We start from the raw sequence: 115343 nt of genomic DNA, 5'->3' as shown, positions 1-115343 counted from the left end.
CAATGCAGCAAGGTGTTGAGCTTAACGAAAACGTAACCATTATCGAACCCCAAGATGTGATCAACGATTATGTTGCTCCTATGGTTGAAATTCGTAAAAGCAAAGGGTTAACCGAAGTTGTAGCGCTTGAGCAATTACAAGATAACGTGGTGCTGGGCACTATGATGTTAGAGCGTGGCAAAGTGGATGGTTTAGTTTCTGGTGCGGTTAACACCACAGCGAATACCATTCGCCCACCGCTGCAACTAATAAAAACAGCCCCGGGTTCATCATTGGTTTCATCGGTGTTTTTTATGCTCTTACCCGATCAAGTACTGGTATACGGCGATTGCGCGATTAATCCAGATCCAACGGCCGAGCAATTAGCTGATATTGCCATTCAGTCAGCCGATTCTGCTGCTGCATTTGGTATTGAGCCACGCGTTGCAATGATAAGCTACAGTACCGGCACGTCTGGCACTGGCGCGGATGTAGAAAAAGTCCGCCTAGCAACGCAATTAGCACAGCAAAAGCGCCCTGATCTGATCATCGATGGGCCGCTGCAATATGACGCGGCAATTATGGAAAACGTCGCCCTTAAAAAAGCGCCAAATAGCCCTGTGGCGGGTAAAGCGACGGTATTTATTTTCCCAGATTTAAACACCGGAAACACCACTTACAAAGCGGTGCAACGTAGTGCTGATTTGATCAGCATTGGGCCTATGCTGCAAGGTATGCGTAAACCCGTTAATGATCTAAGCCGCGGCGCTTTAGTCGACGATATTGTTTATACAATCGCACTTACCGCTATTCAAGCAGCACAAGTACAGGGTAACTAACGCTTAAAGTAAAGTGATCAAACACTGATCACTTTGCCCTTGCTGTTAATCTAACCCTATTTTAAATAGTCAATAAAATAAGTAAGTTATTAACTTTATACCTCACTACTCCCAATGTTATCCACAGAAATTGTGGACAACATTGGCCTTTTATTTCACCCTGATAATCTATACTATTGATCAGTATATGCTGATGGAAAGCTTTACAATTAAAAAGGGTCCGCAATGTCTAAGCAAACTTTAAAGCTACATAGTACAACCTTTACCATTCATACCCTTGAAGTGACTGCTGTGATCCCACCTGAGTTATTTAACCAGTCTATGTTTGTGGTAGCCAAAACTAAAGATGAATTATCGATTGTGTGCCCTAGTGAGTTTGCCATTGACAGCCTTGATGCTGAACATGATTGGCGCGCGTTAGAAGTTATTGGCCCACTTGGTTTTTCGCTCACTGGGATCATGGCGAATATTTCTGGGGTTTTAGCCAAGGCTAATATCTCTATCTTTGCGATTTCAACTTACGACACTGACTATGTGCTAGTAAAACAACAACGCATTAATGATGCCATGAAAGCATTAAAAAAAGATGGCTATCAGCTACTTAATGACACTAAGTTGGCATAATGAAAAACCTTGAGATTAGCTATTTACCACAGCGACAATTAACGCCAAACAGCATTGCAATTTGCAGTCCGTTTAGCGGTAAAGTCATGCCATTAAATGAGCACCCTGAACCATTTTTTAGCTATGGCACACTGGGTCCTGGCATTATGGTTGCCCTGAGCAATCATAAAATATTAGCGCCTTTTGATGGCACATTAGTGCAAGTAAAAAATGCCGGCACTGAATTTATTTTACAGGCTAATAATGGCTTAAAAGTGCTGCTAAATTTGCATTTAGACCCACAGCAACACATTAAGCAAACACACATTGCTCAGCTAAATGGCAGTAAAGTGACAAAAGGTCAGCGACTCGCCTATTTTGATCTCAGAGATCTCAGTAGCCCATTACTCGCCTGCCTGATTTTGCTCAATGGCCATCAGCTTATACCCATGCATTATTCGTTATCCCACGTAAGCGCAGGGATAGACACCCTTTTAACTATCACTAAGAAGTAATTAATATGACCACTCTTTACGGCATCAGTAACTGTGACACTATAAAAAAAACCAAAAAATATTTAACCGATAACGCCATTGACTATACGTTTCATGACTATCGTAAAGACGGCATAAACCTAGCGATGATCAGCGAGTTTGCCAATCACATCGATTGGCAAGAGTTAGTTAATAAACGCGGCACAACCTATCGCCAATTAACGGATGAACAAAAACAAAATCTTGATAAAGACAGCGCACTGGCCATTTTGGTAGAGCAACCAGCGATGATCAAACGCCCAGTATTAATTCACAATGACACTTACCACTTAGGTTTTAAAGTGGCGCAATACGATGAGATTTTCGCATCATGATCCATCCAGTAATTGAACTTGCTCAAGCCTTGATCCAACGTCGTTCTGTCACGCCTGAAGATGCTGATTGCCAAACGATGATGAATGAGCGTTTACAAGCAACAGGCTTTAATATTGAGTCAATGTTTTTCACTGATACCTTGAATACGTGGGCACGAAAAGGCCAACAGTCACCTCATTTTTGCTTTGCAGGCCATACCGATGTTGTACCGACTGGGCCTGAAAAAAACTGGCAACACCCGCCATTTTCAGGTTTGCTTGCCGATGGCATGCTACATGGTCGCGGCGCTGCTGATATGAAAGGCTCACTCGCTGCGATGATTGTTGCAACGGAGCGCTTTGTTGCAAAACACCCCGATCACAAAGGCTCTATCTCGTTTTTAATCACCTCCGATGAAGAAGGCCCTTTTATCAACGGTACAACCCGCGTGATTGATACACTCGAAGCGCGCGGTGAAAAAATTGACATGTGCTTAGTCGGTGAGCCATCCTCTCGTAATGTGCTTGGTGATGTGGTTAAAAATGGTCGCCGTGGTTCTTTAACAGGCTTTTTAACCGTTAAAGGTATTCAAGGACATGTGGCCTATCCGCAACTTGCCTTAAATCCAGTGCACTTGGCCGCCCCGCTACTTACGCAGCTCAGCCAAACAGTGTGGGATAACGGTAATGAGTTTTTCCCTGCAACCAGCTTTCAAATATCGAACATTAATGGTGGCACTGGTGCGGGTAATGTGATCCCGGGTGAACTTGAAGTGCAGTTTAATTTTCGTTTTAGTACTGAAGTAACCCATCAGCAATTACAGCAACGCGTAGTTGATATGTTAGCTGACTATGATTTTGAATATGAGCTGAATTGGATTGTTAATGGTCAGCCATTTATCACCGAAGGCGGACCATTAATTGATGCAACGGTTACAGCAATAAAAGCAGTGACCGGGTTAGACACCGTACTTGAAACCACTGGCGGCACGTCTGATGGACGCTTTATTGCCCAAACGGGCGCAAAGGTGATTGAGCTTGGGCCACGTAATGACACCATTCATAAGGTCAATGAGTGTGTAAGCAGTGACGATCTCATTGCCCTTGCCGATATTTACGAACATATTTTAGAGCAGCTGTTAACATGAGCCAAAGTACACTCACTGCACAACAATTAGCTGAGTGTGCGTGCGGTAAAAATGAGCTGCAGCTTGTTGAGTATCAAGGTTATAAACTGCATAAAGAGATTGTTGACGACTTTATACGCTTACAAAATGCGGCGCGTGATGCGGGCTTTGAACTAGCCATCGCATCTAGCTTTCGGGATTTTGAACGCCAAGCGTTGATCTGGAATGCTAAATTTACTGGACAACGTCCGGTGCTTAATAAAAAACAGCAGCACGTTGATTTAGCGAGTATGCCGGATATTGAAAAATGCCATGCGATAATGCTTTATTCTGCACTGCCAGGCACCAGCCGACATCACTTTGGCACTGATCTGGATATTTTTGACCAAGCAGCCGTGACAAAAAACTATAAATTGCAATTAGAGCCGAGTGAATACACTGGAAATGGTCCGTTTGCTGCGATGACTCAGTGGCTGGATAGTCACTTAGAAGACTATGGCTTTTACCGTCCTTATCAGCAAGACTTAGGCGGCGTTGCGCCCGAGCCTTGGCACATTAGTCATATTCAACAAGCGCAACAGTTAATGCAACACCAGAGTATTGCCGCCTTAACGGATATTATCGAAAACAGTGAAGTTGCTGGCAAAGCCGCTATTTTGGCGCATTTGCCGCAGCTTTATCAGCGCTATGTGTTGAATGTGAGTGCCCCGGCTGTTTAGCCAACATAAACACCAATACAGCGCCGAGAATAACGGCGCTGGCAATCACAAACTGTATACTGAGTTCTTCTTTTAAAAATAACATGCCTGCTAATGCCGCTATGACCGGCACACACAGTTGCACCACCGCAGCCTGACTACTTTTTAACAAAGGCATAGCAACATACCAAATACTGTAACCAATACCCGAAGCCAGTACACCAGAGGCACAAGCAAGCGCAACCCCCTGCCAGCTAAGCCCCGATAAATGACTAAAACCAATCATAAATAACACAGGTAACGCAAATAAACTACGGGCAAAATTAAAGGTGGTGGTTTTAAGCGGTGAAATACATACCTTACCGCGAATACTGTATATACCCCAGGCTACGCCACTTAGCATCATCAATAGTGCTGGTATCACTGATGGAATAGTTGCCGAGGGCAACATCAGATATACAAAACCAATCACAGCGATAATAAATGCACACCACTGCACAGTGCTGAGCCGCTCTTTATTGTAAATACCCCAACCAATCATGGTTAGCTGCACCGCTGAAAATAAAATAAGCGCACCAGTGCCAGTATCAAGTTCCACATACGCAATTGAAAAGCAAAGTGCATACACCAATAAGCTGATACTGCTGCGCCAGCTGCCACGGTCATCTATATCGAGTTCAATATCGTCGTTATTATTAACGACATTAACGTTCGGTTTTGCTTGTATCAGTACGATAAAGCCTAAGCATAGTGCACCACTAAGTAACCGCAACGCAGTAAAGTTCCAAGCATCTATGTAGTTTTGAACTAATGCCATACGGCATAAAAGAGAGTTTGCAGCAAATGCCAGCAAGGCAAGTACCGTATACAATGTTGCTTTCAAAGTGTTCCTTAGTTATTTTGTCGCTGACACCAGCCAACCCCGTTCGAGCCATTGATTTATCAAACTGATAAGAAAACCAGTAATTTCCTCACTGGGTATATCAGTTATACAGGATTGACATAATTGCACAAAATTTACCTGTTGTCTGAGTAATGTCAGTAATCGATATTCGAGTAAATCAACATTAATAAACTGGGTCCGGCGTTCACAATCTCGTGCCACCACCCAGTAGCGCGTATTGTCGCAATAAGGTTGTGGTGGCAATTGCTTATCTTTGAGTGCTTGCCACGATTCTACCGCACGACTGTTAAATTGCACCAGTTGCACACTTGGATGTAAAGGCAATTGCAGCACTGACCATTGCTCAACCGTTAGGCTTTCGAGTTCATCAACAGTGAGTAACGGATGCTCTTGCGCATCAAATGCGGTGAGTAACAGCCTTTCAAATTGGGCTATATCGGCTAAAATAGGATGCTCGCTAAACGGTGCGTTATTGCGTAAGTAATGCGGTAAATCATCAGCAAAAAAGCGTAATGACGTATAATTTGATGGATATTGTACGAGATACTCTGCGACCATTTTATCAAACAATTCATCACCTAAATAAATACCTAATTGAGCATGATCTTGTTCAATTGCAGCACGTAATCGCAGCTTATAAGCATTTTGATAAATAGCTAAACGTTGGCTTGTTGCTAATTGCCCATGAGAGGCAATATGGTTCGCCAAATCATTATTTTGCCCTTGCAGTAAAGCCATAAATTGCTGTTGTAATGATGCGAGATCACTCATTATTTTCCTCAAGCTGCCATATAGGCGCAACTAACTGGCGGGCACGTTCAAGCTCAGTCATTAAATCTTGCAATGAACCAATATTATCATCGCGTTCAATCATCGTACTAACTGGGCCAAGCTGTTTGGCATAATTTGCGTACAATTCCCACACTGCCGGTGGCACATCTTCATCATGAGTATCAATAATATGACTACCGAAGTCTTGATGCCCTGCAAGGTGTATTTGTGCAATTGCTTTTGTAGGTATTGCATTTAAATAGGTCATCGCATCAAACTGATGGTTGCGGGCACTCACATAAACATTATTTATGTCCATCAGAAATCGACAACCGGTTTTATTGTGCAGTGCCGCTAAAAAATCCCATTCACTCATTTGTGAATCTTTATAGGTTAGGTAACTTGAGACGTTTTCAAAAATCATCTCACGACCAAGAAATTCTTGCACTTGGTGAATACGCGATGCTAAATGTTCAAGCGCTTCATCGGTGTATGGCATCGGCAGTAAGTCATGGCTATTAATATTACCTACTTGACTAAAGCATAAGTGATCAGATACCCATTGCGGCTCAACCCGCGCAATAGTGTTTTTAAGTGCTTGTAAGTAATCTAAATTAAGTGGCCCAGTACTGCCGATTGACATAGATACACCATGCATAACAACGGGGTAATCAGCGCGTATTTTATTTAAGTAATGCCATGGTTTGCCACCGGCAACAAAGTAGTTTTCTGAGATGATCTCAAACCAATCAACTGCTGGTTTATCCGCGATAATTTGTTCAAAATGCGGGGCTCTAAGCCCTAAACCAAATCCTAAGAATTGCGTTTGCATAACCATCCTCTTTAAACCTAGGTGGCAAAGCCACCTAGGTTACGTCGTTAAGAATCTACAGAGCCACCAACATCAGCACATGATTTTGCTGGCATAGATACAAAGCCAGTGCCTTTGCAAGATGCATGACCTGCACAGGCATTTTCCGCGGTTTTACAATCGTTATGGCCACCACAAATATTTACATCATTACAATGTACTAAGTCAGCCTTAGCAATAGAGCCAACCCACTTGTCTTTAACTGCCCCACCAATATCTGCACATGCTTTAGCAGGCATAGCAACAAAACCCGTGCCTTTACATGAGGCATGACCTGCGCAGGCATTTTCAGCCGTTTTACAGTCATTATGACCACCACATACATTTACATCATAACAATGCACTAAATCCGTTGTTGCAGCCCCGGTATTGGCTGTGGTAACTGTGCGTGTTTCAGCTTCAGTGCTGTTGCAACCAACTAATCCTGCAACCATAACCGCCATTGCTGCGCCAGTAAATTTTTTCATAATTGTATTCCTCTGATTATGTAATTATAGATATTACAAATAGCAAGACCGTATCCAGCACTGATCTATTTCAACTTGGGTACGTAAATATAAAATGAGTGCTTACGATTTTTTACATTGTTTATCATCGCTCTCAGATTAGATTATGCTAATCTGTATTAACGGTGATAAAAGGAGTGCCATGTGCAACGTAGTGTTATTTTTGGCTTTTGTGCTATTTTAGGTGGCTGCAGTACCATTGGATTTGGTGATCTTTTTACAGATTATGCCACTCAAATGACGCCTGTACGCCAAGCAATTAATAGCAATAATTTGGCTCAAGCCCAGCAACTATTACCAACTAATGGGCAATCGCACAGTAACTACTTACTTAATCAATTAGAACACGCCCGATTAAATAACCTAAGTAATCAAAATGATACTGCGCAACCACAATACGAAGCGGTCTATCAGCAAATGGAAATAAAGCGCCAAGCTGCCAAAGTACAACTCAGTGCTGGCCTTGAACAAAGTAACGCTCTGCTAACCAATGATTCGGTAATAGCGTATACGCCAGCGGCTTACGAAATGAGCATGCTGCATAGTTACAAAGCACTTGGTTATGTTTTTAACAACGACATAGAAGGTGCCCTGGTTGAAGTTCGCCGCGCGAATAAAGTACAAACCGATGCGCTAACGGCTAACCAAGATGACATTGATGCCAGCGTAAAAGAAGCGCAAAAGCATTATCCCAGCATGGATGATGTGATTAAAAATGTAAAAAATGGCTACCAAAATGCCTTTACCTTTTATTTGTCAGGCTTACTTTACCAAAGTAATAAGCAATACGATGATGCTTACATTGATTTTAAAAAAGCGTTGGAGATCAATCCAGAAAACACCTATTTGCAGCAAGATGTACTGCAGCTGGCAAAGCGACAAGGCTTTGATCAAGACTTTGTAGAATTTAAAAAACGCTTTGGAGAACCATCTAAACGTGCTGCTAACAGCGGTGAGGTAGTGGTGTTAATTGAACAAGGTTTAGTGCCAGAAAAAGATGAGTTTGTATTGCGTTTACCGATTTATACGTCTGGCGGTGATGCCCGCTTTTACAGCTTAGCAATGCCCGTATACAAAGATAACGCATTTATACCTGCCATTAACGAAATTAATATTGCAGCACAGGTTTTACCATTGAGCCCTTTAGTACGCCTAGAAGCATTAGCGGCAAAAACTCTCGAGGAGCAAACACCCGCTAGAGTTTCTCGACAAATATTACGTTTAGTTGCAAAAGAGAAAGTACGAGCAGAATTAGCACGCAGTGGCGGCGATGTCGGTAATATTCTGGCAAATATTTACAACCTAGCCTCGGAGCAAGCTGACACTCGCAGCTGGTTAACACTGCCGAATCAAATAAGTGTCGCGCGGACCCAGCTCAGCTCTGGGGAGCATGTGTTAAAACTAGGTAAGCATAGCGACATAAACTTTACTGTTAGTAAGCAAGGGTTAACCTTGATTTATCTAACCTCTATTAACAACTATTTTAATTCCCATGTAGTGCAACTTTAGGAGCTACCATGAAATATTTAGTGCCATTATTAGCGGTATGTCTACTGGCAGCCTGTACAAGTAGACCAACCACATCAGGTATAGGTGTTGAACAAGCTTCAGCACAATACCAACAGCAACTCAAAGTAGATAACCCAGAGCTGGGTAAAAAATTAGCAATTACCGACGTGAAAACTCGCCAAACGAATCAGTTAACAGATGTGGTTGTGACGCTTTCGAGTAAATATAAAAAATCACAATATTTACAATATCAATTCACTTGGTATGACGGTGATGGTTTTGTGATCAAAGGCAATCATTCACCATGGCAAGCACTGACTTTATTTGGTTTTGCCAATATGCAGCTACCTGGCCTTGCACCAACATCTGATGCAGTGACATTTTCATTAGCCGTTCGTGAAGTATCAACTGAAGCGCAAGAATTTAAAAAGTAAAGGATACCACTATGAATACTGAAAACACATCGAACAAACCAACACTTAAAGCACTTTCTGGTTTTGCTTTACTTGGCTTAAGCGCATTAGCGCTCAGTGGCTGTGCGAATAAAGCGGTCGTTAGCTATGGTGACGCACAAGCTGTTGAAACAACAGATATTAACTTTGGTTCAACCGACTTACAAAAAGTTGCAACCCAAATGACGGATTCGCTACTGGCTTCGCCAGTCGTGGGTACTATGACCGCGAATACACGCCCAGTGGTATTTGTCGAGCGTATTAAAAACAAAACCAGTGAGCACATTGATACTGAATCAATCACTGATTCAATTTCAACCCAATTACTACGCAGCGGTAAATTTCGCTTTGTTGATATGGGCCGTGTAGAAGCTGTGAGAGAGCAACTTAACTTTCAAAATGTGGATGCATTAGTTGACCCTTCAACGGCGGTAGCCTTTGGTCAGCAAGTGGGCGCGCAATATATGCTGTATGGCAACTTATCAAGTATCGTGAAGTCAAACGAAGATAAAGCCGACGTGTATTATAAATTTACAATGCGCTTAATGGATTTAAAAAGTGGCTTAGTCGAATGGGCTGACGAAACAGAAATTCGAAAAACCCGAGAAAAATCAACCTTTGGCTGGTAAAACAGCTTAGGAGGTAAATGATGAATAAACTCATAATTGGGTTATCTACTGCCCTGCTCTTCAGTGATCCAAGCTTTGCAGCCTATGAGCGAAATAAAGCTGTGCCTGTACAACAAGTATTGTTTGGCAATGTGCAATCTGTGCGTAACATTACTGAGCAAGAGCTGGTGCAAGATAAAAATAGTGGTTGGAAAACCTTTGGCGGCGCTTTATTAGGTGGTGTTATTGGTAATCAATTTGGTGGTGGCAGTGGTCGCACCGCCGCAACTATTTTAGGCTCGGTAATTGGTGGCAGCGTTGCACATAACCGCCAACAAGGCAGTCATTATAACCAATACCATTTGGTTGAATTAATGATCAAAGTTGAAAACGGCGAGCAATTTATGGTGGTTCAAGACAAAGACAGTCAAATGACCTTTAATACCGGTGACAGCGTGCGTTTAGTGTATTTATCAGATAATACCGTCCGCGTTGATAAAGCCTACTGATTTAAACTCAGATCAAAAAAGCGAGCCTTCATTTAACTATGAGCTCGCTTTTTATTTTTTACAGGTCCAGTATAACTGGCTTAGCTTTGTCGATAATTATTAAAGAAGCGCTGCATCTTGCCCATCGCGGTCGATAAATCATCTTTATTTGGTAAAAATACCAACCTAAAGTGATCAGGGCTAGGCCAATTAAATGCCCTACCATGCACAAGTAGTATTTTTTCTGCTTTGAGTAAATCTAGGATCATTTTCTCATCATTTTTGATGTTAAAACGTTCGGTATCCACTTTAGCAAAAGCATATAAAGCCCCTTTTGGTTTGATACATGAGATCCCATCAATGGCATTCAAACCACGCCAAGCAATATCACGTTGTTCATACAAACGACCACCAGGGTTAATCAGATCATCAATTGACTGTACCCCACCCAATGCTTGCTGAATCGCGTATTGCGCTGGCACATTAGCGCATAGCCGCATTGAGGCTAAAATATCTAAGCCTTTGCGCAAATCGTCCATCAACGACGTACGGCCACTGAGCACCATCCAACCCATGCGTAAACCTGCTGCACGATAAGTTTTTGCTAAACCGTTAAAGGTAATTATTGGCACGTCATCACACAGCGCGCCAATGGAGCTATGCGTAATACCATCATATAAAATCTTTTCGTAGATCTCATCGCTTAATAACAATAACTTATGCTCACGCGCTACGTCTATTAACTGTTGTAATAACGCATCATCATAAACCGCACCCGTCGGGTTATTTGGGTTGATCAACACCAACGCTTTAGTTTTTGTGGTGATTTTGCTGCGAATATCAGCAATATCAGGAAACCAATCTTGTTCTTCATCACATAAATAATGAACTGGGTTACCGCCTGCTAATTTCACTGACGCAGTCCATAATGGGTAGTCAGGTGCTGGTATCAACACTTCGTCATCATTATTAAGTAACGCCTGAGTCGTCATTTGAATTAATTCACTGACGCCATTGCCAATATAAATATTGTCGACGTCTAGATTGTATAAACCGCGTTGTTGGTAATGCTGATAAATAGCCACACGGGCTGAGTAGAGGCCTTTCGAGTCACAGTAGCCTTGGGCTGAATAAAGGTTACGAATAATATCGCGGTGCATATCTTCTGGCATATCAAAGCCAAACGCTGCCGGATTACCAATGTTCAATTTTAAAACTTTTTGGCCTTCATCTTCCATTTTGCGAGCCTGCACTAACACCGGCCCACGAATGTCATAACAAACGCCTTGTAATTTATGACTCTTTTTAATTTCTGACATTTTTACCTCTACTAGTGGAACCACTAGATTACCCTAGTAAAGGGACCAAATACTAGTGTATTTAAGGCCTTAAAACTGAAATAAATTCACGTCTAAGTAATATACCCAAACACCTCAAGAAGTGAGCTTCAGTTTGATAGCTAACGGCTTTGCAACCAATCAGTTAACTTTGCTTTTGAGCCCGCAACTTGGCCATCTAACTGCGCTGAGGCCGCAATAGCCTGTGCGGTATTGTCATTATTTAAACTTTGTTCGATTTCTCTTGCTACTTCCGACAAGCTAGTTGCACCAAATTGCGCAGCGTTTGACTTTAAACTGTGAGCATGTCGGCTGGCAACTTGAATATCATTATGAATAGTAGCTAATACTTCCGCGCCTAAGCGTTCAAATTCAGCGCAGCAAAACACCAACGTATCACTAAATTGCTCTCCTAATAATGATTCCATACTTTCCAATGCGCTTTCATCAATGATAATTGAGTTCATTTTTTATCCTTATTTTACTCATGCCACACTAAATTAGTAACTTATGTTAATTGTGTACTTTATCCTTGTCTCGAAAAAAAAACCAACTAATCGTCTCATTCAGCGTATAATTAATAGGTTTTTCAACTAATCACTAATAAATAGATTATTTTATGTCTCGTTCGCTATGTGCTCATTGTAAATTTAGCTTATCAACTTGCCTTTGTGAAGATTTATCAGTGCTTGATAATAAACTTAAAATTATTATTTTACAGGATCCTAACGAAATCAAAGTAAGTAAAAATACAGCGCGCTTATTAACGCTTTGCCTTACCCAGTGTGAACTCATTATTGGCCAGACGCAGGCTGATTTTAGCATTTTGGAAAACTTACCTATTGCATCAACAGCCCTGCTCTACCCTGATGAAGATGCTATGTTATTAGATGATAAGCGTGCTTCAACAAAAACATTTACCAAGCAGTTAAGCCATTTAATTGTGCTTGATGGCACCTGGAAAAAAGCATTTAAACTAATGCAATTAACGCCTGCACTAAACAACTTTAAAAAAGTCAGTTTTGCATCAATTCCACACAATCGCTACCGCATTCGTAAAGCCCCGCGCGCAGATAGCTTGTCGACCTTAGAAGCGGTAGCACATAGTTTAGCGTTAATTGAAAATGCCGATCCAAGCGGTTTATATCAAGTGCTAGAAGCGCTTAACAATAAGCAGACTCAGTTTATGCCTGAGCATGTTAAAGCTCGTTACCAAGCAAAATGACCGCTAATAACCGTTTAAAACGTGGATTTTACCGCCAAGGTCCTGACTACCGCTTTGACGACCAAGTTGATTTTAACGATATTCGTGACACCTTTGGCTTTCGTACTATGGTGGTTGGTAAATGGGTTACTAAAGAAGAGCGCTTTATTAGTGCTAATTTGATCTATGATGCCCTAGCCGATTTAGCGCAAATTCTGCAAGTGCCGCCAAAGGCAATTGGTCTTCGAGGAAAGCTCAATTTTGCCTTTGGTCATGGCGGCCAGCAAAACGTACAAGCCCATTATAATAGCCGAACTCGGACGCTGGCATTGGCAAAAAATGCCGGCGGTGGCGCACTGGCCCATGAATGGTTTCATGCCTTTGATCATCATATTACCGGGCATGTTTTTCCCGCACACTCAAAAAACCATTTTGCATCGAAACTGTGGCTTGAACATCCTATAGAGCCATCCCATTCGCTCAACTTAGCGCTAAATAAGTTTTACCAGAGTGTATTTTTAGGGCCAACAGGTGAAAACGCCAATCACTATGTACAGCAATGTATCGCATTTGATAAACACCATCAGCAATATTATATGAGCATACCTGAAGAGTTAGCCGCACGTAGCTTTGAAGCCTGTATTGCCCAAAATGAGCAAATCATTAATCATTTTTTAGTATCGGGTATCACGAGTTCTGGCCTTATTTACCCTGACAATAACACCTTGACCACCTGCAATCTGGCGCTTAATAATTATTTTTCTCGATTAGGCCAATTGCTCTTTCATCATCGCGTGTGACTAACGAAGTGTTTTCAAGGTTTTTCTCAAGCCACAGCATATAATCAGCAAACGTTAAAGGCCTTGAGAAATAATAGCCTTGGCCAATTTCACAACCGTAGCTTTGTAGTTTATCCATACTTTGGCTGTCTTCAATCCCTTCAGCAACAACATAAGAGCCCAACGATTTTGCTATATCACAGGTGGCGCGACAAATAGTTTGATCATTTTTTGAATACTCGATGTTCATCACAAATTGCTTATCGATTTTTATTTCATCAAAGCCCATTTTGCTCAAATACGCCAGAGATGAATAGCCAGTGCCAAAATCATCTATGGCTATTTTTACACCAATTAAACGGTAATCATTAAGTGCATTCTTTATATCTACACCTTCAAAAAGCGTCGCCGACTCGGTCAGCTCTAGCATTATGTTGCTGGCATTGAGCTTAAATTCATCTAGCAATGTTATAAATAACACAGGCAAGTCTTTACGGAGTAAGTCTTTCGCAGAAATGTTTATAGATACAATATGCTCAGGTAATATTGCGGTGATCTGTTTTTGATAGATCAATGCCTGAGTAATGACCCATTCGGTGAGATCAGAAATGATCCCCGATGATTCAGCAATCGGAATAAATAAATCCGGCGGCACATGCCCCAATTGTGGATGTTCCCAACGTAGTAGTGCTTCACCACCATGTATTTTACCTGTATTTAAGTCAATTTGCGGTTGAAAAAACAAACTCAGCTGGTCAAATTCGATCGCTTCTTTTAAGGCTGATGCAATGGCGATACGGCGCTGTGAAAGAGTCACATTTTCAATATTAAACATATGCCAACGTTCGCCATGCAATGGTTTTACACCTAATGCTTGTAAGCCACGCTGGATCAACTGAGAAGACGTACTTGCATGTAACGGGTAATTCGCCACACCAATATCAACTTTATCAATTAAATGAAGCCGTTCGTGAGTGATACCATCAGCAAACACACTATTGATCACACACACCACCTGCTCTACTTGGCTTAACTCTAGCTTGCCAAGGATCACCACTGCATAAGTACTATCATCAAGTCTGACAATAGAGCGGAATCCTTGTATGTTCGTTTCAACACACAATACATTCATCGATGCTAATTGCTGCGCCAATTTGTTCATGGTCACTTTTATATGCTCATTGACGTGTTCATAACCAAAATTTGCCCGTGCATTCGACAATACTGCGGGTCTAAATAGCAATATAGAATGCGCAGCTGCTAGGTTAACCTGACTATCCAGACATTCTATCAGTAACATTTTATTCGGCAGCTGTGTTTCATCGTCATGGGTGAGGCTATAAGTGAATTGCTTAACTCGTTTACGTTCAAACATAAGCAGCGCCAGCACAAACGCCAACGCATTTAGCACAATTAATAGGTCATTAACTAGGTATAGAGAAGAGCCTGTCACCAAGGTTGCTTGCCAAAAAATTGTTTGTAAAACAACTGCACACCACACAAATAAAAACTCATACGGGATTGCTTGTTTAGTATGACTACGCCAATAAAAAAATAAATAGTTAAGCAGCACAAGCATAAAGCCCAAGCTCAAAGTAATCACAATAAAATGGGCTGATTGCTTCATAAAGCAACTTAATATAGCTATAACACTAAATAAGCTTACATAGCCTACTAACTTATATTGACGTGCTTTTAAAATATTCTGTGATTGTAAGTAATGGATAAAACAAAAACTTATTACCGCCAGCGCTAATACTTGAAATGAAAACTGCAACTTTGCAAACCAAAGGGGTAACTGCTCATAACTAAAGTAATTCAACATCCCTTTCGCTATTAAAAACTCGCCTAAAATACACCCAAAATACGCAAGCAAATAAAGTGAGGTAGTTTGATGAGACAAAATATAAACAGTGGCAGCAATTGAAATACACAGCAGCAACAGGCCGATAATCAATGTAAAGTTTCGCAGTTTAGTATTAATCAACTCAGTAAACTGTTGCTGTGTAGTCAAGCCAATATTGATCCACTCAATATCATTATGGCGAGCAGAAACTACAGCCCAGTGCGCCCTGTCATTGTTATATATTTGATGAGGCAACACTTTATTAATTACAGGATTAATATCATTCTGCTCTGTGCTTAACAGGCTAAAATCATCGTCTAAAGCGTAAAAGTTAATATGTGATAGGTAAGCATTATCAGTATAAATAACGCTTAATGATGACTTTCGGTACTGAGATAAATCAATAATAAACCAATAGTCTTGCTCTGCTTCTATGCGAACATGTGATAAATCAGATTTAATCTTGGTAGTGATTGCATTTTGTAATAACGGTTTTGCCGTTGTAAAGGAGGAATTTGCAGGTACGATCCAGCCTGTCACAGCGGTATCATTTGCAGCTATCGCACACGATGATGCCGCAACACTAAAAAGTACTAGTAAAATATTTATAAAAACTGTTCGCGCGAATGCACTTACCTGAACCACTATCACTCCATGTGCTTTAAACATATATAGCTAATGCGCTTCAAATCCGAATATCTTAGATATTAAAAGCAAATAGGTAACGCTTAATATTAAGTCACTGTTAAGCGCTGAATTCTTTACCTTAATTTAATTTAGCTATAGTACATTGCAAAAAGATACTTAAAGTATGGAAGTATTAAGTGAAATTGCCAGTAATTAACCCAAAGGATATTTTTACCCAATAAAAAGGCCTACCCTAAGGTAAGCCTTTATTTAAAACTGCATTTTAATTAATTGCTGTCGTCGCTGATACGGCTTGCAACGGCACTGGTTTGATCTTTATATTTGGCATCTTTGCGCGTGTTATAGGGGTTTTCAGCAGGTCCTGACATAGTTTCAAAACTCATTGCACCAATTTTCATCATTGGTCTGAGCGCCAACGGCAATTTACCCGAGTTATAGAACTCTAATACGATATTACCAGACCAGCCAGGATCAATTCTATGCGCAGTTACATGCACCATTAAACCTAAACGTGCTAATGACGAACGCCCGTCAAGCCAACCCACAATATCAGCCGGTAGTGTTACTTTTTCATAAGTCATTGCAAGGGCTAGTTCACCTGGGTGTAAAAAGAATGCATCGCCCTCTTTTAGTACGATTTCATCGCTCATTATCGATTCCATCGCTTTATTAAGCTGATCTTTAGGCCCGCTTAAATCAACATACGCTGCGGTATGATCTTGAAATACACGAAACTTATTTCCCAAGCGTAAATCCACAGTTACCCCAGAAATCATTTCATCCGTTGGGCTTGGCTCAATAATAATACGTTGTTGGGCAATATATTCTTTAATATGGGTATCTGATAATCTCATTAGTTAATCATCCGTAATCACGATCTCAACTGAGTCATGATGGGGTTGTTGATAGTAAAGCGTACTGGCAATTAAGCGAGCAGCATCAGCATAAGTTTTACTCACAGTAGCTTGGTTATCCATTGCTATTAATTTGCCTTGCTCTGAGTATTCGCGAATATCAATCGCCAGTGGAATTTTTGACAACACAGGCACACCATGACGCTGAGCTAATTTTATTGCGCCGTCTTTACCAAATACATGATTAGGCTCACCACAGTGTGAGCATAAAAAATGGCTCATGTTTTCAATCAAGCCTAACACCGGCACATTAACTTTATTAAACATGGCAATGCCTTTTTGCGCATCAGCCAATGCTAAATCTTGTGGGGTGGTAACAATCACTGTGCCACTGGCAGGCACTTTTTGGCTCATTGTTAATTGAATATCGCCTGTGCCTGGCGGCATATCTACAATCAGGTAATCAAGCTCGCCCCATGCTGTTTCGTTCAGTAATTGATTAACCGCACCCGAGGCCATTGGCCCGCGCCATACAGTGGCATCATCACTGGGCACTAAAAAACCGATTGATTGTGCTTTAATGCCATTGGCATCAAAAGGCAGTAATTGTTTATCATCGTGTGCCGTAGGCGCCGCGCCGGTTAAGCCCAGTAACATTGGAATAGAGGGACCATAAATATCCGCATCTAAAATCCCAACTTTGCCGCCTTCTGCGCTCAGTGCCCCAGCCAAATTCACAGCTGTGGTTGATTTACCAACCCCGCCCTTGCCAGAGGCGATCAATATGATATGTTTTATAGATTTGAATTTGCATGCATCAGGCAGCTCAACCTTGGCGTTGATCAGCACGGTTTGTTTAAGCTTGTGACTGACAAACTCAGCCACTTGTGGCATTTCAGATAACGCAGCAAATGGCAGCGTTAAATTAAGCAATAGTGAGTTATCATTTTGTGGTTCAATACCATTGATAAATTTTTCATCAATGCCAACTGCAAAAGCGGCACTGCGATACCCTGCTAAAGCATTAAGAATCGGTTGTTTTTGCACCGATTTAGAAGAGAATAGTTTCGACAGTCCAAACATAGCAATAAAATAGTGTTTCTTTGATGAAAATTGCCTCGGAATTATGTAACATTCAGGGCATTAACACCAGTCAATTAATGAAAATCGGCTAACCACTAAGGTGTTTCCTTTAGGTTTGCTGATAATATTATGATTTTCATCCGTTCCCTAACCGGAACCGTCAATTCGGAATGATTATGGCACAGCGAAAGATCCTCATTACCAGCGCATTACCTTATGCCAATGGCCCAACACATTTAGGCCATTTATTGGAATATATTCAAACTGATATTTGGTCACGTTTTCAAAAACTCCAAGGCCACGAAGCATATTATGTTTGCGCCGACGATGCCCACGGCACACCAATAATGTTAAATGCGCAGAAGCAAGGGATCACGCCAGAAGAAATGGTAAAAAATGTCAGTATTGAACGTCAACGCGACTTTGCTGATTTTAATATCAAATTTGATAATTACCACAGCACCCACAGCCAAGAAAATAAAGAACTAAGCGAGCTTATTTATAATCGCCTAAACGATGCCGGTCATATTAAAAAACACACTATTTCACAGTTATTTGACCCTGAAAAAGGCATTTTCTTACCTGATCGTTTTGTAACGGGTACATGCCCTACGTGTAAGTCTGAAGACCAAAATGGCGACAGCTGCGACGCATGTGGTGCAACATACAGCCCAACAGAGCTTATCAACCCTCGCTCTGTAATGTCGGGTGCTGAGCCAATTCTTAAAGATTCTGAGCATTACTTTTTCGATTTACCAGCGTTTGAAGGCATGCTTAAAGAATGGCTGCACTCCGGTACTATTCAACAAGAAATGGCCAACAAGCTAGATGAATGGTTTGCCGATGGCCTACAGCAGTGGGATATCAGCCGTGATGCACCCTACTTTGGTTTTGAAATCCCAGGCGCACCAGGTAAATACTTTTATGTATGGTTAGATGCGCCAATTGGTTACATGGCCAGCTTTAAAAATCTATGCGACAAACAAGACATCGACTTTGATGCATTTTGGCAAGAAGGTTCGGACGCTGAGCTTTACCACTTCATAGGTAAAGACATCATCTATTTCCACAGCTTATTTTGGCCTGCTATGCTTGAAGGCGCAAAATTCAGAAAACCAACCAATGTATTCGCCCACGGTTTTGTCACCGTCAATGGCGCGAAAATGTCTAAATCAAAAGGCACGTTTATTAAAGCGCGTACTTATTTAGACAATCTGGATCCTGAGTTTTTACGTTATTACTACGCAGCAAAACTTAACAGTGGTATTACCGATCTTGATTTAAACCTTGAAGACTTTGCACTGCGCGTAAATTCAGACTTAGTTGGTAAAGTGGTTAATATCGCCAGCCGTTGTGCCGGTTTTATTACTAAAAAGTTTGACGGTAAATTAAGTGACACCATCATGGAGCCACAATTATTAGCTGAATTCCAAGCAGCTACCGACACTGTTGCTCAACACTATGAAAACCGTGACTACAGCCGTGCAATTCGCGAGATCATGGCGCTTGCTGATAAAGCCAACCAATTTATTGATACCGCCGCACCTTGGGTATTGATTAAAGACGAAGCAAAACAAGAAGAAGCGCATCAAGTGTGTTCACTTGGACTTAACTTATTCCGCGTACTAATGACTTATTTAAAGCCAGTATTACCGGGTATGGCGGCCAATGTAGAAGCGTTTTTAAATGATGAGCTATCTTGGCAAGGCGCGCAAACTGCACTTGTTAGCCACCCTATCAATAAATTTCAGCCGTTAATGCAACGTGTAGAAATGGATAAAGTGAACAAAATGGTTGAAGAATCAAAAGAAAGTTTATTAGCAGCAAAAGACAAAATCGACCCAAACAGCCCACTGGCAAAAGAGCCAATTGCCGCTGAAATCGAATTTGATGATTTTGCCAAAGTAGATTTACGGGTAGCTAAAATAGCCAAAGCAGAGCACGTTGAAGGCGCTGACAAACTACTAAAACTTACTCTTGATTTAGGCGGCGAAACACGCCAAGTGTTTGCTGGTATAAAATCAGCTTACGCGCCAGAAGACATCGAAGGCAAATTAACGGTGATGGTCGCCAACTTAAAGCCACGTAAAATGCGCTTTGGCATGTCAGAAGGCATGGTGTTAGCAGCAGGCCCTGGCGGTAAAGAAATCTACATACTCAACCCAGATGATGGTTCAGAGCCAGGCATGCGAGTAATGTAACTTAACGTTTAAACGTTAATCACTAAAAAGCCGTTGTGTTAAACAACGGCTTTTTTGATTGCCCTATAAATCATAACCAATTAAAACGCAAAAACCCATACTGACTAATCAATATGGGTTCTTTGTAATGCTGTTTATAGCTATACAGGAATAACTTATAGAGAAAGGTATTCTTTAGCGCGAGTCAGGTTATGAGAAACCATTGTGCTGTCAGCCATTTTTGACGCTTCGTATAAATCAGACAAGCCAGCAGCATCGTTTTTAGCCATCATGCGTGACACACCACGGTTGCTTAATGCGTAAGATGTAAGCTCACGTACTTTAAGTTTAGACTCACGGCTTTCTTTTAACAGTGCAATTGCTTTAGTACAAATTGCTTCAGCTTGCTCGTAGTTTTTTGATTTAACATTCAACGCACAACTGTTAAACGACTGCTCAACTGGCTGCGGTGCAGTAGCCGTTTCAATAACCATTAATTTATAATCACTGCCACCAGCCATAGCAGCTGCTGAGCAAGTTAGTAATGAGCCAAGTGCGATGGTTTTAATTAGTGTAAGTTTCATGATTATATTCCTATTTACCTATTTGATTATTTGCCTAAGTCGTGTCGTGTTTGTTGGCGACAACTGAACTTTAGAGTGTTAGCTCAATTTCGACAAACGATAAAAATAAACCCGATAGGTGAAGAAAATTAACCTATAGACTTTAGTCTAATGCAAACAAGAAAAGCACTAATAAAAACAAACAATAAAAAATAAGTGATATAACTTAAGCAAAATGAAATTGCGCAATTTTGTTCAAGTTTTTAAATTTTAACCTGCATATACTAAGCGCTATAGATTACTCACTAAAGCAAGGCAGTCATGAATCAATTTCAGTACAGCAACGATAAAACATTAAACCAGTTTACCCTGCTTGATGCGAAGATGACTGACTTTAGCTATTCAAAACACGCCCATGAAGAATATTCTCTAGGTGTAACTTTGCAAGGTCGACAAGACTTTTTCTGTCAGCGGGCGTTTCACAAAAGCCCTACTGGTGGAGTGATAGTATTTAACCCAGAAGACGTTCACGATGGTCACTCAGGTTTAACAGAACATCTTGAATACGTGATGCTCTATGTACACCCAAGTGAATTTGAACCAATGTTTAACGCATTGGGCTACACTAAAAACGCAGCGCCTAGAGTGGCATGCCCTTTATTAAACAACCCTGTATTAGCACAGCAAATTCTAGCCCTTAAACAACTGACACATAGTGGCAATTACACGCGTATTGATGGTGAAGCTGCGCTATTTAATATTGCTCATTCGCTCATAAAGCACACCGGTTGCGCGATTGATCCGCTCAGTATCAGCTCAAAAAAAGACACCCTATTACTTAAGGCCAAAGATTACATCATGGCAAACTTAGCTAATGACATCTCGATTGATGACATTGCAGCTGCCGCGACTATCTCGAAGTATCATTTCATTCGTCTATTTAACCAACAATTTGGCACCACACCACACCAATATGTGTTGAACTGTCGGATCAACCAAGCTCGAAAATACATAGAATCTGGTTTGAGTTCCTCGCGAGTCGCATTAGATGCAGGCTTCGCCGATAACAGTCATTTAAACCGCCACTTCAAACGTATTTTTGGTTTGACGCCCAAGCAATACCAACGACAAATCTCGCGCTAAATTACAAAGGCTCACTATGTTAGAAATATTCGCTTACGCCATTGGTATAATGTATACCCCTGGGCCAATAAATTTGCTCGGCCTGCAAAGTGGTATCAATAATAAAACCACTGCACACTTAGGTTTTTTTGCCGGAGTAGCAAGTGCGATGCTTTTACTATTTTTACTTTTAGGTTATGTAGGAATTGCACTGATCCCAGCAAAAATATTGCCGGTTATAAGTTTTGCGGGATGTTTATATATTCTCTATATCGCGGTGAGGGTAGCTAAAACACCAGTCAACTTTGACAACCAAACCACCAGCACAAAGCCGCTCACCTTTAGTAACGGCCTATTTATGCAACTGCTAAACCCCAAAGCACTAGCGGCAACCTTGCCAATCACCACCATTCAATTCCCAGCAGCGGGCATTGCTGGCAGCAGTATTGTGTTGTGGTCATGTATTCTCGCACTATTAGCATTCGGCGCACCAGCGAGCTACTCACTTGCAGGCAGAGCCATAGGTAAACACATGACAAACGCATACTACTTTAAAATAATAAATTTATTGATGGCCGCATTACTTGTGGTAGTTGCAGCAGATATAGCCATCACGCAAATTTTTATACAGTAATAGCGGCAAAGGAGTTACAGCAGGTTTTACAGCATACTCGCCCTTCCCTGCGCTATAAACGCAAAAAGCCCATATTGAATTAATCAATATGGGCTTTTCTATAAACTGTAAGCCTATAGAGAAAAGTAGTGTTCAGCGCAGATCAGATTATGAAAAACCACCACGCTGCTGGCAACTCGCGTCGCGTCTAATAAACTGAGCGACCGCAATCATGCGTGATACGAACGGTTAATCACTTTTTATGCTGTAAACTCATATACTCTAAATTGTGACTCACTGCTTTTTTGTAAAAGTGCAATTGTTTTAGTGCAAATCGTTTAAACTTATTCATGATCATATTCCTATTAAATTAGTCGCGTTTGTTGCCGACAACTGAACTTTAGAGTATTGGCTCAACGCCTACAAACGATATAAATAAACTCAATAGGTGAATAAAACTAACTCATAGACTTTAGTCTAATGAATAGGTGGTATTAAAAGACCGTAATAAAACCATTTGGGATTGTTTATCTTCATTTTATGCCCGCGATACAACCGCACATGCTCTAAAGCTGGCAGGCAATGGGGCTACAACAGTGCTTCCAGGTATTTTGCATTTGTGATGGTGGGTTTAACGTTTCAACGCTTGGGTTAATGCGGTTGTTTAGGGTGTTGTGGGGGATTAAAAGTAGAGGTGAGATAAGTACTAGCTAGCGCTTATCTCAAAGTTCCTTGCAAAGAAAGCTTCGCTTGTAATACTTTTAAGATTTAATGTTGCGAATTGCCAATTTTAGAAACTAATGCGCCAAGCACCATTAAGTCATTAGCTTTTTCCATGTATTCATCGCTATCTTCATCGAGCTGCTTAAGCTCTGTTGTTTCTTTTTCAATTCTACTTTTAAGGGTACTTTTTATTAGCCTAAGTTCTAATCGTGAAAACATAATTATCCTACATTTTGATTTGGCACACCGATAAAACAAGAAACAGCCATCGAATCTAATTGATTTAACTTATCTAAATACTGGGTTACGGGCATGTCGTATAGGGGTCGAATTGTAAAATGATTTTTACCTAATGAACCTCCATCATCTAACGACACATGCAGTCCTTGCGGCATTTTAGACTTTGCAGGTAATTTCCACCACAACGTACCAAATTTAGGGTTTCTATAATTAAATAGTGATAAGCCCCCCGATTTACTGTCAACAAAGTCAATATCATTCTTTCTTTTGCAGCTCTATTTTGATTGCATCTTCTAAGTTACGAACGGTGCAGCACCATTACCAGTGAATAATGTTGATATTGCCCGACGAGCACCATGTGGTAGGAACTTGGCCGTTTTGTATTTTTCAAATATTAAGACCAGCAATACTTACTTAGCTTAAACTATAAGACTAATATCGTACCACCTCAGTTAAGCTCACTGAGAATATTATGATTAACATCATTTCATCATCGAAACCTATAAACTCCCTCGCCCATATGCCATAATCTAAATAATTCATGAATTTAGTAACTTGGCGGTTTTTCAACCATGCCAAGCTAACTTAAAGGGTTTTTAAATGGCTTATCAAAAGCAAAATCAAGCAACTATTTATTGGCACGATTATGAAACGTGGGGGGCGAGCCCACAAAAGGATAAGCCAAGCCAGTTTGCGGGTATTCGTACCGACCTTGATTTAAACATTATTGGTGAGCCACTGATTGAATATTGTAAACCTGTGGCTGATTACTTGCCTCACCCTGAAGCGTGTTTGATCACAGGTATTACTCCGCAAGTGGCGATGCAAAAAGGCTTAGTTGAAGCTGAGTTTATTGCCAAAATTCATGCAGAATTTAGTGTACCAAATACCTGTGTGGCCGGTTATAACAGTATTCGCTTTGATGATGAAGTAAGCCGTTATAGCTTTTATCGTAACTTTTACGACCCTTACGAGCGCGAATACAAAAATAATAACAGCCGTTGGGATATTATCGATTTAGTGCGTGCTTGTTACGCACTGCGCCCTGAAGGCATTGAATGGCCGTTAAAAGAAGATGGTAGCCCAAGCTTTAAATTGGAGCATTTAACGGTTGCTAACGGCATTGAACACGCTGCGGCACATGATGCGCTAAGCGATGTAACTGCAACCATTGCCCTCGCTAAACTAATCAAAGAAAAACAACCTAAACTGTATAACTTCTTTTTTGGTTTGCGCGGTAAAAAAGCACTCGCGGAATTGGTCGATGTATTTAACATGACGCCGTTGGTGCATACTTCATCACGTATTCCTGCAACCCAAGGCTGCACCAGTTGGATTGCGCCAATGAGCTTTCATCCGACTAATAAAAATGCCGTGGTGTGTTTTAACTTAACCGAAGATCCACAGGTATTACTAGATTTATCAATTGAAGACTTGCGCACTCGCCTTTATACCAAACGCAGTGAGCTAGCTGATGATGAACTGCCGGTAGGTTTAAAGCTGGTACATTTAAACAAGTGCCCTATTTTAGCACCTGCAAAAACCTTATTGCCTGAGAACGCGGCCCGTTTAGGGATTGATCGTGAGCAATGCTTAAAGAACTTGGCAATATTAAAAGCCAATCCGAGTCTTCGCGATAAAGTCACTGAAGTATTTAACGACAGCCCTGATTACGGCAAAACCACTAATACTGATTACATGCTGTATGACGGTTTTACTAGCCATGCAGATAAAGCTAAGTTTGCTATTATCCGTGATGCCAGTCCTGAGCAATTGGCGGGTATGAAGCTTGATTTTGAAGATAAAAAGTTTGATAACTTATTATTTAAGTATCGCGCCCGTAACTGGCCACAATCGCTTAATCAAGATGAGCTCGATCAATGGCGTCAATACTGCCAAAACAAGTTAATGCATGGCGAAGATCAACCGTCGATCAGCGCACAAGATTTTATGATCACTCTTGAGAACCTCGCCCATGAACATGACGATAATGAAAAGAATCTAACGATTCTAAAAGCGCTGTATAACTACGCGCAGAGTATGTAAGCGGTAAGCGGTAAGCGGCTTATTTTAATGAGTGAAGCGCCTTAGTCACTATACATTAAGGCGCTTAATAACAATTTATTTTTTATGTAGTGCTTCAATGCGTGCCAATAAGCTTGAAGTATCATAGCGACCACCACCGAGGGCTTGTACGTCAGCGTAGTACTGGTCAACCGTTGCGGTCATTGGTAAAGTAGCCCCATTGTTTTTTGCTTCATCAAGGGCAATACCTAAATCTTTACGCATCCAATCAACGGCAAAACCAAACTCGTATTCACCTGCCCACATGGTTTTGTAGCGGTTTTCCATTTGCCATGAGCCGGCGGCCCCTTTAGAGATGGTCTCAATTACTTTTTCGCCATCAAGGCCTGCTTGCTTAGCAAAATGTAAACCTTCTGCTAAACCTTGTACTACACCCGCAATACAAATTTGATTAACCATTTTACATAATTGGCCTGAGCCCACTTCACCTAATAATTGGCTAAAACGACTAAATGCAGCCATCACAGGTTGTACTTTAGCAAATACTGCTTCATCACCACCTGCCATTACAGTGAGTACACCATTTTCAGCACCAGCTTGACCACCAGATACAGGTGCATCAATAAAAGCGATATTTTGAAGCGCAGCTTTTGCAGATACTTCTCGAGCAACTTCGGCTGAGGTGGTAGTGTGATCAACTAACACTGTGCCATCAGCCATACCAGCAAGTACGCCGTCTTCGCCATAAACCACTGAACGTAAGTCGTTATCGTTACCTACACACATAAATACGATATCAGCCCCTTTTGCAGCAAGCGCAGGAGTAAGTGCCACTTTGCCCGAGTATTGCTGTGCCCATTGCTCTGCTTTAGCTGTAGTACGGTTATAAACGGTAACTGTATGGCCTGCATTAGCTAAGTGACCCGCCATTGGATAACCCATAACACCTAAACCGATAAACGAAACATTCATTGACATAAAATTGACCTATTTCAGTGGTAACTTAAAAAGATACTTTGATTATCTCAACCGAACAGTAAAAAAGCGAATGAAAAAGTCTTCATTAAATTTCTTCATGGACGGTTCACAGCAGGTACATTATGGATAGCATCTATCAATTTAGCGCCCCACTTTATAACGGCGAGGATTTTTCTCTTAGTCAGTTAAAAGGTAAAACGATTTTAATCGTCAACACCGCCAGTAAATGTAATTTTTCGGTGCAATTAAGTGCACTTGAAAAGCTCTATCAGCAATATAAAGCCCAAGGTTTTATTGTATTGGCCTTTCCGTGTAATCAGTTTGACTATAATGAACCAATAGACAATGCTGATATTAAAGACTTTTACCAGCAACAGTTTAATGTTAGCTTTCCAGTGTTTAGTAAAGTAATGGTGAATGGGCCGGATGCCCACCCATTGTTTAATTACTTAAAAACCCACACCCGAGGAATTGCACAAAACCGTGCTATAAAATGGAATTTTACAAAGTTTCTAATAAACTCTGAGGGACAGTTATCAGTGCGCTATGCACCGCGCACTAAACCCGAAACCTTAAAAATGGTGATAGAGAGTACCCTTAATGACGCAAATAACAATAGCGCTTTTCAGTTCGCAAAAGTATGATCAGGCGTCTTTTGATGCCTGTTTAACTAATCACACAGGCATTACCCTCACCCATTTTGAACAAGCACTCAATGAACAAAGCGCACTATTGTGCCAAGATTTTGATGCTGTATGCGTATTTGTAAATGATGTAGTCAATGAGGCAGTCATAAAACAAATTGCCGCACTTGGCGTAAAATCTATTTTGCTTCGCTGCGCCGGATTTAATAACGTTGATTTAACAGCCGCAGCAGCGCATGGTATTAAAGTATGCCGCGTCCCAGCTTACAGCCCTGAAGCGGTAGCCGAGCACTGTGTGGCATTAATGCTTACTTTAAACCGCAAGACCCATAAAGCGTATAACCGTATTCGTGAAGATAACTTTGATTTAAATGGCTTGCTAGGCTTTAACTTATTCAAAAAAACCATAGGTATTATCGGCTGCGGCAAAATTGGCTTAGCATTAGTAAATATTCTCAATGGCTTTGGTGCTAAGGTATTAGTGTGTGACCCTTATGCAGAGCAAGGTAATTACACAATTTGCGATCTTGATACTTTATTAGCGCAAAGTGATGTGATCTCATTGCACTGCCCGCTTAACGAGCAAACTCATCATTTAATTGATCAGCAAGCCTTTAGTAAAATGAAAAAAGGCGCAATGCTTATTAATACCTCCCGCGGCGCACTTGTTGATAGTAAGGCATGTATTGTTGCATTAAAAAATAAGCAACTCGGTTATTTAGGGCTAGACGTTTACGAGCAAGAATCAGAGTTATTTTTTAAAAACCGCAGCGATGAAATTATGCAAGATGATGTATTTTCACGTTTAGTGAGCTTTCCTAATGTGTTAGTCACCGGGCACCAAGGTTTTTTTACCAAAGAAGCATTAAGCGAAATTGCCCAAACCACATTACAAAACGCCCATGAAATCGCGCATCAACTCCCTTTGAGTAATGAAGTTAAATAAAGAGGGATTAGGTGCTAGATGCTAGAAAAAGTTTAAAACCAAGAGACAAAAAATCAACCTAGTTAGTTTGGCTTAAGCCTGTTAAGTTGCATAAGCTGAAGTAACTTATATCAGCTTTAACACTTTTAACCAATAATTAGAGTTGGCTGGCTGCTATGAGCGATAACCATTCGCTGGCGACAACTAGCGTAGACAGCCACTCTTATTGAACACGACAACTAGCGCAGACAGCCACTCTTATTGAACAAGCAAAACTGTGTCACTAAATTTACTCTTTTAGGCTAAAATATATCTTTTGCTACTTGGTTACTTTCACCTCATCCATTAAATGGGTCATTGTCACTATTAAACCTAAATTACATCCATGACAATAACTGCATGATGCAGTTTTAAATTTTTACTGAGTAGTTTGATTCTCATGCAAGTAACTTTTCACAGTTACTCATATTCGCTCTTCGTTTCCTTCCTAAATTATCACAATAGCTTTCATGTGACGAAGGTCTTCCAACAGCGCCATGGAACACGCGGGTAAATTGCGTTGTGAGTTTTAACCAGTTCTCTGGGCTAATATTGACTCGCTCTAATAAAGGAAGGGATGTGTTTTCAATGTATCCTCGCTTATCTTCTCGCATTACACGGCCCGTTAATTCAACAAGTTCAAGATACGATTTAAGCTCAAACGGGAGTCCTTTTGGCATTCTTTGGCGTGGCATCCCTGCAAAACGTAATAGCTTTTTAGGTTGCTTACCTGTGGTTGCACTTTCAATTCGTTTTTGCACACTGGTATGGATTGATTCTTCTGGCGTGTTGGCTATTTTTGCTCTTATTGGGTTTAAATCAACATAGGCCATACAGGCTGCAAGTGCGGCTTCATCTAATAGAGCTTGTGATTTAAAGCGACCTTCCCAGAATCGGCCTGTGCAGTTATCTTCTTTATTGGCTCTGCGGGCAATATCTTCATTTAACAACCGCATAAACCAGCTAATACTGGATAACCGCTCTCGATATTGCTCAACCGTTTGATTAAAAAAGATGAGCTCTGATTTACTTAATTTTTCACCTTGCAAATACTTTTTCGTCAATAACGTGCCTTTACACAGCTTATGCCAGCGTAGAATAATGGCTTTGTCGTTAAGCCTATTTGCTTTTTATCATCAACATACAACACTAAATGTGTATGATTGCTCATCACTGCATACGCACACACATCAATGCAAAATACCTTAGCCAATGCGAGTAGTTTATCTTCTACCCAGCCTCTGCGGTGCTCATAGGACTGACCTGTAAAACGGTCTTCACCGCATAAAAAAGCACGGCGTACACAGCGTGAAATACAATGATAGTACTTTGTATCAATCAAACTTACTTGACGCTTTCTTGCAATTGCCATGGAACACCCTGTTTGTTTTTCATACTAATTTAAAGTTAGTAAAAAATAGGGGAAATACAAACTTTAGGATGGGTGTCATCTTTGTTTTAATCTTTGTTTTTATCTTTGTTTTTTTTATCTTTGTTTCTCATGAAATCGCCAATCAACTCCCTTTGAGTAATAAAGTTAAATAAGGCCAGGTAAAACTATAAACGAAGGAGCAAAGTCAACTAAGTTGGCTTTGCTTCAATCTTTTAAGTTGCATAAGTCCTAAAATCGAGCCAATCGGAATAAATAACAGCCAAAGATAGGCAAAATATCTACAGAAATGATGAAAAGACTTTGAACTGTTATTTTTTTTAATAAGCCACATACTAAGAAAAAGACCAAATAAAGCAGGAACTATTTGAATTACTGAAATAACCGCACCAGCAGAGAGCTGCGCTGAAATTAATTTAGGATCATTTGTGGGTAACTCTAAAAAAGCACGGCATAAACCCGAACAAAAACTAATCAGTGATAATAGTAAAAAGCTCTGTAATACAAGACTGATTAATTTTAATAATTTATACAAATTAGCTCCCCCGATAAAAAAACCCCGCTTACATTTTACGAATAGCGTTTAGTTTATTTATCTTGTTGATCACACCTAAATCAAACAGTTGCTCCGCTGTAGACTTGAGCAGTTGCGTTTCCTCAAACGTTCTGTGTTCTTTAATGATTAAGTTTGCATAGCTAATTTGCAGCCGGTTTATTGCACGGCTTTTCTTTCTGCATTCAAAGCACTTGATCGCATGTGCATCAATCCAAAACTTTAATTCTTCAAACCAGTATTGCTGCTCCTTAGCAAAAAATATAAATGCTCTATGGCAATCGACACATTGCTCTGCTATATCAACATAGAGTTGCCTTGGATATACACAGTAACTTTGTTTTTCAATTGCTGCGGGGGTCGCCGTCTCAGGAAAGTAACGCAAACTTGCATATCGCCAATGGGCATTATCGATTTCTTGCTTTGTATAACTATTACCAGAGACGATTGGCTCGCTGCCATATTTTGGGTGGTTTACATAATTGGCCATATTAGCTATTTACCCAGCACAAAAAGGATGGCTAAAGCGCCGACTGCTAGCGCAATAATTAAACTTTTATTTAGTTTACTCAACCAAGGAGAAACAATAACGTCATTTTCTGAGTCGTTTACTCGCGGTTGAGGCTGTTGAGCTGTCGGACGTGCTGGCATTTCGCTATCGGCAAGCTGCTTTACAGTCATTACAACTTGCTCAGAGTTAACAGGATCGCCATTTGCAATCGTTATATTCTCAACAATGCCACTGCAGTCGGCCATGACTTCTAAAACGACTTTTTCAGTTTCAACATCAAATAACACATCACCAGCATAAACTAGCTGACCTTCGCTAACATAAAGCTTAGCGATGTCTGCTGTGCGTATTGAGTCTGGAAAGGCCGGTACTTTCACATCTATGTTCATAATTCCTCCTTGGATATAACACTATGTATTAACACTTAAAACTGACGGCTGACGGCTGACGGCTGACGGCTGACGGCTAAACTATCAACCAAAAGCTACATTAGCAAATACAGCGGTCATCAGTACCGGGCATACAAACCGTATGTACTGTGCAAACCAAAAACGCACGCCAGATGATGCTTCATGAAGTTGATTACCTCGGCGCCATAACCAGCCTACTGTAATAAAGTAAAATAAGCCCATTAAAGGTAATTGATACTGAGTAAGTACCATGATCACTAAACCAAATAGCCAATCAAAGTTAACAATTATCAATGATGAGGCAGCAAGTACTGTTAAACTGACCAATAAGGTGGCCTTTTTACGCTCTACTTGATGGTTTTCAACTAAAAAAGCCACCGGTATTTCGGTAGACGATATTGTTGACGTTAAAGAGGCTATCGACATTAATACAAAAAACAATAAACCAACCACTAAGCCAATTTCACCCATGGTATTAAATAACTGCGGTAAAATAGCAAATATCAGTTGCCCTTCCCCAATCAACTTACCGTCGCTAAACACTTGCACACCATTATGTTGTGCTACATAAATAGCTGGAATAATTAATAAGCCCGCTAAAAATGCCACCCCAGTATCAAGTAAAGCAACCGAGGCCGTTAAGCGTGGTAAATTAGCATCAGGCTGCAAATACGAGCCATAAATCATCATGCAGCCCACACCCAGTGACAAAGAAAAGAATGCTTGCCCCATTGCCGCAATAATTAAACCAGGGTCGAGTATTTGGCTAAAGTCTGGCACTAAGTAGGCAGCAAAGCCTTCGTTGGCACCATCAAGCGTTGCTATGTAGGCAATTAAACCGACCAGCAGTACCAGTAACATCGGCATTAAGCGGCGTGACCAGGTTTCAATACCTGATTTCACCCCTTTGAGAATAATGCTGGCAGTCAGTATTAGCATCAATGGCGTAAATATAAAATTACGCGCCACAGAATCCGTTTGTAAAAATTGGCTTAGCTCAGTGAAGCCGAAAAAAGTGCTTATTGGTTCAAGCGCATAAGCCAACATCCAGCCTGCGACGATTGAATAAAAGCTCAACATCACGATAGCGCCCACTAAACCTAAGTAGCCAGCGGCAGCTCCAACATTAGGTGCTTGCTGTTGCCATGCATTTTTAAGGGCTTTAACTGGGTTCGCTTGTGCTTGGTGACCTAAATATAATTCAGTATATAACGCGGGTAAGGCCAGTAAAAAGATAACAATAAAGTAAACCAGTAAAAACGCACCACCGCCATGATTGGCCGCTTGCGTAGGAAACCCCCAAATATTACCTAATCCAACCGCAGCGCCAGAAGCTGCTAAAACAAAGCCAAGGCGGCTTTGAAAACCATCACGCAATTGTGCCATACATCTACAATCTGTTATTATTTTTCATTATTGTGAATTAAACCATATTTCACAGTCACTGAGTAATAAATTTGCCTTGGCTTAATTAACCAGAGCGCAACCGCACAAAATATAAACATATTTGTTCTTTTATCACCTTAATTGTGGATTTTATGCCAGGCTTATTTTTTCAACAGCGATTAGTTATCAACCAGTACCGCGAACACTTACTCAATACAAATACTGTATTGTTATTTGATGCCCAGCAGTTAAATGTTGATGAATTTGATTTACACGCACTTTTAAGCCCTTTTGAGCTGGCGGTAATTACACGGCGCAAAAGTATCAAAGCCAAGCAAGAATATTTAGCTACTCGGCTATTACTTAAGTATTTGGTAAAGCAAAGTTCAGCGCAGTTTAGCCATTTAACCGCAAATCAGATCAGTTCTGAATTTGACGAGCAAAGCAGCAAGTTACTCATTCACATAACCGGCAGCGAAACGGTGTTTAGCAGTTGTTTGTCACACTCGAATGGCTTTGTCGGTGCGGCGCTGAACATAGAGCAGGCTGAGTTTGGTTTTGATATTGAAAAAATAAGTGTACAACGCCCGTTTGTAAAACTCGCTAAGCATTTTTATCATCAAGATGAAGTAAATTTAATTACGCAAAGCCAACAGCAAAGCGCTGAGCGTTTTTTTAGAATTTGGACTTTAAAAGAAGCGCTGGCGAAAGCCACTTCTCGACCCATTGCAAAACTATTAAGCCCCAATGTATTTACTGAGCTGACGCAAGCAAATTTAGCGGCGCTGAGCTGCCAATATAATGAATTTGATATTAGTGTAGTAAGTGACAAGAGCACTGACTGGCAGTGCTCTGTGGTGAATTCTATTTCGCAGTTACGCGGCGTGTTGGGCTTCTAACAAACGGCTGTGAATAGCTTGTACTACTAAGTCCGATTCACTTTGTTCTACCAAAAAGCACAAGTTGTGCTTGCTTGCGCCGTGGCAAATTAGACGGATATTAAAATCACTTAATACCTGCATTAAATTAACTTGCTGCTGACGCAACTGAATTTCAGAACCAATCAGCGCCACTAAGGTTAAATTGTTTTCAACCGATACATGGCAAAACTCTGCAAGTTTGTCTAAACACTCTTGATCAAGCTCAGGACGCGACGCATTAGGTGCATTATCTAACGTAATTGCCACACTGATCTCAGAGGTCGTCACTAAATCAACGGAGATATTAAACTCACTTAAAATTGCAAACACGCGGGCTAAAAAGCCACTCGCCAATAGCATTTCTGGGCTTTTAAGCGTTAATAAAATTTGGTTTTTACGTTGCGTTACCGCACGAATACCTGGTACTTGTGATTTTTCACGTTCGATCCAAGTGCCACCACGCTCTGGTTCACGGCTTGAGCCAACAAAAACACTGATGTGGCTGCGGCTGGCCGGTAAAATAGTCGCCGGGTGTAAAACTTTAGCGCCAAAGGTCGCCATTTCTGCCGCTTCATCAAAACTTAAACGAGCAATCGGCGTGGCTTTTACACATAAACGCGGATCAGTACTAAATATTCCAACTACATCCGTCCAAATATGTACACTCTTAGCGTTTACTGCTTCTGCAAGTAATGCCGCACTGTAATCTGAGCCACCTCGCCCTAAGGTGGTGGTTTGTCCATGCGCGTCACTGCCAATAAAGCCTTGCGTTACTACTACATGTTCTTTTAAAAGTGGCATCAAGTGCTCTTTTGCCGCTGCTGCTGTGGCTGCCACATCTGGTGTTGCTTTAGAAAACTGGCTATCCGTTTTAAGCACTTGGCGTACATCAAAACGTACCGCATCTAAACCATTTAAACGCAGTACTTGGGTAAATAAATACGACGATAAGCGCTCACCAAAGCTTAGTAGCTCATCATGTTGCTGCTTTGTTTTTAATGGCTCGCTCGCCAAGGCTTTAAATGCTTTAATTGTTTCTTCAAAGCCATGGGCTAAATCAGCATCAAGTGAAAGCTCATTTAAAATGGCGTCTTGAATAGCTATTACGCCGGCAATATTTTCAACGCGCTCATCACTTGAAATCTCTTTTTTACACAAGGTAACTAGGTGGTTGGTAACACCTGCACTGGCACTAACCGCCACTACCCGTACATTGTTATCGGCTACAATAATTTCACTGCAACGGCTCATAGCTTCAAAATTAGCGACGCTGGTGCCACCAAATTTTGCTACAACTATCTCTGATTTTTGATTTTTCGCTGACTGTTGCACGTTATTAGCAGCTAATTGGGTATTCATGTCGTCTCCTTTTGTGGCGTTCATACCACGATAAAACAAGAAGAACTTGGCAAGGGGGTGCTCGATAAGAAAAGTCCACTGCCAGAAGCTCTCCACCTAATTGGTGACAGTTTTGAGGATTCAGCCCCATAAACCGAAAAACCACTGTGACGCGCAGTTGTTTTTCTCGGCGAATATTTCCCTCCTTAATGGTCGTTGGCAGTCGTCGCCTCACATTAAGTACCTAAATACCGCACCTCTTCTGAATGTTAGATTAATTGCATTCTATAATTACCAATTAAAATAACAAAGCCCACATAAAGTGGGCTTTGAAAGTTATCGTTTAGACGTCTAGCTGTCAAGTTGTTTTAAATAATAAAGACTATTAAATAAAACTACCTGCTAAATATGAGCCAATATAACCGATTGTATACGCTATTAATAAATACACCGACATACGTAAATAGCTCATAAAGGTAAGCGCTTTAACTTTACTCATGGCAATAATGCCTGCCGCCGAGCCGATGATTAGCATTGAACCACCTACCCCAGTTGCATAAGTAAAAGATAGCCATTGCTGAGGGCTCATCACGATTTCAGCTTTAAGCAGAGCGGCCGTCAGTGGTACGTTATCAACCGCGGCTGACAAAATACCCATTAAGTAGTTAGCATATTGCGCTGGCATTAGCTCATAAAGATGCGTGAACTTACTTAGCATGCCTACTTCTTTTAAAGCCCCTACAAGTAATAATACGCCAACGAAGAACAATAAAGTGTCGTATTCGATTTCACGAATATAATCGATAATTTTTTTATTCACGTCTTTTTTGCGCATTAAAAATTGCGCCACTAAAAACATTAATGACAACCCAAATAAGAAAGTTAACAACGGCGGCACATGATAAAGCACACTGAGTGTTAGCGTAGCGAAAATAGTTGATAAGAAAATAACTGCAATTGTAATATCGGTTTTTTCAATGCGGCGCTCTTCTTGTTTAGTAAACTCAACAGCACCATTTAAGCCAAACGACAACATGATCGCCAGCAGTGCTACACTTGCCAGTGCAGGCACAACTAACAATAACAAGTTAGCAATACTTACTTTTCCATCAAGGAAAATCATTAATGTCGTCACATCACCGGTGATCAAAGACACACCACCGGAGTTAACGCTAAAAATAATTAATGTGGCGTATTTAATTAGCTTTTTCGGATCGAGTTTTAACGACATCACCACCGCAAGCGAAATCAATGTGGCTGTGATATTGTCTGAAATCGACGAAAATAAGAAGGAGAATCCACCAATCAAAAACATCAGTTTGCGTTCGCTTATTGCACTTGGCATGACTCTGTGCACAATATTTTGGATAAAACCTTTGGAGTTTAAATAGGCAACAAAGGTCATTGCAGCCATTAAAAACAACCAGAGTGTGGCAATCTCTAAAATATTGTGATCAAGTTGATGTTGTATGTTTTCGGGGCTTTGCCCGTTGAGCGGCGAGATAAATAAGATAATCCAGCATAAAGTACCAAAGAAAAGCGTGGTTTTGGCCTTGTTTACATGGATAATATCCTCTATAACGATGAGCACAAATGCAAGCGTTATCAGGGTTAGGATAATTGCAGATACCATGGTGTTTGAACAACCTTTATAAAAATGTAAAAATTGTATGCTATATGCCGCAGGACGACACGGCGCGCAGTCTAGCACCAAAGACTGTGTAAAACTATTGCAAATTCACTTTTATAAGACAAATCGCTGATAGTCTGTACCTAGGCTATACAGTATTAATTAGAGTTACTGGAGCTTTATGATCCCAGCTAAAAAGTTACTAAATACCCTCACAGAGCATTGGGGAATGTTAGAACTGCTATTTAAACGTTTTAAGATGGCTGATTTCAGCTTAAAAGACGTACAAAATGCGATCAAACAAAAACAGCCAACGTGGTCAAATGAACGTATCTACAAAGAGACCAACCGCCTTTTAAACCAAGATATTATTATTCCTTTGGCTAAGTCGTCGCAGCTTGAAATTAATCGCGCGATTGCTGATTTTGCCACTTTTTTATTACAAGAAGAACATCTCGGTTTAGCCCAAGAAATTAGTGTATTGGTAGACGATTTAGCTCGCTTGGGCAATCGTTTAGATAACGCAGGCAGTATTGAAGACTACGACGAAATGCGCCGTTTTAGTCGTATTATGGATGATCGGGTGCGCAAAATAATGAAGCTCTTTGCCCACAACGAAAATGCTATTTTAAATATCGTTGAACAAGCAAAAGCTAACAATGCAGTACAATCGCTGCAAAAACGCTACAAAGCCGTTATTGAAGCCTTTGATGAATACATAGAGCCGATGCTGGAAATGGTGGATATTCGTGGCGATTTTCATGCTTGTTTTAATATCATCGAGGCGCAAATAAGTACGCAAATTGAGTATATCGAGCGCAGCGGTAAAGCGTATCAAGATAAACGTATGCTGGAACGATTACGTACCCGTATTTTAGAAATGCACTTAGTTGGCCGTGAAAGCTTACGTAAAAGTGCTGATATGCTGATGCCACTGCGTGAAGAGCTACGTCGTAATAATATGATCACTCGTCAAGCAGCTAAAGTGCTTGGTTTAGTCCGTAAAAATGGTGTTGATAATATGCTCAGCAGTGTACAACCACATTTTGTCTCTGACACACAGCGGTTCTCATTGGGGCAACAACGTCACATGGTGGCTTATATGGCTGCACTGGTTGAGTTTGAACACAGTGAATACGAACTTCCCGACCAACAAGACGTGCCTGCTTTTGTTACCCCCAATATTCCAGATTACAACAATGTGAAAGCGAACTTTAAAAAGCGCTTCAATGCGAAGCGTAAAAAACCACAACCCTTGTTGACCTTTTTAGGAGAGAGTTATCCCGACCTTGAAGCCGACGAAATGCTGTTTTTATATCAAAAGCTGGTCAGCGACACTGAGCTTGAAATCAACCAAAGCGATGAAAAAATGCGGGTAAAAATCGCAGGGCAACATTTCTCACTTTTCCCTTTTAATACAAAACCATTTGATTCTAAACCTGTTGCCTCAGCGCAATCTTCAACAGGGAATGAGTAACCGTTATGACACAGATAAACTTAGACGAATTGAGCCATCTACAAGCGATTAATAAAAAATTAGTGACGGGCTATCATATTAGCGAGCAAGATACTGTAATGTGGCAAGAGCTTGATCAACAAATTGATGCCTACCGTGCCTTGTTTAATGCGCTGGGCCACGATTTACAACACGACAGCCGTGGTTTTTATTACTTTGCCAGTGATGAAAGTACACCCAATATGGGCAAAATCTCCCGTGCGATTGCCTTAACGGTTTATATTCTTATTGAGCATTACGCCAACTCAGGTAAAGATCCAATGCGCGCCTTATTTGACGAAGTAAACGATTTAGAACTGATGCAAACGCTAGTGCAAATGAACAAACACTTGTTTGATCAGCTCGAAATTTTCTCTGGCTCTGATTTACGCAAAGACGTGTACTTACGCATGGTACGTTTAGGCCTCTGCCGAGAAGTAGAAAATGGCTTTATGCTGCAAGCGCCTATTTACCGTTATATTGATGCGCTAATGGAAGTAAACGAAGAAACCTATATTGGAGAGGACGAATAATGAAAAACCTATACGGCCTCAGTAAGCTGGCATTATTAAATACCGCAGGCTATGCCAAATGCGTGATCCCGCTGGATAAAAGCAGCTCAATTTGTGCGCCTAACAACACAGGTAAAAGCTCGGTAATAAACGCCCTGCAGTTTCCACTTATTAACGATTTGCGCCTTACCGAATGGGACGGCCATGATTTAGACGAAACTCGTAAGTTTTATTTTGCCTCCGATCAATCCTATATTTTACTTGAAGCAGACCTTCCCAATGGCCCTGTTGTAATTGGTGTGGCAGGTCTTGGCAAGATTGCCGGTTATGCACATCAGTTTTTTTGTTACCAAGGTAAACTCGACCTTGAGCAGTATACGCTAGGCAAAACCATCATTAAGTTCACTAAGCTATTTAATCATTTAAAAGAGCAAGGTTTTAATCCAATTGAACTTAAAGCCCAAGAGTTAAATGCCCTGCTTACAGGTGGCGCGACCCCGTTTGATGGCGATATCAATCTAAAAATGATCCCGCTCAATAACGTACAAGATTCGGCGATTTATAAAGAGATTTTTCGCCGTATTTTGAACTTGCATAAACTCGGTGCCGCTGATGTAAAACGCTTTATGCTACGCGTGTTTGAACGTCATATGTCAAATTCTAAGGTCGACTTTTATGAAGTATGGCGACGCTCTTTTGATAAAGTAAATCGTGCAAAGCGTGAATTAAAAGCCCTTGAATCTATGCAAGGGCCAATTAGTGCGCTTGAATCAATGCTTGACAATCAAACAGTACTCAAAGGAAAACTTGCCGCCTACGCGCCTAAAATTGACCAAGCCTTAATTGACTTTGATACTTATCAAGAAGCGCAATTGAGCGAGCTTAATATTGCCCTTGAAGATATTGAGCACGAAAAACACGAGTTTGAGCAAAAACAACAACTCTATGTCCAGCAATCACGTGATATTGAACGCAGACAAACGCAAATTGAGCAATGGTTTTTAGACTTCGGCGCGCTTAAATCTGAATTTGAACTGGTTAACTTAGCGACTTTAAAAGTCAGCCTTGGGCAATTAAAGCAAGATTACGAGTCACTATCGCATTCTATCAACAGTGCCCAAGGGCAAAGTTTACATACCCTTGATTACCGTATTAGTGAAACGCAAAAACAAATTAAGAGCTTAAAGCTGCAACTTAAAAACCTTGAGTTTAATTTGTTTACTCGCATGCGCGAGGATTTATCGCTCAAAGAAGTGGAAGAAATTTCACGTATTCTAAACCCTGATATTCTGTCATTCGCCACCACCAGCAATGGTGATATAGATATTACTGATGAAGCGGCATTTGGCGAATTTTTAGAACAATTATCAGATAACGTGAAAGGCGGCGTACTCACCCTACCCGGCGCAACTATTAAGCTGAAAAAGCTCTCGCCGGTGCAAATGCAAACGGGTGAAAATAAAGAGCAACTCAGCGCCCAACTCAGCGCTCTTGAGCATTCTCTTTCTGAGTTCAAGCAACAGCGCGACGTTGCCGCGAACGTGGCCGAAAAGCAAAAAGAAAAAGATGCGTTATATGATGAACTAATGGCAGCAGAAAGCGCATTAAAGCGCTTTGAACAATACCAAACTATGTTGCAATCAAATGATGCGCAGGCGCTGTTAAAAGAGCAGTTATTAGCTGAGCGCGAGCAAGTTGATAGCTACCTGCAAGATATTCAAAATAACAGCGGCTCAATTAGTGATAGACGCTCGATCATTAAATCGAAAAAAGATCTGATTTCACGCCAAGCCGATCGCCTACGCCAAGTTAAATCGGAGCGCATTGACCATACCCTCGATTTATACAGCGGTAAAGTCACCCCGTATATGATTGATATCCAAATCGACTTTGATAATCTCAGCGATTTAGTACACCACTTTAATAAAGACTGCCAAGAGCTGCGTAATTTTGATATCAACGTGCGTAATACCTATTTGCATATCTATAATGCCGGTATTACTAAATTTGATAACGAAAACGACGAGTTTAGTAAATATCAAAAACTTATTAGCGCGTTTCACAATATTGATAACGAACGCGACGCCGTTGAGCGCCAAGCGCGTGTCGCATTGACTGAAGTAGCCGCCACGATCAAAGGCCTGCGGGAAGATTTAGACCGCCTGCGCCGTGAGATGAACAGCTTTAACAAAGGTATTAGTCAGCACCGTATATCTAACCTGCAAGCGTTTAAAATTAACGTGATCCCACGCAAGATGTTAGTGGATAGTATTGATACCATCATCAGCACGTCAAATCAGTTTGAGCAAGGCGACACGCTTGATTTACTCAGCCAAGAACCGTATAGCGAAAGTGCCGTCAACGAAGCCAAAGATCACTTAATTAAACTCGCCTCTGATAAAGCGGGTTTAACCTTAACTGATTTATTTGATATTCGTTTTGAAGTGGTAAATCGCGCTGGCGAAACTGAGCACTTTGAAAAAATTGATTCAGCTGGTTCAAATGGTACGCGGATCACCATTAAATTATTATGCGGTATGCTATTTATCCGCTATTTATTAAGTGACCAAGAACAAAACTTATACCGTATTCCAATTTATATTGATGAAGCGGCCGATATCGACCCGCAAAATCAAAAAGCGATTATTGAAACGGCATTGAGCTTTGGTTTTGTACCAATATTCGCCTCTGTTAAGCCACAAATTAGTTGTGACTACATCGTGCCGATCCGCTCGGTGAAAGACGGTGCGCAAAACTGGGTTGATGAAAAAGATTGGATAGAAGTAGAGCATGAACAAGCTTAGCTATATATTAATAAATTAATTTATCATTCAGCCATGAGCGACTAAACTGAGTAATAAACCAGCAAATTGCAGATAATAGGTAAAAAATGTCATTCCGTTGAATTATTTTTATGTTATGTTATCAAATGAATAGAGCTTAAATTTGCCAAGGAGCAAACACCATGAAGAACTTACTAATTGCTGCAGCTGTGCTTATGCTGGCAGCATGTGCAAAAACACCTGATGTTGATTACGATAAATCGGTTGATTTTAGTAACTACAAAACATTTGCTTGGTTACCACAAGCAACGCTTGCAAATGCAGGTAACTACCAAATTAGTCCGTTAATGGAACAACGTGTTCGCGAAGCGGTTAACACCCAGTTACAAGCACAAGGCATGTCACTTGTTGATTTATCTGCCGCTGACGTATTACTTAACTACCATGCGTCTGTAGATACTAAAATTGACGTTGATACATTTAACGTAGGTTACGGTGCGAGCTGGAACTATTGGGGTATGGGTTACAACACACAAACAACGACTCGCGAATACGATGTAGGCACGTTAGTCCTTGATGTTGTTGATCGTGCTTCTAACAAGCTAGTATGGCGTGGTGCCCGTGAAGGCCGTTTACAGAAAAAGCAATCTCCTGCAGAGCGTAACGAAGCAGTAAAAGATGCTGTTGCGACTATTCTTTCTGGCTTCCCGCCGGAAAAACTAGCAAAATAATCTGCTATAAATAGTTTTAAAAGCTCACTTTTTAGTGAGCTTTTTTGTTAGTAAATCAGTCTAATATTGTTTTTAAATAACATTTAATAATTCCAGAATCTCAATTCAAAACAAAAGAAATTTAAATAACAAATAAAATATGTTAGATTATCGGAAATATTTAAAGGAATAAATAATATGTCATTAGACCCTACTTTCGTACTTAAAATTCAAAAGCTATTCCCAAAAGATGTACTCCGAGAAATGTACGCTTCCCTTGACTCAGATCCAGAATTTAGACACGCAGGTGTAATTTTTGAAGCTGAGAAAGATAGTATTGCTAAACTTTCAGTAAACCCAGGTAGTTTACTTGTAAATCCAAGTAGCCACTACAACCGCAAAGTGCTAAGAGTAAGCTGTAGAGCAGACAGAAAAAATATTTATATCCGCGAATTTGTATTCCCTAAACAAATGAAGGTCGAACAAAGAATAGATAAGATTAATTCTTCGTTATACGGTGAATCTTTCAATGCTTTTGTTTCATGCGCTGGCGCTGCTTCAGGTTGGGTATTAGTGTTCGCCGAGATGGGGGGAGGAGCTGCAAGCCTTGGCGCTACATGGGCTGCAATTCCATTAACATTGACATCAACTACCGCTGCAACTTTTCAATGTGGAGTTGGTACTGGGCGTGTATTTAACCATTTAAGTGGTAATGCAGAATACAACCAATGGCTTGATGCATCTCCTACTTTTTCAACTTTGATGGTTACTTTAGATGTCATTCAAGTTGCCGATTTAACTAAAGCAGGATTAGAGGCTGGTTCATTGTTAGTTAAGTTTAGTCAAAATAAAGCGCTAGGACAGAATAAGTTATTAAAAATGTATAAAGGGATGACTCGTGAAAACCGTAAAAAGCTTGCTGTCGAAATTTTAAAGCTTAACAACAAAAAGTTAATTAATAATCAAAAACTCTTAAAACAAGTTCTGAGAGGTCAAACTCTTTTAGATGACGGTACTAAAGCAACCAAAGTTTACACCCAAGCACAAGTCCAGCGATTAATAAGAAGTTCTTTTTATAAAGCTTTTTTAACTCGATCATCAATGGCAACTGGCGTTGGAACTGCAGCTACAATATATGGAAGTGCTCGCACCTTGCCTGAGAATACTAAAAAATCAGCAAGTTTTGTTATTGGTATTACCACTTCTTAAATTTTATTTATGAGTAAAACATGTTATCTAAATTGAAAATTAAATATTTTTTTGTATCTATAATTTTGATGGGAATATTCGTTGGTTTTTTTAATCTTAGTTGGTCTAGTTTAAAACTCACTAACCATAAGGTTGTTTATATTCAAGACAAACTAACCAATGGTGAAAAATCTCCAAAAATGGTAATAATTCCGGCTGGAGTTGGCACTATAGGCGGAGAAAATTTTCGTTCATTTCAAAATGAAGCCCCTATATTTAAAGCAAAAATAGAGTCTCCTTATTCATTAAGTGAAACTGAAGTAACGTTTGAGCAATATGATAAATTTTGTAAAACCGGAATACGTTCGTGCCCTAACGATGAAGGCTGGGGACGTGGTAAACAACCTGTGGTAAATATTTCTTGGTTCGATGCAGTCGCGTACACAAAGTGGCTAAGCAAAGAGACTGGCAATATTTATCGCTTACCTAGCGAAGTTGAATGGGAATACGCTGCTCGAGCTGGAACAGATAGTAAATTTTGGTGGGGTAATGAGTACAAGCAAGGCATAGACCACTGCGATAGAGATCTAGGAGGCTGCCCAAAAGGTACTGATAAAGGACATCCTTGGCAAGTAGGCATATTAAAAGCAAATCCTTTTGGTTTATATGATGTAACTTCAAATGTATCAGAATGGGTTGATGAATGTTATTTAAACAGTCACGATAATACATTAGGTACTGCGGCTACAAATAATATAGGTGCTTGTACTCAAATAATCGCAAAAGGAGCTAACTGGATGATGCCACAGCCTCATGTTCATCACTCGCAAAGAATGAGTATTCCAAAAAATGTTCGAGGATACGAAATCGGCTTTAGAGTATTAAGAGAAATAAATAAAGGCGAATTAAAGGAATAAAATGAAAGTAACGTGCCCTCATTGTAAAAGTAAGATTACAGCTAAAGATATAAAAGACATTAACAAGAATAGTATTTTTATTGAAAAACAATGTCCCTCTTGTCAAGAATGGTTTTGTTTGAATAAAACACTAACGATTATAAAAATTATTGGTGTTTTTCTATTGTTAATAACTAGCTTATTAAATATTTTCAATATTAAAAGTGAATTCAGTCTGTTTTTTTCAAGCATTGGTTTTGTAGGAATATTGGTATCAGTAATTATTACTTTTTTTGGTAAAAATGAAGCAATCAAAAAATAAAAAAAAGAAACCAAAAGTAAAACTTGTAAATATCAGTGATACGAGAATGCTATTGAATAAAATCGCATTCTCTTTAGTATTTTTGGCTATAGGCCTCTTATCTATTATATTTTCGATAAAATTTATATTTGACGGATATATTCTGACTCCAACAGATTACAGGGTCGAACCTGACGTTTATTTTTTTTCAACGTCGCCATTTACTTATCTTTTTTATCTTTTTATTTATTTAGGAACTGGGATCTACTTTTTAGCTGTGCCCTATCTTTTTAGGGATATGTTTCCTCGAAAGAAAAAAAACGCTAGAAAATCTAAAAAGGGGAATAAATACGACAAAGTTTGACTCTCACCTTATAAGCCATTAGCACTTTTTTATTTAAATACACTATTATTTATTTTGCTGTTTCTTATACTTATGTAATAACTCCAGTGGTATATGACAGTAATCATCTGGATGATTAGTTAGTCGGTCTTGGTGCTCTGGATCGCTTGCTACGTAATTTGTCAACGGCAGTACTTCAACCACTATTTTGTCTGCATCATCACGAGTGCTAATAAAGTCTTTCGCTATGTTTAGATGCGCTGGCTGCTTACTGTAAATGGCCGTGCGGTACTTAGGCCCAACATCATCGCCTTGCTTGTTAATACTGTATGGGTCAATAATTTCAAAGAAATAACTGATCAAGGTGTTCAACTCAACTTTATCGGTATCAAAAACCACCTGAACACATTCTGCATAACCATCGTATTCGCCCGCGGTCGTATTGCTGGTGCCATTGGCTCGCCCCGCTTCAGTGCTTACTACTCCAGGTAAATGCTTGATAAACTCTTGTACTCCCCACAAGCAACCACCAGCAAAATAAACACGGTCTAAATTGGTGTTATGTAATGTGTTCATATATTAAACCTATGTAAATAGACATGAATGATTATCAAATGCAATTTTCTCTCATTAAGATACAATAGCGCCCTATTTAAAACGCGTACTAACAACGTGTTTGCTCATGCAGCAATATATAAAAGCGTAAAGAGATTTTAAAGTGATAAAAACAGTACAACTAGTCCTACCTGCTATTTTTTGCAGTTTATCAACCACTGCACTTGCGACTAATGAGAAAAATAACACTGATAACATTGAACAAATAACAGTAAAAGTGTCAGCAACCGCAAATAACGAACCTGTGGGCACCTTTGCCGCGCCGATCTCAAATTTAGAATACGATCCGCGTGTTGATCTGCAATCGCGTAATATGGCCGAAGCGCAAGCGGATGTCACTATTCGCGGCGGCATTTTTGAAAACACCGGTTTTCGGGTTGGCAGTGCTACCTTATTCGATCCTCAATCAGGCCATTACTTTGCTGAAATTCCGATTGCACCACAGATGCTCGATACCGCTGATATTTTTACTGGCGTTGATAATGCACTCTATGGTGTGAATAGCTCAGTTGGTACAGTATCGTTTGCTTGGACGCCGATAAATACTGGCGGCAGTGCGTCATTAGGCACGGGTAATAACGATTTTAATTTACAAAGCATCAATGCAGGGCTCAATGTGCCACTTGCAGGCAAGCCTGATTGGCAGTTAGGTTTTCAAGGTGACTATGCGCACTCACAAAGTGACGGCACCATAGACAACGGCGATCATGACTTTACCCGTGCCTCTGGCCGCGTGCAATTAACTGGTCCGCAATCGCAAACAGATTTATTTTACGGCTCACAGCAAAAGTTTTTTGGTTGGCCAAACTTGTACACGCCATTTGGGGTAAACGAAACCGAAGATCTTGATACACAATTACTGATGCTTAATCATAAACAAGGTTATGCAAACCAGAGCTCTTTTGAAGTATCCGCTTATTATCGTAAAAATAACGACCATTATATTTACTCTCGTGAAAACCCCAGTGCATTTGAAGCGTTTCATGAAACAGAAGTTAAAGCTCTCGCCCTATCTGGTCGCCATAGTAATAATGCATCGTTTGCAATCAATTACTCAGCGCAATACATGGAAGATGCAATTGAATCGACCACCCTTGAGAATAACTTTACCTCGCGTAATTATTATAAACTCAGCGTGTTACCAGAATACAAAACTGCGATTGATACTAACCAATTACTGACTATTCGTTTAGGCGCCGCTTTTGACGATACCAACAGAGACGACTCGCAATTCTCGCTGCTTGGCGACCTTGCTTGGAATACCCTCAATAATGATGGCACAGAGCGTACAGTGTACTTATCGTTTGCACAGGCAAGTCAAGTAGCCGGATACACAGCTATTGGTGGCAGTGAATCCGGTGGGTTATTTAGAAGTAACTATAATCTTGAACGTGAAACCACCCAGAACTTAGAGCTTGGTTTATTACTTGAACAGCAAACATGGCGCTTAGATTCAGCCATTTTTTATCGCCAAGATGACAACCTGACTGATTGGACTTACAGCTTCGACTCTACCTCTGCCCGAGCAGCTAACGCTGTTGATATCGACACCGCAGGCATTGAGTTTTTAGCAACTAAGCATTTTGATACTGTTGAACTTATTAGCAGTTACACTTATCTGCATAAATCAGAAAACTATGGCGCAGCAGATATCGATGCCAGTTTTTATGCGTTAAACTTTCCTGATCACCGCGTCACGCTCGGTGCTATTTGGCAACCCATGGATTTACTGGAGTTTAGAATTGATAATGAATGGCGTAAGCAACATGAAAATAAATTAAGAAATGGCGATGACGAAGCGCTATTTACCCACTTAACATTAAAAATAACCCCATCAGCACTTGATAACTTATTTATCACCCTAGCCGCTGATAACTTATGGGGCGAATCATTTGAAGAGATCCCCGGCACACCTGGACGTGGCGAGCAATACACTCTGAGCGCAACTTATAGCTGGTAAATAAACAATATGTATAAAAACCGCATTTTTTAGGATGCGGTTTTTTATGTCATCTGTTCAAGTTCTGTGATCAACTGCAAAGCTTGTGCGTTGCTGGTGCCACATACATCAATTGTTGCACTAAAGTCACTGCATACTTTTGGCCGCCGTTCATCACCAAATAGTTTACATAAGTTATTGTTATCTAATTGAATACACCGCTCTCCTGCTTTCTTGCCATTTGGCATACCTGGGATCGGAGAGCTAATGCTTGGTGCAATACAACATGCACCACAGCCAAGCCGACATGCCATTGTTGATGTGTTCATACTCTGCCCTTTTTGTGCTCTATTTCATCAATATGTTAATCGTGTAATGACTTGTTACATCTTCATACGCCTTGTAAACACTTTCTTCATTATAATGACAGCGTCACCTAATTATGAGGAAAGCCCTGTGGCTACTAAAAAACAAATCATTCTACCTATTGCCGTGCTAGTCGCGGGTGTAGGTCTAGCGGTTGCGTTTTCAGCAATGAAACAACCGCCGGAAGAAAAGCCAGCACAAGATACACGCCCATTGGTCTCTGTTAACCCAGTTCACCTTGATGCAATTACCTTAGACGTTAAATCGTATGGTGTTGTTAAAGCAAAAGATCACACCCCACTGGTTGCGCAAGTAAGCGGTCAAGTGGTGTTTGTATCTGAGCAATTTGTGCAAGGTGGTTTTGTTAAACAAGGCGATATTCTAGCACGAATAGATCCAAATGATTATGAAGCGGCGTTAATTGAAGCGCAAGCTGGGTTGGCACAAGCAAGCTCGGACTTAGAGATTGAACGCGCACAAGCACATGTAGCACAGGCTGAATGGGACCGAATAAAAGACGATTCAAACCAAATGATCCCATCACAACTCTATTTACGCAAACCACAGTTAGCAGAGAAACTCGCGCGCTACCGTGCAGCGCAAGCAGCTGAAAAACGTGCAAACCGTAATTTAGAGCGTACGTATATCAAAGCGCCATATGATGCGATTATTTCTGAACGCGCAATTAGTTTAGGCAGTGTTGTTAACCCAGGTAGTCAGTTTGGTGCACTCAGTTCAACTTTGGTCGCTGAAATTCGCCTACCCGTGGCTGATAAAGAATTACAATACCTAACTAACCGTGGTATCGGCGCGAATGTAACAATCAGTGCAGACTATGCCGGTAAGCCAACCACATGGCAGGCTAAAGTTGTTCGCAGTGAAGGCGTTATTGATCAAAAAAGCCGTATGAGTTATTTAGTGGCACAAGTGAATACCCCTTATGCCAGTGAGCAACCACTGCGCTTTGGTTCTTATATCAATGCCACCATTGCTGGTCGTGAACTAGATAATGCGATTATCGTTCCTCATCACTTAGTTAAAAACGGCAAAATAGCGGTAATGAATGACGATTTAACGCTGTCGTTTAAGCCCCTTAATATTATTAGAGAACAAAATGGCATGGTCATCGCGTCACAAGGTTTACATGATGGTGAGCAATTGATCACATCTGCTTTAGATTTCCCAACCGAAGGCATGCAAGTCAAACTAAATAACGCTGATAAGCCTGCTGGTGCAACGCAACTTGCGCTGAAAGAGGAATAAGCCATGAGCATTCATAGCGAAAAAGGCTTAATTGCTTGGTTTGCCCGTAACCCTGTTGCAGCAAATCTATTGATGATTTTTATTTTAGTAGGCGGTATTTTAACGGCGTTTTCTATTCGCAAACAGATGTTCCCGCAGTTTGAAAATAATTGGATCAGCGTACAAGCGGTCTACCCAGGCGCTGCCCCGCAAGAAGTTGAAGAAGGTATCACCATTAAGGTCGAAGAAGCCCTCGAAGGCTTAGAAGGCATCAAGCGGAAAATTACTTATTCAAATCGTGGTTATTCGCAAGCTTGGATCGAAATCGAAGAAAAATACGATCCTAAAGAAGTACTCGATGAAATAAAAATGCAAGTTGATGCAATCAATACCTTCCCTGCTGACATGGAGCGCCCAATTGTACGCCATGATAAGTTTGAGCAAGAAGTGATGATCCTCGCCCTTTATGGCGACATGAGCAATTATCAACTCAAAGAGCTGGGCAACAATATTAAAGACGAGCTGCAAGCCTTACCGCAAATCAACCTCGTTGAATTTAATGGTGGCCTTGATTACGAAATTAGCATTGAAGTCAGCCCAGATAAACTTCGCGAATACGGTTTAACTTTTAGAGATATTGCCAGCACCGTACGTGCTTTTTCAGCCAACATGTCAGCAGGACAAATTCGCTCTGAAAACGGCTATATTTCGATGCGGGTTGAAAAACAAGCCTATCGCGGTAATGAGTTTGAAAAACTCCCCCTGATTTTATTGCCTGATGGCGCGCAAGTGTATCTAGGTGATGTAGCAACCATTAACGATGGCTTCGCAGAAGGCCTGCAATACTCAAAATATAATGGCAAAAACTCCCTATCATTTGAAGTAAATGCCTCAAAAGATCAAGATATTACCAAAGTGGCCAAAGTGCTAAAGCAATACTTAGCTGATAAAGCAGACCAGCTGCCAGCAGGTGTTAAGCTCACCCCAATTGTTGACTTAACTTATTACCTTGAAGGTCGTTTAGACATGATGATCGACAACATGGTATGGGGCGGTTTGCTAGTGATGGTGGTGCTTGCGCTGTTTTTACCGCTGCGCTTAGCGTTTTGGGTGATGATGGGTTTACCAGTGTCATTCCTAGGCGCCTTTTTAATGATGCCAATGGGTTTTTTAGATGTCACCATCAACTTAGCGTCACTGTTTGCCTTTATCCTCGTACTCGGTATTGTGGTGGACGATGCCATCGTGGTGGGTGAATCAGCCAGTGCCGAAATTGAAAAGCACGGCCATTCACTGGATAACGTTGTACGCGGTGTGAAACGTGTTGCTATGCCTGCCACATTTGGCGTATTAACCACCATCGCCGCATTTTTGCCGCAAACTTTAGCCAGTGGCCCAGGCGCTGCGTTTTCCAAAGCGATTGGCGGGGTTATTATTCTGTGTTTGATTTTCTCACTGATTGAATCAAAACTTATTTTACCGGCTCACTTAGCGGCGATGAAACATCGTGAACCGAACCCTAAAAATCCGTTGCACCGCCTTCGTAAAGTTATGGATAGTGGTTTAAAACGCTTTGTAGATAACTATTACACACCATTTATTGGTCATTGTATTCATTACCGATATACCGTCATCATTGGCTTCATTTGTGTACTGATTGTCAGCGGCGGTATGTTTGCGGGTGGTTTAGTTAAATTTGTCGCGAACCCTAAAATTCCTCACGACTTTCCGCGTATCTCAGTTGAAATGAACTTAGCCTCATCAGAGCAAGCCACCTTAGAAACCGCGCAAAAAATAGAGCAAGTCATTATCAATGTTGATCAACAACTAAAAGAGCAATATGGCACAGCCATGGTTCGCGATCTGTCAGTCAGTTTACGTGGTCGTACTGAGGCCAGCATTATGGCGATATTAATTGATCCTGAGCTGCGCCCTATTGATACCTTTGCTTTGAGCGCCCTGTGGCGCGAACAAATGCCAGCGTTGCCGGGCGTTAAAACCTTAACGATTCAAGACAGTATCATGAATGGTGGTCGAGACGACGGTGATATTAGCTTTCGCCTTGAAGGAAAAGATGCCAAACAGCTAAAAGAAGTAGCGGCAAAGTTAAAAGAAAAACTCAACACAATGGAAGGTGTGGGTGATGTAAATGACTCAATGCAAAGCGCCACCGATGAAGTACAGCTTGATTTAAAACCATTGGCGTACAGCATGGGCCTTACCCTTGCTGATGTGGCTTCACAAGTCAGTTTTAGTTACTACGGTATTGAAGCACAACGTATTTTACGTGACGGTGAGGAAGTGAAAGTCATGATCCGCTACCCGGAAGAAGCGCGTAATTCAATCAGCGATATCGCCAGTGCCCGGATCATTACTCCAACGGGTGCAGAAGTACCGCTGGCTGAAGTGGCAGATGTAAAACTGGTTGATGGTGTTAACCGTATTCGCCGTGAAAACTCAAAACGTACCGTTAACGTATGGGCAGCCGTTGATACCGACCAAGTAGAGCCGTTTGCAATTGCCAAAGAAATTCGTGATGAATACTTACCAGCTCTATTGAAAAGCTACCCTGGTGTACAAAGTAGTGTTGCTGGACGTATTCAAGAAGAAATGGATAGCGTTGCTGAGCAAGTGCGTGATTTTGCACTATCAATGATGATTATCTTCGCGTTATTAGCAATACCGCTGCGCTCATATTCACAGCCGTTAATCATTATGTCGGTGATCCCATTTGGGGTAATTGGCGCCATGTTTGGGCACATGATTTTAGGCATGACCATGAGCGGTTTATCTATCTTCGGGATCATTGCTGTAGCCGGTGTTGTTGTGAACGATTCATTAGTAATGGTGGACTTTGTTAATAAAGCCCGCGCTGAAGGTGTAGCAATAAAAGATGCAGTAATGCAAGCTGGTGCACGGCGCTTCAGAGCGATAATGCTTACTTCAATCACCACCTTTATTGGCGTGTTACCAATCATCATGGAAACCAGCTTACAAGCTAAAATCGTGATCCCAATGGCGGTATCGCTGGCCTTTGGTGTGTTATTTGCCACCGTAATTACGCTGGTCCTGATCCCATGTCAATATGTCGCACTAGAAGATGCTAAACGATTAATTCGTAAATGGCGTGGAAAAGAAGCGCTGGTAGATGGAACTCCGGCTAGCGGCAAGGTGGACAGCAAAGTAAGCCACTCACCTTTATAAAATTTGATATCCCAACCAACTAGCCCGAGCTGTATACAGTTCGGGCTTTTTATTTGAAGCAAAAACTTTAAAGGCGTTATTTTTAAACGAAATCATGAAGCAAATAAAAGTGATCCTACAGAGTAATAGTAAACTCCCCTTAATGCTCAATTGCCACGTTGTAGCACAGAATATGTTTAATAATTAGTCATCAAGTACACTGTGTTCAAGTACGCCTTTATCAATTAGTTGGCTGATTATCGTGCGTGCTTTTTCACGACACGTATCACGTAATAGTCTAACTGCAGGAGTAATTGATTGACGACTTGGGCAAATGAGCCAGAGTTCGCCACAGGTATGTTTATAGCCCGGCATCAGGGTAACGACTCGATCATTTAGTAGGTCATCGGCTATATCTAATGCTGATTTTACGGCAAGCCCTTTGCCAGCAACACACCAGCGCCGTACTAAATCACCATCATTAGAGGCGCGCTTGCCCTGCATTTTTACTTTGTATTTGTTTTGCCCGTCGGTGAATTCCCACACATTATTGATAATATCTTGCAGTTGATAAAATAACCCTTGATGCTGGGCTAAATCATCTGGGTGCTGAGGATCACCATATTGCTGCACGTATGCTTTGGTGGCGCACAATAAGCGGGGCACGTTACAAATTTTAAATCCATAAACATTGGCATCATTTGGCGAGCCATAACGCAGTGCTATATCCACCGAATCGCGGTAAAAATCAATGTTACTATCACTAATATGCGTGCGTAGACTCACCTTAGGGTAACTATCCATAATTTCATCAATCCAAGGGATCACTAAATTACGGCCAAGATCAGATGATAATGCAACCCTTAGTTCCCCTTCAATCTCATCATGTTCACCTTTAAGGTTTTGCCGAGCTTGTTCAAGTATGGTTATTGCTTGCTCGCACTGTGGAATGTAGCGTTCACCTGCTGCTGATAGCCTTAAATGCCGCGTAGTGCGCACAAAGAGGTCAACACCTAATGTCGCTTCTACCCTTTTAATAGCGGCGCTTGCGGTTGCTGTTCGCATATCCAATTTTGCTGCTGCAAGGGTGATACTTTTAAATTCCGCAACTTTTAAAATAAGTTTTAAATCGTCAATCTGCATATTATCTAAATATATTTGATAATGATTCAATAATTATGCTGTTTATCAAAAGTAATGCAAGCGCTATCATCAGCTCCATTCAACAGCTTTGATTATTCGCTACAGGAACCAATTATGACACACCCGATTATTACTGACTTAGAAGCTCGTTACACAGCAAAAAAATATGATGCAACTAAACGTGTATCGGCAGAAGATTTAGCTGTTATCTATCAAGCTATGCGTTTATCCCCGTCATCAATTAATTCGCAACCATGGAAATTCATTGTTATTGAGTCTGAGCAAGCAAAGCAACGTATGCATGATACTTTTGCTAACAAGTTTCAATTTAATCAACCTCATATTAAAGCTGCCTCACACATTATTTTGTTTGCATACAACCCAAAATATAGCCGAGCAGATTATGCAAAAGTGATTGACACTGATATCAAAAATGGCCGCACGCCTGCAGAAAACCGCGAGCAAGCCTTTGGCGCATATGCATTCGTTGATTTAAATACCGATGAATCTGGTAACAATGGCACCTGGAGCAAAGCACAAACCTACCTTGCACTTGGTAATACTATGCACGCCGTTGCACGTTTAGGTATTGATTCAACCCCAATGGAAGGCGTAGATAGCGAGCTAATTAGTGAACTTTTTGCGGATGAGTTAGATGGTTATATTTGCGAAGTTGCACTTGTTATCGGTTATCACGAAACGCAAACTGACTATAATGCCAAACTGCCAAAATCACGCTTAAACCAAGAGCAAATTATTCAGGTGATTTAAATAATATTGTTGGCTTAAATTGACTCACAAAATTTAACGATCCACATAAAGAAAAAGCGAACAGGTATCAACGTGTTCGCTTTTAATTTTGCTATTCAGTATTTTCTCGTTATTAGAAAAGATCAACGTTTAGCCATAAATGAACCATGATACTTGCGCCATAGCCAAGCGCAATAACTGGCGTCCACTTTAAATGGCCAAAGAAAGTATAATAACCGCGGGCTTGCCCCATTAATGCCACGCCGGCAGCAGAGCCAATTGACAATAAACTACCGCCGACCCCCGCTGTTAAGGTGATTAATAACCATTGCCCGTGTGACATATCCGGTTGCATAGACAGCACTGCAAACATCACGGGGATGTTATCGATAACCGCCGAAATAACCCCTAGGAATATATTGGCCGTTGTCGCCGACCAACTGCCGTAAAGCATCTCAGACATTAAATTTAAATAACCTAAAAAGCCAAGGCCGCCTACACACATTACAATGCCGTAGAAGAATAATAAGGTATCCCACTCGGCACGCGACACTTTACTAAACACATCAAAAGGTACAACACTGCCAAGCTTAGCTAAACGGTCATTATCACCTAGTTGCTCCGCGTGCGCTCTTTTTCGAGCGAGTGATCCTGGTAAAGTCATTCTTAAAAAATAACCAAAAAACTGTAAATACCCCAACCCCATCATCATGCCAAGCACAGGCGGTAAATGTAAAAAACTATGACTCGCTACTGCCGTGCCTATAGTCAGTAAAAACAACACTAAAATTCTGATTGCACCGCGTTTAAGCTCTACATCTTCGTATTGGGCCGTGGGTTGCTTATCAGCTACGTAAAAACTCATGATGGTCGCAGGGACGAGATAATTAACTAGCGAGGGTAAAAATAAAACTAAAAACTCATTAAAGTGGACTAAACCAGCCTGCCAAACCATTAAGGTGGTAATATCGCCAAATGGGCTAAATGCTCCACCGGCATTGGCAGCAATAACAATATTTATACAACTAAGATTAATAAACGGTTCATCACCTTCTGCTACCTTCATTACTACAGCACACATTAAAAGTGCGGTGGTTAAGTTATCTGCAATCGGGGATATAAAGAACGCTAAGAAGCCTGTGATCCAAAATAAATTTTTATAATTAAAGCCTTTACGGATCATCCAAGCACGCAGCGCATCAAATACCCTACGCTCTTCTAATGCATTGATATAGGTCATCGCCACCAGTAAAAACAGCATTAGCTCGGCAAATTCGAGTAAGTTATGCCTAAATGCAGTTTCGGTAATGTCTGGCATATCATTGTTTACATAATATGCACCAATTAAAATCCAAATAAGTCCAGCCGCAACCAACACCGGTTTTGATTTTCGTAAATGCAGCTTCTCTTCGAGCATTACCACTGCATAAGCGAGACAAAAAATCGCTATACAGATCAAACCCACTGTTGAGGTCGTTAAATTTAACTGCCCATCAGCTGCCCACGTTGGGGAGCAAAATAGTAAAAGTACTAGACTAAATAGGTTAAAGCCTGATAGTAAGTTTTTCACACGATACGTCCTGTTTTAATTTTAAATTTTGTGTTCTTTGATGGCTTGTATTCCAGTAGTCAGCTTTAGTTTTTATTTTTAGTTTACTGTTAACAAAGTGATATCAAAAAGTTGACGTAAAGTACCATAATTAATGCCATACACCATTATACAGAAGTCTTAACTTTCATTACTTTTCGTTATATCAATGATAAAAACAGTAAATATTGGCGACTCATTTCGCTAAAAAATAGACCAGTGAGCTTTATCTATTGGGTGAATTGCATGGCTTAACTTTAGTTCTTTTAACAATATAATTTAACTTGTATGCTGTAACTTATTGATAAAAAATATCAAGCCAAGTAGCTGAACACAGTTACCAACGTTAAACAAACTCTAAGGTTACTCATGCGACTAGGACCAGGCCTACTTGTTACTGCTGCCTTTATTGGCCCAGGGACTATTACCACCGCCAGTATTGCAGGTGCCAATTTTGGTTTTACACTGATCTGGACATTACTGTTTTCAGTAATAGCGACTATATTATTGCAATCAATGGCTGCCCGCCTTGGTGTAGTTACGGGTCAAGATCTTGCCCAAGCACTTCGCACCCATATACAACACCCATTATTTAAACCTCTCGCCGCCTTCTTAGTGATCAGTGCTATTGGCGTTGGCAGTGCCGCTTATGAAGCCGGCAACCTAAGTGGCGCTACACTGGGATTAATTGAAATATTCCCTCAAGTAGAAGCGCAACTTTGGACACCCTTAATCGCTATTTTCAGCGCCCTATTACTTTATAGCGGCAAACATAAAGTGGTAGAAACCGCACTTATCTTTTTAGTACTGTTGATGAGTTTAGTGTTTATCTCTACCTTAGTGATGGCTGCACCACCTATGGCTCAAGTACTTGCGGGCTTTATACCAAGTATACCTGAAGGCTCTGCAACGACAGTATTAGCCTTAGTGGGTACCACTATTGTGCCTTACAACTTATTTTTACACTCAGGTATACTCGCCGCGCAACACAACGAGAACATTGATCAACGTAAGCTCATCAAACACACTAATTTAGATACGGGTATATCCGTCACACTGGGCGGCGTTATAACGCTTGCTATTTTATCCACTGCTTCAGTCGCTTTTTACGGCACAGAGGTCGGAAAAATCAGCGCTGCCAATATGGCGGTACAGTTAGAGCCATTACTAGGCAATGCCGCACATTATTTTTTTGCGATTGGCTTATTTACCGCGGGGCTAACCAGTGCTATCACTGCGCCACTTGCTGGTGCATACGCCGTATGTGGCATGCTTGGCTGGTCTAATGACATGAACAATAGCCGTTTCAAACTAGTCGCCATTGTTATTTTAGTATTTGGTGCTGCAGTTGCATCACTTGGCTTAGACCCTGTTGCCGTGATCATCTTTGCCCAAGCCGCCAATGGCATATTACTGCCGATTGTGACCACTTACCTTGTATGGCTAGTCAATCAAAAATATGTAATGGGCAACTACACCAACTCAATTATTGTTAATCTATTGATCTTGCCGGTGCTATTACTCATTTTCGGCTTAAGTAGCTACAAGTTGATTAGCTTGATTTTTTAACTGGCCTTTTAAAAACACAAAAGCCGCTGTTTATTACCAACAGCGGCTTTTTAATTTACCCGCACAGACTTTACTAATCACAAACCAACATCAACCTTCCCTGCTATGCCACGGATAGGTTAATAATTAATAGTAATTGTCATTCAATTGGTTAAATTTTGAATTAAGCCTAAACTTAACTACATCAGGACAAAATGCGTCAAATAAAATGTTAAAAATTACCTTGTTGATTTTACTTTTATCAACTTTCACTGTGTGGGCTGAGACAGAACAAATAACTATTGCAGCTGAAGATTCGTGGCCTCCCTACGCAAACGCCGATGGGACAGGCCTAGCAAACGAAATTATTACAGCTGCATTTGCCACACAAAATATTGAAGTAGAATTTCATGTATATCCTTATGCCAGAGTACTGCATTACCTTGATACAGCCGCTTATGTTGCAGGGTTTAATGTACCTATTGATGCTGTGACAAAACAAAAATATTTACTCGGTGATACACCACTGTACGAGGCATTTTCAGCCTACTATCAAAACACTGAGCAGCCACTTGAAATTGTTAATCGAGAGCAATTTAATGGCCAGTCCGTTGGTGTTGTCCGTGGCTACGGGTATGGACAACATCATTTAGATTTAATCGCTAAGAATGCAATTACCATTGCAGACGCAAATACAGATTCGGCAAATGTGAAACGCTTAATGATGGGCCGCTTAGATAGTGCGTTAATTTTCATTAAAGTTGCTAATTTGCTGCAACGTCAACAAGTATTACCAAAAGAAGTGCAACTCGCTTTTATAAATGAAGGCACTGATATCTATTTAGCATTTTCTCGCAATCATCCTGATGCAATGCGTTTACAAAAAAAGTTTGAGCTTGGCCTACAAGAAATAATAAGTACTGGTGAGCGTGATAGCATTTTAGCTAAATACTAATGAATTAATTTAGACTGAAAAGCCGCTGTTCGTTACAAACAGCGGCTTATTTTCTTATAACTTACGGCTTAAAACTTAAAGCTATTACTTTATTTAATCACTTCAAGTCCATTCATATACGGGCGTAGCACTTCTGGCACGACCACTGAGCCATCGGCTTGTTGGTAGTTTTCTAAAATCGCAACCAGTGTACGGCCAACTGCTAGGCCTGAGCCATTGAGTGTATGCAGTAACTCTGGCTTTTTCTCACCGGCGCGACGAAAACGTGCTTGCATACGACGTGCTTGGAAATCAACCATGTTTGAACATGATGAAATTTCACGGTAGGTATCTTGCGCTGGTAACCATACTTCTAAATCGTAGGTTTTTGCTGAGCCAAAGCCCATGTCGCCCATACATAAAATTACTTTACGGTATGGTAGCTCTAGCGCTTGTAAGATTTGCTCGGCGTGACCGGTTAGCTCTTCAAGTGCTTGCATTGAATCTTCTGGTTTTACTAGTTGCACTAATTCAACTTTATCAAATTGGTGCTGACGGATAAGACCACGGGTATCACGGCCATAGCTACCTGCTTCACTTCTAAAACATGGCGTGTGCGCAGTTAAACGAATTGGTAAATCTTTTTCGTCGTAGATTTCGTCACGGGCGCTGTTAGTAAGCGGTACTTCAGCAGTAGGAATTAAGCTAAAACCTTCTTGCTCTTCGCCGTCATCGTTTACTAAACCTTTGGTGTGAAATAAGTCTTCGGCAAACTTAGGTAACTGGCCTGTGCCATATAGGCTGTCGCGGTTTACTAAATACGGCACGTACATTTCTGTATAACCGTTTTTATCCGTGTGCGTGTCTAGCATAAACTGCACTAGAGCACGGTGCATGCGAGCCATTGCGCCGCGCATTACCGTAAAGCGTGAACCGGTAATTTTAACGCCCATTTCAAAATCAAGGCCGTTTAAATCTTGTCCTAAGTCAACATGATCTTTGACTGCAAAATCATACTTTTTAGGCTCGCCCCAGGTTGAAATCTCAACGTTGTCAGATTCGTCAGCGCCCGCTGGTACTGATCCATCCGGTAAATTTGGGATAGCTAAAGAAATTTGCTTAAGCTCTTCTAAAATGGCGTCTTGTTCAGCTTTTACGCTATCCAGTTGCGCGCCTAAGTTACTTACCGCATCTAACAACGGTTGTGCATCTTCGCCTTTTGCTTTTGCTTGGCCAATTGCTTTGGAGCTGCTGTTACGCTCACTTTGTAATTCTTGTGTTTTTACTTGTAAAGTTTTGCGTTTTTCTTCAAGTGCGCTGACAGTCGCAGTATCTAGCTCATAGCCACGTGCTGCTAAGCGCGCCGCTGTTTGCTCGAGATCTTGACGTAATAATTTAGAATCTAACATGTTAGTTTTTAACCTTTTTGCATTACCAGCTGAAGGCCCAGCCAAGCCATAAAAATACACACCGCCACATTTAAGACGATATTGAGGGCCATTTTAAAAAAGTGACCTTGTTGTAATAACAACAACGAATCCATTGAAAATGTCGAAAAGGTGGTCAAAGCACCTAAAAAGCCAATTCCTATCAGGGTTTTAGCGGGGCTTGCGGTGATAATTCCACGCTCTATCAAACCGTATAATATGCCCATCAACAATGAACCAAGAATATTAACTGCCAACGTGCCAAAAGGGAATCCCCTGCCCAATAGTTTTAACATGGTTTCGCTAATAAAAAACCGTAAACAGGCACCTGAGGCACCTCCTGCGGCAATCATGAGGTATATCTTAAGGCTTGTCATAGCGTTTTATGTCACTGTGTTGATCGCGCTCTTTGAGGTAGTCGAGCTTTTGTTTAATTTTTTGCTCTAAACCACGCTCCGTTGGAAAGTAATATTGTTTATCAGCTATTTGCTCCGGGAAATAGTTTTCACCGGCGGCAAAGGCGCCTTCTTCATTGTGGGCATAGCGATACTGCGCACCATAGCCTAAGTCTTTCATCAAATTTGTTGGGGCATTGCGTAAATGCTCTGGCACCGGATAGCTCGGCTCGTTTTGCGCATCCAGCTTGGCTTGATTAAATGCAGCATATACAGCATTACTTTTCGGTGCGCTAGCTAGGTAAATCGTAGCTTGTGCAATTGCCCGTTCGCCTTCACTTGGTCCAACTCGCTGAAATATATCCCATGCATTGAGGGCCACTTCCATCGCCCGCGGATCAGCATTACCAATATCTTCAGTGGCGATGGCGAGTAACCGCCTTGCAACATACAGCGGATCGCCGCCACCGGCGAGAATTCTGCAATACCAATACAAAGCACCATCTGGGGAGCTACCTCGAACTGACTTATGAAAGGCTGAGATCAAATCGTAAAATTCATCCCCCCCTTTGTCATACTTGGCTAAATGCGTTGGCAATACTTGACTGAGTACGTGCTCATCAACTAGGTATTGGCCGTTTTGCTCTACGGTTAAATCAATCGCCTGCTCAAGTAAATTAAGCACTTTACGAGCATCGCCATCACTGGCTTGGCACAACGCTTGTTTAGCATTTTGTGCAAGTACCACCGTTTTATTTTTCAGTTCATCATCGCTTGCAAGCGCTCGCTCAATAACAAGATGCAAATCAGTGTCTTGCAGCGATTTAAGGACATATACTCGTGCTCGCGATAAAATCGCATTGTTTAGTGCAAACGAGGGATTCTCAGTGGTGGCACCGACAAATATAAAGGTGCCGTCTTCAATATGTGGTAAAAAGGCATCTTGTTGCGATTTATTAAAGCGGTGTACTTCGTCAACAAATAACAAAGTACGCTGTCCGCGACCTTCCAAGTTATTGCGGGCTTCGCTTACTGCATCACGAATGTCTTTAATACCAGCAGTGACTGCTGACATTTGAATTAACGCAGCATCGGCATGATTAGCAATAATTTGCGCTAAGGTGGTTTTGCCAACACCCGGCGGCCCCCACAAAATAAGGCTATGGCATCGCCCTGCTAAAATAGCTTGATAGAGTGGTTTATCTTGGCTTAATAGGTGTTGCTGGCCAATATATTCATCTAAACTGGTTGGTCGCATACGCGCCGCAAGTGGGCGCACATCGGGGCTAAAATTAAAGCCTAAATTACTCACTGTAATTATTCACCTTGGCTTTGGTCGTCTATTTCAACACCTTCAGGAATATTAAATTCAAAGGTTGAATGAGCTAAACTTTCATTCACTTTAGCATCGCTAAAGGTAAAGGTTGATGATTGCCCAGAGCTGTCTTTTACCAATAGTTGCGCTAAACCTGTTTGATCTTTCGCAAATACAATGTCTAATTGCTCTACTTGACTTTCAACACCTTGATTTGGCGTCACACTAAAACCCGCCGCTGTGGCTGTTACTTGATACTTTTGCCACTGTGCAGGATCTTTAGAAGTGAGTAATACAAACGGTGTTGAGTCAATCAAACTGTGAGTATTCATAATTGTTACTTGTTCTGCAAAGCTGTCAAAGTAATAGGTTTTTTCGCCATTTGAAACAAATAAGGTATCGTCAGGGCTTGCTTGTTGCCAACGGATCATCATTGGCTGTTGGAGCGCAATATTGCCCTTGCCTTGCATAATTGACTGACCTTGGTCGTCATTCACTTGTTGTTCGAATTGCGCTTGAAAGCTTTTTAATCCAGCAAGTTTGTCTTGTAATGCTTGGCTATCGTCTGCATACACAGAAGCTGATAAAAGGCAGCTGATCGCCAAGGCTAAATAGTTAATTTTTTTCATTTAATTTGCTCCACCATTGGGCACTAATACATCACGGGCACCATTATGACCTGGTGCGCTCACAATACCCGACGTTTCCATTTGTTCCACTAAACGTGCAGCACGGTTATACCCTACACGTAGCTTACGCTGGACACTTGAAACCGATACCTTGCCAGTTTCAATTACAAATGAGACGGCTTCATCATACAAGGGATCTGATTCTTCATCCGCATTCTCACTGGCTTCGCCTGGGAGTAAAATATCTTCCGTGGCGTCACCGTTTAAAATCTCATCTATGTAATTTGGTTTAGCGCGGGCTTTCCAATCGTTCACCACCGCATGTACTTCATGGTCATCAACAAACGCGCCATGTACACGTACTGGGACACTAGTCCCCGGCGGTAAATAAAGCATGTCACCCATACCTAACAGGTTTTCTGCGCCTTGTTGGTCTAAGATGGTACGCGAGTCAATTTTACTTGAAACCTGAAACGCCATCCGCGTTGGGATATTCGCTTTAATTAAACCAGTAATTACATCAACCGATGGGCGCTGTGTTGCAAGGATCAAATGAATACCTGCCGCTCGGGCTTTTTGCGCAATACGGGCAATGAGCTCTTCAACTTTTTTACCAACAATCATCATCATGTCGGCAAATTCGTCAATCACCACCACGATGCTTGGCAGCTTGCCAAGCTCATCAGGGCCCTCTTTCATACCATCGGTGTCTTTAAACAATGGATCAAAAATTGGGTAACCCGCTTCTTTAGCATCCATTACTTTTTGGTTGTAACCTTTTAAGTTACGCACACCTAACGCCGACATTAACTTATAACGGCGTTCCATCTCACCTACACACCAACGCAGCGCATTGGCGGCTTCTTTCATATCGGTGACCACTTCACACAGTAAATGTGGGATACCTTCGTAAACAGAAAGTTCCAACATTTTCGGGTCAATCATGATCATACGTACATCATCAGGGCCTGATTTGTACAGTAAGCTTAATATCATCACATTAACGCCCACTGACTTACCAGAACCTGTAGTACCTGCCACAAGTAAATGCGGCATTTTACCTAAGTCGGCACAGATTGGCTCACCGGCTATATCTTTACCTAAAACCATCGTCAGTGGCGATGGATTTTGCTCAAACTTAGGTGCATCGATAACTTCTGATAAACGCACGATCTCACGATGTTTGTTAGGTAACTCGATACCAACATAAGTTTTACCCGGAATAACTTCAACAACACGGACACTCACCGCTGATAACGAACGGGCTAAATCTTTTGCCAGACCGGTAATTTTAGATACTTTAATACCCGGCGCTAAATCAAGCTCAAAACGGGTTACAACTGGCCCAGGATAAACCGCAACAACCGTAGCTTGCACGTTAAAATCAAGGAGTTTAGTTTCAACTAACCTCGACACCGCTTCAAGCTCTTCCGGCGAAATTGGGTTTTTCGCTTTGTCTGGCCTATCCAGTAAATCAAGTGTTGGCAGAGGGGTGCTCGGCGGCTTTTCCTCTAATAACTGCTCGAACTTCTCTTTTGCTGTTGGTGGTGGCTGATAAGTGCTCTTTGGCTTCGGCATAGGTCGCGCTGGAGAAACCACGGTTGTTACCGGTTTTTCAGGCTCAGCAACATAACTTTGATCCAGTGCATTTAAGGCCGCTGCGGTATCCATAGGTTCATCATCAATAGCACTAAAATTGATCTCTTGATCAAGGATATCGTCTAAATCATCAAATGCTGGGTGAGCGTCTTGATAATCTGGTGTCGTGTCTGTATTGGCTTCAGTAAAGCGAATCGACGAAGTTTCTTTGTTAGCTTTTGGTTCTGCTATTGAGGGCTGTTCAATAGCAACCGGCGTATTTGCTGCTCGTTCACGCTGTAGCCATGCTTGTAGATGATCCGCAATAAAATGATAACTACGCATGATCCAATCGCCAATAAAGTCGACAAACTGTACCCAAGAAACACCCGTCAACAAGGTTAAACCGGCAAAAAAGAAACACAGCAATAAAATAGACGTGCCAGTAAAATTAAATGCTGGCATCATCGCTGAAGCTATTACATCCCCAACTACCCCACCCGATGAAAAATTATAAATATCATCAAAATTAATACTACTGATGGCCGTTGCTGAGGTTATAAATAAAGCAAAGCCAATTACGCGCAGCGACAAGGTTGTATAATCAAGTTGAAAAATTTTATGCGGTTGCTTAAATAATAAATAACCAAAGATTTGGATCGCAGCGGGCACTAAATAAGCCAACCAACCAAAAGTAAGTAGTAAAATATCGGCAATCCACGCGCCAGCGGCCCCAGTTATGTTTCTTACGCTCTCATAACCTGTTTGCGACCAGCTAGGATCAGCGGGATCAAAGCTTATCAATGCACACAAAATAAATATGGCGGCAAAGGTGCTTATTATCAAACCGGTTTCTAATAGTCTTTGTACACCGTTTAGGCGCATAACTCGCTATTCCTCATTTTCTTTGTACTTCTTTGTACTCATCTCTTAGCAATGGAATACCTTAGCAGGAAATACTTTTTGTTGCACTTTATCTTAACCATCATGGCCTGATTATGAACAGGTTTTCATTAATCGGGCATGTATCAATAATACAACTTAAGTAGTTACTAGAAAATGGCGCATAATTCACCCGATATAAGGGCGAATAATCACCCCTTGCTCACCTTTAACTTCTTCCATTACCACATAAGTACGGCTTTCGCTTACATTTGGCAACTTTAGTAGGATGTCGCCTAACACGCCTCGATACTCAGACATATCGTTTACGCGGGTTTTTAGTAAAAAGTCAAAATTACCAGACACTAAATGGCACTCTATAATTTCATCGTGCTTTTTAACTGCGGCGCTAAATTCATCAAATACGTCTGGTGATGTTTTAGTTATTGTTACTTCAACATACACAGACAGACCTTGGCCAAGTTTAGCAGGGTCTACCACTGCTTTGTAACCTACAATATAACCTTCTCGTTCAAGCTTTTTAACACGCTCTAAACAGGGGGTCGCACTTAAACCTACTCGTCGGGCCAGTTCGACATTTGAAACACGGCCATCGTGTTGTAATTCCATCAAAATCTTACGGTCAATACGGTCTAATAACTCATGCATAAGGCCAACTAGTTTTTTACACTGTTTAAATAATATTTTTAGATTATATCACTAGCATGACCAATAAAAAAGGTGAGACACACTGGCTTGCCATGAATATAATAGTGAAAAATTTTATCCCGTTCTAACAAGGCGAAATTATGATTATCGGTGTACCTAAAGAAATTAAAAACCATGAATACCGTGTAGGTATGGTTCCTGCGAGTGTTCGTGAATTAGTAAATCACGGCCACCAAGTTTTTGTTGAAACTGACGCTGGTATGGGCATTGGTTTTACTAACGAAGATTACACACTTGCTGGTGCAGAAATTTTAGCAACCGCTGCTGACGTTTTTGCAAAAGCAGAGATGATTGTAAAAGTTAAAGAGCCGCAAGCTGTTGAGCGTGCAATGCTTCGTGAAGATCAAATTCTTTTCACTTACTTACACCTTGCACCCGATCTTCCACAAACTGAAGACCTAGTGAAAAGTGGCGCAGTATGTATTGCTTACGAAACGGTGACTGACTCACGTGGTGGTTTACCATTACTTGCTCCTATGAGTGAAGTTGCTGGCCGTATGTCTATTCAAGCGGGCGCACAAGCACTTGAAAAGTCTAACCATGGTCGTGGCATGTTATTAGGTGGCGTACCAGGTGTTGAGCCAGCTAAAGTCGTTGTGATCGGCGGCGGCATGGTAGGTCGTAGTGCAGCGCAAATGGCGGTAGGCCTAGGTGCTGATGTTGTGGTACTTGATCGTAACATCGACGTGCTACGCGCACTTGACGCACAGTTTGGTAATAAAGTTAAAGCGATTTACTCAACTGCTGATGCCCTTGAAAAGCATGTGCTTGAAGCTGATCTTGTGATTGGTGGCGTACTTATTCCAGGTGCTGCTGCACCTAAGCTAGTAACTGCTGAGCACATTAAAGCGATGAAGCCTGGCTCTGCTATTGTTGACGTAGCAATCGACCAAGGTGGTTGTATCGCAACCTCTAAAGCAACCACACATGCTGATCCTACCTTCATCGTTGATGAAGTAGTTCATTACTGTGTTGCGAATATGCCAGGTGCAGTGCCACGTACATCTACGTTTGCACTTAACAATGCAACATTGCCTTTCATCATTAACCTTGCTAACAAAGGTTATAAGAAAGCATTACTTGATGACGCTAACTTCCTTAAAGGTCTTAACGTGATCAAAGGTCAAGTAACTTATAAAGAAGTTGCTGAAGCATTCAACATGCCATACGTTGATCCACGTACTGCTGTTGAAAATTCGTAATTAGCATTTAAGAAATTAAAAAGCCTGTGAGTTTTTGCTCACAGGCTTTTTTTATGCATTTAGAAAATAATACTACAGCTTACACTGTGGATTTTTACCCGCTGCATTCGCTGCTTTTTGTTCATTCAATGCTTGTGGTAACTTCGCTTGTAACTCTTTAATACGATTACCTGGTGCAGGGTGAGTAGACATAAACTCAGGCGTACCGCTGCTGCCCGCTTTACTCATATTCTGCCAAAGGGTGACTGATTCTGTTGGATCGAAACCCGCTTTCGCCATTAAATCTAAGCCTACTTGATCAGCCTCAGATTCATGTGAACGGCTAAATGGTAAAATCACCCCGTACTGCGCACCTAGACCAAGCCCTTGCATGATTTCATTGCGGTACTGCACATTCCCCATTTCAAGCGCCATACTGCCCGCTTGCATACCTGTTTGTAACAGCGAGCTTTGTGACACACGTTCATTTGAATGTTCGGCAATAACATGACCTACTTCGTGGCCAATTACAGTTGCAAGCTGATCTTGATTTTCAGCAACTTTTAATAAGCCAGTATGTACACCAATGTAGCCACCCGGCAGTGCAAATGCATTCGCAGAGTCTTCTTCAAATACAACGACTTCCCAAGCTTGGCGTGCGTATTGTTGCGGTAAAACTGCAATAACATCATCAGCAATGCACTTTACATAGGTATTAACAGCAGGATCATTATTAATTTTTTGATTCTTTTTCATGTCAGCAAAACTTTGCTGACCCATTTGGCTCATCTCTTGATCAGAATAAAGTGCAATTTGCGTGCGTCCTGTGGGTGATGTTTTACACCCTGCTAATACTGCAGTGGCAAGCACAGCCAAAACTAATTTTTTCATTGTATTCCCTCAACTCACATTTAATTATCCCTAGAATAGCAAACCAGTCTACGATTGAACATATTGCACTTACAGCTAAATACAGAAGTTATGTTATTTATATGTTAAAGATGATAGTTAGCGTGCAAACTAAGTACCCAAGGGAAGTGACCGCTGTTACAATATAGGCCTCTTTTTATTTAGTGGGTGAATCATGCAAGACTCAGTCTCTTTGAATAAACGCATTCTGTTACCTTTACTTGCCAGCATTGTAGCAATTACACCATTGGCAATTGATATGTACTTACCTGCAATGTTAGTTATTGCCAATGATCTCAATACCACCATGCCCAATGTACAGATATCATTAAGTTTGTACTTAGCTGGTTATGCGCTAGGCATGTTATTTTTTGGTCCAATAGCGGATCAAATTGGTCGCCGCGTACTCACCAAAGTAGGATTGGCATTATTTGGGGTAAGCTCAGTCGCATTGGCCTTTTGTAATGATATTCATCTGTTTTGGGTACTGCGCGCTGTTCAAGCATTCACAGGTGCAGCAGCAACCGTTGTGGTACCGGGGATCATTCGCCATATCTATAAGCAAGATACCGCTAAAGGAATGTCGTATGTATCAATGATCATGATGGTAGCCCCGTTGATAGCCCCTACTGTGGGATCTATGATCATGGGCTTATCTCACTGGCAAACGATCTTTTTAGTACTAGCCAGCTACAGCTTTGTAATTTTAGCGCTCGTGCAAATTTACCTCATTGATATTCCTATTTTTAAAAGTCCGCTAAAAGGCTTTGCACTGTTTTTTGATAGTTATAAAACCGTGTTTAAAAATAAAGATACCCGTGCCGATATTGCCAGTTCAATGTTTGTCTCGTTCGGCTTCTTTTGCTTTTTAACTGCAGTACCGTTTGTGTACCTTGATTACTTTAAAGTGTCAGAGCAGCTATTTGGCATTCTATTCGCGTTTAACGTAATGGCGCTAATGTTTGGTAACTTTTTAAATACCCGATTAGTGCCAAGAGTGGGATCGCGAAAAATGCTCTATTATGGTTTAGCCGTTGGCTTTGTTGCCGGTACTGCGCTACTCACATTTAGTATATTGCACTTGTCACTGTTTTATATAGTCGCAGCAATAGCCCCCTTAATGATGAGTTTAGGGGTGACAGCAAGTAATGCTGATGCACTCATTTTAATGCAGTTTGAAGAGCGATCTGGTACCGCTACAGCGGTTATTGGTACCTTACGCTTTGGTAGCGGCGCATTAGTGGGACCAATTTTAGCGCTGATGCATGCACAAAGTGCAGTACCATTTTCGAGCTTAATGTTCAGTGCGTTAGTGCTCACGCTGATTGCGCAACTTTGCCACCGAGCCAGAAACAAAAAAAATGCCCGTAGTTAACGGGCATTTTTTACTAAGCTATCTACTTAACTGTGCAACCTACTTATTCAGCCGCTTTAGATACCATAACCATCGCAGGACGTAATAAACGACCATTTAATGTGTAACCTTTTTGCATTACTGCTAATACAGTATTAGGTGTTACATCATTACTTGGTTGAATCGACATAGCTTGGTGAAACTCAGGATTAAACTGCTCACCCTGTGGGTTTACAATTTCAACACCAAATTTTGCAACCGCATCATTAAAGCTTTTCACAGTCATATCAATCCCTTCAAGCAATGGCTTTAAGGTTTCATTTTCTTTGTCTGAGAACTCAATAGCGCGTTCTAAGTTATCAATAACTGGCAATAATTCGTTGGCAAATTTCTCAAGTGCAAATTTGTGGGCTTTCTCTACATCTTGTGCAGCACGGCGACGCATATTGTCTACATCTGCGGCAGCGCGAACAACACCGTCTTTTTGACTAGCAATCGTTTGTTTTGCTTCTTCAAGCTCGGCATACAGCATGGCAATTTCAGCTTCAGGGCTAACTTCTTCGCCTTCATGAGCATCAGCAGCTTCTACAGCGGCTTCCACTTCGGCTTGCATTTGCTCTAATTCTTCGTTTAGTTCGACTTCTTGCTCTGGTGATTTTGTCTGCTCAGACATAATTTAAGTGCTCCAATTCTTTTCAATTGCGGTAATTATGGGGATTGAATCAAAAGATTCAAGAGCCAAATGACTCGATTAATTTAAATTCTTGAATGATTGCTTCAATTTGCGCCGATTTAGGGCAAATTACACAAAAACGACTTTGATATTCTTGATTTTGAAAATACGGTACGCTGATCACCATCAATTCATCACAATCAGTAAATGGCAATTGAGCGGTGTTTAATACTGACACGCCGTTTTTAAATGCTAATTTATCTTCCACAAAATTTAAAAATGACACGCCGATGTTTAAGCTTTGCTCACAATCAATTTTCCGATATAGATAATTTTCGCCAACGACTATGCTGTTATCTGAGCCTAGCTTTTGACTCAGTTCTCGCGTCCATTGGTGTAATGAATCATGACAATTACGTGGCGCAGTATTTGCCATCGCTTGCATACGATACAAGCCTTCCATTAATGTTTGTTGACTAAATACCGTATTAAGCCAAGTAGCAAACTGATAACGCAATGTATCTGACGCCTCATCAGGCTTGTGAATACAAATATTATGACTTTGCCCTGCTCTATCAAGCAATAATATTAGCCAATCATTGCTATCAAAATCTAATACTTCTACCCTAAAAACATGTTGCGAGCTGACTTGTGGTAAACCAACACAACAACACACTTGATAACGCTGGCTCAATCCATGGGCAAGCTCTACCAATTGCGCTTGTGCTGGTTGCCAATATTGGGCTATATCAGCAAGTGGGAAAAACTCACTTAGCCAATAATCAAAACCTGCATTGGTCGGCACTCGTCCGGCAGAGGTATGCGGCGAATATAACAGGCCAATTTTTTCAAGCCGTGACATGGCATTTCTAACCGTTGCTGAGCATACAGCCATGCCTTTTTGTTTTGCAATACGACTCGACGCCACGGGTTGCCCTTCACCATTACAGTACAGGCTCATCACGGCGGAAAATATTTGCTGATCTCGAGGGTTTAAATTCATAGTATCTACATCTTGCTGCATACAGGGGATATCGGGGCGCAATGAGTTTATTTCAAGGTTATTTTCAAACTTACCATTTATAGGTTACTCTATTGATATTAATACTATTGATGCATTTATCATGGAATCACCGTTTAAAACCATAGGCTTAATTGGCAAACCAAATCACAGTGGCGCAGCTGCAACTTTACAGCGCTTGTACACTTTTTTAAATGCGTTGGGCTTTGATGTACTATTAGAGCAACGTACAGGGCACCAGTTAGCCGATGTTCCCAAGGAAAAGTTAGTCAAACTGATAGAGCTAGGTGAGCGAGCTGATCTTGCCATTGTGGTCGGTGGTGATGGTAATATGCTAGGTGCCGCACGGGTTTTAGCCCGTTTTGATGTTGCCGTAATTGGTGTGAATCGAGGCAATTTAGGCTTTTTAACCGATTTAGACCCAGAAGGCTTCGAAGCCAGTTTAGAACAAGTACTAAGTGGCCAATACATTGAAGAAAAACGTTTTTTACTCGAAGTGGAAGTATACCGCCACGCCGAGTTAAAAAGTGCTAACTCAGCAGTTAACGAAGCGGTTTTACATGCTGACAAAGTGGCCCATATGATAGAGTTTGAAGCCTTTATTAATAATGACTTTGTATTTTCACAGCGCTCTGATGGTTTAATTGTATCAACGCCTACAGGCTCTACCGCCTATTCACTCTCTGGCGGCGGGCCAATTTTAACCCCTGAACTTAATGCAATTTCATTGGTGCCGATGTTCCCCCATACATTATCCAGCCGACCTTTAGTGGTCGATGCGGATAACGAAGTTCGCTTAAAATTGAGCTTAGAAAACACCGATAGTTTACAAGTGAGTTGTGATAGCCACGTAGTGCTTGCCGTATTACCTGGCGATGAAGTACTGATCAGAAAAGCTGATAAAAAATTACGCCTGATCCATCCTAAAAATTACTCGTATTATCATGTATTAAGAACCAAGCTAAATTGGGGTAGCCGTTTGTATTAATTTCATTGCGCTTAACCATACTTTAGAGCAAAATAACTTAAAATTTATTTATTACCCTTTTCAGAGAAATTAACGCATCATGACTTATGTTGTTTTCTTGGCTTTATTATTATTGATCACCCTACTTGCCAGCTATTTAGTGATTGAGAATAACCGCCGTAACGCACTCGCAGCAAAAAAGAAGTTATTCAATACCCGCGTAAGCGAAGTGAATGCAAATCTAAAATCAAAGCTCAATGAGTATTGTGAAGCAAAAATCATTCGCCCAAAATACATTCCCCGCATTCAGGTCATTGTTAGTAATTTTTTTGTTGTGCAAGCTCACAACGACGAGAACTTACTTTATTTAGAGCGCATTATTGAGTCACTTATAAGCACTATTAATAGTGAACTGGCAAAAACTTATGTAACCGGTGAACGTGATGCGCTCGCACAGCGTTTAGATTTTTTTGTCACTGAACTGCCCTCTGCAGGCTTAGCTTACAATAAAACCTTTTACCATGAGTTATTACCTTCAATGATCAAAGTTTTATGTACCAGCGAGTTATCAGCCAATCCTGATGATTATGAAGAAGCTATTGATCCAGCAAACAATTTTGACACTTCAGTAAATGAGCATTAAATAAACTCGCCAATTTAATATAAATTTAATTTGCAAAAACCCAAAACACTGTATAAATTAACAGTTAATTGACTGGATGGATAAACAGTATGTTAATTGGGTTAGAAATTAAAAATTTTGCAATTGTAAGCAATTTAAGCACCGAATGGCAAAGCGGTATGACTGCTATTACAGGTGAAACAGGTGCAGGTAAATCAATCGCTATTGATGCCTTATCATTATGTTTAGGGGAGCGTGCTGAAGCATCAGCGGTGCGACCTGGCACTGAGCGCGCAGAAATTTGCGCGCAGTTTGATATTACTGCACTGCCTCTTGCCAAACAATTTTTAGAGCAGCAGCTACTTACTAATACTGATCAAGAATGCTTATTACGCCGCGTGATCTGTAAAAATGGCCGCAGTAAAAGCTATATCAATGGCAGCCCGGTAACCGCCGCACAGCTTAAAGAGCTCGGCCAACATCTGATCTCTATCCATGGCCAACATGCACATCAACATCTGTTGAAAAGCGAGCATCAATTACAACTACTCGACTCATATGCTGGGCATCATACCCTTGTTGATAATGTGCGAAGTCAGTATCGCCATTGTCAAAACCTACAAAAAGAATTTACAGCCCTTGAGCAAGCCCAACAGCAACAAGCTGCACAAAAACAACTATTAGAGTATCAAGTTGCTGAGCTTGATGAGTTTGCCTTACAAGCCGATGAGTTTAGCGATATTGAGGCTGAACATCACAAATTAAGCCACAGCCAAACAATTCTCGAAGCATGCCAACGTGAATTACAATACTTGTATGAAAGTGACGAACAAAACGCCTGCTCAATGTTACAACATAGTGCGCAGCAATTTGCAGAGCTGGCAAACTTTGATGAAAGCTTAAATAGTGTTGCTGCATTATTGGCAGAAGCCGCTGTACAAGTAGAAGAAGCTAGCCGTGAAATTCGCAATTACGCAGAGCAAACAGAGCTTGACCCTAGCCGACTGCTCGACGTTGAAGCTCGCTTAAGCGGTGCGATGGATCTAGCGCGCAAGCATCATATAAAACCAGAGCAATTAGTGGAGTTTCATCAGTCAATTAGTCAAGAGCTTGAATCGATCAGTACCAATTCAGCAAGACTCAATGAGCTTAATGACGAAATACAAACCGCACTTGATGACTACCACAGTGCAGCAACCGCACTGAGTGCAAGCCGCCAAAGTGCCGCGCATACGTTAAATGAATTGATCAGTGCAAGTATGGCAAACCTGTCGATGGAAAACGGCCTGTTTGAAATTGCGCTAAAACAAGAACATGATCGTGCTCCAAATAGCTTAGGTTTTGACAGCATTGCCTTTCTAGTTTCGACTAACCCAGGCCAACCGTTACAGCCATTGTCAAAAGTTGCCTCAGGTGGCGAACTGTCTCGTATCAGCTTAGCGATTCAAGTTATCATTGCGCAAAAAGTAACAACTCCAACCCTTATTTTTGATGAAGTGGATGTGGGTATTTCAGGGCCGACCGCCTCTGCTGTTGGTAAGTTATTACGCCAACTGGGTAAATCAACTCAGGTTATTTGTGTAACACATTTACCACAAGTGGCCAGCTCAGGACATCAGCAATTTTTTGTTGCAAAGGAAATTGCTGATGGTGAAACTTTCACGCAAATGCTACCACTGAATAAACATGGCCGTATTGATGAAATTGCCCGTTTACTTGGCGGCGATAATATAAGTAAAACAGCCAAAGCTAACGCCAAAGAATTAATTATGGCGCATGCTTAAAACCGTTGCTTACAGAATCAATACTGCAATTAATGCACCCTTTTACACAACATTAGCAAGCCTTACTGACAGTTGTAAGGCTTGAAAAGAACCTAAGTACACTTTTACAATGATGAAAAAAACAGACACAACAAAATTAGTAAGCCTATTGTTTAGCTTAATGCTACTGAGCGGCTGCAACGACTACTTTATTACTGGCGCTGCTTCGTCTTTCTCTGCATGGCAGCCGCTATTGTTCATAGCAACTAGTTGTTTGGTGTTAATTCCAATACTGAGTTTAGCACTGTTGATATTTAGCCAGTGGAAGCATATTCAGTTTAAAATTACCCTACAGCGTTATTTGCATGGTTCACTTATTTTAATGCTCGCTATTGCTTGGTTTATAGAGATAGGTTTAGTGCAACGTACTGATAGTCGAGTAGATTTGATGCTAACTTTATTCGCACTTGGTGTGCAAATGGCGTTGGTTTTGTTTGCGTTTGTGCGTGTAAATAAACAGCAAAAAATGCTCTACCGTGCTAATAACTTTTTATAAATAGTTGTAAACACGGCCTAAATAAAACATTTTATTTACATGATTGACACATTGAGGTTACCCGCATACACTCAGGAAAATAATAAAATCGATGGAGTGAATAATGAACGCAACACAATTAAAACGCTGTTATGCAACATTACAACTAGGAGTCGGTAAAGCAGATGGTCGTCTTACTCTGACCGATAATATACTGCACTTTGAGGCGCTCAATAAACAACTTAGCCTAGGCAGTTACGCGATAAAGCTAAACAATATCTCTCGTGTTGAAAAATGCTCAGGCAAAGCAGCCGGTATGCTACCTATCACAACATCTGGGATTAAAATAACTACCAAAGAAAACCACCATTTGGAATTCATTTTAGCAGAACCCGATGAATGGCTTAATTGCTTACAAGCGAGGCATTAAAAAGGTTAAAGGGACAAGTTGCTAGGTTGGAGGTGCTAGGCGCTAGGGAAAAGCCAGAACAGTCCAGTGTTAAATTTACCACCGTTGGCTGAGTTGAGTGTAACGAAACTCAGCCATGAATGATTAAAACTGAATGACTGCTTTGAGCAAGTACCGGACGGACAATCTAACACTCTTTTGGACAAAAACAAGTTAGTGCAGGAGTACTAGCTCAACCAAGATAGATGAGAAAAAGTATCTTGATACCTTAACCGCGAAACCCAACTTTGAAACATAGTCTCTTGTTAGAGCGCTTGTTCTCTTTGTCTTAATTCTTCAATTTTCTGTTGGTGAGAACGAACAACCTCAGGTTGACGATAAACATTGTATATTGCTCGTTTAGAGTACTTTTTCTTCACTTTTGAAAAGCTAAACCAATGACTAAAAATATAAGGAGCTTGCCACTGAACAATTAGACTTCGCGCCTCATCCCCATTGAATGATGGTTGAGTCGAATCAAAATGATGTGTGTATAGACTATTACTAGAGATACGACTACAACGCACTTTTACATAATCAGCAGCTTCTCGATGTGTAAATAAAATGTAAGACTTTCTACTTCTAAACTGAAGTTCGTTTAGCAAATGAATATCTTTAACATTGGTAACATCAGTATAGTACGTCCCTTTTTCTCCTACTTTATAAACTTGCTTATCATACAAACATAGAGTGACTCTATTTGATAATGGCAAGAAAATCTGAGTACCACGTTTAGCTATACTTGATACATCCACAGCATTTACATTGCGCAAATACCAATTGTAGTGAACTACTGGATGATCAGATATTACATACTCGGTGTCTGTATCATTGATTAAAAAGTGCCATTCTAAGTCAAGTATTAATGGACAGTGCAATACAGAGTCAATCGTTTGCATTCGAAGTATATCTTTAGGGTCATCTAGCACGAACTCGACACTATTGATTGCTTCTTCACTAAAGTTATTCAATTGCCCTAGCTGTGTTATGACATCATTCATGACGTTATTAAAGGTCTTCAACGAAGTAGATAACGCACTCGGAGTTCGACTTAGTTGTACGGTTATAAATCGAAGTAAGTATATTTGAGACTTAACATCTAATGGTTCATTTGATTCTCCACGAAACAACTTTAAAACACTCGAAGCAGGAGCTTCAATATGTTCTGCTAGGAAGTTCTCTACAACGTTATCTTTATCATAGAAGTAATTCTCAGCAAGTACCCTATCAACACTTGTTGGGTTTCGCAATATATCACGACTTGAATCGTATATATTCACAACGCCATCTTCTGAAGTGAAGTTCTTAAGCAAGCAGCGAGGAACAAAGTGCTGGTTTTTAGTTATTTTTGACATCTTTTTACCCACTTAATCATCACAGTTTGTAGTATCCATGTGCGCTTTAACGCCGCATTAAGGTATGAGCGGGGGTTAGCTATACTTGAGCGAAGCGAAAATACCAAGCGTTGTGAATCACTCTTAAATGCTTTGTTATATGCGGCTACCTGCTGAGTTCAAAGTCTGACTTACAACGGTTGCAAATAAAATTTACACCAAGTGTTTGACCAGTGCTGCTCCCACAAACGCTACATGGCTGAAACTGTTTCGAAAAGCCCACCTTTCCTTTAAACAAGTGTGCATGAGCTGACCAATCGGTGCTTTTATGCCTTTCCGAGAACTCTTTCTTTTTACGTTCGGCTTCCTGTTGAGCAGTGATTGCTTGTTGAAGTGCGTTGTGGGCATTTTGCAACTTAGCTTCAGAGCTAGCGAAGTTAGCAAGTGATTTTTCAATTATCCTCTCATCAACTTCGTTGAAATCAAAAAGCTCGCCATTAACTTCTAATTCTTTAGCTAGTGATTCATAGCACCTAGCCAATATAAGCGTCTCGTGGTGATCTACCGACTCTAGAACACATGTACTCATAACCAACATCGCACAACTAAATTTGTTTGGTTGTTTATATACTTTTCCCGAAACTAACTGGTAGTGTTGTTCCCATACTACATCAGTCATTTTTGAACTAAATTTAATAGCTAATTTATCACTAAAATCACCTACTGAGACTAAGACACTCTTAACCAACGAAGATACTTCAGACTTAACTTTAAAATTTTTGAACCAACTAAACACACTTACACCTCAAAACTTCACTGGGTCTAAATCTACACCATCATTCACTCGCTATGTAGGAGTGAACATGTAACATTTAAGTATTTATGCGACACGCCGTTTGTGTTGCATAATCGCTTGTTGGACTGAGGCGCTACCTGCTCGATGTGTCAGAGTTGGTGTTACTTATGCTATGGACTTTACTTATAGAGAAAGGCTTTTTATGACCTAACCGATATCAAGCCAATTTAATTGGCGTGCCTGTCGTATCTAAGCTGTCCCTGCGTTACGCAGCGTTTATTATGTATCCATTAAACCTAATGTTTAACCGTTAAGCAATTATATTTTTCGTACGCACAGCCGCGACTAGCCTGAGCAGTTAAGCAGGTTAACCACACAAATAAATCGCAAGATACTAACCTTGCATGACTGACAGGGGCAAATATTAACTTCAAACATCAAAATTATTGATCGACAGCTTCTCGCTCAAAGCCGAACTTCACAAAGTGCTGCTTGTTGGATAAATACAGAACGCTCAACCTTTAAAATTAGCCGCAGCATCAATGATATTACGAACAGACGGCTTTACTCGCATATTTATAGGTGCAGTTTTAGTAGCCATGTTAGCTCCTGTGTATTAATTAGATATACACAAAGGTTTAATTGTTTTTAATAATGTTGCTCGGGTATATATGGCATCAACACTAAAACATCTAGAGATGTTTTACTCTTAATTCCTACAAGCCATTATGGAGCAGAAACGAGTTATACCTGAATGACTGAAATTGGTACAAAACTGTCTGCGTTTTACCTCTGCGACTTAAATATAGTCTTAATGTCTGCTCTTAAGCGCAGCGTCTCTTAACCTCTTTGTGAATCATTATTTAAATAGCTTTTGCACAATTGAGTGATATAAAACACTCGATAATGCAAATCCCTGATTCAGTGCAATTATCTTTGGTTGGATGATATTCTGGATTGCACCGAGCAAACACAGTGTAATCGTAAGGTACACCCTGTACTTAAGCTACTAGCGGTAAATTGTAAGCGGCAATCCATTGAAAAAATAATGACATTTGCCGTTTTAAAATAGGAAGTAATACGATCTGTGTTCCTTAAGAACTAAGCTATGAGGTTTTACTAGCACTTTGCATTGCCTTAAATAGTAGAACGGACATTAAGATTGCAAAGAAATTTATGGTGATGGAGGATGAACCTACCGCCCATGAAATATGAAATGTAAAACCCAGTAACAAAGAGAACGCCCAACCACCGATATCGAACCCTACAATTTGAACTACATACACCCAGAAAGCGAATTTGATGAATCTATTCTTACCTTGGTATATCTTATAAGCAACGAATAGATTAATGAATATAGCTAACGGTGTCAGGAGCAATAAAATCAGAGTAAGTCCCTTTGCTTCTGGTAATAATGTGAAAAAGCTAAACCCCACAACTACGCTGAGGCCGCTGGCCACTAGTAGCGCTATAAATGCCGCTTTTGTATACGAATTTTGGATCAATGCAGTTACCCTCTGATTTAGACCTAACGCGTCCCAATGAGCGCAGCGAATGAACATAATGCGTTTGTTAGAAGTACCATGTTTACCACCCTTCCAAATGTGTACCAACCTCTTTGCCTTTTTCTAAATCATCTTTCGCTAAGTAGCCAAAGCGGTTATGTTCATTTCGCATACTTAACCTATGAAATGTAATACAACACACCAAATAGACTAACCAGAAAAAAAGTAATAACCCAACAAATAGCAATGACTTTTCAGCGAAATTAAGGCCATCTCTGAAAAAGACTATCGGGATACCAATCAGAGCAACTAGCCATGAAATATGCAGAAACGACACTTTTGCAGCAGTCTTTAAAATAAAGGGATTGTAGTACGACATTTGCAGATCCTTCTGGTACTTCTTACGAGCCTGTAGAATAACTCGTTTTAAAATTTATTTTTATTGATGAATCAACCATAGCCGAGTTCCTATTTTGATTCAATCAGTTACTTCGATTTTACGTAAATATAAAAAGAGGATTTGCTGTTGCTTTAATTGGCATTTTGGAAGGTATGACAGGTGTTTGAGTGGTTTATTTTAGGTGATAAGGGCTTACTTTTATTAATGCATTGTGTTTTCACATATCAATAATTAGCCTTCAAGTTCACCCTCATTTACTTCTCATTCCCTTCTCTTTGTGCAAAAAGTTTAGTGAATTATTCACAAAGAGGTTAAGAGACGCTGCGCTTTAGAGGAATATCAGCAGATGCAGTGTTAAAAACCCTCCTTAATACGTGTTTGCCGTAAGCTACTTGCTTAACAGCCGCATCGACAGACGAAGTAAACGAGTTTGCTTATTGAATTAGAGTTGATTTAGAATTGACCGTCACTGTATAAAAACGGTCAAAGAAAATACTAGTGCCTATTGACAGAGTTAAGGCTCATATGTGTTATAATTACTTTTCATCATCGTAAAGTATTGATGCAAGTACTGGACGAACAATGGCAAGGATTAAAATAATAATTACGAGCGCCCCCATAACCAATTTAACTAGTTTAAAGAACCAAGGTCTTTGCCATATTTTTCCAGTTTCCTCTTCGACATTCTTTTGTTTAATAAATTCATCATATGCTTTATTCAGATCAGTGTGCTGAGTAATTAGTGGATATTCAATGACAATACCAATTTTAGCAAGTGAAACACGAGCTAATTCTGATTGCTCTTGGTTGACGTAAAGCATATGGTTTTTAACATCAGCGTAGTAATCAATCCGCTCTTGATCTAACACGTCCGCAATTTTAACAGAGTCAACCAAACGCATGTCTTGAATTAGCGGTCTATAAATGAGGCTATCTTCATTTGCCCATTTAACAACAAAAATGGCAAGAAGCATTGACATACCAAGAACCAATAATAGTTTGTGCTCTTTTGTGATGAATTTACTAATTTTATCTCTCCGTGATATGGATAATACAGCCGAACCTGCGAGTAGTTATCACGAGCCTGTAGAATAACTCGTTTTAATTTATTTGTATTGATGCATTAACCATAGCCGAGTTCATATTTTGTTCAATTATGAACGAAGCAATACAGTTGCCACAGAATAAGTGGAAGCATTCAATTTAGTCGCTCGCCAGGAAGCTCATAATTTTCTTTATTTAGCAGCTCGGCTAGAGCAATTTTTTTCTCGGACTCTTCCTTAGAGATAACCTCTTGCTCTACCAACCACTTGAATTTATCAATCTCCTGCTCTAATTCGTTTTCTGAGTTAACCTCTCCATACCAATCCAGAAGCTGAGACTTTCTGCGCGCATTGAGCTCATTGATGATTTTCTCATGGTTTTTATCATGAATAACAAACACATTACCTCGTTCGGCTTTAAAAACAGAGTATTTAACTTTTGAAAAGCGAGCCCACACAACACAAACGAGACCGATCATGATCCAAAAACCTTTTCCTGATATTGATGCATCAGAATAGATAGCATAACCAAGCTGAAAAACACCTAGAGCACACCAAAGATAGCCAACATTTCGAAGCCATTCATTTTGCTCAATTTGGATAGAGGATTTTTGAGGGAAGTCAGCATAGTTCATATCTGTGTCACCAGACCCTGACTTATCTTCATAAGCAAAGTTAAAATGATCATCCTTAAAAGTAAACGTATGCTTATTAGACTTCTTTTTTTGTACTATCTCCATATTTTATGTCTCTCGTAATTTCTAGATTTGCCTGACAGCTTATTGAACACCATTTTAGTGGTTTATAACACCCCAAAACAGCGTATATTACATACTCTAATAATTTCACCAATAATTACCTTTGTAAACAAGTAATTAAAATAGCTAGGAATTAAGCTTGTTATTTTGCACCAAAACGGCGGTTAATAATGTTATCGGACAAAATCAAGCCCCTACTCATTAAGAAGCGAAATCTGATCAAACTTACAACTTATCGCTATATTATCCTAGCCATAAAAAAAGCAAGCCAGTTGGCTTGCTTTTTACATTCTTAAACCTTCAAAACGTTACACTTTCAAGTAGTCCATGATCCCTTCGGCGGCGTTGCGCCCTTCGAAGATTGCGGTGACTACTAAATCAGAGCCACGGACGATATCGCCGCCGGCAAAGATTTTAGGGTTGGTTGTTTGATGGGTAAATTCACCTTGCTCTGGTGCGTTAATGCCGCCCCAGTGGTTTATTTCTACATCATACTTTTCTAACCAATCCATTTTGTGTGGTTTGAAACCAAATGCCATGAGTACTTGGTCGGCTTCAATCACATGCTCAGAACCTGGTACTACCTCTGCGCGGCTACGGCCGTTTTCATCTGGTTCACCCATTTGGGTTTTAACCATTTTAACGCCTGCTACGTGGCCGTTGTCGTTTAGTACAATACCGGTTGGCTGTACGTTAAAAGTAAATTCAACACCTTCTTCTTTGGCGTTTTTAACTTCACGTTTTGAGCCTGGCATGTTTTCTTCATCACGACGATATGCACAAATTACTTTGTCTGCGCCTTGACGAATTGAAGTACGTACACAGTCCATCGCTGTATCACCACCACCGAGTACCACAACCTTTTGGTTTGCCATATCGATGTATGCTTGATTAGACTCGTCATAGCCCATTACGCGGTTGGTATTACCGATTAAGAACGGTAATGCATCATGAACACCTGGTGCATCTTCGTTTTCAAGGCCCGCTCGCATACTTTGATAAGTCCCCACTCCCAAAAATACTGCGTCGTATTCTGCCAATATTTCATCCATCGTGATATCCACGCCCACTTCGGTGTTAAGTTTAAACTCAACACCCATTTCAGTGAAAATTTCACGACGTTTTTGCATGACTTCTTTTTCAAGCTTGAACGATGGAATACCAAAGGTTAACAAGCCGCCAATTTCTGGGTGACGGTCAAATACCACTGGTTTTACGCCGTTTCGTACCAAAATATCTGCACAACCAAGACCTGCAGGCCCGGCACCAATAATGGCGACTTTTTTCTCTGTCCATACCACATACGACATATCAGGCTTCCAGCCCATTTTGAATGCTGTATCGGTAATGTATTTTTCAATATTACCTATAGTTACGGCACCAAATTCTTCGTCTAATGTACATGAACCTTCACATAAACGGTCTTGTGGACATACACGACCACATACTTCCGGCAAGCTGTTGGTTCTGTGTGACAACTCTGCGGCTTCTAGGATACGGCCAGTGCGAATTAACTTTAACCACTGCGGGATATAGTTATGTACTGGGCATTTCCATTCACAATAAGGGTTACCACAATCAAGACAACGGTCTGCTTGCGAGTTTACCTGACTCTCTGAAAAGGGTTCGTAAATTTCAACAAACGACTTCTTACGTGATGAAATTGGCTTCTTGCGGGGGTCAACCCGCTGCACGTCTATAAATTGATATACATTCTCGCTCATACTACCCCCTTACTGTGCTTGAACACGAAGTTCAGCACTACTACGAGCGCGATGCCCGAGTAAACTTTTCACATCACTTGACTTTGGTTTAACTAATTTGAATTTAGGTAAATAGCTTTCAAATTTAGCTAAAATGCTTTCTGCACGACTTGAGCCTGTAAGCTCTAAATGCTCAGCAATTAGGCCTCGCAGATGCTCTTGGTGCGACGCAAGTTCGTCTAACAACACCACTTCAACAAGTTCTGGATTGATGCGTTTTTCAAAATCGTTGCGCTCATCTAAGATGTAAGCAAAACCACCGGTCATACCTGCGCCAAAGTTCACGCCTACATTACCGAGTACGCACACTACGCCGCCAGTCATGTATTCACAGCCATTATCACCTACACCTTCAACAACCGCTTGAACACCTGAGTTACGAACAGCAAAGCGCTCACCGGCACAACCTGCTGCAAATAATTTGCCGCCTGTAGCACCATATAAACAAGTATTACCTGCGATCGTTGCTTTATGGCTTTCAAACGATGAACCAAGCGGTGGGCGAATTACCAGCTTACCGCCAGCCATACCTTTACCAACGTAGTCGTTAGCATCGCCGACCAGCGTCATTTCAAGGCCACCGGCATTCCATACACCAAATGATTGACCCGCTGTACCGTGTAATTCGATTGTTACCGGATCTGCGGCCATGCCTTGGTTGCCATGTTTATCAGCAATATAGCCTGACAACATCGCTCCCACTGAACGGTCAGTGTTGCAAATACGGCTTACCAGTGAAATACCAGTGCTTTCGTCAATTGCTTGTTGTGCTTTAGCAAGTAACGTTTCGTTTAACTTACCTAAGTAATGCGACGAATTTGGCGCACTACAAAACAGGGTTTCACCAGTTGGGTTATTTGGCTGAGCAATCACCGACGATAAGTCAATTTTTTTCTGCTTAGCGGTTTTACCTTCAATGGCTTCAAGTAAATCAAGACGACCAATTAAGTCTGTTAAATTAGCAACACCTAAGCTTGCCATGATCTCACGCGCTTCTTGAGCAATAAACTTGAAGTAGTTCATCGCCATCTCAGGTAAGCCATGGTAATGCTTTTGACGCAGTGTATCGTCTTGGGTTGCAACACCGGTCGCACAGTTATTTAAGTGACAAATACGTAAGTATTTACAACCAAGCGCCACCATAGGGCCTGTACCAAAACCAAAGCTTTCAGCACCTAAAATAGCCGCTTTGATGATATCAAGGCCGGTTTTTAAACCACCATCTGTTTGCAAACGAATACGATGGCGTAAACCGTTTTCAACCAGCGCTTGCTGTGTTTCAGCAAGGCCAAGTTCCCATGGGCTCCCTGCGTATTTAACCGAGGTAAGCGGGCTTGCGCCAGTACCGCCGTCATAGCCAGAAATAGTAATTAAATCAGCATAGGCTTTAGCAACACCAGTGGCGATCGTGCCAACACCTGGCTCAGATACCAGTTTTACTGAGATCAAAGCTTTAGGGTTTACTTGTTTTAAATCGAAAATAAGTTGAGCTAAATCTTCAATTGAATAAATGTCATGATGCGGTGGTGGTGAAATCAAAGTTACACCCGGTACCGAATAACGCAGCTTGGCAATATAAGGCGTGACTTTTTCACCCGGTAATTGGCCACCTTCGCCTGGTTTTGCACCTTGTGCTACTTTAATTTGAATAACGTCGGCACTGCGTAAGTAGTGCGGTGTTACCCCAAAGCGACCCGAGGCAACTTGCTTGATACGTGAGTTTTTCTCAGTGCCATAACGTAGCTTATCTTCACCGCCTTCACCTGAGTTTGAACAACCACCTAAACGGTTCATCGCAATAGCAAGTGCTTCATGCGCCTCTGGTGATAATGCACCAATACTCATTGCTGCAGAGTCAAAACGCTTGTATAGCTCTGTTGCAGGTTCAACATCATCAATGCTGATACCTTCTGCTGGCAATTTAAGTGCTAGCATGTCACGCAATGTGGCGATGGGGCGTTTATTAACCAGATCAGCATATACGCTGTAATCACTGTATTCACCTGAGCGCACTGCTTTTTGCAGCGTTTGAATAACGTCTGGGTTGTACGCGTGATACTCGCCGCCATGTACATACTTTAATAAGCCGCCATGGCTGAGTAATTTGCGCTTACTCAATGCTAATGTGTGAAGTTTGCGCTGGTCGTCATCAAAATCTGTAAAACACGCACCTTTAATGCGGCTCGCCACACCATTAAAACAGGTATCAACAATAGCGTCTGATAAACCAACCGCTTCAAATAACATTGAACAACGATACGATGCCACGGTACTAATACCCATTTTTGACATGATCTTGTACAAGCCTTTGTTGATTGCATTACGATACGCAAGCGTGACTTCACAATAGCTTTTGTTAATCACTTTTGAGTCGCTCATCGCAACCAGTGATTCATAAGCAAGGTACGGGTAAATTGCCGTTGCACCAAAGCCGATTAATACTGCAAATTGGTGTGCATCACGCACGCTACCAGTTTCAATAATAATGTTTGATTCACAACGTAAGTTATTATCAACTAAACGCTTTTGTACAGCACCTACAGCCATAGCCGCAGGAATTGGTAATTTATCTTCGTCAAAGTTACGGTCACTTAGAAACAACATGACACAGCCACCAGCGGCTTTTTCTTGTGCTTCATCACAAATACGGGTTACCGCATCGCCAAGGCCTTCTTCTTTGCTGTAAGTGATATCAATTTTACAGTAGCTGTAATGCGCTTGATCGGCACTGAGTAGCTGCTGCATATCGGCATACATTAAAATGGGTGTATCAAACTGTAAACGTTTCGCGTGACCTGTGGTCTCGTTAAATACGTTTTGCTCACTACCAATACAGGTCGCTAATGACATTACGTGGTTTTCACGTAGTGGATCGATTGGCGGATTGGTTACTTGCGCAAACTTTTGACGGAAGTAATCAAATAATGAACGGTTACCTTCAGAAAGCACTGCAAATGGCGTGTCATCACCCATTGAACCGGTGGCTTCTTGACCAATTTCACCCATTACGCGAATGACGCTATCAAGCTCTTCATTGGTATAACCAAACATTTTTTGGTATTTGAGCAATGTTTGATCATCAAATGAACGGTTCCCTGCGTCTTGCTCAGATAACTGCTCAAACGGGGTTAGGCGCTTAACATTGGCTTCAAGCCATGCTTTATAAGGATGGCGAGATTTAAGATCGCGGTCAATTTCATCTGAGTGCCAAATCTTGCCAAGCTGGGTATCAATTACCAGTAATTCACCAGGGCCAACGCGGCCTTTTTCTACCACTTCATCAGCGGTGTAGTCCCAAATTCCTACCTCTGAGGCTAGGGTAATGAAACCATCTTGAGTGATCACATAACGAGCCGGACGCAGGCCATTACGGTCTAAGTTACAGGCAGCAAAACGACCATCAGACATAACGATACCCGCAGGGCCATCCCATGGTTCCATGTGCATTGAGTTAAAGTCGTAAAACGCACGTAAGTCTTCATCCATCGCACGGTTTTTCTGCCATGCAGGCGGCACAAGCATACGCATAGCACGGAATAAATCCATACCACCAGCAAGAAACAACTCAAGCATATTATCTAAGCTTGATGAATCTGAGCCAGTTTCATTAACAAATGGCGCGGCACTTTGTAAATCAGGAATAAGTGGTGAAGAAAACTTATATGAACGCGCACGTGCCCACTGACGGTTACCTTGAATAGTGTTGATTTCACCATTGTGCGCTAAATAACGAAACGGCTGAGCTAAAGGCCAGCGCGGTTGCGTATTAGTCGAAAAACGTTGGTGGAAAACACAAATCGCACTAGTCATGCGAATATCAGCTAAATCTAAATAGAAGTTAGGCAGATCCACCGGCATCATTAAGCCTTTGTAGATAGTCACTAAGCCAGATAAACTCGCAATGTAAAAACCTTCGTCACTGGCTAAACGTTTTTCAGCACGGCGACGAGCAACATATAAGCGGCGCTCTAAATCTTTTGGACGCCAGCCCTCAGGTGCATTAACAAAGATTTGTTCAAATTTAGGTAACTGCTTTATTGCAATAGGTCCTAAACATGATTCATCAGTTGGTACTACGCGCCAACCTTGAATATTGAGGGTTTCTTTTTCGAGTTCTTCACTCAATATATCTTTTGCAGTTTGTGCAAGTACTGGATCTGAATTTAAGAAAATCATACCTACGGCATAATTTTTACCTAAGTGCCAATTTTTTTCAGCGGCAATAGCACGAAAAAAGCTATCTGGCTTTTGTAGTAATAGACCACAGCCATCGCCTGTTTTACCATCGGCAGAAATACCACCACGGTGTTCCATACGGTCTAAGCCGGTGATCGCTGTACGAATTAAGCGATGACTAGCTTGACCATTGACCTGGGCGATTAAGCCAAAGCCACAATTATCTTTTTCTAATTTTGAGTCGTATAACATAGACCCCTCCCCTTGCTACAACAGCTAGCTATGAATGACCTTTTCGACGGTGTGCTAGCAGACAGTCAAAACTATCGCCAATTGTACATAGAGTCAATAGCGTTTTGAATACATATTCACATTCTTGAATATTTCTCACTACAACACAATCTTTTTATTTCATGCCTATTTTTAACATTTAGCGATATTTTAGCCGTTATTTTTTTATGACACTGGTGTCATATTTAACAAGTTGTAAAAAACATCACACCATCAGTGTGCAGTTTACGTAAACGTAAACAAGCCAGAAAGTGAATATTTATTCACTAGTTTGTTTTATGTGCATTTTATCTTTATTGTTATTTATTACTTTTTTAGCGCTATATGAATAGCTATCCACAATCAGTTTAGAGTAATAACTTAAAACAAACCTATGTTAGTTGCTTTGAGAATTAGCAAACTCATGCATAACTATCAATAAAAATGAGCATAATTGCATAAATTAAGCGCATCCGTTTTATTTTAAGAGTTAATCCCCTTTCCCTATACGGCAAGCGACTTAAAAAATAACTGTCCACTGCGGACAGTTATTCTGTCCGCGGACACTTTTATTTTTCATGTAAAATTGTAACCGAATGAAAATAAAGACATTAATTATTGGCATGATATTCGAATACATTAAAGAAGATAATTACAGGACACACTTTATGTTTATTCTCAGCTTATTTTTAGTTTCACCTATCACTGTATTTGCAGTGACTTTGCTGATCACTTATTTCGAAGAATAAATATTTCTAAGGATCACTTATGATTAAAGACACCAGCGGACAAGATATAAGCGTGACACCAAAGCGCAATTATAAAAAGCCCGTTATCCTCGTTGTACTGACACTGGCCATTATTGCTTTGTGTGCCCAAGCGTTTATGGGCAGTAACCCAGGCAGTATTTCCGTTGATCGGGCTTCATTACAGATTGCGACCGTTAATTTGAGCCGTTTAGTTCGCGATGTCGCGGCCAGCGGTAGAATTGTTGCTGCAAATGCTCCCAAGGTTTACAGCCCTGAGCGTGGTTATGTTGATTTACAAGTTAAAGCCGGCGATGAAGTCAGTAAAGGTGACATTATCGCGTTAGTCGATAGCCCAGAACTCAATAATGAACTGAAACAGCAACAATCGGTGTTAGCCCGCCTTGATGGTGAATTACAACGTAAGCACTTAGAAGCACGCCGACAAAAGTTAAGCTTAACCAAAACATTGGATCTCGCCCAAGTTGAGCTTAATGCGGCAGACAGGGAAAATCGCCGTGCTAAGCTGTCTATCGAAAAAAACTTGATCAGCCAAATTGATTTAGAAAAAGCAGTGGATGATCTTGCCCGTGCCAAGCTTTCATATAAACACGCCCAGCAAGAAGTTGAACTTGCTAAAGACACTCTCGCATTTGAACTCAAAGCTGCAGAGCGCGATCTCGCACGCCAACAATTGATTGTGGATGACTTAAATCGCCAAGTCAGAAACCTAACAATAAAAGCCAGCGTCACCGGCATTGTTGGTAACCTGCTTGTACAACAGAAAGAAGCCGTTACACAAAGCCAACCATTAATGACCTTGGTCGATTTAAGTAATTTTGAAGCGCAACTGCAAGTACCTGAAAGCTATGCCAATGAGCTTGGACTCGGAATGGAAGTAGAGTTAACACTTGGGGCGAAAAAAGTGTCTGGTGTGTTATCAGCAATTTCCCCTGAAGTAAATAATCGCGAAGTAACTACTCGAGTGCGCTTTGACCAAGCGCTTAATGGTATTCGTCAGAATCAACGCTTAACAGCCCGTATTTTATTAGAAAACCGTGATGACGTACTACAAATCAAACGCGGTGCATTCATGCAGCAAGGCGGCACGCAGGCTTACAAAGTCATCGGCGACACCGCACAACTGGTAAAAATCACAACCGGTGCAAGCAGTATCAACGCAATAGAATTGCTACAAGGTGTCAGCCCCGGTGATCAGCTGATCATTTCCAGTTACGATAACTTTAAACAAGCGCCAACATTATTACTGAGATAAGAACAAACATATTACAAGGATCAACTCATGCTTAAAATGAACAATATCAGCAAACTGTATCAAACAGAAATGGTGCAAACCCATGCACTACGCGACTTTAACTTACAAGTAGAAGAAGGCGAGTTTATTGCTGTTACAGGCCCAAGTGGTTCGGGGAAAACGACCTTTTTAAACATCGCAGGTATGTTAGAACCTTTTAGCAGTGGGGAATACTTGCTCGATGGCATTGATGTCGGCAAACTCAACGACAATCAACGCGCCGATGTTCGTAATCAAAAAATTGGCTTTATTTTCCAAGGCTTTAACCTTATTCCTGATTTAAACTTATATGAAAACATTGAAGTGCCACTGCGCTACCGAGGTATTAAAGCAAGCGAGCGTAAACGCCGTATTGAACAGTGCTTAGAACAAGTGGGTTTAGCTTCACGCGCTAAACATTTGCCGCAGCAGTTATCAGGTGGTCAACAGCAACGAGTAGCGATCGCCCGAGCGCTAGCCGGTGAACCCCGCTTTTTATTAGCCGATGAACCAACTGGTAATCTGGATAGCTTAATGGCACGCCAAGTGATGGAGTTGCTGGAGCAAATTAATCGTGACGGCGCGACCATCATTATGGTGACACATGATCCAGAGCTTGCTCGCAGAGCACCACGTAATATTCAAGTGGTTGATGGTCAACTCGCCGACTTTACCTTATATCAAGGCGCACAAAACCTTAAAAATGTTGCAGGAGCGTAAGCCATGCTATTACATTACCTCGATTTAAGTTGGCGTAGTTTTAAGCGCACTCCTCTGGTGAGTTTCTTAATGGTGCTAGCCATTGCTATTGGGATTGGGGTCACCATGACCAGTTTAAGTGTTTATCACATGATGTCAGCAGATCCCATCCCGCATAAGAGCAGTCAACTTTATGCTGTGCAATTACAAACAATGGATGAAGGGCATACTTGGTGGACCGATGATAACCTGCCTATGCAGCTGACTTATCAAGATGCAGTCAATTTGCAGAGTGCACCACTTCCTGAAAAAAAGGTCGCCATGATGCGCACTGGTTTTTCAGTTTATTTAGACTCAGATAAAGTAAAGCCGTTTACCAGTAATGCTCGCATGACCACTCCTGATTTTTTTACGATGTTCGATGTATCGTTTATTTATGGCGGTGTATGGAGTGAACAACAAGAGCAATCTGCAGCCCCTGTTGTCGTCTTATCAAAAGAGCTTAACGATAAATTGTTTGCTGGCGACAACTCAATTGGCCAATTGATTTATTTAGATGACTACAGCTATGAAGTTGTTGGCGTGCTTGCTGATTGGTCACTTAACCTTAAATATTATGATTTAAATAATGGCGCATTTAATCAACCTGAAGATTTATTTCTACCGTTTAGTTTGGTCAAAACAAAAGAGCTCAGTAGTTGGGGAAATAGCAACGGTTGGAAACATGAAAATATCAATAGCTACGCCGATAGAATGCAATCGGAAATAGTTTGGCTCCAATTTTGGGCGCAACTTGATACCCCTGAGCAAAAAACGGCATACGGTAATTACCTCACAGCTTACATTGAAGAGCAAAAAAAGCGCGGCCGCTTTAGCCGAGAAAAACCCAAGTATAGCCTTCGTGATGTTAATCAATGGATGCAATACAACAATGTCGTTAGTGAAGACAACAAAATATTAGTCGGCTTAAGCTTTATGTTTTTAGCTGTGTGTTTAGCCAATATCCTTGGTTTATTGCTCGCTAAGTTTTTACGTCGGGCACCGGAGGTGGGTGTGCGCCGAGCACTCGGGGCCAGTAAACGACAAGTGTTTTTACAACACCTTGTTGAAGTGGCTATGCTCGGATGTTTTGGCGGCTTGGTCGGTATCGTGCTTGCGCAATTAGGTCTGTGGAGTGTTCGTCAAAGCTATGATTACTATTCATCAATCGCCACCATGGATATCACCATGTTACTCAGTGCACCTGTTATCGCTATAACAACCTGCATCGTAGCCGGACTTTATCCTGCTTGGTTAGTCTGTAAAACCAACCCTGCAATTTACCTCAAGAGCCAATAAGGAGCCTTATTATGTTAGAAATCAAACCTATATTTCATGCTCTTTGCCGCTCAAAAGTCGGGGCTGTATTATTACTAATTCAAATAGCCATCACCACTGCCATTGTTAGCAATGCGGCATTTATTATCCAAGATAGAATCGCTTTTTTAAATCAAGAAACGGGTTACCCTGAGCAAGACTTATTCAAATTTAATGTGATGACCTTTGGTAAAGATATTGATGCCAGTCAACAGTTTGAATTAGACGAAGCCATGTTAAGAGCCCTACCTGGGGTTGTAAATGCAGCACAAAGTAGCAGTATTCCCCTATCCGGTAGTGGTAGCGCATCAAGCTTTAATTTAAAACCGGCTCCTCAAGAAAGTAAAAGTGTCCGTAGTTCTTATATTTTCATTGATGAGCATGGTTTAGACACTTATGGTGTGAAACTCATTGCAGGGCGCAACTTTAGCGAGGATGAAGTAACAATCACCAATTTACCAACGGAGCGAACCACCAATGTGACTGTCGTCACGCAAGCGTTACTCGATGAACTTTTTCCTGAAGGTGATGGCCTAGGAAAAACAATTTACTTTGGCGATCTGCCTTTAACGATTATCGGTGTGGCCGCTCATATGAAGAGCCCTTGGCTTAAAGATAGTCACCCAAATAATGTGGCGCTTATTCCCTATATTCAAGGTAAAACTTACGCACAATTTGCAGTCAGAACCAAGCCTGGTCAACGTGCAGCGGTAATGAAGCAAATCGAAACCGCGATGCTAAATAATTACAGTAAACGCGTGATCAACAACATCAAAGGCTTAGATCAACTTAAAGACGAATATGTTGCAGCAGACAAACTGATGATGCGCATGTTGATTGTGCTCATCACGATATTAGTACTGGTAACTGCATTGGGCATATTTGGCCTAACCTTATTTAATATCAGCAAACGCACTAAACAAATTGGGACTCGCCGTGCGCTAGGTGCCAGAAAATCAGCCATTATTAACTACTTTTTAGTAGAAAATGCCATGATCTGCAGTGTTGGTTTAATCTTAGGTGGTATCGCAGCTTTGTTGCTTGGGCAATTATTAATGCAGCACTTTTCAATTGCCGCACTGCCGCCAAGTTATATAGCAGGCACTGCTATTATGGTGTTTGTTATGAGCTTACTTGCGGTGTTTGGCCCTGCAAGACTTGCCGCCAACATATCACCGAGTATCGCCACTCGAACAATATAAAGCAGCTCCCAACCTATGCTACACTTGATTTACTCGGTGTAGCATTTTCACAAACCTTTACTTACATAATAATAAACAGCGATTAAATTCACATGGAAAAAATACTTATTGTCGATGACAACCCTGCCATATTAGAAGCCTTGTCACTACTATTAGAAATTCATGACTACCACGTTGTCACGGCAAAAAACCCACTTGAAGCGTTACAAATAGTGCAATACCAACGTATCGCGCTGGTTATTCAAGATATGAATTTTAGTAATGACACGACCTCAGGTGAGGAAGGCAAAGCGCTGTTCTACCAATTAAGAGAGCTCAACCCACACTTGCCAATTATTTTGATCACCGCGTGGACAGAGCTTGCAACCGCTATTGAACTGGTGAAAGCGGGGGCCGCCGATTATTTACCCAAGCCTTGGGACGATAGTAAATTGCTGACCTGCGTAAATAACCTAATCGAACTTGGCCAAAAAAAACAACAAAACGCCACTTATGAGCGCCACCAGCAAGAGCGAGCAGCAAGTTTAGCCGATGCCAACTTAGTTGGTTTAGTTTATCAAAGTACCGCCATGGAAAAAATTCTCAATTTGGCAATACAAGTGGCTAAATCGGATGTGTCTGTGCTTATAACGGGTGCCAACGGCAGTGGTAAAGAACGCATTGCGCGTATAATCCAAGCAAACTCGCATTTAAATAACAAAGCATTTATAACAGTCAATGCGGGGGCTCTGCCCCATGACCTAATTGAAGCTGAGTTATTTGGCGCTGAAGCAGGTGCCTATACTGGTATTACCAAACAACGAATTGGCCGCTTTGAAGCAGCTGATGGCGGTACGCTGTTTTTAGATGAAATTGGTAACCTACCCTTATCTGGGCAAATGAAATTATTGCGCGTGCTGCAGACGGGTGAGTTTGAACGACTCGGTTCAACAAAAACCCAAAAAGTAAATGTACGGGTTATTTCAGCTACCAATGAAGACTTAAAAGCGGCCATTCATGCAGGTCGATTTAGAGAAGACTTATATTATCGCCTCAACGTGATTGAGCTCAATCTGCCAAGTTTAGCGCAAAGACCGGATGACATTTTAGCACTTGCTAAACATTTTCTAGCTGGTCGCGAGTTGACTCTTGCAACAGAGCAAGGTTTATTGGCGTATAATTGGCCGGGCAATGTTAGAGAGCTAGAAAACGCCTGTAAACGTGCTGCGGTACTCAAACCAGATGGCGACATTACCTTTGATGATTTTGCGTTGCAATCGCTAACCACTTACACTTCTCCAACAAAGCAAGAACCTACTAAATTCGCACTGGAAAATGCCATGCGTGACCATCAAGGCGTTATCGCCAAAGTAGCTCGCCAGTTTGGCTTAAGCCGCCAGGCTCTGTATCGACGTTTACAAAAATTTGAGATTGATTATTAATGCAAAGCCATAAATTCGCATTATCCATCAGCAAAAAAATAATGTTGCTATGTAATGTTTCAGCCCTTATTCCTGTGTGGCTTATTTGTTGGTTAACGCAATTAAACGCACTGTTACTGATAATAACAACCTTACTTACTGTGATACTTGCCAGTTTCTTGTCTTTTCGGCTCAGCCGCACTTTAGTCAAGGGTATAAAGTCACTTGAAACCGGATTACTTAATTTTAAAGATGGCGAATTAGCCACCCTACTTGCCTATAACCACAATGATGAATTAGGTAAGTTATGCCAATTGTATAATCAAACGGCAAAACAATTACGCCAAGAGAAACAGTGGATTTATCAACGTGAACTGATGCTTGATAAAGTACTGCAAAGCTCACCTCAAGCCGTATTATTAAAAAATGACAAAGGCTATATTGTTTATAGTAATTACAGTGCTCGGGATCTTTTTAATGCCAAAGTAGCCCTTGAAGGCAGCCAATTTGAGCAAGTGCTTAATAATGCTCACCCACAATTAAGTAATGCTTTAAAGCGCGGCAATGATGGTTTATTTTCTATAGAAACTGAAAATCAAGAATCTCAAGCATGGCATTTGTCTACTGGTAAATTATTATTGAATAATCAATATCATTACCTATATGTATTTAAACAATTGACCCGCGAGCTAAGCCGTCAAGAAGTCGAAGTATGGAAAAAAGTTATTCGTATTATTAGCCATGAACTTAATAACTCGCTGGGCCCTATGTCGTCAATGTTGCACAGCGGCCAATTACTCAGTGAAAAGGTTAATGAGCCAAGACTAAAGCGGGTTTTCGCTACTATTTCTGAGCGTATTAAACATCTCAATGAGTTTGTTCAAGGCTATGGTAAATTTGCTAAATTACCAACGCCACAATCCAGTACACTTGATTGGCCGACTTTACTCGAACAACTACAGAGCCAATGGGGCTTTACCCTCGAGATAAATAAAGATGTTAAGACCGTTGCCGATCCAACTCAAATCGAGCAGTTGCTAATCAACCTGATCAAAAATGCCAACGAATCAGGCTCAGCAGCCGAGTCTATAAACGTCACTATTTCACAAGATAGTAAAGGGACGCATATCAGTGTCAGCGATCAGGGGAAAGGCATGAGCGAGCAAGTGATGGCAAATGCGTTGATCCCATTTTATTCAACCAAAGCAACCGGTAGCGGTTTAGGGTTAGCATTGTGCCGTGAAATAGTTGAAGCGCATCATGGCCAAATCAGTTTACATAACCGTAAACACGGCGGGCTTAACGTTCATGTCATTTTGCCACGCTTCTGAAGCTGCATTATAAAAAGTCACAAAAAAGCCGCATTCAAGCGGCTTTTTAATTCTATAAGCATAAACTAAACGTTATTCTGCGTCAGCTTCTTTATATTTAGCTGCTGTTTCAGTGATCAGTGGTTGCAATTCACCACGTTGAAACATTTCAATGATAATGTCGCAACCACCAATTAATTCGCCATCAACCCACAGTTGTGGAAAAGTTGGCCAATTAGCATAAGCTGGTAATTCAGCACGAATATCAGGATTTAGTAAAATATCAACATAGGCAAACGGTTCACCGCATGACATTAATGCTTGAGATGCTTGTGAAGAAAAACCACAATTTGGTAATTTAGGCGATCCTTTCATATAAAGGATAATTGGATTTTCAGAAATCTGCTGTTTAATTTTATCAATGGTTTCCATCTACAACCTCAAAAGTGACGATAGCTGAACATATCAAGGCTTGAAAAATTTTCATTTAGCCTCATATATGTATCTTAAAGTGGGCAAATAAAGCCGCAATCGAAATAGTCTTGCATTTGCACTGCTGTTTGGCATTGCTGTTTGCTAAAACTTGAGTAAAATACTCAACAATTATAGTAACACTATAATCCCATTTGGTATAGGCAACTCCCCTGTTTGAACAGGTATTACCTATTACTATTTGGACTATCAACCAAAAGAAGATGGAGATAAAAAATGGCATTTGAACTACCGTCACTACCATATGCAATTAACGCACTTGAGCCACATATTTCACAAGAAACGCTAGAGTTTCACCACGGCAAACACCACAATACTTACGTGACTAAACTTAACGGTTTGATCCCAGGTACTGAATTTGAAGGTAAATCACTTGAAGAGATCGTATGTTCTTCTGAAGGTGGTGTTTTCAATAATGCAGCGCAAATCTGGAACCACACTTTCTACTGGAACAGCCTATCTCCAAATGGCGGTGGCGCAGCAACGGGTGCAGTTGCAGAAGCTATCAATGCTAAATGGGGTTCTTTTGAAGCATTCCAAGCTGCTTTTGATGACAAAGCAGTAAACAACTTCGGTTCTAGCTGGACTTGGTTAGTTAAATTGGCTGATGGTTCTTTAGACATCGTTAATACGTCTAACGCAGCAACGCCACTAACACAAGATGGTGTAACCCCTATCCTGACTGTGGATCTGTGGGAACACGCTTACTACATTGATTTCCGTAACGTTCGTCCAGAGTACTTAAAAGCATTCTGGTCGCTAGTTAACTGGGAATTCGCGAACGCTAACTTCGCATAATTGATTGCTCGTTTTGAGCAAGCTTAATTTAAAAGACGCTTCGGCGTCTTTTTTATTTTCTCACATAAATTTTTAATTTTATTGCACAAAAATCTAAATTCATGACTAAGCTTTAAATAACCTTTGCTTCTTTTTTAATTTGTAAACACCTAGTTTAAGCAGGTTTTCGGAGGTCTCTATGAGTATTTTTGAGCATTACCAAGCACGATACGAAGCGGCACAAGAAGAAGAGTACAGTATCGCTGAGTTCTTAGAAATTTGTAAAACTGATAAATCGGCTTATGCCAGCGCGCCGGAACGACTATTAACGGCCATCGGTGAGCCAAAAATGGTCGACACATCCAAAGACGCCCGCTTGAGTCGGTTATTTTCAAACCGAGTGGTTGCACGCTACCCCGCCTTTAATGATTTTTACGGGATGGAAGACGCCATTGAACAAATCGTTTCCTACCTAAAACATGCAGCACAAGGCCTTGAAGAGTGTAAACAAGTGCTTTATTTACTTGGGCCTGTAGGCGGTGGTAAATCTTCGATTGCAGAAAAACTCAAATATTTAATGCAACAAGTGCCCATTTACTCCATTAAAGGCTCGCCAGTTAATGACCATCCACTGTCGTTGTTTGATCCCAACGAAGATGCAGAGCTGATGGAAAAAGAATACGGCATTAAACCCCGTTATTTAAAAACCATTATGTCGCCGTGGGCCACTAAACGCTTATCTGAGTTTAATGGCGATATTAGCCAATTTAGGGTCGTGAAGCGCTACCCCTCAATATTAAATCAAATTGCCATTGCGAAAACCGAACCTGGCGATGAAAACAATCAAGATATTTCCGCATTAGTGGGCAAAGTGGATATCCGTAAATTAGAACATTTTGCGCAAAATGATGCTGACGCTTATGCTTACTCAGGTTCATTATGCCTTGCGAATCAAGGTTTAATGGAGTTTGTTGAAATGTTTAAAGCACCAATAAAAGTGCTGCATCCACTACTAACAGCAACCCAAGAAGGTAACTATAACGGCACCGAAGGGATCAGTGCGCTGCCCTTTAGCGGTATGATTTTAGCGCATTCGAATGAATCAGAGTGGCAAACCTTTAAAAACAACAAAAACAATGAAGCATTTTTAGACCGTGTTTATATTGTAAAAGTACCTTATTGTTTACGTGTATCAGAAGAAGTAAAAATCTACGACAAACTATTGGAACATAGTGAGTTATATAATGCACCTTGTGCCCCTGGCACACTGGAAACATTGGCAAAATTTACTACTTTGTCGCGCTTAAAAGAGCCAGAAAATTCCAGTATCTACTCAAAAATGCGAGTGTATGATGGCGAAAGCTTAAAAGACACTGATCCAAAAGCTAAGTCGTATCAAGAGTATCGGGATTATGCTGGTGTTGATGAAGGCATGACCGGGCTTTCTACCCGCTTTGCATTTAAAATTTTATCCCGTGTATTTAACTTTGACACCCTTGAGGTTGCCGCTAACCCAGTACATTTATTTTACGTGTTAGAACAACAAATTGAGCGAGAGCAATTCTCAGCTGACGTGGAAGAACGTTATCTGAGCCACTTAAAAGGCTATTTAATTCCGCAGTATGTTGAATTCATTGGTAAAGAATTGCAAACCGCGTACTTAGAGTCTTATTCTGAATATGGCCAAAACATTTTTGACCGCTACGTCACTTATGCTGATTTTTGGATCCAAGATCAAGAATACCGCGACCCTGACACTGGGCAGTTATTTAACCGTGAAGCCTTAAATGCAGAGCTCGAGAAAATTGAAAAACCTGCGGGCATTTCAAATCCAAAAGATTTCCGTAATGAGATAGTTAATTTTGTGCTGCGGGCACGCGCTCACAATAATGGCAAAAACCCATTGTGGACTAGCTATGAAAAACTACGCACTGTGATTGAGAAAAAAATGTTCTCAAATACCGAGGAGCTTTTACCGGTTATTTCATTCAATGCGAAAACATCCGCAGAGGATCAGAAAAAACATGAGGACTTTGTTAATCGCATGGTAGAAAAAGGCTATACCCAAAAACAAGTACGTTTGTTATCTGAGTGGTATTTACGAGTTCGTAAATCACAATAACAATCAAACTGAAGTATTTTAGGGGGCTTTATGGCGCATTTTATAGACCGTCGCCTGAACGGTAAGAATAAGAGTACGTTAAATCGTCAACGTTTTATCAGGCGCTATAAAAAACAAATAAAAGAAGCGGTGTCCGATGCGATAAATAAACGCAGCGTCACTGATACCAGTAGTGGAGAAAGTATTTCAATTCCACAACGGGATATCAGTGAGCCGACTTTTCACCAAGGTAAAGGAGGCGATAGAGAACAAATACACCCGGGTAATGATCAATTTTCAACTGGTGATAAAATACAACGTCCGCAAGGTGGTCAAGGCAGTGGTGGCGCGGGTGAAGGCGAAGCGAGTGATTCTGGCGAAGGCGAAGACGATTTTGTCTTTTCAATTTCAAAAGATGAGTATTTAGATTTATTGTTTGAAGATTTAGAGCTGCCTAACCTGCAACAAAACCAGCTGGATAAACTCGTACAAATGAAAACTCATCGCGCTGGGTTTTGTAGCGATGGTATGCCCAGCAACATTGACATAGTACGCTCTTTGCAAGGCTCACTGGCAAGACGCGTAGCTATGACCGCGGGTAAAAAACGCCATTTAGCTGAATTGCAGATGCAGCTTGCATTGTTAATGGCGGAAGAAGAACCAGACATCGCGGCAATTGCATTACTTGAGCAAGAAATTACCGCAGTGCAAAAGCGTATTGGCGCTGTGCCCTTTATTGATAATTATGATCTGCGTTTTCGTAATTACGAAAAGCAACCACACCCAACCAGTAAAGCGGTGATGTTTTGTATTATGGATGTGTCGGGCTCTATGGATCAGGCCACCAAAGATATGGCAAAACGCTTTTATATATTACTTTATCAATTTTTAACACGCAGTTATAAAGACATTGAAGTGGTGTATATACGCCACCACACCCAAGCCAAAGAAGTGGATGAGCAAGAGTTTTTCTACTCTCAAGAAACAGGCGGTACGATTGTCTCCAGTGCACTAAAATTAATGAATGAAATAATCTCAGAGCGTTACCACGCAGGCGAATGGAATGTCTATGCGGCGCAAGCATCAGATGGTGACAATTGGGCTGATGATTCACCGCAGTGTGGCGAAATTTTACGTAATAAACTCTTAAAAAACGTGCGTTATTATGCCTATATTGAGATCACTACGCGTGCCCATCAGAGCTTGTGGCGTGAATATCAAACTATTTGTCAAACCCATAGCAATTTTGCTATTCAACATATTCGTAATGTTGAAGATATTTACCCTATTTTCCGTGAGCTATTTAAAAAGAGTCGTCAACACCAAGGTGCAGCCTAAACTGTACAGTGAGGTATTTATATGACCGATAAACGAATGAGTGATGGGCCTGATTGGACATTTGAGTTATTACAACAATACCAAGACGAAATAGCCCGTGTGGCTGAACATTATCGTCTCGATACTTACGTCAATCAAATCGAGGTGATCACCGCAGAGCAAATGATGGATGCCTATTCCAGCGTTGGCATGCCTATTGGTTACAGTCATTGGTCATACGGTAAAAAATTTATTCAAACAGAGCAAAACTACAAACGCGGACAAATGGGGTTAGCGTATGAGATTGTAATTAATTCAGATCCCTGCATAGCTTATCTCATGGAAGAAAACACCCTCCCTATGCAAGCATTAGTAATGGCACATGCCTGTTATGGGCATAACTCTTTTTTTAAAGGAAATTATTTATTTAAAACTTGGACTGATGCCGGCTCAATTATTGATTACTTACTGTTCGCTAAAAACTATATTGCCCGTTGTGAAGAGAAGTATGGCATTGACGAAGTTGAGAATTTGTTAGATTCATGCCATGCGCTGATGAATTATGGGGTTGATCGTTATAAACGCCCACAACAAATTTCTTTATTTGAAGAACAAAAGCGCCAACAAGAGCGCGAAGATTACTTACAATCACAAGTAAACGAGCTCTGGCGTACTATTCCTTCAAATCAGCAAGAAACAAAAAAACGTGAGCGACATTTCCCCTCAGAGCCACAAGAGAATATTTTGTATTTTATCGAAAAAAATGCACCACTACTTGAATCATGGCAACGCGAAGTGATCCGTATTGTGCGGAAAATTTCACAGTATTTTTATCCACAAAAACAAACTCAGGTGATGAATGAAGGTTGGGCAACATTTTGGCACTATACAATTTTGAACCACTTATACGATGAAGGAAAACTTACTGATTCCTTTATGTTAGAGTTTTTACAAAGTCATACCAATGTGGTGTATCAACCCCCTTATAATAGTAACTATTATTCTGGTATTAACCCGTATGCGCTAGGCTTTAATATGATGGTGGATATTCGTCGTATCTGCGAAAATCCCACTGAAGAAGATAAACAATGGTTTCCTGACTATGCGGGTAGTAATTGGCTGGATACCTTACATTTTGCGATGGAAAACTTTAAAGATGAGAGCTTTATTAGCCAATTTTTATCACCAAAATTGATCCGTGATTTTAAACTTTTTACCATTATCGATCATGAAAAAGATCCAAATTTAAAAGTTGGTGCCATTCATGACGAAAGCGGCTATCACGCAGTACGAACCGCACTCTCAGCACAATATAATCTCAGTAACCGTGAGCCCAATATCCAAGTTTATGATGTTGATATTAGAGGTGATCGCTCATTAACCTTACGCTATGTGCCACATCAAGGCATTCCATTAGCTAAATCTCATGATGAGGTATTAAAGCACCTTTATAGGCTGTGGGGTTTCCAAGTAAAACTAGAGCAAGTGTCAAGCTCTGGCGAGCTGACCACACTTGGACAATGTCCATCGGACGATTCTCGTCATACTACGCAGTAGCGAGAAGCGACTTGAGGTAAGAAAAATGACGCTATTAGCGTCATTTTTGTCTTAAGATATGTTTAAGTCTTGGTAGGCAGTAATGCAGTTTCTACCATTTTCTTTTGAAAAATACAGTGCTTTATCCGCCGCTTCAATCCATTTTTCATGACGTTCAAAACGCTCTTGAAAACAAGCAAAACCGATACTAATGGTCAGTTTAATTTGCTGTTTATCAAAATAGATAGAGGAATTTTCAATTAAGCTACGTAACCGCTCTGCAAATATTTCAGCACCTTGGCGATCTGTGTCTAATAAGGTCACTGCAAACTCTTCACCACCGTAGCGCCCTGCAATATCTGTTTCACGTAATGTTTTGCGCAATAAATCGGCAATGTTACGCAGTGCTTCATCACCACAGCGATGACCGTATTCATCATTTACTTTTTTAAAGTGATCGATATCAAACATCAATAAAGTACTGCAGCCGCCACTGCGTTTGATCCGCAAGAACTCTTGGCGAAGGGTGTTTTCCCAGTGACCCCGATTTGCTAATTGTGTCAGCGCATCTGTTTGGCTCACTTGTTCCAACTTTCGGTTAACCTCTTCAAGTTCTTTTTTATTAACTGCGACATCAGTAACATCATAAATTATGATACAAATATGGCCTACTTCACCCATTGTATTCGACAGCGGAATAAAGGTTGCGTTTTGGTACATGTGGTCTGCTTTACCGGTAATGGGTCGGTAGTTTTTAAAACGAAAAATATAGGGCTGTTGCTCCCAAATCGTAAATGAGCGGTTTTTTAAAATAAACACTGACTCTGACTTACTGCGAAACCATTTTTCGTCTATTGATGGAAATAAATCAAACAGATCTTTGTCTTTTACTGCGCTGGGGAGCATGCCAGAATGATTCTCCATAAAACCATTCCAAATGCACACTTTATAATCCCTATCTAATACCACTAAACCAATGTCAACGGTGTTAAACATATCCATTAACCAATGGATTTCATTCATATTAAAATCAGCAGCAGGCATAATGTTAGTCTTCTAGTAGGTAAGCAACTTTGTATTTCAAAGTTTTTAGTGAATCTTCAGTAAACAACAGCATTAAATCACAATTTATATTGTGGTCTTCAATACCATAGCTAATTTCTATGGCTAAGGTACGTTGCCAGCGTGATTTATTCGCCTTCACTAAGTCAGATACATCACAATGTTGTCCAAGCACTACAGGGTGACCCTGACTGAACGTCATATCTAATTGTCGCGATAATCCCGTTAAAATTGCGCCGATCAGAATATTACTAATATCCATTAGTAATTCCAGCTCAACTTTATTGTTAAGCTCACCTTGATAATCCATCAAAGACGCTATTTCTTTAAAGCTTGAGTCATTCAGCAGTAACAATGCTTCACCTGAAACACCACCACCAATAAAGCCTTGGCAGACACCAGAAGTCGTCGCATTAGCGTCAATTGAACGCAAGGCCATATCTAATTCGTTTACTTCAAGAATATTAACATTCGGAATGGGCAACTCTACAAATACATTCAGTAAACGGGCAAGTAAGTCCCCTGCCTGACCCATAGCAACATTGGTTAGCTCTTGATAGATGTCTCTCACATCTGGGTCAACTTGCTCCCCTAAACGGTGTGATAACCGTTCACGCATGGCTTTATCTTTAATGCCATGATGTTCGATAATATCTGCAAGCTTTTGCGCATCACAGGGTTTTTGAATAAAGTCTATCGCGCCAAGTTCTATAACGCGTTGATGAGCATTTGGCTGAATATCGCCCGAGACCACCACAGTTAATACATTTAAATCTTGTTTTTGAATTGCTTGCAGTACTTCGTAGCCATCCATTTGTGGCATATTTAAATCGAGGAATAATATTTCCGGGCTTAACGCTTTAATTTGCTCAATACAATGTACGCCATCTTCAGCAAACTCAACTTTAATATCCCAATCATCGGGTAATGAACGAGCTAACTGACGGCGCGCAAGTTTAGAATCATCACAAATTAGAACCGATGTTGGCATAGTGTCTCTCTGATCGCTTACATTGGGTAATAAATACCGTAGCCAATGTGCTTTTATTTTTATTAGTAAGGTACAAACAGTATCATTGCTTCATGTTAATCAATGTAACCATGTATTACAATTTTAAATTGAACTAAACGCTTGGTGTACTTAGGTGATTATAATACACTCAGACTAATTGCGTTAACTCTAAAGGAAATACCTTATGCTTCGTTCACTCACTTTTGCTTTAAGTGCCTTTTGTTCAATGGCTTTTGCCACCGATATGAGCGAAAACACGCTTGATGCAGGCAAAGTATCAGCACAATCTAAACCAATTACTTTATTAGGACAAGGTGTAAAACTTGGTGATAAAGCACCTGATTTCAAAGTAGTTGATGGCTCATTTACACCAATCACACTAGCGGATTATCAAGGCAAGGCTATTTTAATCAGCGTTGTGCCAAGCCTAGATACGGGTGTGTGTAGTATTCAAACCAAACATTTTAACGAAAAGGTCGCATCGCAATTTCCAAATGTAGCCATGCTCACCATCAGTGCTGACTTACCGTTTGCACAAAAGCGTTTTTGCAAAGCCGAGAACATAGATAAAATTACTGCATTATCTGATTCAGTATGGCGTGACTTTGGTCAAAACTATGGTCTGATCATCAAAGATATGGGCCTGCTTACCCGAGCCGTGTTCGTATTAGATGCAAGCCATAAAATTGTTTATAAACAGTTGGTCGCAGATTTATCAACAGAGCCAAAATATGACCCTGTTTTGAGTGCATTAAGCGCATTATAATTTATTGCTCAATGAGTAAATAGCAAACATAAAAAAACCGCCAATCGGCGGTTTTTTTATTGATTGAATTATTAACCTAATAATTCAGCAAGTTGTTGATTAACAGCTTCAACAGCTTGGGTACCATCTAATTTATGATATTGCGTATTACCCGCTTGCGCTTCTGCTTGGTAATAATCAACCAATGGCATTGTTTGCTCATGGTAAATGCCTAAACGCTTACGCACTGTTTCTTCAGTGTCATCAGCACGGATAATTAAATCTTCACCAGTTACATCGTCTTTACCTTCCACTTTTGGTGGATTGTAAACAACGTGGTAAACACGACCAGAACCTGGATGAACGCGACGTCCGCCCATACGGTCAACTATAATTTCATCCGCAACATCAAATTCAATAACGTGATCAACAACTACGCCATTTTCTTTCATTGCATCAGCTTGTGGAATGGTACGAGGGAAACCATCTAGTAAAAAGCCTTTCTCACAATCCGCTTTAGTAATACGCTCTTTAACAAGGCCAATGATGATGTCATCAGAAATTAACTGACCTGCATCCATTACTTTTTTTGCTTCAAGACCCAGTGGCGTGCCTTCTTTAATTGCTGCACGTAACATATCACCAGTAGAGATCTGTGGAATACCGTACTTGTCCATCAAAAACTGAGCTTGAGTGCCTTTACCTGCACCCGGCGCGCCCAAAAGAATAATGCGCATATCATTGTCCTCGGTTGATACTAATCAAAAGAAAAATCAGCAGATCAGTATGATTTATTTTAAAGCCTGAATTCTTCCATAAGCGCCGCCGATACTCAAGCAACTTATACCAATTGATTACTCACAGAAGGGAAAAGATGGCTACTAAGTGCTTTTTTCTGGAAGCTCTTGCACAAAGCAGATCACACATGCATAAAGTAAGGTAATAACGCCCAGACAAATAAAGTAAAAGTCATAGCCATCATTGCCGAGTAATTGCACACCCACTAATACAATTGCCGCCGCAGCAAAATGTATTAACGACGAACTTAAATGCTTAGTGCTGTCGATGATGGCAATATCTCGGGCAAAATGCCGACTTGTTGGCAAGCTACGATAAACTAAGGCATTACCAATAGCCTGAATAATACCTAGTCCAGCTTGAGATAGCACTGAGCTTATCACAATAAGGACAAGATTATCCGCAAACGCATAACCCAGCATAGCTGTAGCAAATAAGCTTGCCCCCAGAATTAAAAACGGTTTTTGCTTAGCGTATTTTTCACTGTAATGGATAGCTACAGCGCCTGAAATAACCAATACAATAATACCAATAGCTAACATAGCATTGAGTTCAAATACTGCAGTTTGGCTAAGTGCTAAACGTTGCACATAAAATAGTGATAATACGGACGTACCAGAGATTGCTAAATTAATTAATAATTTACTTAACAAAACGATACGATAATGTTGATACGATTGCACACGTTGAAATGGGGTTTTCGTCTGCACAGAAACAACTTCTTGACTATGCTGTGCATCACCAATAATCCGAGGAATAAAAAGTAAAGCCGTGACGATTGCTGTTAACTGCACCACAATTAACGCTACTAACTTAATGGCGATTGTTGAATCCGCTAACAGAGCAAATATAACAATACTAATACACATGATCACAACAGGAATGGTAATACCCAGCATAGCAGGTGATTTACTGTAGCCAGTTTTATTAAGAGTATCAGCCAATAAAGCACTCAGTGATGAGCTACAAATACCATAACAAAACACACTGGCTAACCAAAATACGAATAACCACTGAATAGAGTCTACTTGTGCAAACGCCGCTAAACTTACGCTGCCAAATATACTGCCAAGCAATGCCCATAGCCGTCGCTTTTTGCGCCCTGCAAATGAAGTATCGGTAATGACTCCCTGTAATGGCGATAAAACAATCATTGCAACACTAACACTGCCAAAGCATAGGGCAAACATCTCTAAAGCACGCTGTTGTCCGACTAAGTCCATGATCTTAAACTGGCCAATACCGTAAAATAACAGCACTGGCACCGTGATCGTAGCTCCCATCGCTAACGAAAATACCAAAGTAAGTGCCCAGTGACTGCGTGTTTGCAAATGTAAGTTCCAATCAAAAATATATTAACGCAAGGCCTAAGTGGCTTTACCCTTAATTACTGCGTTTTGCAAAATAGCTTATATAAAGATAGCTCACTATCGGTAAAGCCATAGCACTTTGCACCCCAAAGTTATCAGCAAGCGCCCCTTGTAATAATGGTAGCACCGCACCACCGACAATCGCCAAACATAATACGCCAGACCCTTTTGAAGTTAAATCGCCAAGTCCTCGCAACGATAAGCTAAAGATTGTCGGGAACATAATCGAGTTACATAAACCAACAGCCAGCAATGCCCACATAGCTAAACTGCCAGAGCCAAACACCGCGCAGCAAATGAGTACAATTGCAATAATAGCATGCACAGCTAATACTTTACTGGCATCAATCCGCTGCATTAACGCTGCACCAATAAATCGCCCTATCATGGCTCCTGCAAAATAAAAGCTAATATAATGCCCAGCAGTTTGTGGCTGAATATCAGAGACACTCTCTAAAGTAATAAAACTTACGAGGAAACTCCCTATTGATACTTCAGCCCCAACATACATAAAAATACCTAAGGCTCCCAAAAATAGTTGCTTGTGCTTTGCAAAGGATAATTTATGACTTGCTTCACTGTGACTAACATCATTATCTTGCTCTTTACCAAGCTTTGGTAAATCTAACTGTGAAAAAATAAATGCCATCAGTAACAGGGTCACAGACATTGCCAAATAAGGCATTTTCACTTGCTCTGCGGTTGCCGCTGAAATACTGCTTAAGATAAGCCAACCACCTAATAAAGGTGCTACCGTAGTGCCTAGTGAATTAAATGCTTGAGTCAATGTAAGCCGTGAAGATGCGGTTTTTTCAGGCCCTAAGACGCCAACATAGGGGTTTGCAGATACCTGTAAAATGGTAATGCCGCTAGCTAATATAAACAGCGCTAACAAAAACACCCCATAGATGTGAAACTCAGCAGCAGGGAAAAATAAGGCACACCCTATTGCTGCGATCACTAAACCGACAACAATACCTGATTGAAAACCAATTTTACTGACTAGCTTCCCGGCAGGTATCGATACAATAAAATACGCCCCAAAAAAGCAAAATTGAATCAACATAGCTTGCGTGAAGCTCAGTGAAAACATGCCTTTTAAATACGGGATCAAAATATCGTTGAGGCTAGTTAAGAACCCCCACATAAAAAACAATGATGTTAACGAAATTAATGCAAATCGAAAATTGTGCGACGTAGCACCTTTTGCTTTATTACCTAGCATAATGCAGCCTTAAATTAGATGATATAAATGACATTTTCACTTAAACAGATACAAATAAGCCGCACGCCATAGGAGTGCGGCTTATCAAATCTTGTAATTAAAGTTTAATTACAATGCCTGTATATCCACCTAGTTGGCTTGCCCCGTTACAATTAGCAACGTCTTCACATGCCACTTCATTATATGATAAAGCATGGTTGTTGACGCCCACATCACTGGCAAATGCCTCATCAACTTCATTGTTATGAATGTAACCTAGCGTGCTATAAAGCGTAAAATACTTATTCACTTCATAGTTTAACCCTACAGTGTATAGTGACGACTTCTTACCACTGTAATCTTGCTCTAGTTGATAAGCAGCAATATTAGCAGTCAATTTTTTACTGATAGCGTAATTAGTACCAATCCATACCATATCGGCTTCATCATCAAAGGTGTAGCTTAATAAGTAGCCAGCGTCTGGCGCCTCAACATGCTGATAACCTGCTGTAAATTTAGCAGGGCCCGTTTCGTATGATGCAGCAATGATATGTGTTTTAGCATTGATCCACTGCCCTTGTGTGCCTAAGCCATAGAAATCACCACCTGTATAGTGACCAAATTCATCAGCACTTTCTTGATAGATACCGCGTACTTTAAAGCCACCATTGCGATAGGCTAAAGAAAATGAACTGGCACTTGAGCGTTCAGAATCGGCAACTTCACCACCAAACTTATGTAAATAAGCAAAGCTCACTCCATAAAGTTCAGGAGAACGATACATAATAGAGTTTTCAGCGGTTAAATCATTCACACCATTAACCAAGGTATTGATACCAATTGATTGGAACTGCATTGGATCCATATCTAAGATATCTTGCGATGGCATTAAATGCGTACCCACTGACAACTGACCATACTCTTGGTGTTTGACCCCTAAATTAGCTTGACGGTTAAATAAGGTATTTTCTTTATTTGTTTGTCCGTTAAGCGTACCAAAACCAATTTCTAAATTAGTAAACGCATCAAAGTCATTGCCTAAGTCGATGCTAACAGATGAGCCTATATATGATGTGCCCCACTGATTAGAAGCAACTTCTACTTTATTACCAGAGATGCCTGCTTTAAAACTATTATCTACATAGTTCAGACCACCGACTACACGCGCGTAAGGCGAAAAGGTTACTTTATCCATTGAAAAGTCTTCTGCATTTGCCGCAGATACACCACTTAATACCAACGCACAAGCAATGGCTGATTTAACTAATTTCATAATATTTTCCTAAATTCAAATGTGTGTTACTTAATGTCAAGCGACGTTACTTGCGTATTGCTTGATGTTGTTGTCGCAGAGGTGTCACTTAAAGTGAAAGTGTATCTCCCTGGTGTGGTGATCCATTGATGACTTTGTTCGGCGTCCCACGTACTTATGTACTTTTTAGGTATTGAGATCGTCACTTGTTTCATCTCAAAAGGTTCCAGCTCAATGCGTGACCAACCAGCTAAACGCTTAGGTGGCTGAACATTACCAGGGACGTTGCTAGGTAATGACACATAAGCCTGCGCTATTTCAGTGCCGCCAACTGCGCTGTTGTTATCGATTCTAAAGCTTAAAGTCACTGCATCATCGCTATAACTTGCCTGTAATTCACTGTAAGCAAATGATGAATAAGACAGGCCATGGCCAAATGGGAACAATGGTTCAATATTGTTAGCATCCATCCATTTATAACCATTCCACGCTAGTTTCTCGCTGTAGTTTACTGAGCGTAAATAGTCATAGGTACCTTCGCCAAAATTACTATCCATGATGTTTTTTATTGTGCCTGCCAGTGTTTTGATCATTGAAGGTGCACCAATGATTGCACCAAGGTTGTCTGGCATTTCTGGCATCACTAAGTCATCAACACTTTTTGGAAAAGTTATAGGTAATTTACCTGATGGATTAACATCACCTGACAAAATATCTGCAATTGAATTAGCCCCTTCAACACCTGGGTACCAAGCATTGAGCAATGCATCAACATCGTCTAACCACGGCATAACAACGGCTTGGCCAGTCTCAAGAACCACCACAGATTGTTTTGCACTTTTGGCAACGGTTGCAATTAACTTATCTTGATCATAAGTAAACACGCCTGAGGTATCATTATCCGGCGATGCTAAACGCATATCTTTGTTATCAACACCTTCATTAAACCAGGCCGCAGCAAAAACAATCGCTACATCAGCTTCACGGGCCGCTTTTTCTGCAGCAACCAAATCTTCACCGTTTAAGTAAGTGATTTGTGCGTCAGGGAACTCTTCGACCATCGCTGTAAGCGGGGTTACACCAATATAAGTAGGACAGGTTGGATAAGGTGAAATAGGTAACTGACCACATTCATCAACTTGGTTTTCGATTAATGGTGCAGCACCACCAGAACCACCGCCTGATAAAACCCCTTTATCAGCATGACCACCAATTAATACAATTGATTTAACCGTTGCTTTATCAAGTGGTAATACCGGCTTTTGAGTATCTAAATTAGCCGGCGCTTCATTTTTCATTAGCACCATACTGGCATCTGCAAATTCTTTTGCATCTTTTTCGCCAGCACTCTCGTTAACGCTACTACGCTCTTTTGGTGGCTCATCGAGTAAGCCTAGACCTGCCATGGTTCTGAGTTTACGAAATACCATGTCGTCTAATCGACTCATTGGCACTTTGCCCGTCTTAACGGCTTCAGCCAAATCATCAATAAACCAAGGTCCTCCCATATAGAGTGCCATAAACTGCGGGATTTCGGTGTACTGAGTATGTTGCCCTGGTTGCTCTTCATCTAAGCCATTTAACGCCGCATCAACCGTACTTGATTGTGCGCCCCAATCAGACATGACCATGCCTTTAAAGCCCCACTCCCCCTTTAACACATCATTTAGCAAGTAATCGTTTTCACAAGCATATTGCCCATTGACTTGGTTAAATGCACACATGATATAAGCCGGACGGCCTTGCGTAATGGCGATTTCAAACGCCAGTAGCTCTGTTTCACGCATTGATTGCTCATCAATAATAGAATTACTAACCATGCGGTTGGTTTCCATATTATTAAATGCAAAATGCTTAATGGTTGATTGAATTTTATGCTCTTGCACGCCTATCGTTCGCTTGGCAGCAAGTTCGCCCGACAAAATTGGATCTTCCCCCATAAATTCAAAGCCACGACCAGTACGTGGGTCCCTGATCAGGTTTATTCCGCCACCGAGGGCTGTGGTAAAACCGAGTAAACGGGCTTCTGCGCCAATACGACTACCAAAGCGATATGCGATATCTTTTGACCACGTCGCGGCAAGGCCTACCGTGGCAGGTAACGAGGTTGATTCAAGCCCTTCAGCAGTAACACCACTTGAACCATCCACCATATTGTTAGCAGGAATGCCTAGGGCGTTAATAGCTGGAATAAAGCCAACTGCTTTTTCCATCGCACCAGGTACTTGTGGGTAATTTAAACCTATATAACCCAATTGCCCAACTGGCGAGCCATGACCATGAACAACAGCAATTTTTTGCTCAAAAGTCATTTGCTTTAAAATTGATTGCGCACGTTTATCTGCCGCATCATCAGACAGCGCATACCCTAGATGGATTGCTTGAACTGAATCAGGCTCAGTTACACTGCTGCTATCATTAGCATTGGTATCGTTATTGCCACCACCGCAACCGGATAACAACGCACTCAATATCCCTGCATAAAGTAATTTTTTATTGTGTATTTTTAATTGGTGTGTCACTTGATTACGCTCCATAACTTGATTTGTATGTTGTACAAACGCAGTTTAAAAAGAAGCCAAGTGTTAAATGTTGTCGATTCACTATCTACTCTCCTAAGAGTATAACTTGGATGTTGTTTAGCGAATCAATGTTAACAAGTTGTTTAGTGGTGGGATTTATCCTTTCGTAGCAGAATAACTATCATTTGGTATCAACTGAGGTTGAAAAAAAGTCCAACTGGCGAAATTGCTTTGGCGAGAGACCATACCAACGTTTAAAGGCACGATTAAACGCAGCAATATTTGCATAACCCAATCGTTCACTAATTTCAGTAATACTCAATTGGCCAGAGATAATAAGCGCGGATGCCTCTCGATGACGAACACTTTCAACCAGCTGCGAAAACGAAGTATTCTCTTGTTGTAATTGGCGATACAGCGAGGCTCTACTTACGCCGTGCCTGCTGGAAGTAAACTCAATATTAAAAATCCGTTTATCCCCATTTTGCTGTATTACAGTATTAAGATCGTCACTTATAAGCGCAGTGAGGGTTTGCATTTTGCTAGGTGTGATAAAAGCAGTCTTAAATGTTTGCTCAAGGTAGGTCTCAATTCGCGTATTATAATGCTGGTAATTTTTCGTGGCATGTAGCAGAGGAATTTTAATATACGATATTGATTCTTTAAATCGCACAATATCAGTAACATTAAGGCAGAACCCTTCAAAGTTTGGCAAGTATGCAGCATTAACTCCAATCTCGTAAGGCACCTTATCTTGTCCAGTATACTCATCAATCATCTTTGCGATATATGTCAGGAAACCTTGGCTACTACAAAACTGCTGTTCAAGTCGGTTTTGTTTTAAATAAAAAACAACATAATTATTTTCTATTAACCAATTCACTTGATTAGATGGGTAACAGGCATTGCTAAAAACAGCCACTTTGCGTAATAGATCGAGTATGTTCGCGCTGTTAAGAAAGTAAGAGTTAAAAATCGATGGCAATTGCACTGATGACATTGCATCTGTTATCTCAAGTGATTTTTGATAACCACACTCATGAAGTGTTTGAATGAACTTGTAGCACTGCGAGCGATGTTTCTCATAGTAGTGCTTAGAATCGATAATACTATTGATACTAAGCCCCAGATCATTATAAAGATCATGCGCATTTACACCCATGGCACGTAGCTTTTCAATATGAAACTTCACAATATCATGTGAATAGATAGGATTCACGTCACCAGCTCATCTGCATATAATTATACTCTAGTTGAAAGTAGCATTTTATAAGCTTAACTGAAATTTTGATAGTCCATATTTGCTTGTCAAAGTAACGCGACACCTTGTTTGGTGATTTTATTAAGCAAAAAAATGCCGCTCATTCGACATAAGCGGCATTAACGATTTTAACTTAGTTATCTAATCTCTTTTAGAAACTACTTGCTCAAATCTAGCATTAATTTATTTAGACGAGTCACAAAACCTGCTGGATCCTTTAATGTACCGCGCTCTGCAAGCAAGGCTTGGTCAAGCAGTACATGTGACCACTGAGCAAATTTATCTTCGTCTTGTTCAACATTTAAATGCTTCACAAGTTGGTGCTCAGGGTTAAGCTCAAAAATTGGTTTTGCTTCAGGGGCAGCTTGACCAACTGACTCCATTAGCTTTTGCATCTGTGAGCTCATGTCGTTATCATCAGCAACAACACAGGCTGGTGAATCAGTCAAACGATGCGTAAAGCGTACATCTTTAACATTGTCGCCAAGTGCTGTTTTGATACGCTCAACTAAGCCAGCAACTTCTTTTTCAGACTCTTCTTGCGCTTTTTTAGTCTCTTCATCATCTAAGTTACCTAAATCTAAATCACCGCGGGTAATAGACTTAAATGGTTTTTCAGCAAACTCGGTTAAGTGGCTCATCATCCACTCATCAACACGGTCGCTCATCAATAATACTTCGATACCTTTCTTACGGAAGATCTCTAAATGTGGAGAGCTTTTCGCCGCAGTGAATGAATCAGCAACAACGTAGTAAATCGCGTCTTGTCCTTCGTTCATGCGCTCAACATATTGCTCTAATGATACATTTTGTGCCTCTTCATCAGTGTGTGTTGAAGAGAAACGCAGTAACTTAGCAATCGCTTCTTTGTTCGCTGCATCTTCAGCAGGACCTTCTTTGATCACTTGACCAAATTCATTCCAAAATACTTGGTAATCGTCGGCTTTATTTTTTGCCATACGCTCAAGTAATTTTAAAGTACGTGACGTACAGCCCTTCCGGATTGCTTGTGTAACTTTGTTATCTTGTAAGATTTCACGCGATACGTTTAGTGGTAAATCGTTTGAATCAAGTAAACCTTTCACAAAACGTAAGTAGCTAGGCATAAATTGCTCAGCGTCGTCCATTACAAATACGCGCTGTACATATAGTTTTAAGCCACTTTGGCGGTCACGATTCCATAAATCAAATGGTGCTTTTTTAGGAATATACAATAAGCTTGTGTATTCTGTTTTACCTTCAACTTTATTGTGAGCCCAGCTAAGTGGATCTTCCCAATCATGGCTTACATGCTTATAAAACTCTTTGTATTCGTCATCAGATAGCTCGGATTTATCACGTGTCCACAGTGCCGTAGCGCGGTTAATGCTTTCCCATTCACCAGGGACAGCTGGAATTTTCTCGCCATCTTCACCTTCAGACTCTGGTACTTCTGCTTTGTACATTTGTACTGGTGTAGAAATATGATCTGAGTATTTAGTGACAATACTACGTAGGCGCCACTCATCAGCAAATTCTTTTTCATCTTCACGAAGGTGTAAAGTGATTTCAGTCCCACGGCCTGCTTTTTCAATTTCTTCTAGCGTGTATTCGCCCTCACCCTGTGATTGCCATTCAACGCCTTTTTCTTCACCAGCTTTGCGGGTACGAACAGTCACAAGATCTGCAACGATAAATGCAGAGTAAAAACCAACACCGAATTGACCAATTAGTTGCGAGTCTTTGCTTTGGTCGCCAGTTAAGTTTTTGAAAAATTCAGCCGTACCTGATTTAGCAATCGTCCCTAGCGAGCTGATCACTTCATCGCGAGTCATACCAATACCGTTATCTGAAATAGTCACGGTATTTTTTTCTTTATCGGCACTGATACGTACGCGTAAGTCTGCGTCACCTTGGTATAGATCACCATTTGACAGTGCTAAAAAGCGTAACTTATCAGCCGCGTCAGAGGCATTTGACACTAGCTCACGTAAGAAGATTTCTTTATTAGAATAAAGTGAGTGAATCATTAAGTTTAATAGTTGTTTAACTTCTGTTTGAAAGCCTAATGTTTCTTTTTGTGCTGCAGTCATTTATATATCTCCAATTTGCAAAGTGTCTGCGTTATGCACTTAATATGGGGTGCAGTTCGTTAACTTCAAGTCAAATGGGCAAAAAAGTAAGCTATAGGGGGAGAAGCATGAAAGTTAGGTCATCTATTCTTACGATCAAAATGGCTGTGGGCAATGTAGGTGCGTTTGCTTGGAGCTTCGAGGGTGTACAAAAAACAGATCGCTGGCATGTAATTGTAAGCGCTCAGCCAGTTGTTGGCTATGTTGGTTTTTATACAGATCACAGCCAATAATTGGGTGCCCAATGCTGTGACTGTGAATACGTAGTTGGTGTGTACGCCCCGTCACAGGGGTAAATTGCACTAACGTTCGCTGCGGTGATGTTAAGCGCTGTAATACGATGTAGTCACTGACTGCGGGTTTCCCCGTCTCATTACAAATTTTTACTAATGGGAAGAGTAATTTATCTTTGGCTATGGCAGCGTTTATTTGGCCTGCGTCATTTAATAACCAGCCATCCAACATGGCTATATAGTGCTTTTTAGTTGTCCCAGCTTGAAATTGCTTATTAAGCTGCTTAGTTGATTCAGGGTTAAGGCCTACAATCATAATACCTGAAGTACCATAATCTAACCGATGCGGCAATTTAGCGCTTGGGAATGCAGCTGTAATTCCTGGCTGCCCATGCACTAGGCGATAATGCACGGAATCCCAGTTAGCTGGGTTTTTACCAGATAAGCTCAATAAACCACTGGGTTTATTGATCAATAAAATATCATCGTCTTGATATAAAATGTCCACATATTCATAGCAAACCGATGCAATAAAGTCATCAACAATAAGCTTAGATTTAGAGCTACAATCAGACATTTAATTCCTTACTGTGATTTAGTACATAAACCAAAATAATTAGCGCTAGAATTTAGCGATGAGTACGAAAAGTTCTTATTGCACTATTTTAAAGCTTATTTAAATATGTGAAAGAAAAAGCTCTGGCTTAATCGTGACGTTCTTTTATCCGTGGGTGTCAGATACTCAACCCACGCTACGGTGTCTAGGTTGACGCTGTGCGGCTGACGGCTGACGTGACGGCTTAGAATACAAAAAACCCGTCACATAGCTGTAACGGGTTTCTTTAATTTGGAGCCTGGCGATGACCTACTTTCACATAACAAATGCTACACTATCATCGGCGCTGTTTCGTTTCACTACTGAGTTCGGCATGGGGTCAGGTGGGTCCAAAACGCTATTGTCACCAAGCAAATTTGGTATTAATTCGCTCTTTGAGCCAATTAATTAAAATTTGGAAAATGGCTGATAATTGTCTTCTTACAACTTTAAGCTTATCGCTTACAGCTGTCAGTAAATCTACTTTAGTTCTATTAACTTCTGCGCTTAAACTATCACATAAAAATCTGTCTGGAACAGATTTTAACGCACTTGTGCGGCTTTAGTAATTTACATGGACGTAAATTATAAAACGCGTTTGGCGTTGTATGGTTAAGCCTCACGGGTAATTAGTACAAGTTAGCTTAACATATCGCTATGCTTCCACATCTTGCCTATCAACGTTGTAGTCTTCAACGGCCCTTCAGAGACTTTAAAAGTCTAGTGAGAACTCATCTCGAGGCCTGCTTCGCGCTTAGATGCTTTCAGCGCTTATCAGTTCCGAACGTAGCTACCG

The 115343-nt window shown here is 40.9% G+C and carries 101 protein-coding genes, 2 rRNA genes, 1 pseudogene and 1 riboswitch (1 of these 105 running past the window's edge); of the genes and pseudogenes, 50 read left to right on the top strand and 54 right to left on the bottom strand.

Going from position 1 to position 115343, the window contains the following annotated elements:
* The 6 genes from pta to A7968_RS07855 all read left to right on the top strand — a co-directional run.
* On the top strand, positions 1–818 hold the end of the coding sequence (gene pta / locus A7968_RS07880; RefSeq protein ID WP_064666041.1) for a phosphate acetyltransferase. 1333 nt of this gene lie to the left of the window's left edge; only the last 818 of its 2151 coding nucleotides appear in the window; its start codon lies off the left edge, out of view; it ends in the stop codon at positions 816–818.
* A gap of 225 nt (positions 819–1043) precedes the next feature.
* Positions 1044–1442: an ACT domain-containing protein gene (locus A7968_RS07875; protein ID WP_064666040.1), complete on the top strand. Its 399-nt coding sequence runs from the start codon at positions 1044–1046 to the stop codon at positions 1440–1442.
* Positions 1442–1936 (top strand): PTS glucose transporter subunit IIA, encoded by a 495-nt coding sequence (locus A7968_RS07870; RefSeq protein ID WP_064666039.1) that lies wholly within the window; start codon positions 1442–1444, stop codon positions 1934–1936. The genes A7968_RS07875 and A7968_RS07870 overlap by 1 nt, the downstream gene beginning before the upstream one ends.
* A gap of 5 nt (positions 1937–1941) precedes the next feature.
* Positions 1942–2289 (top strand): ArsC family reductase, encoded by a 348-nt coding sequence (locus A7968_RS07865; RefSeq protein WP_064666038.1) that lies wholly within the window; start codon positions 1942–1944, stop codon positions 2287–2289.
* On the top strand, positions 2286–3416 hold the full coding sequence (gene dapE / locus A7968_RS07860) for a succinyl-diaminopimelate desuccinylase (protein ID WP_064666037.1): 1131 nt from the start codon (positions 2286–2288) through the stop codon (positions 3414–3416). Before A7968_RS07865 ends, dapE begins: the two co-directional genes overlap by 4 nt.
* Entirely contained in the window at positions 3413–4114 is a 702-nt protein-coding gene (locus tag A7968_RS07855; protein WP_064666036.1) for a M15 family metallopeptidase, read from the top strand. Before dapE ends, A7968_RS07855 begins: the two co-directional genes overlap by 4 nt.
* Here A7968_RS07855 and A7968_RS07850 read toward each other — a convergent pair.
* From A7968_RS07850 to bufA2, 4 genes are read right to left on the bottom strand one after another with little or no spacing between them, the layout of a single operon-like run.
* A complete protein-coding gene (locus A7968_RS07850) occupies positions 4047–4976 on the bottom strand; it encodes a DMT family transporter (RefSeq protein WP_064666035.1) in 930 nt (309 codons plus the stop codon). The two genes, A7968_RS07855 and A7968_RS07850, sit on opposite strands and share 68 nt — an antisense overlap.
* A 12-nt stretch (positions 4977–4988) precedes the next feature.
* Positions 4989–5768, bottom strand: a complete 780-nt coding sequence (locus A7968_RS07845) for an HvfC/BufC N-terminal domain-containing protein (RefSeq protein ID WP_064666034.1) — start codon at positions 5766–5768, stop codon at positions 4989–4991.
* Entirely contained in the window at positions 5761–6600 is an 840-nt protein-coding gene (gene bufB, locus A7968_RS07840) for an MNIO family bufferin maturase (protein ID WP_064666325.1), read from the bottom strand. Before bufB ends, A7968_RS07845 begins: the two co-directional genes overlap by 8 nt.
* A 47-nt stretch (positions 6601–6647) precedes the next feature.
* The gene (gene bufA2 / locus A7968_RS07835; RefSeq protein WP_064666033.1) at positions 6648–7106 is read right to left on the bottom strand and encodes a BufA2 family periplasmic bufferin-type metallophore; all 459 of its coding nucleotides are present in this window, start codon (positions 7104–7106) and stop codon (positions 6648–6650) included.
* Between the two features lie 183 nt (positions 7107–7289).
* Here bufA2 and A7968_RS07830 point away from each other — a divergent pair, with 183 nt between their 5' ends.
* Genes A7968_RS07830 through A7968_RS07815 form a run of 4 tightly spaced genes read left to right on the top strand, consistent with a single transcriptional unit; the run spans position 7290 to position 10223 of the window.
* The gene (locus tag A7968_RS07830) at positions 7290–8654 is read left to right on the top strand and encodes a COG3014 family protein (protein ID WP_064666032.1); all 1365 of its coding nucleotides are present in this window, start codon (positions 7290–7292) and stop codon (positions 8652–8654) included.
* An 8-nt stretch (positions 8655–8662) separates the two neighbouring features.
* Positions 8663–9088 (top strand): YcfL family putative periplasmic lipoprotein, encoded by a 426-nt coding sequence (locus A7968_RS07825; protein WP_064666031.1) that lies wholly within the window; start codon positions 8663–8665, stop codon positions 9086–9088.
* Between the two features lie 11 nt (positions 9089–9099).
* A complete protein-coding gene (gene lpoB, locus A7968_RS07820; protein ID WP_064666030.1) occupies positions 9100–9735 on the top strand; it encodes a penicillin-binding protein activator LpoB in 636 nt (211 codons plus the stop codon).
* A gap of 20 nt (positions 9736–9755) precedes the next feature.
* Positions 9756–10223 (top strand): outer membrane lipoprotein, encoded by a 468-nt coding sequence (locus tag A7968_RS07815; protein ID WP_064666029.1) that lies wholly within the window; start codon positions 9756–9758, stop codon positions 10221–10223.
* 80 nt (positions 10224–10303) lie between these two features.
* On the opposite strand, the gene A7968_RS07810 is transcribed toward A7968_RS07815, so the two are convergent.
* Together A7968_RS07810 and A7968_RS07805 are read right to left on the bottom strand one after the other, a co-directional pair.
* A complete protein-coding gene (locus tag A7968_RS07810; RefSeq protein WP_064666028.1) occupies positions 10304–11521 on the bottom strand; it encodes a pyridoxal phosphate-dependent aminotransferase in 1218 nt (405 codons plus the stop codon).
* A gap of 140 nt (positions 11522–11661) precedes the next feature.
* Positions 11662–12006: an Hpt domain-containing protein gene (locus A7968_RS07805; RefSeq protein WP_064666027.1), complete on the bottom strand. Its 345-nt coding sequence runs from the start codon at positions 12004–12006 to the stop codon at positions 11662–11664.
* A gap of 152 nt (positions 12007–12158) precedes the next feature.
* Between A7968_RS07805 and A7968_RS07800 the strand changes: the two genes are divergently transcribed.
* Entirely contained in the window at positions 12159–12764 is a 606-nt protein-coding gene (locus A7968_RS07800) for a tRNA-uridine aminocarboxypropyltransferase (protein ID WP_064666026.1), read from the top strand.
* Complete coding sequence (locus tag A7968_RS07795; RefSeq protein ID WP_064666025.1) at positions 12761–13543, top strand: CLCA_X family protein; 783 nt, start codon at positions 12761–12763, stop codon at positions 13541–13543. Before A7968_RS07800 ends, A7968_RS07795 begins: the two co-directional genes overlap by 4 nt.
* Here the strand turns inward: A7968_RS07795 and A7968_RS07790 are convergent.
* From A7968_RS07790 to apbC, 3 genes are all read right to left on the bottom strand, one after another.
* Positions 13491–16013: a putative bifunctional diguanylate cyclase/phosphodiesterase gene (locus A7968_RS07790; RefSeq protein ID WP_167542965.1), complete on the bottom strand. Its 2523-nt coding sequence runs from the start codon at positions 16011–16013 to the stop codon at positions 13491–13493. The genes A7968_RS07795 and A7968_RS07790 overlap by 53 nt on opposite strands.
* Before the next feature lie 269 nt (positions 16014–16282).
* Positions 16283–16870, bottom strand: a complete 588-nt coding sequence (gene dcd / locus A7968_RS07785) for a dCTP deaminase (protein WP_064666023.1) — start codon at positions 16868–16870, stop codon at positions 16283–16285.
* A 3-nt stretch (positions 16871–16873) separates the two neighbouring features.
* Positions 16874–17953: an iron-sulfur cluster carrier protein ApbC gene (apbC, locus tag A7968_RS07780; RefSeq protein ID WP_064666022.1), complete on the bottom strand. Its 1080-nt coding sequence runs from the start codon at positions 17951–17953 to the stop codon at positions 16874–16876.
* A 176-nt stretch (positions 17954–18129) separates the two neighbouring features.
* Between apbC and metG the strand changes: the two genes are divergently transcribed.
* Positions 18130–20154, top strand: a complete 2025-nt coding sequence (metG, locus tag A7968_RS07775) for a methionine--tRNA ligase (protein ID WP_064666021.1) — start codon at positions 18130–18132, stop codon at positions 20152–20154.
* A gap of 155 nt (positions 20155–20309) precedes the next feature.
* On the opposite strand, the gene A7968_RS07770 is transcribed toward metG, so the two are convergent.
* The gene (locus A7968_RS07770; RefSeq protein WP_064666020.1) at positions 20310–20717 is read right to left on the bottom strand and encodes a hypothetical protein; all 408 of its coding nucleotides are present in this window, start codon (positions 20715–20717) and stop codon (positions 20310–20312) included.
* Positions 20718–21017: 300 nt separating this feature from the next.
* Here A7968_RS07770 and A7968_RS07765 point away from each other — a divergent pair, with 300 nt between their 5' ends.
* Both A7968_RS07765 and A7968_RS07760 read left to right on the top strand, forming a co-directional pair.
* Positions 21018–21839: an AraC family transcriptional regulator gene (locus A7968_RS07765; protein WP_064666019.1), complete on the top strand. Its 822-nt coding sequence runs from the start codon at positions 21018–21020 to the stop codon at positions 21837–21839.
* Positions 21840–21855: 16 nt separating this feature from the next.
* The gene (locus A7968_RS07760; RefSeq protein ID WP_064666018.1) at positions 21856–22452 is read left to right on the top strand and encodes a LysE family translocator; all 597 of its coding nucleotides are present in this window, start codon (positions 21856–21858) and stop codon (positions 22450–22452) included.
* A gap of 747 nt (positions 22453–23199) precedes the next feature.
* Here A7968_RS07760 and A7968_RS23310 read toward each other — a convergent pair.
* Together A7968_RS23310 and A7968_RS23530 are read right to left on the bottom strand one after the other, a co-directional pair.
* Positions 23200–23373 carry a hypothetical protein gene (locus tag A7968_RS23310; RefSeq protein WP_167542964.1) on the bottom strand — a complete coding sequence of 58 codons (174 nt, stop codon included), beginning with the start codon at positions 23371–23373 and terminating at the stop codon, positions 23200–23202.
* A 2-nt stretch (positions 23374–23375) separates the two neighbouring features.
* Complete coding sequence (locus A7968_RS23530) at positions 23376–23531, bottom strand: hypothetical protein (RefSeq protein WP_157586685.1); 156 nt, start codon at positions 23529–23531, stop codon at positions 23376–23378.
* 463 nt (positions 23532–23994) lie between these two features.
* Between A7968_RS23530 and sbcB the strand changes: the two genes are divergently transcribed.
* A complete protein-coding gene (gene sbcB, locus A7968_RS07755; RefSeq protein ID WP_064666017.1) occupies positions 23995–25440 on the top strand; it encodes an exodeoxyribonuclease I in 1446 nt (481 codons plus the stop codon).
* A 75-nt stretch (positions 25441–25515) separates the two neighbouring features.
* Here sbcB and A7968_RS07750 read toward each other — a convergent pair whose 3' ends face one another.
* Positions 25516–26397, bottom strand: coding sequence for an NAD(P)-dependent oxidoreductase (locus A7968_RS07750; RefSeq protein ID WP_064666016.1), 882 nt, complete (start codon positions 26395–26397; stop codon positions 25516–25518).
* Between the two features lie 122 nt (positions 26398–26519).
* On the opposite strand from A7968_RS07750, the gene A7968_RS07745 reads away from it, so the two are divergent.
* A complete protein-coding gene (locus A7968_RS07745) occupies positions 26520–27041 on the top strand; it encodes a glutathione peroxidase (RefSeq protein ID WP_064666015.1) in 522 nt (173 codons plus the stop codon).
* On the top strand, positions 27007–27987 hold the full coding sequence (locus A7968_RS07740; RefSeq protein WP_064666324.1) for a 2-hydroxyacid dehydrogenase: 981 nt from the start codon (positions 27007–27009) through the stop codon (positions 27985–27987). Before A7968_RS07745 ends, A7968_RS07740 begins: the two co-directional genes overlap by 35 nt.
* A gap of 416 nt (positions 27988–28403) precedes the next feature.
* On the opposite strand, the pseudogene A7968_RS07735 reads toward A7968_RS07740, so the two are convergent.
* From A7968_RS07735 to A7968_RS07715, 5 genes and pseudogenes are all read right to left on the bottom strand, one after another.
* Positions 28404–29377: pseudogene (locus tag A7968_RS07735) on the bottom strand (transposase).
* 205 nt (positions 29378–29582) lie between these two features.
* Positions 29583–29930 carry a hypothetical protein gene (locus A7968_RS07730; protein WP_064666014.1) on the bottom strand — a complete coding sequence of 116 codons (348 nt, stop codon included), beginning with the start codon at positions 29928–29930 and terminating at the stop codon, positions 29583–29585.
* Positions 29931–29958: 28 nt separating this feature from the next.
* Entirely contained in the window at positions 29959–30438 is a 480-nt protein-coding gene (locus A7968_RS07725; protein WP_064666013.1) for a zinc-ribbon domain containing protein, read from the bottom strand.
* Positions 30439–30443: 5 nt separating this feature from the next.
* Entirely contained in the window at positions 30444–30848 is a 405-nt protein-coding gene (locus A7968_RS07720) for a biotin/lipoyl-containing protein (protein WP_064666012.1), read from the bottom strand.
* Positions 30849–30932: 84 nt separating this feature from the next.
* Positions 30933–32255 carry a sodium-dependent transporter gene (locus tag A7968_RS07715; RefSeq protein WP_064666011.1) on the bottom strand — a complete coding sequence of 441 codons (1323 nt, stop codon included), beginning with the start codon at positions 32253–32255 and terminating at the stop codon, positions 30933–30935.
* Positions 32256–32407: 152 nt separating this feature from the next.
* Here A7968_RS07715 and A7968_RS07710 point away from each other — a divergent pair, with 152 nt between their 5' ends.
* Positions 32408–33154 (top strand): 4'-phosphopantetheinyl transferase family protein, encoded by a 747-nt coding sequence (locus A7968_RS07710; RefSeq protein WP_064666010.1) that lies wholly within the window; start codon positions 32408–32410, stop codon positions 33152–33154.
* Here the strand turns inward: A7968_RS07710 and lysC are convergent.
* Together lysC and nhaD (A7968_RS07700) are read right to left on the bottom strand one after the other, a co-directional pair.
* Entirely contained in the window at positions 33131–34534 is a 1404-nt protein-coding gene (lysC, locus tag A7968_RS07705; protein WP_064666009.1) for a lysine-sensitive aspartokinase 3, read from the bottom strand. The two genes, A7968_RS07710 and lysC, sit on opposite strands and share 24 nt — an antisense overlap.
* Before the next feature lie 77 nt (positions 34535–34611).
* A riboswitch (Lysine riboswitch) is annotated at positions 34612–34783 on the bottom strand.
* Positions 34784–34898: 115 nt separating this feature from the next.
* A complete protein-coding gene (gene nhaD / locus A7968_RS07700) occupies positions 34899–36146 on the bottom strand; it encodes a sodium:proton antiporter NhaD (protein WP_064666008.1) in 1248 nt (415 codons plus the stop codon).
* Between the two features lie 178 nt (positions 36147–36324).
* On the opposite strand from nhaD (A7968_RS07700), the gene A7968_RS07695 reads away from it, so the two are divergent.
* From A7968_RS07695 to A7968_RS07665, 7 genes are all read left to right on the top strand, one after another.
* The gene (locus tag A7968_RS07695; RefSeq protein ID WP_064666007.1) at positions 36325–37620 is read left to right on the top strand and encodes an MksB family condensin complex protein; all 1296 of its coding nucleotides are present in this window, start codon (positions 36325–36327) and stop codon (positions 37618–37620) included.
* A 5-nt stretch (positions 37621–37625) separates the two neighbouring features.
* Positions 37626–38171: a condensin complex protein MksE gene (locus A7968_RS07690; RefSeq protein ID WP_064666006.1), complete on the top strand. Its 546-nt coding sequence runs from the start codon at positions 37626–37628 to the stop codon at positions 38169–38171.
* Entirely contained in the window at positions 38171–40954 is a 2784-nt protein-coding gene (locus A7968_RS07685) for an Mks condensin complex protein MksF (RefSeq protein WP_064666005.1), read from the top strand. Before A7968_RS07690 ends, A7968_RS07685 begins: the two co-directional genes overlap by 1 nt.
* A 161-nt stretch (positions 40955–41115) precedes the next feature.
* On the top strand, positions 41116–41664 hold the full coding sequence (locus A7968_RS07680) for a DUF4136 domain-containing protein (protein WP_064666004.1): 549 nt from the start codon (positions 41116–41118) through the stop codon (positions 41662–41664).
* 177 nt (positions 41665–41841) lie between these two features.
* A complete protein-coding gene (locus A7968_RS07675) occupies positions 41842–42852 on the top strand; it encodes a hypothetical protein (protein ID WP_064666003.1) in 1011 nt (336 codons plus the stop codon).
* A 20-nt stretch (positions 42853–42872) separates the two neighbouring features.
* Positions 42873–43748 carry a formylglycine-generating enzyme family protein gene (locus tag A7968_RS07670; RefSeq protein ID WP_064666002.1) on the top strand — a complete coding sequence of 292 codons (876 nt, stop codon included), beginning with the start codon at positions 42873–42875 and terminating at the stop codon, positions 43746–43748.
* A gap of 1 nt (position 43749) precedes the next feature.
* Positions 43750–44049: a hypothetical protein gene (locus tag A7968_RS07665; RefSeq protein ID WP_064666001.1), complete on the top strand. Its 300-nt coding sequence runs from the start codon at positions 43750–43752 to the stop codon at positions 44047–44049.
* A gap of 388 nt (positions 44050–44437) precedes the next feature.
* Here A7968_RS07665 and A7968_RS07655 read toward each other — a convergent pair whose 3' ends face one another.
* Complete coding sequence (locus A7968_RS07655) at positions 44438–44947, bottom strand: peptide-methionine (S)-S-oxide reductase (protein ID WP_064665999.1); 510 nt, start codon at positions 44945–44947, stop codon at positions 44438–44440.
* 142 nt (positions 44948–45089) lie between these two features.
* Here A7968_RS07655 and A7968_RS07650 point away from each other — a divergent pair, with 142 nt between their 5' ends.
* Positions 45090–46946 carry a TonB-dependent receptor plug domain-containing protein gene (locus A7968_RS07650; RefSeq protein WP_064665998.1) on the top strand — a complete coding sequence of 619 codons (1857 nt, stop codon included), beginning with the start codon at positions 45090–45092 and terminating at the stop codon, positions 46944–46946.
* A gap of 44 nt (positions 46947–46990) precedes the next feature.
* On the opposite strand, the gene A7968_RS07645 is transcribed toward A7968_RS07650, so the two are convergent.
* Positions 46991–47254, bottom strand: a complete 264-nt coding sequence (locus A7968_RS07645) for a YkgJ family cysteine cluster protein (protein ID WP_064665997.1) — start codon at positions 47252–47254, stop codon at positions 46991–46993.
* Positions 47255–47381: 127 nt separating this feature from the next.
* Here A7968_RS07645 and A7968_RS07640 point away from each other — a divergent pair, with 127 nt between their 5' ends.
* Together A7968_RS07640 and A7968_RS07635 are read left to right on the top strand one after the other, a co-directional pair.
* Complete coding sequence (locus A7968_RS07640; protein WP_064665996.1) at positions 47382–48554, top strand: efflux RND transporter periplasmic adaptor subunit; 1173 nt, start codon at positions 47382–47384, stop codon at positions 48552–48554.
* 3 nt (positions 48555–48557) lie between these two features.
* A complete protein-coding gene (locus tag A7968_RS07635) occupies positions 48558–51737 on the top strand; it encodes an efflux RND transporter permease subunit (RefSeq protein WP_064665995.1) in 3180 nt (1059 codons plus the stop codon).
* A 183-nt stretch (positions 51738–51920) separates the two neighbouring features.
* Here A7968_RS07635 and A7968_RS07630 read toward each other — a convergent pair whose 3' ends face one another.
* Positions 51921–52859, bottom strand: a complete 939-nt coding sequence (locus A7968_RS07630) for a LysR family transcriptional regulator (protein ID WP_064665994.1) — start codon at positions 52857–52859, stop codon at positions 51921–51923.
* A 114-nt stretch (positions 52860–52973) separates the two neighbouring features.
* Here A7968_RS07630 and A7968_RS07625 point away from each other — a divergent pair, with 114 nt between their 5' ends.
* Positions 52974–53630 (top strand): nitroreductase family protein, encoded by a 657-nt coding sequence (locus A7968_RS07625; protein WP_064665993.1) that lies wholly within the window; start codon positions 52974–52976, stop codon positions 53628–53630.
* Between the two features lie 112 nt (positions 53631–53742).
* Here the strand turns inward: A7968_RS07625 and nhaD (A7968_RS07620) are convergent, their stop codons facing one another.
* Positions 53743–55179, bottom strand: a complete 1437-nt coding sequence (gene nhaD, locus A7968_RS07620; RefSeq protein WP_064665992.1) for a sodium:proton antiporter NhaD — start codon at positions 55177–55179, stop codon at positions 53743–53745.
* Positions 55180–55566: 387 nt separating this feature from the next.
* On the opposite strand from nhaD (A7968_RS07620), the gene A7968_RS07615 reads away from it, so the two are divergent.
* Entirely contained in the window at positions 55567–56766 is a 1200-nt protein-coding gene (locus A7968_RS07615) for an Nramp family divalent metal transporter (RefSeq protein ID WP_064665991.1), read from the top strand.
* Between the two features lie 208 nt (positions 56767–56974).
* Positions 56975–57700, top strand: a complete 726-nt coding sequence (locus tag A7968_RS07610) for a substrate-binding periplasmic protein (protein WP_157586683.1) — start codon at positions 56975–56977, stop codon at positions 57698–57700.
* Between the two features lie 89 nt (positions 57701–57789).
* On the opposite strand, the gene serS is transcribed toward A7968_RS07610, so the two are convergent.
* The 6 genes from serS to lrp form a co-directional block, all read right to left on the bottom strand.
* On the bottom strand, positions 57790–59088 hold the full coding sequence (gene serS, locus A7968_RS07605) for a serine--tRNA ligase (protein WP_064665989.1): 1299 nt from the start codon (positions 59086–59088) through the stop codon (positions 57790–57792).
* 8 nt (positions 59089–59096) lie between these two features.
* The gene (crcB, locus tag A7968_RS07600; protein WP_064665988.1) at positions 59097–59483 is read right to left on the bottom strand and encodes a fluoride efflux transporter CrcB; all 387 of its coding nucleotides are present in this window, start codon (positions 59481–59483) and stop codon (positions 59097–59099) included.
* Entirely contained in the window at positions 59470–60813 is a 1344-nt protein-coding gene (locus tag A7968_RS07595; protein WP_064665987.1) for a replication-associated recombination protein A, read from the bottom strand. The genes crcB and A7968_RS07595 overlap by 14 nt, the downstream gene beginning before the upstream one ends.
* A gap of 5 nt (positions 60814–60818) precedes the next feature.
* Positions 60819–61445, bottom strand: coding sequence for an outer membrane lipoprotein periplasmic chaperone LolA (lolA, locus tag A7968_RS07590; RefSeq protein WP_064665986.1), 627 nt, complete (start codon positions 61443–61445; stop codon positions 60819–60821).
* Positions 61446–63908: a DNA translocase FtsK gene (locus A7968_RS07585; RefSeq protein WP_064665985.1), complete on the bottom strand. Its 2463-nt coding sequence runs from the start codon at positions 63906–63908 to the stop codon at positions 61446–61448.
* Positions 63909–64094: 186 nt separating this feature from the next.
* A complete protein-coding gene (gene lrp / locus A7968_RS07580) occupies positions 64095–64574 on the bottom strand; it encodes a leucine-responsive transcriptional regulator Lrp (RefSeq protein WP_016707458.1) in 480 nt (159 codons plus the stop codon).
* Between the two features lie 140 nt (positions 64575–64714).
* On the opposite strand from lrp, the gene ald reads away from it, so the two are divergent.
* Complete coding sequence (gene ald / locus A7968_RS07575; protein WP_064665984.1) at positions 64715–65836, top strand: alanine dehydrogenase; 1122 nt, start codon at positions 64715–64717, stop codon at positions 65834–65836.
* Positions 65837–65908: 72 nt separating this feature from the next.
* Here the strand turns inward: ald and A7968_RS07570 are convergent, their stop codons facing one another.
* Positions 65909–66706 carry a M48 family metallopeptidase gene (locus A7968_RS07570; RefSeq protein ID WP_064665983.1) on the bottom strand — a complete coding sequence of 266 codons (798 nt, stop codon included), beginning with the start codon at positions 66704–66706 and terminating at the stop codon, positions 65909–65911.
* A 193-nt stretch (positions 66707–66899) separates the two neighbouring features.
* Between A7968_RS07570 and A7968_RS07565 the strand changes: the two genes are divergently transcribed.
* Entirely contained in the window at positions 66900–68099 is a 1200-nt protein-coding gene (locus tag A7968_RS07565; protein WP_064665982.1) for a Bcr/CflA family efflux MFS transporter, read from the top strand.
* A 43-nt stretch (positions 68100–68142) separates the two neighbouring features.
* On the opposite strand, the gene grpE is transcribed toward A7968_RS07565, so the two are convergent.
* On the bottom strand, positions 68143–68751 hold the full coding sequence (grpE, locus tag A7968_RS07560) for a nucleotide exchange factor GrpE (protein WP_064665981.1): 609 nt from the start codon (positions 68749–68751) through the stop codon (positions 68143–68145).
* Between the two features lie 58 nt (positions 68752–68809).
* Positions 68810–69775, bottom strand: coding sequence for a hypothetical protein (locus A7968_RS07555; RefSeq protein WP_064665980.1), 966 nt, complete (start codon positions 69773–69775; stop codon positions 68810–68812).
* A gap of 100 nt (positions 69776–69875) precedes the next feature.
* Between A7968_RS07555 and nadK the strand changes: the two genes are divergently transcribed.
* The 5 genes from nadK to A7968_RS07530 all read left to right on the top strand — a co-directional run bounded on the left by nadK (position 69876) and on the right by A7968_RS07530 (position 74089).
* Positions 69876–70760: an NAD(+) kinase gene (nadK, locus tag A7968_RS07550; protein ID WP_064665979.1), complete on the top strand. Its 885-nt coding sequence runs from the start codon at positions 69876–69878 to the stop codon at positions 70758–70760.
* Between the two features lie 79 nt (positions 70761–70839).
* Positions 70840–71382 (top strand): hypothetical protein, encoded by a 543-nt coding sequence (locus tag A7968_RS07545; protein WP_064665978.1) that lies wholly within the window; start codon positions 70840–70842, stop codon positions 71380–71382.
* 89 nt (positions 71383–71471) lie between these two features.
* Positions 71472–73145: a DNA repair protein RecN gene (gene recN, locus A7968_RS07540; protein WP_064665977.1), complete on the top strand. Its 1674-nt coding sequence runs from the start codon at positions 71472–71474 to the stop codon at positions 73143–73145.
* A 109-nt stretch (positions 73146–73254) separates the two neighbouring features.
* On the top strand, positions 73255–73680 hold the full coding sequence (locus A7968_RS07535) for a hypothetical protein (protein ID WP_157586681.1): 426 nt from the start codon (positions 73255–73257) through the stop codon (positions 73678–73680).
* Between the two features lie 103 nt (positions 73681–73783).
* The gene (locus tag A7968_RS07530; protein ID WP_064665975.1) at positions 73784–74089 is read left to right on the top strand and encodes a GRAM domain-containing protein; all 306 of its coding nucleotides are present in this window, start codon (positions 73784–73786) and stop codon (positions 74087–74089) included.
* Between the two features lie 284 nt (positions 74090–74373).
* Here A7968_RS07530 and A7968_RS07525 read toward each other — a convergent pair whose 3' ends face one another.
* The 8 genes from A7968_RS07525 to gltB all read right to left on the bottom strand — a co-directional run bounded on the left by A7968_RS07525 (position 74374) and on the right by gltB (position 86134).
* The gene (locus A7968_RS07525; RefSeq protein WP_064665974.1) at positions 74374–75462 is read right to left on the bottom strand and encodes a DUF4238 domain-containing protein; all 1089 of its coding nucleotides are present in this window, start codon (positions 75460–75462) and stop codon (positions 74374–74376) included.
* Between the two features lie 145 nt (positions 75463–75607).
* Positions 75608–76237 (bottom strand): hypothetical protein, encoded by a 630-nt coding sequence (locus A7968_RS07520; protein WP_064665973.1) that lies wholly within the window; start codon positions 76235–76237, stop codon positions 75608–75610.
* Positions 76238–77343: 1106 nt separating this feature from the next.
* Positions 77344–77742 (bottom strand): hypothetical protein, encoded by a 399-nt coding sequence (locus A7968_RS07515; RefSeq protein ID WP_157586679.1) that lies wholly within the window; start codon positions 77740–77742, stop codon positions 77344–77346.
* 82 nt (positions 77743–77824) lie between these two features.
* Positions 77825–78121, bottom strand: coding sequence for a hypothetical protein (locus A7968_RS07510; protein ID WP_064665971.1), 297 nt, complete (start codon positions 78119–78121; stop codon positions 77825–77827).
* Positions 78122–78678: 557 nt separating this feature from the next.
* Complete coding sequence (locus tag A7968_RS07505; RefSeq protein WP_084448100.1) at positions 78679–79122, bottom strand: hypothetical protein; 444 nt, start codon at positions 79120–79122, stop codon at positions 78679–78681.
* Positions 79123–79340: 218 nt separating this feature from the next.
* On the bottom strand, positions 79341–79925 hold the full coding sequence (locus A7968_RS07500; protein ID WP_064665969.1) for a hypothetical protein: 585 nt from the start codon (positions 79923–79925) through the stop codon (positions 79341–79343).
* Positions 79926–80251: 326 nt separating this feature from the next.
* On the bottom strand, positions 80252–81667 hold the full coding sequence (locus A7968_RS07495; RefSeq protein ID WP_064665968.1) for a glutamate synthase small subunit GltD family protein: 1416 nt from the start codon (positions 81665–81667) through the stop codon (positions 80252–80254).
* Between the two features lie 9 nt (positions 81668–81676).
* Entirely contained in the window at positions 81677–86134 is a 4458-nt protein-coding gene (gene gltB, locus A7968_RS07490; protein ID WP_064665967.1) for a glutamate synthase large subunit, read from the bottom strand.
* Between the two features lie 786 nt (positions 86135–86920).
* Between gltB and A7968_RS07485 the strand changes: the two genes are divergently transcribed.
* The 6 genes from A7968_RS07485 to A7968_RS07460 all read left to right on the top strand — a co-directional run bounded on the left by A7968_RS07485 (position 86921) and on the right by A7968_RS07460 (position 94180).
* Positions 86921–88174 carry an efflux RND transporter periplasmic adaptor subunit gene (locus tag A7968_RS07485; RefSeq protein WP_064665966.1) on the top strand — a complete coding sequence of 418 codons (1254 nt, stop codon included), beginning with the start codon at positions 86921–86923 and terminating at the stop codon, positions 88172–88174.
* Positions 88175–88201: 27 nt separating this feature from the next.
* Entirely contained in the window at positions 88202–88912 is a 711-nt protein-coding gene (locus A7968_RS07480; protein WP_064665965.1) for an ABC transporter ATP-binding protein, read from the top strand.
* Positions 88913–88915: 3 nt separating this feature from the next.
* Positions 88916–90229 (top strand): ABC transporter permease, encoded by a 1314-nt coding sequence (locus A7968_RS07475; protein WP_064665964.1) that lies wholly within the window; start codon positions 88916–88918, stop codon positions 90227–90229.
* A gap of 11 nt (positions 90230–90240) precedes the next feature.
* Positions 90241–91449 carry an ABC transporter permease gene (locus tag A7968_RS07470; protein WP_064665963.1) on the top strand — a complete coding sequence of 403 codons (1209 nt, stop codon included), beginning with the start codon at positions 90241–90243 and terminating at the stop codon, positions 91447–91449.
* A 92-nt stretch (positions 91450–91541) separates the two neighbouring features.
* Positions 91542–92870: a sigma-54-dependent transcriptional regulator gene (locus A7968_RS07465; RefSeq protein ID WP_064665962.1), complete on the top strand. Its 1329-nt coding sequence runs from the start codon at positions 91542–91544 to the stop codon at positions 92868–92870.
* Positions 92870–94180 (top strand): sensor histidine kinase, encoded by a 1311-nt coding sequence (locus tag A7968_RS07460; protein ID WP_064665961.1) that lies wholly within the window; start codon positions 92870–92872, stop codon positions 94178–94180. Before A7968_RS07465 ends, A7968_RS07460 begins: the two co-directional genes overlap by 1 nt.
* A gap of 72 nt (positions 94181–94252) precedes the next feature.
* On the opposite strand, the gene A7968_RS07455 is transcribed toward A7968_RS07460, so the two are convergent.
* Positions 94253–94591 carry a Grx4 family monothiol glutaredoxin gene (locus A7968_RS07455; RefSeq protein WP_064665960.1) on the bottom strand — a complete coding sequence of 113 codons (339 nt, stop codon included), beginning with the start codon at positions 94589–94591 and terminating at the stop codon, positions 94253–94255.
* Between the two features lie 276 nt (positions 94592–94867).
* On the opposite strand from A7968_RS07455, the gene A7968_RS07450 reads away from it, so the two are divergent.
* The 4 genes from A7968_RS07450 to A7968_RS07435 all read left to right on the top strand — a co-directional run bounded on the left by A7968_RS07450 (position 94868) and on the right by A7968_RS07435 (position 100403).
* Positions 94868–95449: a Fe-Mn family superoxide dismutase gene (locus A7968_RS07450; protein ID WP_064665959.1), complete on the top strand. Its 582-nt coding sequence runs from the start codon at positions 94868–94870 to the stop codon at positions 95447–95449.
* 178 nt (positions 95450–95627) lie between these two features.
* Positions 95628–97550: a PrkA family serine protein kinase gene (locus tag A7968_RS07445; RefSeq protein ID WP_064665958.1), complete on the top strand. Its 1923-nt coding sequence runs from the start codon at positions 95628–95630 to the stop codon at positions 97548–97550.
* 30 nt (positions 97551–97580) lie between these two features.
* Positions 97581–98867, top strand: a complete 1287-nt coding sequence (locus A7968_RS07440; protein ID WP_064665957.1) for a YeaH/YhbH family protein — start codon at positions 97581–97583, stop codon at positions 98865–98867.
* Between the two features lie 21 nt (positions 98868–98888).
* Positions 98889–100403 carry a SpoVR family protein gene (locus A7968_RS07435; protein WP_064665956.1) on the top strand — a complete coding sequence of 505 codons (1515 nt, stop codon included), beginning with the start codon at positions 98889–98891 and terminating at the stop codon, positions 100401–100403.
* Positions 100404–100454: 51 nt separating this feature from the next.
* Here A7968_RS07435 and A7968_RS07430 read toward each other — a convergent pair whose 3' ends face one another.
* On the bottom strand, positions 100455–101426 hold the full coding sequence (locus tag A7968_RS07430) for a sensor domain-containing diguanylate cyclase (RefSeq protein ID WP_064665955.1): 972 nt from the start codon (positions 101424–101426) through the stop codon (positions 100455–100457).
* Positions 101427–101430: 4 nt separating this feature from the next.
* A complete protein-coding gene (locus A7968_RS07425; protein ID WP_064665954.1) occupies positions 101431–102435 on the bottom strand; it encodes a response regulator in 1005 nt (334 codons plus the stop codon).
* Positions 102436–102640: 205 nt separating this feature from the next.
* On the opposite strand from A7968_RS07425, the gene tpx reads away from it, so the two are divergent.
* A complete protein-coding gene (gene tpx / locus A7968_RS07420; protein ID WP_064665953.1) occupies positions 102641–103222 on the top strand; it encodes a thiol peroxidase in 582 nt (193 codons plus the stop codon).
* A 71-nt stretch (positions 103223–103293) separates the two neighbouring features.
* Here tpx and adk read toward each other — a convergent pair whose 3' ends face one another.
* The 10 genes from adk to A7968_RS07370 all read right to left on the bottom strand — a co-directional run.
* Complete coding sequence (gene adk, locus A7968_RS07415) at positions 103294–103938, bottom strand: adenylate kinase (protein WP_064665952.1); 645 nt, start codon at positions 103936–103938, stop codon at positions 103294–103296.
* A gap of 144 nt (positions 103939–104082) precedes the next feature.
* The gene (locus A7968_RS07410; protein WP_064665951.1) at positions 104083–105330 is read right to left on the bottom strand and encodes an MFS transporter; all 1248 of its coding nucleotides are present in this window, start codon (positions 105328–105330) and stop codon (positions 104083–104085) included.
* 52 nt (positions 105331–105382) lie between these two features.
* On the bottom strand, positions 105383–106594 hold the full coding sequence (locus tag A7968_RS07405) for a sugar MFS transporter (RefSeq protein ID WP_064665950.1): 1212 nt from the start codon (positions 106592–106594) through the stop codon (positions 105383–105385).
* A gap of 97 nt (positions 106595–106691) precedes the next feature.
* On the bottom strand, positions 106692–107846 hold the full coding sequence (locus tag A7968_RS07400; RefSeq protein WP_064665949.1) for a porin: 1155 nt from the start codon (positions 107844–107846) through the stop codon (positions 106692–106694).
* Between the two features lie 26 nt (positions 107847–107872).
* Entirely contained in the window at positions 107873–110347 is a 2475-nt protein-coding gene (locus A7968_RS07395) for a glycoside hydrolase family 3 C-terminal domain-containing protein (RefSeq protein WP_167542963.1), read from the bottom strand.
* 181 nt (positions 110348–110528) lie between these two features.
* Positions 110529–111566: a helix-turn-helix transcriptional regulator gene (locus A7968_RS07390; protein ID WP_064665947.1), complete on the bottom strand. Its 1038-nt coding sequence runs from the start codon at positions 111564–111566 to the stop codon at positions 110529–110531.
* Positions 111567–111766: 200 nt separating this feature from the next.
* Entirely contained in the window at positions 111767–113680 is a 1914-nt protein-coding gene (htpG, locus tag A7968_RS07385) for a molecular chaperone HtpG (RefSeq protein ID WP_064665946.1), read from the bottom strand.
* Positions 113681–113815: 135 nt separating this feature from the next.
* A complete protein-coding gene (locus A7968_RS07380; protein WP_064665945.1) occupies positions 113816–114529 on the bottom strand; it encodes an RluA family pseudouridine synthase in 714 nt (237 codons plus the stop codon).
* A 275-nt stretch (positions 114530–114804) separates the two neighbouring features.
* A 5S ribosomal RNA gene (gene rrf / locus A7968_RS07375) occupies positions 114805–114919 on the bottom strand.
* A gap of 236 nt (positions 114920–115155) precedes the next feature.
* A 23S ribosomal RNA gene (locus tag A7968_RS07370) occupies positions 115156–115343 on the bottom strand; the annotation flags it as partial.

Source organism: Pseudoalteromonas prydzensis (genome assembly GCF_001661495.1).
GTDB classification, from domain to species: domain Bacteria; phylum Pseudomonadota; class Gammaproteobacteria; order Enterobacterales; family Alteromonadaceae; genus Pseudoalteromonas; species Pseudoalteromonas prydzensis.
This window is presented reverse-complemented; position numbering and strand designations above follow the sequence as displayed.

What these genes read in the sequence shown, in the direction of transcription:
- A7968_RS07480 (WP_064665965.1), top strand. Translation starts at nt 88,202, where the DNA reads ATGCTTAAAATGAACAATATCAGCAAACTGTATCAAACAGAAATGGTG.
- A7968_RS07770 (WP_064666020.1), bottom strand. Translation starts at nt 20,717, where the DNA reads ATGAAACTTACACTAATTAAAACCATCGCACTTGGCTCATTACTAACT.
- lrp (WP_016707458.1), bottom strand. Translation starts at nt 64,574, where the DNA reads ATGCATGAGTTATTAGACCGTATTGACCGTAAGATTTTGATGGAATTA.
- recN (WP_064665977.1), top strand. Translation starts at nt 71,472, where the DNA reads ATGTTAATTGGGTTAGAAATTAAAAATTTTGCAATTGTAAGCAATTTA.
- A7968_RS07530 (WP_064665975.1), top strand. Translation starts at nt 73,784, where the DNA reads ATGAACGCAACACAATTAAAACGCTGTTATGCAACATTACAACTAGGA.
- A7968_RS07500 (WP_064665969.1), bottom strand. Translation starts at nt 79,925, where the DNA reads ATGGAGATAGTACAAAAAAAGAAGTCTAATAAGCATACGTTTACTTTT.
- A7968_RS07380 (WP_064665945.1), bottom strand. Translation starts at nt 114,529, where the DNA reads ATGTCTGATTGTAGCTCTAAATCTAAGCTTATTGTTGATGACTTTATT.
- A7968_RS07690 (WP_064666006.1), top strand. Translation starts at nt 37,626, where the DNA reads ATGACACAGATAAACTTAGACGAATTGAGCCATCTACAAGCGATTAAT.
- A7968_RS07875 (WP_064666040.1), top strand. Translation starts at nt 1,044, where the DNA reads ATGTCTAAGCAAACTTTAAAGCTACATAGTACAACCTTTACCATTCAT.
- A7968_RS07685 (WP_064666005.1), top strand. Translation starts at nt 38,171, where the DNA reads ATGAAAAACCTATACGGCCTCAGTAAGCTGGCATTATTAAATACCGCA.
- A7968_RS07810 (WP_064666028.1), bottom strand. Translation starts at nt 11,521, where the DNA reads ATGTCAGAAATTAAAAAGAGTCATAAATTACAAGGCGTTTGTTATGAC.
- A7968_RS07670 (WP_064666002.1), top strand. Translation starts at nt 42,873, where the DNA reads ATGTTATCTAAATTGAAAATTAAATATTTTTTTGTATCTATAATTTTG.
- A7968_RS07555 (WP_064665980.1), bottom strand. Translation starts at nt 69,775, where the DNA reads ATGCAGCAAGATGTAGATACTATGAATTTAAACCCTCGAGATCAGCAA.
- A7968_RS07815 (WP_064666029.1), top strand. Translation starts at nt 9,756, where the DNA reads ATGAATAAACTCATAATTGGGTTATCTACTGCCCTGCTCTTCAGTGAT.
- A7968_RS07750 (WP_064666016.1), bottom strand. Translation starts at nt 26,397, where the DNA reads ATGTCAATGAATGTTTCGTTTATCGGTTTAGGTGTTATGGGTTATCCA.
- A7968_RS07760 (WP_064666018.1), top strand. Translation starts at nt 21,856, where the DNA reads ATGTTAGAAATATTCGCTTACGCCATTGGTATAATGTATACCCCTGGG.
- A7968_RS07430 (WP_064665955.1), bottom strand. Translation starts at nt 101,426, where the DNA reads ATGCCTGCTGCTGATTTTAATATGAATGAAATCCATTGGTTAATGGAT.
- A7968_RS07625 (WP_064665993.1), top strand. Translation starts at nt 52,974, where the DNA reads ATGACACACCCGATTATTACTGACTTAGAAGCTCGTTACACAGCAAAA.
- A7968_RS07745 (WP_064666015.1), top strand. Translation starts at nt 26,520, where the DNA reads ATGGATAGCATCTATCAATTTAGCGCCCCACTTTATAACGGCGAGGAT.
- A7968_RS07455 (WP_064665960.1), bottom strand. Translation starts at nt 94,591, where the DNA reads ATGGAAACCATTGATAAAATTAAACAGCAGATTTCTGAAAATCCAATT.
- A7968_RS07425 (WP_064665954.1), bottom strand. Translation starts at nt 102,435, where the DNA reads ATGCCAACATCGGTTCTAATTTGTGATGATTCTAAACTTGCGCGCCGT.
- tpx (WP_064665953.1), top strand. Translation starts at nt 102,641, where the DNA reads ATGCTTCGTTCACTCACTTTTGCTTTAAGTGCCTTTTGTTCAATGGCT.
- lpoB (WP_064666030.1), top strand. Translation starts at nt 9,100, where the DNA reads ATGAATACTGAAAACACATCGAACAAACCAACACTTAAAGCACTTTCT.
- dcd (WP_064666023.1), bottom strand. Translation starts at nt 16,870, where the DNA reads ATGAGATTATCAGATACCCATATTAAAGAATATATTGCCCAACAACGT.
- A7968_RS07445 (WP_064665958.1), top strand. Translation starts at nt 95,628, where the DNA reads ATGAGTATTTTTGAGCATTACCAAGCACGATACGAAGCGGCACAAGAA.
- A7968_RS07825 (WP_064666031.1), top strand. Translation starts at nt 8,663, where the DNA reads ATGAAATATTTAGTGCCATTATTAGCGGTATGTCTACTGGCAGCCTGT.
- A7968_RS07570 (WP_064665983.1), bottom strand. Translation starts at nt 66,706, where the DNA reads ATGAAAAAATTAGTTTTGGCTGTGCTTGCCACTGCAGTATTAGCAGGG.
- A7968_RS07615 (WP_064665991.1), top strand. Translation starts at nt 55,567, where the DNA reads ATGCGACTAGGACCAGGCCTACTTGTTACTGCTGCCTTTATTGGCCCA.
- nadK (WP_064665979.1), top strand. Translation starts at nt 69,876, where the DNA reads ATGGAATCACCGTTTAAAACCATAGGCTTAATTGGCAAACCAAATCAC.
- A7968_RS07475 (WP_064665964.1), top strand. Translation starts at nt 88,916, where the DNA reads ATGCTATTACATTACCTCGATTTAAGTTGGCGTAGTTTTAAGCGCACT.
- A7968_RS07655 (WP_064665999.1), bottom strand. Translation starts at nt 44,947, where the DNA reads ATGAACACATTACATAACACCAATTTAGACCGTGTTTATTTTGCTGGT.
- A7968_RS07765 (WP_064666019.1), top strand. Translation starts at nt 21,018, where the DNA reads ATGAATCAATTTCAGTACAGCAACGATAAAACATTAAACCAGTTTACC.
- grpE (WP_064665981.1), bottom strand. Translation starts at nt 68,751, where the DNA reads ATGTCTGAGCAGACAAAATCACCAGAGCAAGAAGTCGAACTAAACGAA.
- A7968_RS07630 (WP_064665994.1), bottom strand. Translation starts at nt 52,859, where the DNA reads ATGCAGATTGACGATTTAAAACTTATTTTAAAAGTTGCGGAATTTAAA.
- htpG (WP_064665946.1), bottom strand. Translation starts at nt 113,680, where the DNA reads ATGACTGCAGCACAAAAAGAAACATTAGGCTTTCAAACAGAAGTTAAA.
- A7968_RS07845 (WP_064666034.1), bottom strand. Translation starts at nt 5,768, where the DNA reads ATGAGTGATCTCGCATCATTACAACAGCAATTTATGGCTTTACTGCAA.
- A7968_RS07710 (WP_064666010.1), top strand. Translation starts at nt 32,408, where the DNA reads ATGCCAGGCTTATTTTTTCAACAGCGATTAGTTATCAACCAGTACCGC.
- A7968_RS07565 (WP_064665982.1), top strand. Translation starts at nt 66,900, where the DNA reads ATGCAAGACTCAGTCTCTTTGAATAAACGCATTCTGTTACCTTTACTT.
- A7968_RS07610 (WP_157586683.1), top strand. Translation starts at nt 56,975, where the DNA reads ATGTTAAAAATTACCTTGTTGATTTTACTTTTATCAACTTTCACTGTG.
- A7968_RS07715 (WP_064666011.1), bottom strand. Translation starts at nt 32,255, where the DNA reads ATGGCACAATTGCGTGATGGTTTTCAAAGCCGCCTTGGCTTTGTTTTA.
- A7968_RS07675 (WP_064666003.1), top strand. Translation starts at nt 41,842, where the DNA reads ATGTCATTAGACCCTACTTTCGTACTTAAAATTCAAAAGCTATTCCCA.
- A7968_RS07865 (WP_064666038.1), top strand. Translation starts at nt 1,942, where the DNA reads ATGACCACTCTTTACGGCATCAGTAACTGTGACACTATAAAAAAAACC.
- lysC (WP_064666009.1), bottom strand. Translation starts at nt 34,534, where the DNA reads ATGAATACCCAATTAGCTGCTAATAACGTGCAACAGTCAGCGAAAAAT.
- A7968_RS07460 (WP_064665961.1), top strand. Translation starts at nt 92,870, where the DNA reads ATGCAAAGCCATAAATTCGCATTATCCATCAGCAAAAAAATAATGTTG.
- sbcB (WP_064666017.1), top strand. Translation starts at nt 23,995, where the DNA reads ATGGCTTATCAAAAGCAAAATCAAGCAACTATTTATTGGCACGATTAT.
- dapE (WP_064666037.1), top strand. Translation starts at nt 2,286, where the DNA reads ATGATCCATCCAGTAATTGAACTTGCTCAAGCCTTGATCCAACGTCGT.
- A7968_RS07720 (WP_064666012.1), bottom strand. Translation starts at nt 30,848, where the DNA reads ATGAACATAGATGTGAAAGTACCGGCCTTTCCAGACTCAATACGCACA.
- apbC (WP_064666022.1), bottom strand. Translation starts at nt 17,953, where the DNA reads ATGTTTGGACTGTCGAAACTATTCTCTTCTAAATCGGTGCAAAAACAA.
- A7968_RS07435 (WP_064665956.1), top strand. Translation starts at nt 98,889, where the DNA reads ATGACCGATAAACGAATGAGTGATGGGCCTGATTGGACATTTGAGTTA.
- A7968_RS07465 (WP_064665962.1), top strand. Translation starts at nt 91,542, where the DNA reads ATGGAAAAAATACTTATTGTCGATGACAACCCTGCCATATTAGAAGCC.
- bufA2 (WP_064666033.1), bottom strand. Translation starts at nt 7,106, where the DNA reads ATGAAAAAATTTACTGGCGCAGCAATGGCGGTTATGGTTGCAGGATTA.
- metG (WP_064666021.1), top strand. Translation starts at nt 18,130, where the DNA reads ATGGCACAGCGAAAGATCCTCATTACCAGCGCATTACCTTATGCCAAT.
- A7968_RS07485 (WP_064665966.1), top strand. Translation starts at nt 86,921, where the DNA reads ATGATTAAAGACACCAGCGGACAAGATATAAGCGTGACACCAAAGCGC.
- serS (WP_064665989.1), bottom strand. Translation starts at nt 59,088, where the DNA reads ATGTTAGATTCTAAATTATTACGTCAAGATCTCGAGCAAACAGCGGCG.
- A7968_RS23310 (WP_167542964.1), bottom strand. Translation starts at nt 23,373, where the DNA reads ATGTTTTCACGATTAGAACTTAGGCTAATAAAAAGTACCCTTAAAAGT.
- A7968_RS07505 (WP_084448100.1), bottom strand. Translation starts at nt 79,122, where the DNA reads ATGTCAATGCTTCTTGCCATTTTTGTTGTTAAATGGGCAAATGAAGAT.
- A7968_RS07645 (WP_064665997.1), bottom strand. Translation starts at nt 47,254, where the DNA reads ATGAACACATCAACAATGGCATGTCGGCTTGGCTGTGGTGCATGTTGT.
- A7968_RS07665 (WP_064666001.1), top strand. Translation starts at nt 43,750, where the DNA reads ATGAAAGTAACGTGCCCTCATTGTAAAAGTAAGATTACAGCTAAAGAT.
- A7968_RS07450 (WP_064665959.1), top strand. Translation starts at nt 94,868, where the DNA reads ATGGCATTTGAACTACCGTCACTACCATATGCAATTAACGCACTTGAG.
- gltB (WP_064665967.1), bottom strand. Translation starts at nt 86,134, where the DNA reads ATGTTATACGACTCAAAATTAGAAAAAGATAATTGTGGCTTTGGCTTA.
- A7968_RS07510 (WP_064665971.1), bottom strand. Translation starts at nt 78,121, where the DNA reads ATGTCGTACTACAATCCCTTTATTTTAAAGACTGCTGCAAAAGTGTCG.
- A7968_RS07800 (WP_064666026.1), top strand. Translation starts at nt 12,159, where the DNA reads ATGTCTCGTTCGCTATGTGCTCATTGTAAATTTAGCTTATCAACTTGC.
- crcB (WP_064665988.1), bottom strand. Translation starts at nt 59,483, where the DNA reads ATGACAAGCCTTAAGATATACCTCATGATTGCCGCAGGAGGTGCCTCA.
- A7968_RS07525 (WP_064665974.1), bottom strand. Translation starts at nt 75,462, where the DNA reads ATGTCAAAAATAACTAAAAACCAGCACTTTGTTCCTCGCTGCTTGCTT.
- bufB (WP_064666325.1), bottom strand. Translation starts at nt 6,600, where the DNA reads ATGCAAACGCAATTCTTAGGATTTGGTTTAGGGCTTAGAGCCCCGCAT.
- A7968_RS07470 (WP_064665963.1), top strand. Translation starts at nt 90,241, where the DNA reads ATGTTAGAAATCAAACCTATATTTCATGCTCTTTGCCGCTCAAAAGTC.
- A7968_RS07795 (WP_064666025.1), top strand. Translation starts at nt 12,761, where the DNA reads ATGACCGCTAATAACCGTTTAAAACGTGGATTTTACCGCCAAGGTCCT.
- A7968_RS07405 (WP_064665950.1), bottom strand. Translation starts at nt 106,594, where the DNA reads ATGCTAGGTAATAAAGCAAAAGGTGCTACGTCGCACAATTTTCGATTT.
- A7968_RS07855 (WP_064666036.1), top strand. Translation starts at nt 3,413, where the DNA reads ATGAGCCAAAGTACACTCACTGCACAACAATTAGCTGAGTGTGCGTGC.
- ald (WP_064665984.1), top strand. Translation starts at nt 64,715, where the DNA reads ATGATTATCGGTGTACCTAAAGAAATTAAAAACCATGAATACCGTGTA.
- A7968_RS07545 (WP_064665978.1), top strand. Translation starts at nt 70,840, where the DNA reads ATGACTTATGTTGTTTTCTTGGCTTTATTATTATTGATCACCCTACTT.
- A7968_RS07535 (WP_157586681.1), top strand. Translation starts at nt 73,255, where the DNA reads ATGATGAAAAAAACAGACACAACAAAATTAGTAAGCCTATTGTTTAGC.
- nhaD (WP_064666008.1), bottom strand. Translation starts at nt 36,146, where the DNA reads ATGGTATCTGCAATTATCCTAACCCTGATAACGCTTGCATTTGTGCTC.
- A7968_RS07695 (WP_064666007.1), top strand. Translation starts at nt 36,325, where the DNA reads ATGATCCCAGCTAAAAAGTTACTAAATACCCTCACAGAGCATTGGGGA.
- A7968_RS07585 (WP_064665985.1), bottom strand. Translation starts at nt 63,908, where the DNA reads ATGCGCCTAAACGGTGTACAAAGACTATTAGAAACCGGTTTGATAATA.
- A7968_RS07805 (WP_064666027.1), bottom strand. Translation starts at nt 12,006, where the DNA reads ATGAACTCAATTATCATTGATGAAAGCGCATTGGAAAGTATGGAATCA.
- A7968_RS07725 (WP_064666013.1), bottom strand. Translation starts at nt 30,438, where the DNA reads ATGGCCAATTATGTAAACCACCCAAAATATGGCAGCGAGCCAATCGTC.
- A7968_RS07870 (WP_064666039.1), top strand. Translation starts at nt 1,442, where the DNA reads ATGAAAAACCTTGAGATTAGCTATTTACCACAGCGACAATTAACGCCA.
- A7968_RS07635 (WP_064665995.1), top strand. Translation starts at nt 48,558, where the DNA reads ATGAGCATTCATAGCGAAAAAGGCTTAATTGCTTGGTTTGCCCGTAAC.
- A7968_RS07680 (WP_064666004.1), top strand. Translation starts at nt 41,116, where the DNA reads ATGAAGAACTTACTAATTGCTGCAGCTGTGCTTATGCTGGCAGCATGT.
- adk (WP_064665952.1), bottom strand. Translation starts at nt 103,938, where the DNA reads ATGCGCATTATTCTTTTGGGCGCGCCGGGTGCAGGTAAAGGCACTCAA.
- lolA (WP_064665986.1), bottom strand. Translation starts at nt 61,445, where the DNA reads ATGAAAAAAATTAACTATTTAGCCTTGGCGATCAGCTGCCTTTTATCA.
- A7968_RS07495 (WP_064665968.1), bottom strand. Translation starts at nt 81,667, where the DNA reads ATGAGCGAGAATGTATATCAATTTATAGACGTGCAGCGGGTTGACCCC.
- A7968_RS07440 (WP_064665957.1), top strand. Translation starts at nt 97,581, where the DNA reads ATGGCGCATTTTATAGACCGTCGCCTGAACGGTAAGAATAAGAGTACG.
- A7968_RS07400 (WP_064665949.1), bottom strand. Translation starts at nt 107,846, where the DNA reads ATGAAATTAGTTAAATCAGCCATTGCTTGTGCGTTGGTATTAAGTGGT.